At 68.7% G+C, this 114,364-nt stretch carries 111 protein-coding genes, 1 tRNA gene and 1 pseudogene (1 of these 113 cut by a window edge); 71 read left to right on the top strand and 42 right to left on the bottom strand.

The window, feature by feature from the left end:
- Both H7J06_RS04525 and efeO read left to right on the top strand, forming a co-directional pair.
- Positions 1–594, top strand: the end of a protein-coding gene (locus H7J06_RS04525) for a glycosyltransferase family 4 protein (RefSeq protein WP_264037390.1). Its footprint begins 666 nt before the window's first position; 594 of the gene's 1,260 nt are visible here — the last part of the coding sequence; the start codon falls outside the window, past its left edge; its stop codon occupies positions 592–594.
- A 142-nt stretch (positions 595–736) separates the two neighbouring features.
- Complete coding sequence (efeO, locus tag H7J06_RS04520; protein ID WP_264037388.1) at positions 737–1,843, top strand: iron uptake system protein EfeO; 1,107 nt, start codon at positions 737–739, stop codon at positions 1,841–1,843.
- A gap of 51 nt (positions 1,844–1,894) precedes the next feature.
- Here efeO and H7J06_RS04515 read toward each other — a convergent pair whose 3' ends face one another.
- From H7J06_RS04515 to H7J06_RS04505, 3 genes are all read right to left on the bottom strand, one after another.
- Positions 1,895–3,676 carry a serine aminopeptidase domain-containing protein gene (locus H7J06_RS04515; RefSeq protein WP_264037386.1) on the bottom strand — a complete coding sequence of 594 codons (1,782 nt, stop codon included), beginning with the start codon at positions 3,674–3,676 and terminating at the stop codon, positions 1,895–1,897.
- 406 nt (positions 3,677–4,082) lie between these two features.
- A complete protein-coding gene (locus tag H7J06_RS04510; RefSeq protein ID WP_264037385.1) occupies positions 4,083–5,663 on the bottom strand; it encodes a sugar transferase in 1,581 nt (526 codons plus the stop codon).
- A 477-nt stretch (positions 5,664–6,140) separates the two neighbouring features.
- A complete protein-coding gene (locus H7J06_RS04505; RefSeq protein ID WP_264037383.1) occupies positions 6,141–6,929 on the bottom strand; it encodes a DUF3109 family protein in 789 nt (262 codons plus the stop codon).
- A gap of 34 nt (positions 6,930–6,963) precedes the next feature.
- On the opposite strand from H7J06_RS04505, the gene H7J06_RS04500 reads away from it, so the two are divergent.
- From H7J06_RS04500 to H7J06_RS04460, 9 genes are all read left to right on the top strand, one after another.
- Positions 6,964–7,950, top strand: a complete 987-nt coding sequence (locus H7J06_RS04500) for a Ppx/GppA family phosphatase (RefSeq protein ID WP_264037381.1) — start codon at positions 6,964–6,966, stop codon at positions 7,948–7,950.
- Positions 7,947–9,038 (top strand): Rv0497 family membrane protein, encoded by a 1,092-nt coding sequence (locus H7J06_RS04495; protein WP_264037379.1) that lies wholly within the window; start codon positions 7,947–7,949, stop codon positions 9,036–9,038. The genes H7J06_RS04500 and H7J06_RS04495 overlap by 4 nt, the downstream gene beginning before the upstream one ends.
- Before the next feature lie 19 nt (positions 9,039–9,057).
- Positions 9,058–9,903, top strand: a complete 846-nt coding sequence (locus tag H7J06_RS04490) for a sugar phosphate isomerase/epimerase family protein (protein ID WP_264037377.1) — start codon at positions 9,058–9,060, stop codon at positions 9,901–9,903.
- A 14-nt stretch (positions 9,904–9,917) separates the two neighbouring features.
- Positions 9,918–10,781, top strand: a complete 864-nt coding sequence (locus H7J06_RS04485) for a thioesterase family protein (RefSeq protein WP_372515232.1) — start codon at positions 9,918–9,920, stop codon at positions 10,779–10,781.
- 119 nt (positions 10,782–10,900) lie between these two features.
- On the top strand, positions 10,901–11,773 hold the full coding sequence (gene proC, locus H7J06_RS04480; RefSeq protein WP_264037375.1) for a pyrroline-5-carboxylate reductase: 873 nt from the start codon (positions 10,901–10,903) through the stop codon (positions 11,771–11,773).
- A gap of 138 nt (positions 11,774–11,911) precedes the next feature.
- Positions 11,912–12,169 (top strand): helix-turn-helix domain-containing protein, encoded by a 258-nt coding sequence (locus tag H7J06_RS04475; protein ID WP_149477769.1) that lies wholly within the window; start codon positions 11,912–11,914, stop codon positions 12,167–12,169.
- A 146-nt stretch (positions 12,170–12,315) separates the two neighbouring features.
- Positions 12,316–12,417, top strand: coding sequence for a 30S ribosomal protein bS22 (locus tag H7J06_RS04470; protein WP_003402602.1), 102 nt, complete (start codon positions 12,316–12,318; stop codon positions 12,415–12,417).
- Positions 12,418–12,447: 30 nt separating this feature from the next.
- On the top strand, positions 12,448–13,521 hold the full coding sequence (locus H7J06_RS04465) for an SDR family oxidoreductase (RefSeq protein ID WP_264037373.1): 1,074 nt from the start codon (positions 12,448–12,450) through the stop codon (positions 13,519–13,521).
- A gap of 33 nt (positions 13,522–13,554) precedes the next feature.
- Positions 13,555–14,619 carry a lysophospholipid acyltransferase family protein gene (locus H7J06_RS04460; RefSeq protein ID WP_264037371.1) on the top strand — a complete coding sequence of 355 codons (1,065 nt, stop codon included), beginning with the start codon at positions 13,555–13,557 and terminating at the stop codon, positions 14,617–14,619.
- A gap of 6 nt (positions 14,620–14,625) precedes the next feature.
- On the opposite strand, the gene H7J06_RS04455 is transcribed toward H7J06_RS04460, so the two are convergent.
- Together H7J06_RS04455 and H7J06_RS04450 are read right to left on the bottom strand one after the other, a co-directional pair.
- On the bottom strand, positions 14,626–15,165 hold the full coding sequence (locus tag H7J06_RS04455; RefSeq protein ID WP_264037564.1) for an FAS1-like dehydratase domain-containing protein: 540 nt from the start codon (positions 15,163–15,165) through the stop codon (positions 14,626–14,628).
- Positions 15,166–15,228: 63 nt separating this feature from the next.
- The gene (locus H7J06_RS04450) at positions 15,229–16,116 is read right to left on the bottom strand and encodes an HAD family hydrolase (RefSeq protein ID WP_264037369.1); all 888 of its coding nucleotides are present in this window, start codon (positions 16,114–16,116) and stop codon (positions 15,229–15,231) included.
- Positions 16,117–16,185: 69 nt separating this feature from the next.
- Here H7J06_RS04450 and H7J06_RS04445 point away from each other — a divergent pair, with 69 nt between their 5' ends.
- From H7J06_RS04445 to H7J06_RS04350, 20 genes are all read left to right on the top strand, one after another.
- Positions 16,186–16,425, top strand: a complete 240-nt coding sequence (locus tag H7J06_RS04445) for a glutaredoxin family protein (protein WP_264037563.1) — start codon at positions 16,186–16,188, stop codon at positions 16,423–16,425.
- Positions 16,426–16,544: 119 nt separating this feature from the next.
- The gene (locus H7J06_RS04440) at positions 16,545–17,915 is read left to right on the top strand and encodes a glutamyl-tRNA reductase (protein ID WP_264037367.1); all 1,371 of its coding nucleotides are present in this window, start codon (positions 16,545–16,547) and stop codon (positions 17,913–17,915) included.
- Between the two features lie 4 nt (positions 17,916–17,919).
- Positions 17,920–18,879 (top strand): hydroxymethylbilane synthase, encoded by a 960-nt coding sequence (gene hemC / locus H7J06_RS04435; RefSeq protein ID WP_275078953.1) that lies wholly within the window; start codon positions 17,920–17,922, stop codon positions 18,877–18,879.
- A 3-nt stretch (positions 18,880–18,882) separates the two neighbouring features.
- Positions 18,883–20,538 carry a bifunctional uroporphyrinogen-III C-methyltransferase/uroporphyrinogen-III synthase gene (locus tag H7J06_RS04430; RefSeq protein ID WP_264037364.1) on the top strand — a complete coding sequence of 552 codons (1,656 nt, stop codon included), beginning with the start codon at positions 18,883–18,885 and terminating at the stop codon, positions 20,536–20,538.
- A gap of 11 nt (positions 20,539–20,549) precedes the next feature.
- Positions 20,550–21,563, top strand: a complete 1,014-nt coding sequence (gene hemB / locus H7J06_RS04425) for a porphobilinogen synthase (RefSeq protein ID WP_264037362.1) — start codon at positions 20,550–20,552, stop codon at positions 21,561–21,563.
- Positions 21,560–22,033: a hypothetical protein gene (locus H7J06_RS04420; protein ID WP_264037361.1), complete on the top strand. Its 474-nt coding sequence runs from the start codon at positions 21,560–21,562 to the stop codon at positions 22,031–22,033. Before hemB ends, H7J06_RS04420 begins: the two co-directional genes overlap by 4 nt.
- A gap of 24 nt (positions 22,034–22,057) precedes the next feature.
- Positions 22,058–22,462, top strand: a complete 405-nt coding sequence (locus tag H7J06_RS04415; RefSeq protein ID WP_264037359.1) for a hypothetical protein — start codon at positions 22,058–22,060, stop codon at positions 22,460–22,462.
- On the top strand, positions 22,459–22,926 hold the full coding sequence (gene mce1N, locus H7J06_RS04410; RefSeq protein WP_264037357.1) for a transport-regulating membrane protein Mce1N: 468 nt from the start codon (positions 22,459–22,461) through the stop codon (positions 22,924–22,926). Before H7J06_RS04415 ends, mce1N begins: the two co-directional genes overlap by 4 nt.
- The gene (locus H7J06_RS04405) at positions 22,923–23,153 is read left to right on the top strand and encodes a hypothetical protein (protein WP_264037356.1); all 231 of its coding nucleotides are present in this window, start codon (positions 22,923–22,925) and stop codon (positions 23,151–23,153) included. Before mce1N ends, H7J06_RS04405 begins: the two co-directional genes overlap by 4 nt.
- 65 nt (positions 23,154–23,218) lie before the next feature.
- Entirely contained in the window at positions 23,219–24,085 is an 867-nt protein-coding gene (locus H7J06_RS04400; protein ID WP_264037354.1) for an oxygenase MpaB family protein, read from the top strand.
- The gene (locus H7J06_RS04395; protein ID WP_264037352.1) at positions 24,072–24,674 is read left to right on the top strand and encodes a TetR/AcrR family transcriptional regulator; all 603 of its coding nucleotides are present in this window, start codon (positions 24,072–24,074) and stop codon (positions 24,672–24,674) included. Before H7J06_RS04400 ends, H7J06_RS04395 begins: the two co-directional genes overlap by 14 nt.
- Positions 24,675–24,732: 58 nt before the next feature.
- Complete coding sequence (locus H7J06_RS04390) at positions 24,733–25,035, top strand: hypothetical protein (RefSeq protein ID WP_264037350.1); 303 nt, start codon at positions 24,733–24,735, stop codon at positions 25,033–25,035.
- Between the two features lie 74 nt (positions 25,036–25,109).
- Positions 25,110–26,504: a cytochrome P450 gene (locus H7J06_RS04385; protein ID WP_264037349.1), complete on the top strand. Its 1,395-nt coding sequence runs from the start codon at positions 25,110–25,112 to the stop codon at positions 26,502–26,504.
- Positions 26,505–26,535: 31 nt separating this feature from the next.
- On the top strand, positions 26,536–27,849 hold the full coding sequence (hemL, locus tag H7J06_RS04380) for a glutamate-1-semialdehyde 2,1-aminomutase (RefSeq protein ID WP_264037347.1): 1,314 nt from the start codon (positions 26,536–26,538) through the stop codon (positions 27,847–27,849).
- A 35-nt stretch (positions 27,850–27,884) separates the two neighbouring features.
- Positions 27,885–28,472: a histidine phosphatase family protein gene (locus H7J06_RS04375; RefSeq protein ID WP_264037561.1), complete on the top strand. Its 588-nt coding sequence runs from the start codon at positions 27,885–27,887 to the stop codon at positions 28,470–28,472.
- On the top strand, positions 28,469–29,053 hold the full coding sequence (locus tag H7J06_RS04370; protein WP_264037344.1) for a TlpA disulfide reductase family protein: 585 nt from the start codon (positions 28,469–28,471) through the stop codon (positions 29,051–29,053). Before H7J06_RS04375 ends, H7J06_RS04370 begins: the two co-directional genes overlap by 4 nt.
- Positions 29,050–29,844: a cytochrome c biogenesis CcdA family protein gene (locus tag H7J06_RS04365; protein ID WP_308205702.1), complete on the top strand. Its 795-nt coding sequence runs from the start codon at positions 29,050–29,052 to the stop codon at positions 29,842–29,844. Before H7J06_RS04370 ends, H7J06_RS04365 begins: the two co-directional genes overlap by 4 nt.
- Positions 29,841–31,415, top strand: coding sequence for a cytochrome c biogenesis protein ResB (gene resB / locus H7J06_RS04360; protein WP_264037343.1), 1,575 nt, complete (start codon positions 29,841–29,843; stop codon positions 31,413–31,415). Before H7J06_RS04365 ends, resB begins: the two co-directional genes overlap by 4 nt.
- A complete protein-coding gene (gene ccsB, locus H7J06_RS04355; protein ID WP_264037341.1) occupies positions 31,412–32,395 on the top strand; it encodes a c-type cytochrome biogenesis protein CcsB in 984 nt (327 codons plus the stop codon). Before resB ends, ccsB begins: the two co-directional genes overlap by 4 nt.
- Positions 32,392–33,495 carry a MinD/ParA family ATP-binding protein gene (locus H7J06_RS04350; protein ID WP_372515236.1) on the top strand — a complete coding sequence of 368 codons (1,104 nt, stop codon included), beginning with the start codon at positions 32,392–32,394 and terminating at the stop codon, positions 33,493–33,495. The genes ccsB and H7J06_RS04350 overlap by 4 nt, the downstream gene beginning before the upstream one ends.
- A gap of 22 nt (positions 33,496–33,517) precedes the next feature.
- Here the strand turns inward: H7J06_RS04350 and H7J06_RS04345 are convergent, their stop codons facing one another.
- On the bottom strand, positions 33,518–33,679 hold the full coding sequence (locus tag H7J06_RS04345; RefSeq protein WP_185934645.1) for a hypothetical protein: 162 nt from the start codon (positions 33,677–33,679) through the stop codon (positions 33,518–33,520).
- A 112-nt stretch (positions 33,680–33,791) separates the two neighbouring features.
- Here H7J06_RS04345 and H7J06_RS04340 point away from each other — a divergent pair, with 112 nt between their 5' ends.
- Entirely contained in the window at positions 33,792–34,073 is a 282-nt protein-coding gene (locus H7J06_RS04340; protein ID WP_264037335.1) for a DUF4229 domain-containing protein, read from the top strand.
- 7 nt (positions 34,074–34,080) lie between these two features.
- Entirely contained in the window at positions 34,081–35,133 is a 1,053-nt protein-coding gene (locus tag H7J06_RS04335; protein ID WP_264037333.1) for an aminotransferase class V-fold PLP-dependent enzyme, read from the top strand.
- A 6-nt stretch (positions 35,134–35,139) separates the two neighbouring features.
- Here the strand turns inward: H7J06_RS04335 and H7J06_RS04330 are convergent, their stop codons facing one another.
- From H7J06_RS04330 to H7J06_RS04320, 3 genes are read right to left on the bottom strand one after another with little or no spacing between them, the layout of a single operon-like run.
- Positions 35,140–35,796, bottom strand: a complete 657-nt coding sequence (locus tag H7J06_RS04330) for a hypothetical protein (protein ID WP_264037331.1) — start codon at positions 35,794–35,796, stop codon at positions 35,140–35,142.
- A gap of 15 nt (positions 35,797–35,811) precedes the next feature.
- A complete protein-coding gene (locus H7J06_RS04325; RefSeq protein WP_264037329.1) occupies positions 35,812–36,681 on the bottom strand; it encodes a 1,4-dihydroxy-2-naphthoate polyprenyltransferase in 870 nt (289 codons plus the stop codon).
- A 26-nt stretch (positions 36,682–36,707) separates the two neighbouring features.
- Positions 36,708–39,590: an arabinosyltransferase domain-containing protein gene (locus H7J06_RS04320; RefSeq protein ID WP_264037327.1), complete on the bottom strand. Its 2,883-nt coding sequence runs from the start codon at positions 39,588–39,590 to the stop codon at positions 36,708–36,710.
- A 219-nt stretch (positions 39,591–39,809) separates the two neighbouring features.
- Here H7J06_RS04320 and H7J06_RS04315 point away from each other — a divergent pair, with 219 nt between their 5' ends.
- From H7J06_RS04315 to H7J06_RS04305, 3 genes are read left to right on the top strand one after another with little or no spacing between them, the layout of a single operon-like run.
- Positions 39,810–40,586, top strand: coding sequence for an S-methyl-5'-thioadenosine phosphorylase (locus tag H7J06_RS04315; protein WP_264037325.1), 777 nt, complete (start codon positions 39,810–39,812; stop codon positions 40,584–40,586).
- Positions 40,583–41,614, top strand: a complete 1,032-nt coding sequence (locus tag H7J06_RS04310) for an NAD-dependent epimerase/dehydratase family protein (protein WP_264037323.1) — start codon at positions 40,583–40,585, stop codon at positions 41,612–41,614. Before H7J06_RS04315 ends, H7J06_RS04310 begins: the two co-directional genes overlap by 4 nt.
- 38 nt (positions 41,615–41,652) lie before the next feature.
- Positions 41,653–42,780, top strand: coding sequence for a nitronate monooxygenase (locus tag H7J06_RS04305; RefSeq protein ID WP_264037321.1), 1,128 nt, complete (start codon positions 41,653–41,655; stop codon positions 42,778–42,780).
- An 11-nt stretch (positions 42,781–42,791) separates the two neighbouring features.
- On the opposite strand, the gene H7J06_RS04300 is transcribed toward H7J06_RS04305, so the two are convergent.
- Together H7J06_RS04300 and H7J06_RS04295 are read right to left on the bottom strand one after the other, a co-directional pair.
- Positions 42,792–43,817 (bottom strand): sensor histidine kinase, encoded by a 1,026-nt coding sequence (locus H7J06_RS04300; RefSeq protein WP_264037320.1) that lies wholly within the window; start codon positions 43,815–43,817, stop codon positions 42,792–42,794.
- On the bottom strand, positions 43,804–44,493 hold the full coding sequence (locus H7J06_RS04295) for a response regulator transcription factor (RefSeq protein ID WP_264037318.1): 690 nt from the start codon (positions 44,491–44,493) through the stop codon (positions 43,804–43,806). The genes H7J06_RS04300 and H7J06_RS04295 overlap by 14 nt, the downstream gene beginning before the upstream one ends.
- A gap of 129 nt (positions 44,494–44,622) precedes the next feature.
- On the opposite strand from H7J06_RS04295, the gene H7J06_RS04290 reads away from it, so the two are divergent.
- The 3 genes from H7J06_RS04290 to H7J06_RS04280 are packed head-to-tail and all read left to right on the top strand — an operon-like array spanning position 44,623 to position 46,557.
- A complete protein-coding gene (locus H7J06_RS04290) occupies positions 44,623–45,252 on the top strand; it encodes a glycosyltransferase family 2 protein (protein WP_372515235.1) in 630 nt (209 codons plus the stop codon).
- Positions 45,249–45,935: a TIGR04282 family arsenosugar biosynthesis glycosyltransferase gene (locus H7J06_RS04285; protein ID WP_264037315.1), complete on the top strand. Its 687-nt coding sequence runs from the start codon at positions 45,249–45,251 to the stop codon at positions 45,933–45,935. The genes H7J06_RS04290 and H7J06_RS04285 overlap by 4 nt, the downstream gene beginning before the upstream one ends.
- Positions 45,925–46,557 carry a methyltransferase domain-containing protein gene (locus tag H7J06_RS04280; protein WP_264037313.1) on the top strand — a complete coding sequence of 211 codons (633 nt, stop codon included), beginning with the start codon at positions 45,925–45,927 and terminating at the stop codon, positions 46,555–46,557. Before H7J06_RS04285 ends, H7J06_RS04280 begins: the two co-directional genes overlap by 11 nt.
- A 6-nt stretch (positions 46,558–46,563) precedes the next feature.
- On the opposite strand, the gene H7J06_RS04275 is transcribed toward H7J06_RS04280, so the two are convergent.
- Positions 46,564–47,919 carry a hypothetical protein gene (locus tag H7J06_RS04275; protein ID WP_264037311.1) on the bottom strand — a complete coding sequence of 452 codons (1,356 nt, stop codon included), beginning with the start codon at positions 47,917–47,919 and terminating at the stop codon, positions 46,564–46,566.
- Between the two features lie 335 nt (positions 47,920–48,254).
- Between H7J06_RS04275 and H7J06_RS04270 the strand changes: the two genes are divergently transcribed.
- The 3 genes from H7J06_RS04270 to H7J06_RS04260 all read left to right on the top strand — a co-directional run bounded on the left by H7J06_RS04270 (position 48,255) and on the right by H7J06_RS04260 (position 50,871).
- Positions 48,255–49,022 carry an endonuclease/exonuclease/phosphatase family protein gene (locus tag H7J06_RS04270; protein ID WP_264037309.1) on the top strand — a complete coding sequence of 256 codons (768 nt, stop codon included), beginning with the start codon at positions 48,255–48,257 and terminating at the stop codon, positions 49,020–49,022.
- An 85-nt stretch (positions 49,023–49,107) separates the two neighbouring features.
- Positions 49,108–49,767 (top strand): phosphate signaling complex protein PhoU, encoded by a 660-nt coding sequence (phoU, locus tag H7J06_RS04265; RefSeq protein WP_264037307.1) that lies wholly within the window; start codon positions 49,108–49,110, stop codon positions 49,765–49,767.
- A 120-nt stretch (positions 49,768–49,887) separates the two neighbouring features.
- A complete protein-coding gene (locus tag H7J06_RS04260; protein ID WP_264037305.1) occupies positions 49,888–50,871 on the top strand; it encodes an AraC family transcriptional regulator in 984 nt (327 codons plus the stop codon).
- An 8-nt stretch (positions 50,872–50,879) separates the two neighbouring features.
- Here H7J06_RS04260 and H7J06_RS04255 read toward each other — a convergent pair whose 3' ends face one another.
- From H7J06_RS04255 to H7J06_RS04245, 3 genes are read right to left on the bottom strand one after another with little or no spacing between them, the layout of a single operon-like run.
- Complete coding sequence (locus H7J06_RS04255; RefSeq protein ID WP_264037303.1) at positions 50,880–52,046, bottom strand: NAD(P)/FAD-dependent oxidoreductase; 1,167 nt, start codon at positions 52,044–52,046, stop codon at positions 50,880–50,882.
- A 34-nt stretch (positions 52,047–52,080) separates the two neighbouring features.
- A complete protein-coding gene (locus H7J06_RS04250; RefSeq protein WP_264037301.1) occupies positions 52,081–54,441 on the bottom strand; it encodes a glycoside hydrolase family 65 protein in 2,361 nt (786 codons plus the stop codon).
- A complete protein-coding gene (locus tag H7J06_RS04245) occupies positions 54,438–55,181 on the bottom strand; it encodes a beta-phosphoglucomutase family hydrolase (protein ID WP_264037300.1) in 744 nt (247 codons plus the stop codon). Before H7J06_RS04245 ends, H7J06_RS04250 begins: the two co-directional genes overlap by 4 nt.
- A 211-nt stretch (positions 55,182–55,392) precedes the next feature.
- On the opposite strand from H7J06_RS04245, the gene H7J06_RS04240 reads away from it, so the two are divergent.
- The 3 genes and pseudogenes from H7J06_RS04240 to H7J06_RS04230 all read left to right on the top strand — a co-directional run bounded on the left by H7J06_RS04240 (position 55,393) and on the right by H7J06_RS04230 (position 58,009).
- Positions 55,393–56,568, top strand: coding sequence for an acyl-CoA dehydrogenase family protein (locus H7J06_RS04240; RefSeq protein WP_264037299.1), 1,176 nt, complete (start codon positions 55,393–55,395; stop codon positions 56,566–56,568).
- A gap of 7 nt (positions 56,569–56,575) precedes the next feature.
- A complete protein-coding gene (locus H7J06_RS04235) occupies positions 56,576–57,685 on the top strand; it encodes an acyl-CoA dehydrogenase family protein (RefSeq protein WP_264037297.1) in 1,110 nt (369 codons plus the stop codon).
- A 95-nt stretch (positions 57,686–57,780) separates the two neighbouring features.
- Positions 57,781–58,009, top strand: a pseudogene (locus tag H7J06_RS04230) (Rho termination factor N-terminal domain-containing protein).
- A 21-nt stretch (positions 58,010–58,030) separates the two neighbouring features.
- Here the strand turns inward: H7J06_RS04230 and H7J06_RS04225 are convergent.
- The 5 genes from H7J06_RS04225 to H7J06_RS04205 all read right to left on the bottom strand — a co-directional run bounded on the left by H7J06_RS04225 (position 58,031) and on the right by H7J06_RS04205 (position 61,565).
- Positions 58,031–59,134: an AI-2E family transporter gene (locus tag H7J06_RS04225; protein WP_264037295.1), complete on the bottom strand. Its 1,104-nt coding sequence runs from the start codon at positions 59,132–59,134 to the stop codon at positions 58,031–58,033.
- A 60-nt stretch (positions 59,135–59,194) separates the two neighbouring features.
- Complete coding sequence (locus tag H7J06_RS04220; protein ID WP_263996066.1) at positions 59,195–59,350, bottom strand: DUF6131 family protein; 156 nt, start codon at positions 59,348–59,350, stop codon at positions 59,195–59,197.
- A gap of 121 nt (positions 59,351–59,471) precedes the next feature.
- Positions 59,472–60,086: a pyridoxamine 5'-phosphate oxidase family protein gene (locus tag H7J06_RS04215; protein ID WP_264037293.1), complete on the bottom strand. Its 615-nt coding sequence runs from the start codon at positions 60,084–60,086 to the stop codon at positions 59,472–59,474.
- 7 nt (positions 60,087–60,093) lie between these two features.
- Entirely contained in the window at positions 60,094–61,191 is a 1,098-nt protein-coding gene (gene menE / locus H7J06_RS04210; protein WP_275078950.1) for an o-succinylbenzoate--CoA ligase, read from the bottom strand.
- Positions 61,192–61,238: 47 nt separating this feature from the next.
- On the bottom strand, positions 61,239–61,565 hold the full coding sequence (locus tag H7J06_RS04205; protein ID WP_264037291.1) for a DUF3349 domain-containing protein: 327 nt from the start codon (positions 61,563–61,565) through the stop codon (positions 61,239–61,241).
- Positions 61,566–61,817: 252 nt separating this feature from the next.
- Between H7J06_RS04205 and H7J06_RS04200 the strand changes: the two genes are divergently transcribed.
- Genes H7J06_RS04200 through H7J06_RS04190 form a run of 3 tightly spaced genes read left to right on the top strand, consistent with a single transcriptional unit; the run spans position 61,818 to position 63,683 of the window.
- Positions 61,818–63,062, top strand: a complete 1,245-nt coding sequence (locus tag H7J06_RS04200) for an inorganic phosphate transporter (protein ID WP_264037289.1) — start codon at positions 61,818–61,820, stop codon at positions 63,060–63,062.
- 26 nt (positions 63,063–63,088) lie between these two features.
- Entirely contained in the window at positions 63,089–63,370 is a 282-nt protein-coding gene (locus tag H7J06_RS04195) for a hypothetical protein (RefSeq protein WP_264037287.1), read from the top strand.
- A 7-nt stretch (positions 63,371–63,377) separates the two neighbouring features.
- A complete protein-coding gene (locus H7J06_RS04190; RefSeq protein ID WP_264037285.1) occupies positions 63,378–63,683 on the top strand; it encodes a DUF3349 domain-containing protein in 306 nt (101 codons plus the stop codon).
- Positions 63,684–63,733: 50 nt separating this feature from the next.
- On the opposite strand, the gene H7J06_RS04185 is transcribed toward H7J06_RS04190, so the two are convergent.
- The 6 genes from H7J06_RS04185 to H7J06_RS04160 form a co-directional block, all read right to left on the bottom strand.
- Positions 63,734–64,120 carry a VOC family protein gene (locus H7J06_RS04185; RefSeq protein ID WP_264037284.1) on the bottom strand — a complete coding sequence of 129 codons (387 nt, stop codon included), beginning with the start codon at positions 64,118–64,120 and terminating at the stop codon, positions 63,734–63,736.
- Between the two features lie 196 nt (positions 64,121–64,316).
- The gene (locus tag H7J06_RS04180) at positions 64,317–65,189 is read right to left on the bottom strand and encodes an SDR family oxidoreductase (protein ID WP_264037281.1); all 873 of its coding nucleotides are present in this window, start codon (positions 65,187–65,189) and stop codon (positions 64,317–64,319) included.
- A 10-nt stretch (positions 65,190–65,199) separates the two neighbouring features.
- Positions 65,200–65,754: a GNAT family N-acetyltransferase gene (locus tag H7J06_RS04175; protein ID WP_264037279.1), complete on the bottom strand. Its 555-nt coding sequence runs from the start codon at positions 65,752–65,754 to the stop codon at positions 65,200–65,202.
- Positions 65,751–66,167 (bottom strand): hypothetical protein, encoded by a 417-nt coding sequence (locus H7J06_RS04170; protein WP_264037277.1) that lies wholly within the window; start codon positions 66,165–66,167, stop codon positions 65,751–65,753. Before H7J06_RS04170 ends, H7J06_RS04175 begins: the two co-directional genes overlap by 4 nt.
- 120 nt (positions 66,168–66,287) lie before the next feature.
- A complete protein-coding gene (locus tag H7J06_RS04165; RefSeq protein WP_264037275.1) occupies positions 66,288–67,733 on the bottom strand; it encodes an APC family permease in 1,446 nt (481 codons plus the stop codon).
- A 55-nt stretch (positions 67,734–67,788) separates the two neighbouring features.
- Entirely contained in the window at positions 67,789–68,886 is a 1,098-nt protein-coding gene (locus H7J06_RS04160; RefSeq protein ID WP_264037273.1) for an alcohol dehydrogenase catalytic domain-containing protein, read from the bottom strand.
- A 119-nt stretch (positions 68,887–69,005) separates the two neighbouring features.
- Here H7J06_RS04160 and H7J06_RS04155 point away from each other — a divergent pair, with 119 nt between their 5' ends.
- On the top strand, positions 69,006–70,439 hold the full coding sequence (locus H7J06_RS04155) for a PucR family transcriptional regulator (RefSeq protein ID WP_264037271.1): 1,434 nt from the start codon (positions 69,006–69,008) through the stop codon (positions 70,437–70,439).
- On the opposite strand, the gene H7J06_RS04150 is transcribed toward H7J06_RS04155, so the two are convergent.
- The 5 genes from H7J06_RS04150 to H7J06_RS04130 all read right to left on the bottom strand — a co-directional run bounded on the left by H7J06_RS04150 (position 70,436) and on the right by H7J06_RS04130 (position 76,004).
- Complete coding sequence (locus H7J06_RS04150; protein ID WP_264037269.1) at positions 70,436–72,607, bottom strand: thiamine pyrophosphate-dependent enzyme; 2,172 nt, start codon at positions 72,605–72,607, stop codon at positions 70,436–70,438. The genes H7J06_RS04155 and H7J06_RS04150 overlap by 4 nt on opposite strands.
- Before the next feature lie 8 nt (positions 72,608–72,615).
- Positions 72,616–73,530 carry a 1,4-dihydroxy-2-naphthoyl-CoA synthase gene (locus tag H7J06_RS04145; RefSeq protein WP_264037267.1) on the bottom strand — a complete coding sequence of 305 codons (915 nt, stop codon included), beginning with the start codon at positions 73,528–73,530 and terminating at the stop codon, positions 72,616–72,618.
- A 20-nt stretch (positions 73,531–73,550) separates the two neighbouring features.
- A complete protein-coding gene (locus tag H7J06_RS04140) occupies positions 73,551–74,000 on the bottom strand; it encodes a nitroreductase family deazaflavin-dependent oxidoreductase (RefSeq protein ID WP_264037265.1) in 450 nt (149 codons plus the stop codon).
- Positions 74,001–74,009: 9 nt separating this feature from the next.
- Complete coding sequence (locus H7J06_RS04135; protein ID WP_264037263.1) at positions 74,010–74,696, bottom strand: HAD family hydrolase; 687 nt, start codon at positions 74,694–74,696, stop codon at positions 74,010–74,012.
- A 96-nt stretch (positions 74,697–74,792) separates the two neighbouring features.
- Positions 74,793–76,004, bottom strand: a complete 1,212-nt coding sequence (locus H7J06_RS04130; RefSeq protein ID WP_264037558.1) for a CynX/NimT family MFS transporter — start codon at positions 76,002–76,004, stop codon at positions 74,793–74,795.
- An 87-nt stretch (positions 76,005–76,091) separates the two neighbouring features.
- Here H7J06_RS04130 and H7J06_RS04125 point away from each other — a divergent pair, with 87 nt between their 5' ends.
- The gene (locus H7J06_RS04125; protein WP_264037261.1) at positions 76,092–76,766 is read left to right on the top strand and encodes a FadR/GntR family transcriptional regulator; all 675 of its coding nucleotides are present in this window, start codon (positions 76,092–76,094) and stop codon (positions 76,764–76,766) included.
- A gap of 2 nt (positions 76,767–76,768) precedes the next feature.
- Here H7J06_RS04125 and fadD8 read toward each other — a convergent pair whose 3' ends face one another.
- Positions 76,769–78,370 carry a fatty-acid--CoA ligase FadD8 gene (gene fadD8 / locus H7J06_RS04120; RefSeq protein WP_264037259.1) on the bottom strand — a complete coding sequence of 534 codons (1,602 nt, stop codon included), beginning with the start codon at positions 78,368–78,370 and terminating at the stop codon, positions 76,769–76,771.
- A gap of 67 nt (positions 78,371–78,437) precedes the next feature.
- On the opposite strand from fadD8, the gene H7J06_RS04115 reads away from it, so the two are divergent.
- From H7J06_RS04115 to H7J06_RS04105, 3 genes are read left to right on the top strand one after another with little or no spacing between them, the layout of a single operon-like run.
- A complete protein-coding gene (locus H7J06_RS04115) occupies positions 78,438–78,680 on the top strand; it encodes a DUF3253 domain-containing protein (protein WP_264037258.1) in 243 nt (80 codons plus the stop codon).
- 55 nt (positions 78,681–78,735) lie between these two features.
- Positions 78,736–80,343, top strand: coding sequence for an amidohydrolase (locus H7J06_RS04110; RefSeq protein ID WP_264037256.1), 1,608 nt, complete (start codon positions 78,736–78,738; stop codon positions 80,341–80,343).
- 31 nt (positions 80,344–80,374) lie between these two features.
- Positions 80,375–81,937 (top strand): long-chain-fatty-acid--CoA ligase, encoded by a 1,563-nt coding sequence (locus H7J06_RS04105; RefSeq protein ID WP_264037254.1) that lies wholly within the window; start codon positions 80,375–80,377, stop codon positions 81,935–81,937.
- Between the two features lie 5 nt (positions 81,938–81,942).
- Here the strand turns inward: H7J06_RS04105 and H7J06_RS04100 are convergent, their stop codons facing one another.
- Positions 81,943–82,764: a lysophospholipid acyltransferase family protein gene (locus H7J06_RS04100; RefSeq protein ID WP_264037252.1), complete on the bottom strand. Its 822-nt coding sequence runs from the start codon at positions 82,762–82,764 to the stop codon at positions 81,943–81,945.
- A 123-nt stretch (positions 82,765–82,887) separates the two neighbouring features.
- Here H7J06_RS04100 and H7J06_RS04095 point away from each other — a divergent pair, with 123 nt between their 5' ends.
- From H7J06_RS04095 to H7J06_RS04080, 4 genes are all read left to right on the top strand, one after another.
- Positions 82,888–83,847, top strand: coding sequence for an o-succinylbenzoate synthase (locus H7J06_RS04095; protein ID WP_264037248.1), 960 nt, complete (start codon positions 82,888–82,890; stop codon positions 83,845–83,847).
- A 247-nt stretch (positions 83,848–84,094) separates the two neighbouring features.
- On the top strand, positions 84,095–84,877 hold the full coding sequence (locus tag H7J06_RS04090; protein ID WP_264037246.1) for an alpha/beta fold hydrolase: 783 nt from the start codon (positions 84,095–84,097) through the stop codon (positions 84,875–84,877).
- Between the two features lie 12 nt (positions 84,878–84,889).
- Positions 84,890–86,536, top strand: coding sequence for a 2-succinyl-5-enolpyruvyl-6-hydroxy-3-cyclohexene-1-carboxylic-acid synthase (gene menD, locus H7J06_RS04085; RefSeq protein ID WP_264037243.1), 1,647 nt, complete (start codon positions 84,890–84,892; stop codon positions 86,534–86,536).
- The gene (locus H7J06_RS04080; protein ID WP_264037242.1) at positions 86,533–87,081 is read left to right on the top strand and encodes a DUF3592 domain-containing protein; all 549 of its coding nucleotides are present in this window, start codon (positions 86,533–86,535) and stop codon (positions 87,079–87,081) included. Before menD ends, H7J06_RS04080 begins: the two co-directional genes overlap by 4 nt.
- On the opposite strand, the gene H7J06_RS04075 is transcribed toward H7J06_RS04080, so the two are convergent.
- Positions 87,042–87,749, bottom strand: coding sequence for a DsbA family protein (locus tag H7J06_RS04075; protein WP_264037240.1), 708 nt, complete (start codon positions 87,747–87,749; stop codon positions 87,042–87,044). The two genes, H7J06_RS04080 and H7J06_RS04075, sit on opposite strands and share 40 nt — an antisense overlap.
- Before the next feature lie 87 nt (positions 87,750–87,836).
- On the opposite strand from H7J06_RS04075, the gene H7J06_RS04070 reads away from it, so the two are divergent.
- Positions 87,837–88,964, top strand: a complete 1,128-nt coding sequence (locus H7J06_RS04070; protein WP_264037238.1) for a glycosyltransferase family 4 protein — start codon at positions 87,837–87,839, stop codon at positions 88,962–88,964.
- 103 nt (positions 88,965–89,067) lie between these two features.
- A complete protein-coding gene (locus H7J06_RS04065; RefSeq protein ID WP_264037236.1) occupies positions 89,068–90,396 on the top strand; it encodes a H(+)/Cl(-) exchange transporter ClcA in 1,329 nt (442 codons plus the stop codon).
- 7 nt (positions 90,397–90,403) lie between these two features.
- On the opposite strand, the gene H7J06_RS04060 is transcribed toward H7J06_RS04065, so the two are convergent.
- A complete protein-coding gene (locus H7J06_RS04060; RefSeq protein ID WP_264037233.1) occupies positions 90,404–91,228 on the bottom strand; it encodes an SDR family oxidoreductase in 825 nt (274 codons plus the stop codon).
- A gap of 99 nt (positions 91,229–91,327) precedes the next feature.
- Here H7J06_RS04060 and H7J06_RS04055 point away from each other — a divergent pair, with 99 nt between their 5' ends.
- Entirely contained in the window at positions 91,328–92,014 is a 687-nt protein-coding gene (locus H7J06_RS04055) for a demethylmenaquinone methyltransferase (RefSeq protein ID WP_264037231.1), read from the top strand.
- 3 nt (positions 92,015–92,017) lie between these two features.
- On the opposite strand, the gene H7J06_RS04050 is transcribed toward H7J06_RS04055, so the two are convergent.
- Both H7J06_RS04050 and menJ read right to left on the bottom strand, forming a co-directional pair.
- A complete protein-coding gene (locus H7J06_RS04050; protein ID WP_264037229.1) occupies positions 92,018–94,819 on the bottom strand; it encodes an ATP-binding protein in 2,802 nt (933 codons plus the stop codon).
- Between the two features lie 112 nt (positions 94,820–94,931).
- Positions 94,932–96,152, bottom strand: coding sequence for a menaquinone reductase MenJ (gene menJ, locus H7J06_RS04045; RefSeq protein ID WP_488199440.1), 1,221 nt, complete (start codon positions 96,150–96,152; stop codon positions 94,932–94,934).
- A gap of 21 nt (positions 96,153–96,173) precedes the next feature.
- Here menJ and grcC1 point away from each other — a divergent pair, with 21 nt between their 5' ends.
- The 4 genes from grcC1 (at position 96,174) to H7J06_RS04025 (ending at position 100,487) form a co-directional block, all read left to right on the top strand.
- Positions 96,174–97,181: a nonaprenyl/(2E,6E)-farnesyl/geranylgeranyl diphosphat synthase gene (gene grcC1 / locus H7J06_RS04040; RefSeq protein WP_264037227.1), complete on the top strand. Its 1,008-nt coding sequence runs from the start codon at positions 96,174–96,176 to the stop codon at positions 97,179–97,181.
- Between the two features lie 85 nt (positions 97,182–97,266).
- Positions 97,267–98,145, top strand: coding sequence for a zinc metalloprotease HtpX (gene htpX / locus H7J06_RS04035; protein WP_264037225.1), 879 nt, complete (start codon positions 97,267–97,269; stop codon positions 98,143–98,145).
- 104 nt (positions 98,146–98,249) lie between these two features.
- A complete protein-coding gene (locus tag H7J06_RS04030; RefSeq protein ID WP_264037223.1) occupies positions 98,250–98,792 on the top strand; it encodes a hypothetical protein in 543 nt (180 codons plus the stop codon).
- A 24-nt stretch (positions 98,793–98,816) separates the two neighbouring features.
- Complete coding sequence (locus H7J06_RS04025; protein ID WP_264037221.1) at positions 98,817–100,487, top strand: hydroxysqualene dehydroxylase; 1,671 nt, start codon at positions 98,817–98,819, stop codon at positions 100,485–100,487.
- A gap of 4 nt (positions 100,488–100,491) precedes the next feature.
- Here H7J06_RS04025 and H7J06_RS04020 read toward each other — a convergent pair whose 3' ends face one another.
- The 3 genes from H7J06_RS04020 to H7J06_RS04010 form a co-directional block, all read right to left on the bottom strand.
- Positions 100,492–101,328: a DUF5995 family protein gene (locus H7J06_RS04020; RefSeq protein ID WP_264037219.1), complete on the bottom strand. Its 837-nt coding sequence runs from the start codon at positions 101,326–101,328 to the stop codon at positions 100,492–100,494.
- A gap of 21 nt (positions 101,329–101,349) precedes the next feature.
- Positions 101,350–104,145: a helix-turn-helix transcriptional regulator gene (locus H7J06_RS04015; RefSeq protein WP_264037218.1), complete on the bottom strand. Its 2,796-nt coding sequence runs from the start codon at positions 104,143–104,145 to the stop codon at positions 101,350–101,352.
- A gap of 70 nt (positions 104,146–104,215) precedes the next feature.
- Positions 104,216–105,241, bottom strand: coding sequence for an NAD(P)H-dependent glycerol-3-phosphate dehydrogenase (locus tag H7J06_RS04010; protein ID WP_264037216.1), 1,026 nt, complete (start codon positions 105,239–105,241; stop codon positions 104,216–104,218).
- 211 nt (positions 105,242–105,452) lie between these two features.
- Here H7J06_RS04010 and H7J06_RS04005 point away from each other — a divergent pair, with 211 nt between their 5' ends.
- On the top strand, positions 105,453–105,959 hold the full coding sequence (locus H7J06_RS04005; protein WP_264037214.1) for a hypothetical protein: 507 nt from the start codon (positions 105,453–105,455) through the stop codon (positions 105,957–105,959).
- Between the two features lie 142 nt (positions 105,960–106,101).
- On the opposite strand, the gene H7J06_RS04000 is transcribed toward H7J06_RS04005, so the two are convergent.
- Positions 106,102–106,593: a YajQ family cyclic di-GMP-binding protein gene (locus H7J06_RS04000; protein ID WP_264037213.1), complete on the bottom strand. Its 492-nt coding sequence runs from the start codon at positions 106,591–106,593 to the stop codon at positions 106,102–106,104.
- Positions 106,594–106,694: 101 nt separating this feature from the next.
- Here H7J06_RS04000 and H7J06_RS03995 point away from each other — a divergent pair.
- From H7J06_RS03995 to istB (H7J06_RS03980), 4 genes are all read left to right on the top strand, one after another.
- Positions 106,695–106,777, top strand: a tRNA-Tyr gene (locus H7J06_RS03995).
- Between the two features lie 249 nt (positions 106,778–107,026).
- Entirely contained in the window at positions 107,027–108,439 is a 1,413-nt protein-coding gene (locus H7J06_RS03990; RefSeq protein WP_264037212.1) for a toll/interleukin-1 receptor domain-containing protein, read from the top strand.
- A 326-nt stretch (positions 108,440–108,765) separates the two neighbouring features.
- Positions 108,766–110,274 (top strand): IS21 family transposase, encoded by a 1,509-nt coding sequence (gene istA, locus H7J06_RS03985; RefSeq protein WP_264037210.1) that lies wholly within the window; start codon positions 108,766–108,768, stop codon positions 110,272–110,274.
- Positions 110,271–111,077 (top strand): IS21-like element helper ATPase IstB, encoded by an 807-nt coding sequence (gene istB / locus H7J06_RS03980; protein ID WP_264037208.1) that lies wholly within the window; start codon positions 110,271–110,273, stop codon positions 111,075–111,077. Before istA (H7J06_RS03985) ends, istB (H7J06_RS03980) begins: the two co-directional genes overlap by 4 nt.
- Here the strand turns inward: istB (H7J06_RS03980) and H7J06_RS03975 are convergent.
- The gene (locus H7J06_RS03975) at positions 111,074–111,784 is read right to left on the bottom strand and encodes a site-specific integrase (RefSeq protein ID WP_264037206.1); all 711 of its coding nucleotides are present in this window, start codon (positions 111,782–111,784) and stop codon (positions 111,074–111,076) included. The two genes, istB (H7J06_RS03980) and H7J06_RS03975, sit on opposite strands and share 4 nt — an antisense overlap.
- A 171-nt stretch (positions 111,785–111,955) precedes the next feature.
- On the opposite strand from H7J06_RS03975, the gene istA (H7J06_RS03970) reads away from it, so the two are divergent.
- Entirely contained in the window at positions 111,956–113,485 is a 1,530-nt protein-coding gene (gene istA, locus H7J06_RS03970; RefSeq protein ID WP_264037204.1) for an IS21 family transposase, read from the top strand.
- The gene (gene istB, locus H7J06_RS03965) at positions 113,482–114,279 is read left to right on the top strand and encodes an IS21-like element helper ATPase IstB (protein WP_264037202.1); all 798 of its coding nucleotides are present in this window, start codon (positions 113,482–113,484) and stop codon (positions 114,277–114,279) included. Before istA (H7J06_RS03970) ends, istB (H7J06_RS03965) begins: the two co-directional genes overlap by 4 nt.
- The last annotated feature ends 85 nt before the right edge of the window (positions 114,280–114,364 follow it).

The raw sequence follows: 114,364 nt of genomic DNA, 5'->3' as shown, positions 1-114,364 counted from the left end.
GGGGACGTCGCGGCGGTGCCTCCGCTGATCGCGCCCCCCGAATATCTCAAGAGGCAGTATCGCGGCGCCCCCGAATTCTTGTTCGTCGGTCTGCTGGCCCTGCCTCACAACGACGACGGTGTGCGGTCGTTCCTGACGAACGTATGGCCGGGCGTTCTCCTCCGCGCCCCCGGTGCGAGGCTACGCATCATCGGCAAGGGAGCCAGCCCAGGACTTGCCCAGTTGGCGCGCAGCTTCGAGGGGTCGGTCACGATTGAGGGGTACGTCAAGGACCTCACGGAGTCGTTGTCCTCGGCGGCCGCACTCGTCAATCACCTGCGATTCGGGTCAGGCATCAAATTGAAGGTCATCGAGGCGCTGGGACGCGGCGTGCCCGTGGTGTCGACCGGCGTGGGTGCAGACGGGTTCGCAGCGGGTGCCGAACGCGGCGTGCTGGTTGCCGACGACGCGTCGCTGTTCGCCGAAGCCATGATCGAACTGACGGATCCCGCATATAATCTCGCGGTGTCGGAGGGCGCTCGAGCTCACTTCGCCGACACGTTTTCGCGGGAGGCGGTTTTCGCCTGCTACGACGCGGCCTTCGCCCTCGGGTGACTCACACGTCGTAGCGCGCTGCCGTGTTCTCTCCGCTCGCTCTGCGCTCTAGGGCGGAGTCGACGATTGAAAGGCTCTTTGAGTGAAGAACGGTGCGCGAGCCAAGGCTCGTGTTGCGGCAATGTCGTGTGTTCTGACGAGCATGGCCGTCGCTGCCTGCGCCACCACCACGGTGGTACCGATGCCGGATCCGTCGGGTGATGCAAGTACCGGCATCGCCGTCAACGCCTCCGATACCTCGTGCGAGGTGTCCGACACCAATGGGCACGTCGGTCCCAACACCTTCGTCATCACCAACACCGGAACCAAGGCCACCGCGTTCTACGTCCTCGGCGTGGGGGACCGGGTGGTGGGCGCCGTCGAGAACATCGCTCCCGGCTTGCAGCGCACACTGGTGGCGCAGCTCGGCACCCCGGGGACCTATCGCACATCGTGCAAGCCGGGAATGATCGGCGGCGGTTTGCGCGGCTCGTTCACGGTGACCGGTGACGACGTGCCTATGACGGTCGACGCTCGGTTCAAGGACGCAGCCGCGAGCTATCAGCGCTATTTGAGCGCTCAGACCAGCGCGCTGGTGGCGGCCACCGTAGCCTTCGTCGGCGCCATCAAGAAGGGCGATGTCGTCGGCGCTGAGGCGGTGTATCCGACCGCGCGGGCTTACTACCAACGCACCAGACCGGCTGCGGCGGCGTTCAACGAAGAATTGGCCACCCGCATCCGTATGCACCAGGCCGACGTCGGGGTCGGCCAGCAATGGTCCGGATTTCACCGATTGGAGCGCGACCTGTGGGCCTCCGGTCTGCAACCCGACACCAATGCGATCGCCGATCAGTTGCTCGCCGACGTCGAACAGCTAGACGCGGAGGTGAAGGCGCCGACGTGGACGGTTGATCCGACCCGCATCGCCGGCGGCGCGCAAGCCCTTCTCGAATACGTTTCGGCCAACGCGACCAGTGGGGCCGATGAAGAGTTCAGCCATACGGATCTGTGGAACTTTCAGTCGAGCGTGGATGGTGCGCAGGCAGCGGTCGCTTCGGTGCGGCCGATACTCGACGAGCTCAGCCCCGACCTGGGCTCCGAGGTCGACGCGCAGTTCGCGGCGGTCGACGAGGTGCTGTCCAAGCACCGTGACGGCGATGGATTCGTCTTCTACGACAAGGTCGCCGCACCCGAACGCCAAGAAATCGCTCAGGCAGTGCAGGCTCTGGCCGCGGTGGTTGAGCGAGTGCAAGCCACCATCGCAGCCTAGGAACCCCGATCCCGACCCCGTCGCGCCGCGGTGAGTGCGCGGAGCCGGTAGCTAGCGGAGTGATGCGGACGCGGTGGCAACCGTGGACCGGCGCCGCGGTGGCGTTCGAGCAGCGCTTTCGGGCACGACGATCGTGGGAGACAGCTCGCCCGCGAATTCCCGCTGCACGGCCTCGACCAAGTATCTGCGGACGAAGAGTTGAAGATTGCGCTGCAGCGCCGCATGGTCGCCGGTCGGTGCCGCTACGAGTTTTGGCGCCCAACCTCGTCGCGCCAGTCGTGCCATACCGATCGGACCTCGATGTCCTTCGTACCACTCGAGATCCGACGGCGACAGCACCAATTCGGTCGAAACACCCTTGCGCGCCAACGCCTTCAGCAGTACTTCCGGCGCTTGGGTGAAGCCGAGCCAGCCGAGTAGAAGCCAACCGCGGTAGGGAAGACGCGTGCGCACGATGTGTTTGATCAGCCGTTTGGCTCGCCCTTCGGGTACTGGATCGGTATCCGGCGCGCCCGGTGTGATCCTGATCAGCCTTTCCGGTGCCCCGTCTACCCGACGCAACGAATACAACAACAAGTTGACCAATATTATCGACTTTGCGCCGTGATCGAGGGCGGCATACGCCGAATTCCACGCGCCGGAACAGATACCGGACATCATCAATTTGTCGGGCGCCACGTTCATCGCGGTGGTGGCGTCGACGACGTCGGCATTGGCGACGTCGGAGTGAATCCACGCATACTCTCCGGTCGCGAGACCGGTGTCGCCGATCCCACGCCGGTCGTAACGGACGACCGTCATCCCCAACGCGGCCAACTCCCGCGCCGTGTCCGGCCAAATCCTCCCGGAGCCGACTCGGTGCTCGCAGGCGGTGTTGTGCAACAACAACGTTGGACCGCCTGGCGTGACGCCGGTGGCGGTGGTACGGATTGCGAATAGTCGATGTGGGCCGAGCTCCTCCAGCGTCTCGACTACCCTGTGGCCGTCTGGCCGCTCTTCGATCACCGAGTCGCTCCGAAGGGCCGGCGTGAAGGGGCGCGTCTCAGACGGCAGCCCTCGATCCAGCCAGTTCGTGATGCCGTCCACGGCCTCCATCGGAATCTTGACGACCGCGGTACTTGCCGCTTCGACGAAATCCGGTTGCCCGGAAACGTCCGCCAGCGTGCAGTTCTGCGCTTCAGTCCAGTCGTGCAACCGTGGATCGTCAGCTCGCTCGGGCCGAACCAGCAACAGGGACCTCGCCGGTTCGTGGATCGGGGCCGGCATCTTCAAAGAGGCGAATCTCTTTGCGGCAGTGCTGGAGAACGTGATGCCAAGGATCGGCTCGGTGCCCGAGACCGGTTCGTCCCCTCCCGCCGTCATCTTGTAGAGGACCCGCTGCTCACGCATGAACATGCGTCCGTCGGTGACGGGATCCCACAGGACCAGGCCGGAAACGCCGTCGAGCATCGTTGCCGCCGTTGCGGCGATGAGCGATCCAATTCGCAGTCCGACCAGCGTCAGGTTCTCGACGCCGGAGTCGCGCAGATAGTCCGCTGCCGCCCCGACGCTGTCGAGATAATCGTCGACGGCGTCGTCCACGATCTGCTCGCCCGACGAGTCGCCGGTGCCCCGATAGTCGAAACGCAGAACGGCGAATCCGGCTCCGCACATTCGTTGAGCGAGGAGTTTGAGTCCCCGGTAGGTGTCGAGGTGCTCACGCCCCAGCGGCGGGCAGATGACTACGCCGCCGCGGGCGACACCCCCGACGGGTACGTGGACGACGCCGAACAGTGGTGCGGACGTGGGGCCGAACCACGTTGGAGTGCCCTGCAGGCCATGTTCTTGCCTCATCTCACTGCCGCCCGCCATCTCTCTTCTCGTCGTTGAGTCCGATCCTAGCAGTTGCTAGATTCGCACAGAGACGCATGTTTGTCTCGGTCTTGCGGGAAATTCGATGGCCAAGTCTGCTCGAATGAGCTGATGATCATGGGATTACGCCACGCCCCGTGGCTCGAGTTGGCGCCAACGGGGTGACGTGGCCAATCGTGTCGGCGGTTTGCCAGAGTTGCGCGAGTGGTGGTGCGATTCGGCGTCGACCGGCGCAACCACGAGCACCGATTCGGTGTCCGCGGCGAAAACTGGTCAAGGGCAACCTCTTTGGCCGACCGGTTGTGGTTGACGATTCGTAGAGCCGCTCGACGCAGCACGCTCGAGTTGGCTGGACGCGGCCCGGCCCCCTCCGCCCCAGGGGGGTCGATCAGTATGCGCCGCTGCCGAGGAGGACGGTGCGAACGGTCTTGACGATGATGATCAGGTCCCGGTAGAGCGACCAGTTCTCCACGTAGGTCAGGTCCAGCCGGATGGCGTCCTCTACCGCGAGGTCGGATCGACCGCTGATTTGCCACAACCCCGTAAGACCCGGCTTGACCGTCAAACGCCGAGAGACGAGGTCGTCGTAGGAGTCGACTTCACGACGCACCTGAGGCCGCGGTCCGACGACGCTCATCGTGCCACGCAATACGTCGAAGAATTGAGGGAGCTCGTCGATGCTGAACTTGCGGATGAGTCTTCCGACACGGGTGACCCGCGGGTCGTCCTTCATCTTGAAGAAGAGCGCGTTGCCGCCGTTGGCGGCGATGAGCGCAGGCATGCGAGACTCGGCGTCGACGAACATGCTACGGAACTTGGTCATCCGAAACGGAGCGCCGTCCATGCCGATTCGCTCGGACCGGTAGAACGTCGGCCCGCGGCTCGTGAGCCGCACGGCGAGCGCCGTCGCAACCATCACGGGCGACACGAGCAGCAACGCCACCAACGCGAAGACGATGTCGAAGCTGCGCTTGATAAGCGAATTCGCCCGAGAGTACTGCGGCTTGACGATTTCGAACATGGCCATCCCGGCAACGGGTCGGCTGTGCAGTCTTCGGTCGGCGATGTCGATCATGCCGGGTGCGAGCATGAGGTCGACCTGCAAGGCGTCGAGCTCCCACATCAATCGGCGGACGTCGACTGGACGTAGACCGTGCGTCGCGGCCAGGGCGACGGTATGAACCCCGGTGCGCTGCACGGCGTCGAGGATGGCCTGTGACATGCCGACCACGGGAATCGGTTGGCCGCCAACGGAAATGGAGGCGTCAGCCTCCGTAGGGCCTTCAGGCGTGCAAATCCCCACGATCTGGTAGCCCGCCCATGGATCCTTGGCGAATTCGGTGGCGACATCGTGTGCTGAAACGGCGGTACCGACGATCAGCAGTCGGTCTTGATCCATGCCTCGGCGGCGGATACGAGCGGTGTAGTGACGCCAACCCCAGCGGTTCACCACCAATCCGGTGAGGCCGAGGGGAAGGGCGATCGCCAGGTAGCCGCGAGACACGTCGACGTGAAGGAGCATCGACGCGATCGCAGCCAGTCCGAAGAGCTGCAGCGTGGCGGCAACCAGCACCGCGTATTCCTCGAGGCCTCGGCCGGCCACCTTGGCTGATCGGCTCCCCAGGGAGAGGAATCCCATCCACAGCACTGCCAGTAGGCACGACACCAGGGTGTAGCCAAATCCGGCGCTCCAGGCCCACGGTGAGGAGACGGGCACGGGCTGGTCCCAGAAGCGCAGAATCTGCGCTGAGAAGATGCTGAGGCAAATAATCACCCCATCGCTGAAAATGAGTCGTCGTGCGTACTTTGCATGACGGCGTTCGCGAGCGGACCGACTTGGGAGAACTGTCGCAGGGAGTGCTTCCGGCGCCAAAAGTGTCGGCAAGATCAGATTTTGGCGAAGCTCAGGAACCGCCATATCTGCAGATTTACTCGTAGTTACGTCTGCAGTATCTGTTACAGCGAACATTGCGGCCCCTCGATTTAAGCCCGGCGACCCTTGCTGGGCTTCTGCAGATTAGTGGCGATGGTGGCTTACTGCAACTGCGAATCACGTGGGGTAGGTAGACGAGGTCGACAATTAACCTGACAGGTAACTAGCGAATTAATCCCAGAAGTATGTCTCCCGTTCGATCCAATGGCGGACCGCCCACGATCCTGGGGTTTGCCGACAACGCGCCGACTGTCCAGCGCAATGCTTCGTGACATGCGTAGACGCCACTTCGTCAGGCGCGGGACGCCATTACTGGGGAAGGGCTTGCACGAGCTCGGGCTGCCCAGGCGCGGATCGACGTGGGCGGATTCCTGGTTGTTCGCGGGGTGGTGCTGATCGAACGCGCCGACGTCCGCGACGCGGCCGGCGGAATGCGGCTAGCGGCGAGCGGTTAGCGGTGAGAGGGGGCTGGCCGTCGCGCGCGGTGCACGCAGGCGGGCAGCAAAACCGCGGCTACTTCGCGGCCCGCGTAGCGGGGTGAATGGCGATTAGCCCCAAGCTGCTGCGGCGCTTGCACAGTGCCGCGAGTTCCGCGTAGGCGTTCGCACCAAGCAACTCGGTCAGTTCGGGGGCGTAGGACTGCCACACCTGGCGGGCCCCGACGTGGGCGTTGGGATCGCCGGTGCAATACCAGTGCAGGTCGGCACCGCCCTCGCCCCAGCCGCGACGGTCGTACTCGGTGATGGTCGTGCGCAGCACCTGGGTGCCGTCGGGCCGCTCCACCCACTCCTGGCTGCGCCGGATCGGCAGCTGCCAGCAGATCTCGGGCTTCATCGTCAGGGGCTCCACGCCGAGCTTGAGCGCCTTGGTGTGCAGCGCGCAGCCGATGCCGCCCGCGAACCCGGGTCGGTTGAGAAAGATGCAGGCGCCCTTGTACTTCCGGGTCCGGAGGTTGTCCTTGCCGTCGTATTCGTCCATCTCGAGATAACCCTTGCGGCCCAGACCCTTGTCGCGGAACTGCCAGTCCTCGTCGGTGAGCTGCTTGACGGCGTCGTCGAGCTTGGCGACGTCGTCGTCGTCGGACATGAAGGCGCCGTGGCTGCAACAGCCGTCGTCGGGACGGTTCTCGACCGTGCCCTGGCACGCGGGCGTACCGAACACGCACGTCCACCGCGAACACAGCCAGGTGATGTCGGCGGCGATCAGATGTTCGGGATTGTCGGGGTCGAAGAACTCCACCCATTCTCGGGCGAAGTCCAAGTCAACCTCACCGTTCTTGGCACCGGGGCGCGATCCGCTCACGGAACGCAACGGTAGACCCGATAACGTGGGTCTCGTGCGATTGGGCGTGCTCGACGTGGGTAGCAACACGGTTCATCTGCTCGTCGTCGACGCCCGGCGAGGTGGACACCCGACGCCGATGAGCTCCACGAAGGCCTCGTTGCGCCTCGCCGAGGCCATCGACGGCTCCGGAAAGCTGACCAGAAAGGGCGCCGACAAACTCGTCGACACCATCGACGAGTTCGCCAAGATCGCCGCGAGTTCCGGGTGCGTCGAGCTGATGGCGTTCGCGACGTCCGCGGTGCGCGACGCGACGAACTCCGAAGACGTGCTGGCGCGGGTGCTTTCGGAGACCGGGGTGGCGCTCAAGGTCCTCTCGGGGGTCGACGAGTCCCGACTGACGTTCCTCGCCGTCCGCCGGTGGTATGGCTGGAGTCCCGGCCGCATCATCAACATCGACATCGGCGGCGGGTCGCTCGAACTGTCCAGTGGCGTCGACGAAGAGCCCGAGGTGGCGCTGTCGCTGCCGCTCGGCGCCGGCCGACTGACCAGGGAGTGGCTCCAGGACGACCCGCCAGGTCGCCGTCGGGTCGCGATGCTGCGGGACTGGCTGGCCACGGAGATGGCCGAAGCCGGCGCCCGGGTGCTCGACGCGGGTGCGCCCGACCTGACCGTCGCGACGTCCAAGACCTTCAGATCGTTGGCGCGACTCACCGGTGCGGCGCCTTCCGGTGCTGGACCGCGGGTAAAGAGGACACTGACAGCATCGGGCCTTCGTCAGCTCATAGCATTCATCTCTAGGATGACGACGGCCGATCGAGCGGAGTTGGAAGGGGTGAGCGCCGAGCGCGCGCCACAAATCGTGGCGGGAGCGTTGGTAGCTGAAGCGAGTATGAAGGCCCTTGCGATCGATACCGTGGACATTTGCCCCTGGGCGTTGCGAGAAGGGTTGATCTTGCGGAAACTCGACAGTGAAGCCGACGGGACCGCCCTGTTCGGTACCTCGGCGGGCTTGGCCAGAGCCAGAGGCGCGAGACGATGACTGATTCAGACGACGCCACCTCCACGAGACCCATCTCGGTCGCGGAGCTGCTGGCGAAGAACGGCACGATCGGTGCGCCACCGGCCGGCGGCCGACGCCGGCGCCGCCGCGGCAACAGTGACGCGGTGACCGTCGCCGAGCTCACCGGTGAGATCCCGATCGTCAACACCGGGTCGATGCCCGTCTTCCGGGAGCCGGTCTCCGAACCCGCCGCACCGGCCAAACCAGTCGAACCGCCCGAGCCACGCGCCGAGGTCGAACCCGAACCAGTCGCCGAGCCGGAGCCGGTCGAGGCGGAAGCCGACGTCGAGCGAGCCGACGTCGAGGCAGAACCGCAACCCGAAGCGGAGCCCGAACTCGAACCGGAGCCCGAGCCGGAGCTCACCGAGGCCGAACTGGACTACCAGGCCCACCTCGACCAGCGTGACGTCGACCCCGACCCCGTCGACTTCTTCGCGCCGGCCCCCCGTCGCCCGCAGGCGTCGACCACCGGTGCGTTCGCCGCGCAGGGCGGCGCCGAGCAGATGAGCCCCGATCCCGTCGTCGACGACGACGACGAGATGCTCGACCTGGGGCCCGACGTCGACTTCGGCGAGGTCCTCGACAAGCACACGTCCGACGACGATGACGAGGACGAACTGCGTCAGGAGACGCCGTCGTATCTGCGGTCCAACACCGACACGCTGTTCGGCGGCCAGTCCGTGGCCGACGACCTGGCCCGCCGCGGGCGCACGCCGGGGCCCGAGGACATCGACCTCGGTGACGACGACGCGACCCCCACGGAGACGGTCACCGAGGCGCCTGAGGAGCGCCCCCGGGACGAGGGCTCCGCCTTCGTCAGGGGCGTGTGGGTGGTGGTGCAGTGCATCCTCGCGGTCGCCTTCGGCGCCGGCCTGTTCATCGCGTTCGACCAGTTGTGGCGGTGGAACACCATCGTGGCGCTGGTGTTGTCCGTCCTCGTGATCCTCGGCCTTGTCGTCGGCGTGCGGGTCGTGCGCAAGACCGAGGACATCGGCAGCACCTTGATCGCCGTGGCGGTCGGTGCCCTCGTCACGCTGGGACCCCTGGCACTCCTGCAGTCGCACTGACGCGTCACACTGTCGGCTAGTGCGCCCCGCAATCAAGGTCGGTCTTTCGACTGCCTCGGTGTATCCGTTGAGGACCGAGGCGGCCTTCGAGTACGCCGCTCGCCTCGGCTACGACGGCGTCGAATTGATGGTGTGGGCCGAATCGGTCAGCCAGGACGTCGCGGCGATCAAGCGGATGTCGGAGAGCTACGGCGTCCCGGTGCTGAGCCTGCACGCGCCGTGCCTGCTGATCTCGCAGCGGGTGTGGGGCGCCGATCCCATCTCCAAGCTCGACCGCAGCGTCCGCGCGGCAGAAGAACTCGGCGCGCAAACCGTCGTGGTCCATCCACCGTTCCGGTGGCAGCGGCGCTACGCAGAGGGGTTCACCGACCAGGTGGCCTCCCTCGAGCAGTCCAGTGACGTGCTGGTCGCGGTGGAGAACATGTTCCCGTTCCGCGCCGACCGCATCTTCGGCACCGGCCAGCCGTCGATCTCCCGGATGCGCAAGCGCGGCGGTAGCCCGGGCATAGCGGTGTCGGCGTTCGCGCCGTCCTACGACCCGCTGGACGGCAACCACGCCCACTACACACTGGACCTGTCCCACTCGGCGACCGCGGGCACGGACGCCGTGGAGATGGCGGGCCGCATGGGCGACGGGTTGGTGCACCTGCACCTCTGCGACGGCAGTGGCGCGTCGACCGACGAGCACCTGGTGCCGGGGCGTGGCACGCAGCCCACCGTCGAGATCTGCCAGATGCTGGCCGCGGGCAACTTCGCCGGGCACGTCATCCTCGAAGTCACGACCTCGGGCGCGCGAACGGCGGCCGAGCGCGAACAGTTGCTGACCGAGTCACTCGAGTTCGCCCGAATTCACCTGTTGCGTTAGGAGCTGGAAGCGTCGTGGATGGGTCAACGTCGTTCGTCGACGCGATGAAGCTCAGGCACGTCTCGTCAGACGGCGACGTCGACGCGTTCGACGGCGAGCTGAACGAGCACTGGACCATCGGCCCCAAGGTGCACGGCGGGGCGATGCTGGCGCTGTGCGCGAATGCGGCCCGGACGGCGTTCGGAGGGCAGGAGCGCAGCGACCGGGGAAGTGGGTCCGCGCAGGAGGGCGTCGAGCCGATCGCGGTGTCGGGCAGCTTCCTCTGGGCGCCGGACCCGGGCCCGGTGCACGTGGTCACCACCATCCGCAAGCGGGGGCGGCGGGTGAGCGTGGTCGACGTCGAGCTCAACCAGGGCGACCGGACCGCCCTTCGCGCGGTGATGACCCTGGCCGAACCCGAGCACCACGCTCCGCCGCTGCTGTCGGTCAACCCGGTGGTGCCGCTGATGACGCCGGAGCCGCCGCCGGGACTCGAGCCGATCGGGCCCGGGCATCCGATGGCCGACGTCGTGCATCTGGCCCACGGCTGCGACATCAGACCGTCGCTGACCACGATGGAGCCGCGGGCCGACGGCGGGCCTCCGGTGATCGAGTACTGGGTGCGGCCCAAGGAGGGTTCGCCGGACGTGTTGTTCGCGTTGCTGTGCGGCGACGTCTCGGCTCCGGTCACGCTGGGGGTGAACCGATCGGGTTGGGCGCCAACGGTTCAACTCACCGCCTATCTGCGTGGCATGCCCGCCGACGGCTGGTTGCGGGTCATGTGCACGACGATGCAGATCGGTCGGGAGTGGTTCGACGAAGACCACGTGGTCGTCGACTGCGAGGGGCGCATCATCGTGCAGTCGCGACAGCTCGCGCTGGTGCCGCCGGCGCAGTGACCCGCGCGCCGAGTGCACGGTTGACGTACCCATCCCGCGAGTAGGGGTGCGAACGACCGCACTTTCGGCGAGGCACCACCGTCGCAGGTGCCGTCCCCGAGCGTGCAATGCTTGCCGACGTGGCGAGAATTGCGATCATCGGCGGCGGAAGTATCGGCGAGGCACTGCTTTCCGGGCTGCTGCGCTCGGGCAGGCAGTCCAAGGACATGGTCGTCGCGGAGCGACACCGCGACCGGGCCAAGTATCTCTCCGAGACCTATTCGGTCTTGGTGACGACGGTGGCCGACGCCGCCGAGAACGCGGGCTACGTCATCGTGGCGGTGAAGCCGTCGGACGTCGAGCTGGTCATCGGGGACATCGCCGAGGCCGCGGCACGGGCCGAGAACAACAGTGCCGAGCAGGTGTTCGTCACCGTGGCCGCCGGCGTCAGCACGGCCTTCTACGAAGCCAATCTGCCGGCCGGTTCGCCCGTCATCCGGGTGATGCCCAACGCCCCCGTCGTCGTCGGCGGGGGCGTCAGCGCGCTGGCCCCCGGCCGGTTCGCGACCGCCGAGCAACTCAAGGAGGTCTCGGCGATCTTCGACGCCGTCGGCGGTGTCTTGACGGTGCCCGAATCTCAGCTCGACGCGGTCACCGCGGTCTCGGGCTCGGGTCCGGCGTACTTCTTCCTGATGGTCGAGGCGCTCGTCGACGCCGGCGTCGCCCAGGGCCTGCCGAGGGCCGTGGCGACCGATTTGGCGGTGCAGACGATGGCCGGCTCGGCGGCGATGTTGCTGGAGAGCCTCGACCGGGCCAACCCGTCGGGTGACGGCGCCATGGGCACCGCGATGGACACCAGCCCGGCTCAGCTGCGTGCCACCGTGACGTCCCCGGGTGGCACCACCGCCGCTGGTCTGCGGGAATTGGAGCGTGGGGGCCTGCGGGCGGCGGTAGCCGAGGCCGTCGCGGCGGCAAAAACCCGCTCTGAGCAGCTAGGAATTACACCAGAGTAGTTCACCCAATCTGAACGGATTAACCCACACCCGTCGCAATAACCCCAGTGGCCACGCTATTCTCCCTGAGGTATGCGCGCTCCTGCGCCAGCGGTGGGGAAGCCGTTGGACAAGGCGTGCCTGATTGATTGGGTTGCGATGACGTCTATGAACGGGCCATCGGCACGTGATTCCGCTAGTGGTAAATCGGCGCGCGATGGCTCCGGCGGCGAGCCCGCACGGCAGCAATTCCTCACCGTTGCCGAGGTGGCCAGTCTGATGAGGGTCAGCAAGATGACGGTCTACCGGCTCGTGCACAACGGCGAATTGCCCGCGGTGCGCGTCGGTCGGTCCTTCCGGGTACACGCCAAGGCCGTCCACGACCTCCTGGAGACGTCGTACTTCGACGCAGGCTAGGTCGGTGGCAGGTTCGGCCCACCGGGTCGTCAGCGTGGCGACCCGGGTTCAACACGGCCGTTTTCGTCCGCCCGAACATCCCGGGTAAGGTGACGAGTCGGTTCTCCTGGCACAAATGTCGGGAGATGTCTTAGGTAGCGGAGTTCATGGGTTCAGTCATCAAGAAGCGGCGCAAGCGCATGTCGAAGAAGAAGCACCGCAAGTTGCTTCGTCGCACCCGGGTGCAGCGCAGAAAACTCGGTAAGTAGCCACTCAGGCTTCACCGTTAGTGTGGGCGGATGGATCCGACGGGTGACACGACGGATGCCGTGTCGCATCCGAAGGTCGTCCTGGTCACCGGGGCCTGCCGGTTTCTCGGCGGGTACCTGACGGCCAGGCTGGCGCAGAATCCGGCGATCGACCGCGTCATCGCGGTCGACGCCGTCTCGCCGAGCAAGGACTTGCTCCGACGGATGGGGCGAGCCGAATTCGTACGTGCCGACATCCGAAATCCGTTCATCGCCAAGGTGATTCGCAACGGGGACGTCGACACCGTCGTACATGCTGCGGCGGCGTCGTACGCACCCCGGGCGGGCGGCCGGGCGGCGCTCAAGGAGCTCAACGTGATGGGCGCGATGCAGTTGTTCGCTGCCTGCCAGAAGGCTCCCTCGGTGCAACGGGTCATCCTCAAGTCCACCTCCGAGGTGTACGGGTCGAGTCCGCGGGACCCGGTCATGTTCACCGAGGACGGCAGTTCGCGTCGGCCTCCCGGCGAGGGCTTCGCCAAGGACAGCATCGACATCGAGGGCTACGCCCGTGGCCTGGCCCGTCGGCGCCCAGATCTCTCGGTCACCATTCTGCGGCTGGCCAACATGATCGGCCCCGCGATGGACACCGCGCTGTCGCGCTTCCTCGCAGGTCCGGTGGTCCCGTCGGTGCTCGGCTACGACGCCCGGCTGCAGCTCCTGCACGAGCAGGACGCGCTCGGCGTGCTCGAGCGGGCGACGATCTCGAGCCGGTCGGGCACGTTCAACGTCGGTGCCGCGGGCATCATCATGATGTCGCAGGCGATCCGGCGATCGGGGCGGGTCCCCCTGCCGGTGCCGAGATCGGCGCTTTCTGCCGTTGATTCGCTGAGGCGGGCGACCCGGTACACCGAACTCGACCGCGAGCAGCTGAACTACGTGAGCTACGGCCGGGTGATGGACACCGCGCGAATGCGCAAGGACCTAGGTTACAACCCGAAGTGGACCACGGCGGAGGCTTTCGACGATTACGTGCGTGGCCGAGGTTTGCAGCCGATCCTCGATCCGCGATGGGTACGCTCAATCGAGAATCGGGCCATTTCGGCAGCACAGCGACTGCGGCGTTAGTCTTGTACTTCGAGGCGTGGGGGAGGTAACGGCATGGCTGGAGAGTCAAAGGCGAAAGTCATTCCACTGCACTCGAATTCGTCGCGTGCGTCAGCGCAGCGACGAGCCGCGGCGCGCGAGGGGGCTCGCAGACACCCGTCGCTGCTCGACGATCCGGGTACGCGGGCGTCGGCCGAGCAGATTGCGGCCGTGGTCCGCGAGATCGACGATCACCGCGACGTCGCCAATGGCGCGGCGGGCGTCGACGAGGGTCCCAACGAGCTGAGCCTGCGCATCGCCGCGGTCGCCGAGTTCGTCCGCAAGCGGATGTCCGGCGACTACACGGTCGACGAATTCGGCTTCGACAAGCACCTCAACGAAGCTATCTTCCTTCCTTTGCTGCGGGGGCTGTTTCGCAACTGGTTCCGGGTCGAGGTCAGCGGCATCGAGAACCTGCCGGACACCGGCGCGGCCCTCATCGTCGCCAACCACGCGGGCGTGCTACCGATGGACGGGCTGATGGCCTCGGTCGCCGTGCACGACAACCATCCCCACAACCGGGATCTGCGGCTGCTGGCCGCCGACATGGTCTTCGACATGCCCGTGATGGGGCAGGCGGCACGCAAGGCGGGCCACACGATGGCGTGCACGGCCGACGCCCACCGGCTCCTGGCCGCCGGCGAGCTGACCGCGGTGTTCCCCGAGGGATACAAGGGGCTGGGCAAGAACTTCCGAGACCGCTACAAGCTGCAGCGCTTCGGACGCGGCGGGTTCGTCGCCGCCGCGTTGCACGCCCGCGCGCCGATCGTGCCGTGCTCGATCGTCGGGTCCGAGGAGATCTATCCGATGCTCGCCGACGTCAAGCTCCTGGCCCGGCTGCTTGGCCTGCCCTACTTCCCGGTCACGCCGCTGTTCCCGCTGGCCGGACCGCTCGGCCTGGTCCCGCTGCCGTCGAAGTGGCACATCCAGTTCGGCGAGCCCATCTCGACCGAGGGGTACGACGAGTCGGCGGCCGACGATCCGATGATCACCTTCGAGCTCACCGACCAGGTGCGCGAGACCATTCAGCAGACGCTGTACCAGCTGCTGGCCAACCGGAGGAATCCCTTCCTCGGCTGAGGGGCGTCAGGCGCCGGCCGAGGTTTGCCCGGCAATCATCCGCTTCATCGCGGCGTCGCGTCCGGCGGCGATCTGGGCGGTCACCTCGTCGTGCTCGTCGGTGTTGGTCGACTCGCCGAACAAGGTCACGATGCTGGTCAGGATCGGGGTGCCGTCGTCGTCGGTCACCTCGCCGCGGACTTCGGTGATGATGGCGCCGTGCGACTCGATGACCGAGTCCAGGTACGAGTCGAACCACAGCTTGTCCCCGACCACGATCGGGCGGTGGAAGATCAGCTTTTGGTCGCGGTGCAGCACGCGCTCCATGTTGATCGGCACGTCGAACTGGTTGAAGATCTCGTCCTGCACCCGGCGTCCCGCCACGGCGACGAAGGTGAGCGACGCGATCAGCGCCGCCTGGCCGCACTCCGCGGCGGCGTCCTCGTCGTAGTGGGCCGGGTGGTCGTCCTTCACCGAGCGGGCGAACTCCCGTACCTTCTCGCGGTCCACCAAGAAGTAGTCGGGGTACCGGAAGTGGGTCCCGATGATGTCTTGGGCGATGCTCATGGTGTGGTTCGGCTCTCCGCTTGGTCCGGCGGTCATTGCGGCGCCGAGCCTATCAGCGGACTGTCAGCCGCCATTCCCGCGACGGGACACGACGGCCGCCAGCGCGCCACCGGCCGCGCCGAGGGCCAGCGCCGACGGAACGCCGATGCGAGCCGCCTTGCGGGCGGTGCGGAAGTCGCGAATCTCCCAGCCCCGCTTGCGGGCCACGTCTCGCAGGGCGGCGTCGGGGTTGATGGCGACCGCCGTGCCGACCAGCGACAGCATCGGGACGTCGTTGATGCTGTCGGAGTAGGCGGTGCAGCGGCGCAGGTTGAGTCCCTCGCGAATGGCGAGGGAACGCACCGCGTGCGCCTTGCCTGCCCCGTGCAGGATCTCCCCGACGAGCCGCCCGGTGAACACGCCGTCGACCGATTCGGCGACGGTGCCCAGCGCGCCGGTCAACCCCAGCTTGCGGGCGATGGTGGCGGCCAGCTCGTACGGCGTCGCGGTGACCAGCCACACCTGCTGACCGGCGTCCAGGTGCATCTCGGCCAGTGCCCGCGTGCCCTGCCAGATCTTGTCGGCGATGATCTCGTCGTAGATCTCCTCGCCGACCTCGGTCAGCTCGGAGGTCGGCCGGCCCTCGATGAAGGCGAGCGCCTTGCTGCGGCCGGCCGCGACGTCGTCGCTGTTCTCCTTGCCGGTCAGCTGAAACTTGGCCTGCGCGTAGCCGAATCGGGCGAGGTCGCCGTAGGTGAAGTACTTGCGCGCCGCCAGCCCGCGCGCGAAGTGCACCAGTGACGAGCCCTGAACCAAGGTGTTGTCGACGTCGAAGAAGGCCGCGGCCGTCAGATCGGGCGGCGGCGGTTCGGTGGCGGATGCCTCGTCGGCCACGATGTAGTCGACGGCGTCGGCTTCGTCGCCAGCCTGCGCGCCGGCCCCCTGGTCGGCCTCAGCCCCTGACTCGGACACGCTTCAACACTAGGGCACGGGATACTCGGTCCCGTGGAGCACGTTGCGAGCAGACACACCGTGGAGCTGATGACCCGCGCCGGGTGCAGCCTGTGCGAGAAGGCGGCGGCGATTCTCGTCGGCCTGGCCGAGGAGCTGGACTTCGAGTTCTCGAGTACCGACGTCGACGCGGCGGCCGCCGCTGGCGATCCGTCGCTACGGGCCGAGTACGGCGATCTGCTGCCCGTCGTGCTGCTCGACGGAGTGCAACACGGCTATTGGGAGGTCGACGAAGCACGGCTGTGCGCCGATCTCGGGAGTACGGCCTAGCTACCGGGGATTCGTGCACGTGACCCTCACCTCGAATTTGGTCGGCGGACAGATGGCCGACTATCTTCGATGTCATCCGGGGCGGCGTAGCGACGGGAAAGTAGCACGGTGACGAGGCCATGAGCGTTCTTCTGTTCGGGGTTTCGCATCGCAGTGCCCCGGTGTCGGTCCTGGAGCGTCTCAGCACCGACGAGTCCGATCAGGCCAAGATCGTCGACGAAGTGCTCCGGTCGCCGCTCGTCACCGAGGCGATGGTCCTCTCCACCTGCAACCGCGTCGAGATCTACGCGGTCGTGGAGGCGTTCCACGGCGGGCTCTCCGTCATCGGGCAGGTGCTGTCCGAACACTCCGGCTTGTCGCTGGGCGACCTGACCAAGCACGCCTACGTCCGGTACGCCGAAGCCGCCGTCGAGCACCTGTTCGCGGTGACCAGCGGGTTGGACTCCGCGGTGATCGGCGAGCAGCAGGTGCTGGGCCAGGTGCGCCGCTCGTACGCCTCGGCCGAAGCCCACCAGACCGTCGGTCGCACCCTGCACGAGCTGGCGCAACGCGCGCTGCAGGTCGGCAAGCGCGTGCATTCCGAGACCGGTATCGACGCGGCGGGCGCCTCGGTGGTGTCGGTGGCGTTGGGCATGGCCGACCGGAAGTTGGACGGTCTCGCCGGTCGGTCGGCCGCGGTGATCGGTGCCGGGTCCATGGGGTCGCTGGCGGCCGCCCACCTGGTGCGGGCCGGCATCGGCCGGGTGCACGTGGTGAACCGCTCGCTGCCGCGGGCCGAGCGGCTCGTCGAGAACCTACGGGCGCAGGGCGTCGACGCACACGCCTTCCCGTTCGACCACATCCCGGCGGTGCTCGCCGACGCCGACGTGGTGGTGTCGTGTACCGGGGCCGTGCGCCCCGTGGTCTCGCTCGCCGACGTGCACCGCGGGCTCGCGCACGGCCAGGAACCCAAGCAGTTGGTGGTGTGCGATCTGGGCATGCCCCGCGACGTCGACGCGGCCATTGCCGGCCTGCCCGGCGTCTACGTCGTCGACATGGAGCGCATCCAGCGCGAGCCGGCCGCCCGCGCCGCTGCGTCGGACGCCGAGGATGCGCGCGCGATCGTTGCCGCAGAGGTTGCCAACTATCTTGCCGGGCAACGGATGGCGGAGGTGACGCCCACCGTGACGGCCCTGCGTCAGCGGGCCGCCGACGTCGTCGAGGCCGAGTTGCTGCGGTTGGACAACCGGCTTCCGGGCCTCGAGGCCGCCCACCGCGACGAGGTGGCGCGGACGGTGCGCCGGGTCGTCGACAAGCTCCTGCACGCCCCGACCGTCCGAGTCAAGCAACTGGCCAGCGCGCCGGGTGGCGACAGTTACGCCGAGGCGCTGCGCGAGCTGTTCGAACTGGACCCGCAGGCCGTCGACGCGGTGTCTGGCGGCGAATTGCCGCTCATGGCAACGGAATTGATCCCCGGCGATGCCCGGTTCGACCTTGGTCAGGCTGAGTAGACACTTGTCATTTTCGCGCGATACGGCCATCCGGATCGGCACCAGGGGCAGCCTTCTGGCTACCACCCAGGCCGGCCTCGTCAGAGATGCTCTGATCGCCAAGGGGCACGCCGCCGAACTCGTCATCGTCTCCACCGCCGGTGACCGGTCCAGCGGTCCCATTGCCGACATCGGGATCGGGGTGTTCACCGCGGCGCTGCGCGATGCCATCGCCGACGGCAGCGTCGACGTGGCGGTGCACTCCTACAAGGATTTGCCGACCGCCGCCGACGACCGATTCGTGATCGCGGCCATCCCGCCACGCGAGGACGCCAGGGACGCCCTGGTGGCCCGTGACGGACTGGTGCTGGGGGAGTTGCCAGCCGGCTCGGTGATCGGCACGTCGAGCCCGCGGCGGACGGCGCAGCTTAGAGCACTGGGTCTCGGTTTGGAAATTCGCCCCCTAAGAGGCAACCTAGACACCAGGTTGAACAGGGTAAGCAACGGTGATTTCGACGGCGTCGTCGTCGCCCGGGCGGGGTTGGTCCGCATCGGACGGCAAGGCGACGTCACCGAGACTCTGGAGCCGGTGCAGATGTTGCCAGCGCCGGCCCAAGGTGCGCTCGCGGTGGAGTGCCGCGCGGGCGACTCGGAGCTCGTTGCGCTGCTGGCGGAGATGGATCACGCCGACACGCGCGTCGCAGTCACCGCGGAGCGAGTCCTGCTCGCCGAGCTCGAGGCGGGGTGTTCAGCGCCGGTGGGTGCGATCGCGGAAGTGGTCGAGTCCATCGACGAGGAAGGCAACGTCTTCGACGAGCTGTCGTTGCGCGGCTGCGTGGCGACGCTGGACGGATCCGACGTGATCCGGGCGTCCGGAATCGGGAGCCCCGAACGGGCCGCAGAGCTTGGTCTCTCGGTCGCCGCGGAGCTGTTCGAGCTGGGAGCACGGGAGTTGTTGGATCAGCGGACGACAGAGCGGGAGTGAAGGATGACGACCCGAGGGCGCAAGCTCAAGCCCGGCCGCATCACGTTCGTCGGTTCAGGCCCCGGTGATCCGGGCCTGCTGACGACGAGGGCGCGCACGGTATTGGCCAACGCGGCACTGGTCTTCACGGACCCTGACGTACCCGAGGCGGTGCTCGCCATAGTTGGCTCCGAGCTGCCGCCCACGTCGGGCCCGGCGGAGGCCGCCCAGAACGACGACGGGACGACGGCGGACGCCGGCGTCGCGGGAACCACGACCACCCTCCCCGGGGGCGCAGACATCCGCCCCGCCCTGGGAGATCCGACCGAGGTCGCCAAGCTGCTGGTGCACGAGGCGCGTACCGGCGTCGACGTCGTGCGCCTAGTGGCCGGCGACCCGCTCTCGGTCGACTCGGTCATCACCGAGGTCGGTGCGCTGGCCCGCACGCAGGCCCAGTTCGAGATCGTGCCCGGCCTGGCGCCCGCCGCGGCGGTGCCCACGTACGCGGGGCTGCCGCTCGGCTCGTCGCACACCGTGGCCGACGTTCGCGGCGACGTGGACTGGGCGGCCCTCGCGGCGGCGCCGGGTCCATTGATCTTGCACGCCACCGCATCTCACCTTCCGGATGCCGCACGCACCCTGATCGAGTACGGGTTGACCGAGTCGACGCCCTGCGTCGTCACCGCGAACGGCACGACGTGCCAGCAGCGTTCGGTGGAGTCCACGCTGTCGGGTCTGCTCGACAAGGCGACGTTGGTGGCCGCCGAGTCGACGGGGCCGCTCAATGGCCCGCTGGTCGTGACGATCGGCAAGACCGTCTCCAACCGCGCCAAGCTGAATTGGTGGGAGAGCCGGGCGCTGTACGGCTGGACCGTGCTGGTGCCCCGTACCAAGGACCAGGCCGGTGAGATGAGCGACCGCCTCGTCGGTCATGGCGCATTGCCCATCGAGGTGCCGACGATCGCCGTCGAACCGCCCCGCAGCCCGGCGCAGATGGAAAGGGCCGTCAAGGGTTTGGTGGACGGCCGGTTCCAGTGGGTGGTGTTCACCTCCACCAACGCCGTGCGTGCGGTGTGGGAGAAGTTCAACGAGTTCGGTCTCGACGCCCGCGCCTTCTCGGGTGTGAAGATCGCCTGTGTCGGACAGGCGACCGCGGACAAGGTTCGCGCATTCGGCATCAATCCCGAACTGGTGCCCTCCGGCGAGCAGTCCTCGCTGGGCCTGCTCGACGAGTTCCCGCCGTATGACGACATCTTCGATCCGGTGAACCGGGTGCTGCTGCCCCGCGCCGACATCGCGACGGAGACCCTCGCCGAGGGGCTGCGCGAGCGCGGCTGGGAGATCGAGGACGTCACGGCGTACCGCACCGTCCGGGCGGCCCCGCCGCCCGCGCAGACGCGCGAGATGATCAAGACCGGTGGCTTCGACGCGGTGTGCTTCACCTCGAGTTCGACCGTGCGCAACCTGGTCGGCATCGCGGGCAAGCCGCACGCACGCACCATCGTCGCGTGCATCGGGCCCAAGACCGCCGAGACCGCAGCCGAATTCGGGCTCAGGGTCGACGTGCAGCCGGAGACGGCCGCGGTCGGTCCGCTCGTCGAGGCGTTGGCCGAGCACGCCGCGCGCCTGCGCGCCGAGGGTGCGTTGCCTCCTCCGCGCAAGAAGAGTCGCCGGAGGTAACGGAGGCCGGCATGCCGACATTCCCCGACGGTCTTCCCGCGAGCGGGTCGTCCCTCAGTCACCGACCACGTCGCCTGCGGTCGACGCCGGCGATGCGCCGGCTCGTCGCCCAGACGTCGTTGGAGCCACGGCATCTGGTGCTGCCGATGTTCGTCGCCGACGGCATCTCCGAGCCGCGGCCCATCGACTCGATGCCCGGGGTCTATCAGCACACGCGTGATTCGTTGCGCAAGGCGGCGGTCGACGCGGTCGCGGCAGGCGTCGGCGGGTTGATGTTGTTCGGCGTGCCGAAGGACGAGGACAAGGACGCGACCGGCTCGGCCGGGGTCGCCGAGGACGGCATCCTGAACGTGGCGCTGCGAGATCTGGCGTCCGAACTGGGGTCGGACACGGTGGTGATGGCCGACACGTGTCTGGACGAGTTCACCGACCACGGTCACTGCGGGGTGCTCGACGTCCGCGGGCGGGTGGACAACGACGTCACGAATGCGCGCTACGTCGAACTAGCTGTCGCGCAAGCCAATTCGGGCGCCCACGTGGTGGGTCCGAGCGGGATGATGGACGGCCAGGTCGCGGCCATCAGGGGCGGCCTCGACGCCGCCGGTCACACCGACGTGGTGATCCTGGCCTACGCGGCGAAGTTCGCCTCCGGCTTCTACGGCCCGTTCCGCGAGGCCGTGGGCTCGAGCCTGGAGGGCGATCGCCGGACGTACCAGCAGAATCCGGGCAATGCCCGGGAGGCGTTGCACGAGGTCGAACTCGACATCGACGAGGGTGCCGACATCATCATGGTCAAGCCCGCGATGGCCTACCTGGACGTGGTGCGCGCCGCCGCGGAGATGTCGCCGGTTCCGGTTGCGGCGTATCAGGTTTCGGGCGAGTACTCGATGATCTGCGCGGCGGCCGACAAGGGGTGGATCGACCTCCGCACGGTGGCGCTCGAGACGTTGACGAGCATCCGCCGGGCCGGCGCCGACATCGTGCTGTCCTACTGGGCGGCCGACGTCGCGGATTGGTTGTCGTGACCGGACCGCACCAGGGTCCGCCGCCCGGACCGCACCAGGGTCCGCCACAGGGGCCGCCGGGTGGGGCGGGACCCGTCCCACGTCCCGACGACGTCGACACCGGCTTCTGGCTGTGGCTGGTCGCCACGACGATGATGGTGATCGGCTACGTCGTCGACCTCGCGACCCTGCCCGTGGCCGGACCCGGCGCGGTGGTCTACGGCGTGTCCGGCGTCTTCCTCTTCGTCGTCGCGTCGGTGGTGGTGACGCTCCTGTTCCTGTTGCGCGAGGGGTATCGCTTGGCGCGGACCCTGCTCACCGGCGGCGGGGCGGCGACGATCGTCTACGCGCTGACCAACCTGTTCGGCGTCGACCGACCCACGGTGGCGGCCTTCGTCTTTGCGGTGACCGCGATCATCGGGGCCGTGTGCGTCGCCGGTGGCATCTATCTGCTGCACCGCAAGGACGCCCACGCCTACTTCACGCGCTGAGCGTGACGCTAGGCTGGCCCGACCATGCCCGATTCGCCCGTGCCCGACTCCCGTCGTCCGCGCACCGTGACCGTGGCGTTCTGGTGCTGGCTGGTCGCGTCCGTCCTGGCGGCGGCCTTCGGCATGCTGATCGGCACCTTCACCACCGCGCTGTTCTTTCAGGTGGCCGGGTTGATCCTCGTCGTCGCCGGTCTGGCCCAGGGCTACCTGGCGGGGCGGGCGCGCAAGGGGTCGAAGCGGTTCGCGAGTGCCGCGGTCGGCCTGGCGATGGCCTCGGTGGCCTACCTCGCGGTGCTGCTCGTCGTGGCCGGGATCGCGCCGTTCGGCGTGGTGATCGTCGCGGTGATCATGGTCCTGTTCATCACCGGCTCGGCGATGAACCAGCAGGCCTCGGCTCAGCGGTGGTACGACACCCAGGAACGTCCATGAGTGCCGAACCCGAGATCCTGTTCCGCGAACCGGGTGCCACGTTGTGGTGGTTGGCGGCGGGCCCGGTGGCCGCGGTGACGATGATGTTCATCCAGGTGTCCTCGGGTTACGGCTGGCAGCCCCTGCTGCCCGGCGTGTTCCTGGTGTTGGTCACGGGCTTCCTTGGGCTGCAGGTCAAGGCCGCCCGCATCCACACGTCGGTGGAGTTGACGCCGGAGTATCTGCGGCAGGGTGCCGAGACCATCCTGATCTCGGAGATCGTCAGGATCTATCCGGAGGCCGACGGACCGGAGCTGCCGGTGTGGCAATCCTCCCGGGCCCTTGGGGAGCTGACCGGTGTGCCGCGCGGTCGCACGGGCATCGGCGTGAAGCTCACCAGCGGCCGCCGGGCGCAGGCGTGGGCGCGCAGGCACCGGCAGCTGCGGATCGCGCTGGTCTCCGTCGTGGACGGGGAGGCGGCGTGAAGGCCCGCGCCGTCCTGGAGCTGGTGCTGGCCGCCCTCGCCGGGCTCGGGTGCGTCCTGAGCTGGCTGGCGGCCCCATCCTCGGCGGTGGCCGCCCCGATCATCGCGTCGGAGCCGTCGATGCCGACCGTGACCTATGACCCGTCGCTGATCGTGTTGGCGACGCTGCTGTTGACGGTGGCGGCGGTGTTCGCCGTTCTCGGCATCGCCCGACTCCGCCGCCGCTGAACCCACCGAGTGAGCCCACTCACACCGCTATTGGTACAAAGTGCGAAATCTGTAACACTGTGTCGGTGACCGAACTCGCAGAGAATGCCCAGCGCGCCGATGCCCTCCCTCTCGGGCCCGACTCGCTGGTGTGGAAGTACTTCGGCGACAACCGCATGTACCTGATCGGCCCGCGTCCCGCCGTACTGCAGAACATGCTGGCCGAATTGGGCCAGGGCGTGCTCGACCACTCGGTGTTCTTCGACGACACGGCTGCCCGTGTCAAGCGGTCGATTCCGCCGATCATGATGACGGTGTACGGCGCCGAGGACTCCGGCGAGGGCACGCGCGTCCGCGACTTCCACCGCGACATCAAGGGCGACATGCCATCCGAGGGCGGGGTGAGCGCGAGGTACCACGCCCTCGACCCCGAGACCTACTTCTGGGCGCACGCCACCTTCGTCGAGCAGGTGCTCTACTTCGCCGACACCTTCGTCAAGCGACTGACCGAGGACGAGAAGGAACGCATCTACCTCGAGTCGAAGACGTGGTACCGCCGCTACGGCGTCAGTGACCGGCCGATGCCCGCCGATTACGCCGGCTTCCAACGGTATTGGGACCGGATGATGGACGAAGTCGTGGTGGCCCATCCCACCGCCCGGTACGGCGTCGGCTACGTCACCAAGGGATTCCCCCGACCGAAGGGAGTCTCGCCGCTGACGTGGCGGCTGGTGTCCCCGGTGTTCGATCCGATCGCCGCGTTCCTGACCACCGGCGGCATGCCGCCGCGGGCGCGGGATCTGCTGGAGCTGCCGTGGGGGCCCCGACGCGAGCGGGCCTACCAGGCCTTCGCGGCGGTATGGCGGTCCGCACCGGTGAAGTGGGCGTGGAATCGATTGCCGATGACGGTGCGCTACAACAAGTTCGCCCAGGTCGGCTATGCCCGCCACTGACTCGGCCAACGCGGCGACGCGGGCAATCCTCGACGCGGCGCTCGTCGAGTTCGAGCGGCATGGCTTTCGACGCGTCGCCCTCGACGACGTGGCCCGCCGGGCGGGGGTCAGCCGCACGACGATCTACCGCAGGTTCGCCAACAAGGACGACTTGGTGGCCGCCGTCATCGAACGCGAGAACGCGGTGCTCTTCACCGACATCGCCGCGGAGTTGACGCGGGCCGCGAAGCCGGCGAACTACTACGTCGAGGCGTTCACCCAGTCGATCCTGATGTTCCGCAGGCACCGGGTGCTCAACCAGATGATGACCGAGGAACCCGCGATGGTGCTCGACCTCGCCCGCCGGCACTACGGCGCGGCCATCGAGCGGATGGCCGACGCGTTGCGGGTGATCTTCCCCGCCGGCTTTGCCGACCGGATCGGCGCGGCCGCCGTCGACGACCTCGCCGCCACGATCCTGCGCTATGCCGCCGTGGTGCTGTTGCTCCCCAGTGCCGAGCCGCTCGACACCCCCGACGAGTTGCGTGCCTTTGCCGAGAGGCACTTCGTCCCCAGCCTGCCGACGGCCCTGCGCGCGGTTCCGGTGTAAGGCACGCCCGTCACGCTGGCAACTGTTTCGCAGATCACACTTTCGGGCAGCCATGGGCATGGGAAACGACGAGCAGGACGTCAGCGAGAAGTCCGACGACACCAACGGGCAGCAACTCACCGAGAAGCCCGAGGTCACCGACGAACACCGGGAGAAGGCCAAGGAGATGGCCAAGGCCTATCAGGACGACCGCCCCACCGTCGGCCTGCCGGGCACCAGCAATACCGTGACGGGCCAGGCGGTCTCGGAGTGGATCGACGAGGACGGCAGCCCCAAGTTCGGCGACGTCGAGGAGGGTGGTGGCGTCAAGCGCGAGGACGTCATGGGGGTGCGCGAGAAGAACATGGGTGACGACGACTAGCAAGGCTCAGCCCGTGACCTGGGCGGCGTTCTAGCTACTTTGCCGTTGCCAGCCATCCGGGCGAGAATTACCCCGTGGCCGCGTCGAACGTCAGTCGACTCCCCAGGGTTCCGAGGAATCCGCTGTCCCTGCGGCAGTTGCTCGAGGCGGTGCGGGTGTTCAACACCGGGGGTGAGGTGCTCAGCGCCGCGGGCGGGCCGGTGACCAGGATCCAGTTCGGCCCCAAGTGGCTGATGCCGCCGCTGGTGCTGGTGACCTCGCCGGAGGGCATCGGCGACGTGCTGGCCCGCAACCACGTGCTCGGCGAGCGGTGCATCGTGCACGACGAGGTTCGCCACCTGGCGGGGGACAGCCTGTTCGTCCTGCCCAACGAGCGCTGGATACCGCGCAAGCGGGCCCTGCAGCCGGTGTTCACCAACCACAACGTCCGCCGCTTCGGCGGCCACATGTCGGGCGCGGCCCACGAGGTGGTCGACGACTGGCGCGCCGGCGGCCTCGACGCCGGCCTGGAGGTCGACCTCGACCTGGCGTGCCGCCGCCTGACCATGCAGTCGCTGGGACGCTCGATTCTCGGCGTCGACCTCAACGAGCGTGCCGACGTGATCGCCGAGTGCATGCACGTCGCGTCCGGCTACGCCGCCGATCGCGCACTGCGACCGGTGCGGGTGCCGCGCTGGCTGCCGACGCCCGCCCGCCGCCGCGCGCGCCGAGCGGTGGCCACCATGCTCGAGGTCGCCGACGAGATGCTCCAGGCGTGCCGTGCGGACCCGGATCGCGACGCCCCGCTGGTACGGGCGCTGATGGCCGCCACCGATCCGGTCACCGGCGCGGCGCTGTCGGACCGGGACGTGTGCAACGACCTGCTGATCTTCATGCTCGCCGGGCACGACACCACCGCGACGGCGCTGACGCATTCACTGTGGGCGTTGGGTCACCATCCCGACCTGCAGAACAGGGTGGCCGCGGAGGTCGCCGAGATCGGCAGCGGGGAGTTGACCCCCGCCGACGTGCCGCGGCTGCAGTACACCCGCCAGGTGCTCAACGAATCGCTGCGGCTGTGCCCGCCCGCCGCCGGCGTCGGCCGGCTGGCGCTGGACGACTTCGACGTGGCCGGTTACCGGGTCGAGGCGGGCACCATCGTCGCCGTCGGCATCCAGGCCGCGCATCGCGATCCCGCGCTGTGGGCCGACCCGATGGCGTTCGACCCGGAGCGATTCGCCCCGGAGGCGGCGGCCACGCGCGCCCGGTGGCAGTTCGTTCCGTTCAGCGGCGGTCCGCGGTCGTGCATCGGGGAGCACTTCGCACTGCTGGAGACGACGCTGGCGCTGGCGACGATCGTCTCGGCGGTCGAGATCCGCTCCCTCGAGGCGGACTTTCCCGTCGAGGTGCCCTATACGACGGTCGCCAAGGGCCCGATCCCGGTCCGCCTGACGGCGCGGCGCAGAGGTTCTCCTACACCCTGTAGTTGACGGCGAGGGACCGACTGGGACACTGGTGGGCATGCGTTCCGACCCAAAGGCGGCCACCTCGGCACGGCTCTTCGACGAGGCCTCCGCCGTCATCCCCGGCGGGGTCAACTCGCCGGTCCGTGCGTTCAACTCGGTGGGTGGGACGCCGCGGTTCATCACCAAGGCCGCGGGCTACTGGCTCACCGACGCCGACGACAACCGCTACGTCGACCTGGTCTGTTCGTGGGGGCCGATGATCCTCGGCCACGCGCATCCCGCCGTCGTGGATGCGGTGCAACGGGCGGCCGCCGACGGGCTGAGCTTCGGGGCGCCGACGCCGTCGGAGAGTGACCTGGCCCGGGAGATCGTCGGTCGCGTCGCCGCGGTGGACAAGATCCGGTTGGTCAACTCCGGCACCGAGGCGACGATGAGCGCGATCCGGTTGGCCAGGGGCTTCACCGGCCGGGCCAAGATCGTCAAGTTCTCGGGCTGCTACCACGGTCACAGCGACGCGCTGCTGGCCGACGCCGGTTCCGGCGTCGCGACGCTGGGTCTGCCGTCCTCGCCTGGTGTCACCGGCGCGGCCACCGTCGACACGATCGTGTTGCCCTACAACGACATTGGTGCCGTGGAGCAGGCGTTCGCCGAGTTCGGCGACGACATCGCGTGCGTCATCACCGAAGCCGCGGCGGGCAACATGGGCGCCGTGCCGCCACTGCCCGGCTTCAACGCCGCGCTGCGCCGCGTCACCGCCGAGCACGGCGCGCTGCTCATCCTCGACGAGGTGATGACGGGTTTCCGGGTCAGCCGATCCGGTTGGTACGGGCTGGATCCCGTCGACGCGGACCTCTTCGCGTTCGGCAAGGTGATGAGCGGCGGTCTGCCGGCCGCCGCGTTCGGTGGCCGCGCCGAGGTGATGGAACGGCTCGCTCCGTTGGGGCCGGTGTATCAGGCGGGCACGCTGTCGGGGAACCCGGTCGCGATGGCCGCCGGCCTGGCCACGCTGCGCGCCGCCGACGACGCCGTGTACGCCGCGCTGGACGCCAACGCCGACCGTCTCGCAGGTCTGCTCACCTCGGCGTTGACGGAAGCGTCGGTGGCGCACCGCATTTCGCGGGCCGGCAACATGCTCAGCGTCTTCTTCACCGAGGATCGGGTGGTGGACTTCGCCGGGGCGAAGGCCACCGAGACGTGGCGCTTCGCGCCGTTCTTCCACGCCCTGCTCGACGCGGGCGTCTACCCGCCGTGCAGCGCCTTCGAGGCGTGGTTCGTCTCGGCGGCACTCGACGACGACGCGTTCGACCGCATCGCGTCCGCCCTCCCCGCCGCGGCCCGCGCCGCAGCCGAAGCGCAGAGGCCCGCGTGACCGACGTCGACCCCCGCAAGACCGTCGTGCACGTGATGCGCCACGGCGAGGTGTACAACCCGGACAAGATCCTCTACGGCCGCCTGCCCGACTTCCACCTCTCCGACAAGGGCCGCGCCCAGGCGGCGCGGGTGGCCGACTGGCTGGCGACCCACGACGTCACCTACGTCGTCGCCTCGCCGTTGGAACGGGCGCAGGAGACGGCCGGACCCATCGCGGCCACGCACGGCCTGCCGATCGACACCGACGGCGACCTCATCGAATCGGAGAACGTCTTCGAAGGCGAGCGGGTGTCGCCGGGGGACGGCGCGCTGCGCAACCCGCGCAACTGGTGGCATCTGCGCAATCCGCGCAGCCCGTCGTGGGGTGAGCCGTACACCCACATCGCCGAGCGCATGCAGGCGGCGCTGTTCCGGGCCCGCGACCACGCCCTTGGCCACGAGGCGGTCTGCGTCAGCCACCAGCTGCCGACGGCGACGCTGCGGCGGTCGCTGACCGGCCAGACGTTGCACCACCTGCCCACCGCGGCGAACCGTATGTGCAACCACGCGTCGCTGACGTCGTTCTACTTCCACGACGAGGCGCTGGTCGGCTGGAGTTATGCGGAGCTGGCTGGCCAGTGAGGCGGTTGGCGGTTTCTCTGGTGTCGGCGGCGGTGCTGTTGACCGGTTGTGCGACCGGTGACGACGCGGTCGCCCAGGGGGGCACGTTCGAGTTCGTGGCGCCGGGCGGCAAGACCGACATCCTCTACGACCCGCCGGACGGCCGACACCGCCCCGGCAGGATCAGCGGCCCGCTGCTGACCGACCCCGAGAAGACCGTCTCGGTGGACGACTTCGCCGGCAAGGTCGTCGTCGTCAACGTATGGGGACAGTGGTGCGGGCCGTGCCGCTCGGAGATCCCCGAATTGGAGAAGGTGTACGAGGCCACCCGCGCCCAGGGGGTCGAATTCCTCGGCATCGACGTCCGCGACAACAACCGTGACGCCGCGGTCGACTTCGTCACCGACCGCAAGGTCACCTACCCGTCCATCTACGACCCGGCCATGCGCACCATGATCGCCTTCGGCGGCAGGTATCCCACGACGGTCATCCCCTCGACGGTCGTGCTGGACCGCCAGCACCGGGTCGCCGCGGTGTTCCTGCGCGAACTGCTGGCCGAGGACCTGATGCCCGTGGTGCAGAAGCTGGCGTCCGAGAAGTGACGGTTCTCGCGGCTGGTCTCGACCAGGTCGGCACCCTGGTGTCGGCCGGTCCGTTGGTCCTCGCGGTACTCGTCAGCGTGCTGGCCGGGTTCGTCTCGTTCGCCTCGCCGTGCGTGGTGCCCTTGGTGCCCGGCTATCTGTCCTACCTGGCGGCCGTCGTCGGGGTGGACGACCGCGACGCCTCCGCCGTCGCGGTGAGGACGGCGCGACTGCGCGTGCTCGGGGCGGCCGCCCTGTTCGTGGCCGGGTTCACCGTGGTGTTCGTGCTCGGCACCGTTGCGGTGCTCGGGTTGACCACCACGCTGTTGATCAACCAGCTTCTGCTGCAACGCATCGGCGGTGTGGTCACCATCGTGATGGGGCTGGTGTTCGTCGGCTTCATCCCGGCGTTGCAGCGCGAGGCGCGGTTCGCCCCGAAACTGCTGTCGACGATCGGCGGGGCACCGCTGCTCGGCGCGGTGTTCGCCCTCGGCTGGACGCCGTGTCTGGGCCCGACGTTGACCGCGGTGATCGCCGTGGCGTCGGCCACCGACGGCACCAACGTGGCCAGGGGTGTCGTCCTCGTCGTCGCCTACTGCCTGGGTTTGGGAATCCCGTTCCTGCTGTTGGCCTTCGGGTCCGCCGGAGCGGTGCGGGGCCTGGGGTGGCTGCGCCGTCACACCCGCACCATTCAGATCTTCGGCGGCGTGTTGTTGATCGTCGTCGGCGTCGCCCTGGTGACCGGGGTGTGGGCGGACTTCATCTCGTGGGTTCGCGACGCGTTCGTCAGCGACGTGCGGTTGCCGATATGAGGGTGCTGAAACGCCTTGGCGCGTATGCGAGGAACACCTGGCGCACGTTGACGTCGATGGGCACGGCGCTGGCGCTGCTGTTCCTGCTGGCGCTGGCGGCCATCCCCGGTGCCCTGGTGCCGCAGCGCAGCCTCAACGCGGGCAAGGTCGACGAGTACCTCGCACAGCACCCCACGATTGGTCCGTGGCTGGACCGGGTGCAGGCGTTCGACGTGTTCTCCAGTTTCTGGTTCACGGCCATCTACGCGCTGCTGTTCATCTCGCTGGTGGGCTGTCTGACTCCGCGGCTGGCCGAACACGTCCGCAGCATGCGGGCCACGCCCGTCGCCGCGCCGCGAAACCTCGCGCGGCTGCCCAAGCATCAGAGCCTCGTCGCGGCCGGGGACGTGGAGACCGTCGCCGCCGGGATCGAGGAGAGGCTGAAGGGTTGGCGACACACGAGCCGCCGCGAGGGCGACGTCGTCGAGGTGTCGGCGGAGAAGGGCTATCTCCGCGAGTTCGGCAACATCGTCTTCCACTTCTCGCTGCTCGCCCTGTTGATCTCCATCGCGGTGGGCAAGCTGTTCGGCTACGAGGGCAATGTCATCGTCGTGGCCAACGGCGGCCCGGGATTCTGCTCGGCGTCACCGGCCGCCTTCGACTCGTTCCGGGCGGGCAACACCGTCGACGGCACCTCGCTGAATCCGATCTGCTTGCGCGTCAACGACTTCGACGCCGACTATCTGCCAAGTGGACAGGCGCTGAGCTTCGCGGCCAACGTCGAGTACCAGGCCGGGGACGACCTCACCACCGACACGTGGCGGCCCTATCGGCTCGAGGTCAACCACCCTCTTCGCCTGGGCGGGGACCGGCTGTACCTGCAGGGCCACGGTTACGCCCCGACGTTCACGGTCACCTTTCCCGACGGACGCACCCGCACGCAGACCGTGCAGTGGCGTCCCGACGACCCGATCACGCTGCTCTCGTCCGGGGTCATCCGGGTCGACCCGCCCGCAGGCACCTATCCCGACGCCGGGGAGCGGCGCAAGAATCAGATTGCGATCCAGGGCCTGTTCGCGCCGACCGAACAGCTCGACGGCAAGCTGCTGTCGTCGAGCTTCCCCGCGCTGCGGGATCCCGCGGTGGCCATCGACGTGTACCGCGGCGACACCGGTCTGGACACCGGGCGCCCGCAGTCCCTGTTCACCCTCGATCCGCGCCTCATCGAACAGAAGCGGCTCACCAAGCAGGCGCGGGTCAATCTCAAGGCGGGTCAGTCGACCCGGTTGAACGACGGCACCGTGGTCCGCTTCGACGGTGCGGCGCCGTTCATCAACGTGCAGGTCTCGCACGATCCCGCCCAGATCTGGGTGCTGGTGTCGGCGATGACGATGATGGCGGGGCTGCTGGTGTCGCTCGTGGTGCGACGGCGCCGCATCTGGGTTCGGGTTTCCCCGTCCTCGCCGGGTACCGTTGACGTCGAGCTGGGCGGACTCGCCCGCACCGACAACTCCGGGTGGGGCGACGAGTTCGAGAGGCTGGCGGCGCGTCTGGTGCCCTCGGCACGAGAAGGCGGGAGAGAGCGCGCGTGAACGGTCCCCACATCGACATTGGGCTAGCCCGCTATTCGGATCTGGCGTTCACGTCCACGATCGTGGTGCTGGTCATCGCGCTGCTGCTGCTGGCCGTCGAGCTGGCCTACAGCGGAAGCCGCCGGGCCGACGCCCGCGAGCTGGTGACGGCGAACGCGAGCGCCGTCGGCGCCGACAGCGGTACCCCTGGCGTCGTCGTCGATGCGCCGCGGCGTCCGGTCGACGAGCGGATCGGGCGGGCCGGCCTGGCACTGGTGTACGTCGGCACGGCCATGCTGCTGGTCTGCATCGTGCTGCGCGGATTGGCGACCTCACGCGTGCCGTGGGGCAACATGTACGAGTTCATCAACCTGACGTGCTTCTGCGGGCTGGTGGCGGCGGCGATCACCTTGCGCAGGCCGAAGTTCCGTGCGCTGTGGGCGTTCGTGCTGCTGCCGGTGCTGATCCTGCTCGCGGTGTCGGGCAAGTGGCTGTACTCCAACGCCGCACCCGTGATGCCCGCGCTGCAGTCCTACTGGTTGCCCATCCACGTGTCGGTCGTCAGCCTCGGCTCGGGGGTGTTCCTGGTCGCGGGCGTGGCGAGCATGCTGTTCCTGGCCAAGATGTCACCGCTGGGCGACCCCGGTCGGCCGGGCCGGTTGGCCGCCGTCATCGCGCGCCTGCCCGACGCGCAGACCCTGGACCGCATCGCCTACCGCACCACGATCTTCGGGTTTCCGATCTTCGGCTTCGGCGTGATCTTCGGTGCCATTTGGGCCGAGGAGGCATGGGGCCGGTACTGGGGCTGGGACCCCAAGGAGACTGTCGCGTTCATCGCCTGGGTCGTCTACGCCGCGTATCTGCACGCCCGCTCGACGGCGGGTTGGCGGGACCGCAAGGCCGCATACATCAACGTCGTCGGGTTCGTGGCGATGGTGTTCAACCTGTTCTTCATCAACCTGGTCGTGACCGGGCTGCACTCATACGCAGGGGTGGGCTGAGATTGATCCGGACGTCCGAACCACCGAGTTTCCGCGCGCAGCAACGGTTCAGCGATCCCTCGCTTGCCATTCCGCCGGAGTGGACGGCTCCGACCCCGCCCCACGGCATGCCCGTCGTCACGCTTCCGACGCGCCCCGCACCGGCACCGGAGCCCGACGTGGCGGCGCCGTTCCTGGATCCGTCGACGGTCGCGCTGCTGGGCCAACCCAAGCGCACGCCGACCGCGGGCTGGCGCCGCTGGCTCTACCTGGCGTCGGGCACCCTGGTCAACCTCGGCGAGGGTCCACGGGCCCTCCGCCGTGACGAGCTCGCCGCGCAGGCCAGTCGGCCGCTGCGCGGGTGCTACCGGATCGCCATGCTGTCCCTGAAGGGCGGCGTCGGCAAGACCACGATCACCGCGACCCTCGGTGCGACGTTCGCCTCCGTGCGCGGGGACCGGGTCATCGCGGTCGACGCCAACCCCGACCGCGGCACCCTGAGTCAAAAGGTGCCGCTCGAGACGCCGTCGACCGTGCGGCACCTGCTGCGTGACGCCGAGGGCATCACCAGCTACGGGGACGTCCGCCACTACACCTCGCAGGGGCCGAGCCGGCTGGAAGTGCTTGCCTCGGAAAGTGATCCGGCCGTCTCGGAGGCGTTCAGCAGCGACGACTACGCGCGCACCCTCGAGGTGCTCGAGCGCTTCTACAGCCTGGTGCTCACCGACTGCGGCACCGGCATGCTTCATTCGGCGATGTCAGCGGTGCTGAGCAACGCCGACGCGTTGATCGTCGTCAGCTCGGGTTCGGTCGACGGGGCCCGCAGCGCGTCGGCGACGCTGGACTGGCTCGACGCCCACGGCTATCAGCAGCTGGTGCTCAACTCGATCGCGGTGGTCAACGCGGTTCGGCCGCAATCGGGTCGGGGCGGTTCACGCGTCGACCAGGGCAAGGTCGTCGACCACTTCTCCCGCAGGTGCAAGGCGGTGCTCCAGGTGCCGTTCGATCCGCACCTGGAGGAGGGAGCGGAGATCAGCCTGGAACGGTTGAAGCCGGAGACGCGCGAGGCCGTGATGGAGTTGGCCGCCGTGGTGGCAAGCGGATTTCCCGGCGCGCAGTGACCAACTGAGACGGCAATCCCGGCTAGCGAGGATCCTTGCCGTGGTTGAGCCGGTTCAGGAATTCGGGGTCGTCGTCCGGCCCGATGGTCCTGGTCCTCGGCCGGTTGGCGGTTGCGCGCACCAGGCGCCAGGCCCCATAGGCCAGGCCTGCCAGGATGACGACGAGGAGAACGAACTGAAGCACAAAAACCTCCTTGCAGTAAATAATACGCGTCGTCGGTAGGCTCGGGTTCGTGTCTGGTGCTGCAGAGGGTGGGAGTGACGCGACTCGGGCGGCGACGCGCCCCGGATCGCGAATGGTTCTCGACGTCTTGGTCTACACGCTCGCCCGGATCCTGCTGGTCGCCGTCCTTGCCGTCGCCATCTACTTCGGCGGAAAGGCGCTCGGCATCGGCGAGTTCCCGATCGTCATCCCGATGTTGTTCGCGATCGTGCTGGCACTTCCGCTGGGAATCTGGCTGTTCGCCCCGCTGCGGAACCGTGCCACCGCCAGCATCGCCGTGTTCGACGAACGTCGCCGCCGCGACCGCGAGCAGCTGCGTTCCCGGTTGCGCGGTGACGAGCCGCCCCGCTCGTGACCAAAGTATGACGACGGCACCTCGGTCGGCATTCGGGGCCGAATTCGTCGGCGCCGCAGGTTTTCTCAACTCCTCGACCTACGGGCTGCCGCCGACCTTCCTGCTCGACGGTCTGCACGCGCGCATCGCGCAGTGGCAGGCCGGCACCATGGACGTGCCCTCGTTCGACGAATCGGTGGATCGTGGCCGCACCGCCTACGCGGACCTCGTCGGCGTGCCCGTCGAATCGGTGGCCATGGGCGGCAGTGTGTCGGCCCTGCTGGGTCTGGTCGCGGCGGCCGTTCCCGACGGAGCCACGGTGGCCACGCTGGGCGGCGAATTCACCAGCACCACCTTTCCGTTCGCCAGCCAGGCGGGCCGCGGCGTGACCGTCACCGAGTTGCCGGCCGACGAGTTGATCGCCTCCGCCACAACCTACGACGTGGTGACGGCGAGCCTGGTGCAGTCCGCCAGCGGTGAGGTGCTCGACGTCGAGGGGTTGCGGGCGGCGGTCGCGGGCACCGACACGCTCACCGTTCTCGACGTGACCCAGGCGGTCGGCTGGAAGGCGCTCGACCTCGGCTGGGTCGACGTCACCGCCGCCGCGGTCTACAAGTGGCTGTTGGCGCCGCGGGGCACGGCCTGGATGTCGTTGAGCGAGAGGGCGTCCGCACGGATGACTCCGCACCTGGCCAACTGGTACGCCGGCGAGCAGCCGTGGTCGTCGATCTACGGTCTGCCGCTGAGGCTGGCCGAGGACGCCCGCCGGTTCGACACGTCGCCCGCGTGGTTCGGCGTGTTCGGGGCGGGACTGACCATGCCCTGGTTGGCCTCGCTGAACCGCCGTGAAGTCGAGGCGCACTGTGTGGGGCTGGCCACCCGGCTGCGCGCCGAATACGACCTGCCGCCCGTCGACTCGGCGATCGTGGCGCTGCCGTTCGCCGACGCCGCGCAGGCCGCGGGGAGGCTGACGGCGGCCGGCATCCGGGCGTCGATCAGGGCCGGCGCGGTGCGGGTGGGCTTTCACCTGTACAACACCGAGGACGACCTCCAGGCGCTTCTCGACGCGCTGGCCGGCTAGCGCGACCTACCCGTCGAGCTGCCCGGCGATCCCGCGCTCGATACCCGCCCTGGTCGACGGCGGCAGCACCACGAGGCCCTCGAGTTCCTTGCCCGCCAGCTCGTAGGCGTGTCCGCGTTCGTTCTGCGTCGCGCCGGTGTCCGCGGCGACGCTCAGCAGACTGCGGGCGCGGGCGATCCGCTGCTGCTGCTCGGGGGAGAAGTCGCTGCGGCGCCGACGAATGGCCTCGGTCTCGGCCGCGTCGAACGCCGTCGTGTAGTCCTCGACGGCCGCGAGGTACTGGGCGGCGGCCTCGCGGTCGTCGAGCAGGTCCTCGGCCGTGCCGGGGCGCAGCAGGTCCGCCCGCAGCTTGGCCTTGTGGAACTCCGCGGTCAGCGGTGCCCGCAGGTCGGTCATCAGCGGAAAGTCCAGGAGTTTGGCCGGGTCCAGCTCGTAGGACAACCAGCGGGTGTCGGTCCGCGCGTGCTCGTCGAGGGTGCGGGTGACGATGCGCCACAGCGTCGCCGGGTTGGCCGGGGCGGGGGCGGGCCGCCCCTCGCGTTCAGCGGGCGGGGGTGCCGAGAGACCCTGCACTCGCTTCCAGACGCTGATTCCGGCGAAGACGACGCCGGCCACCGGGACGAGCATCAGCAGGAGCTCCGCCAACCGGAACACGATGCCCATGAGGCCAGGATGTCATCAGCCGAACGCGAGGGCCGCCGCCACCGCGATCGACCACACCAACATCGTCAGCCCGGTGTCACGCAGCACGGGGATCAGGTCGCGGCCGCCGAGACCGGACCGCACCGGTCCGGCGGCCCGCACCGCCAGTGGCAGCGCCACCAGACCGGCCGCACACCACGGCGTCGCGAGCATCAGCACCAGCGTCAGCACGAAGGCCAGCGCGACGAGCACCTGGAACAGCAGGCGGGTGCGGCGGTCGCCGAGCCGCACCGCCAGAGTGATCTTGCCCGACTCGGTGTCGGTCGGAATGTCGCGCAGGTTGTTGGCCACCAGCACGGCTGACGACAGCGCGCCGGTCGCCACGGCGAGCGCGGCGCCGACCCAGTCCACCCGCTGCGCCTGGGTGTACTGCGTGCCGAGGACGGCGACGAGGCCGAAGAACACGAACACCGCGATCTCGCCGAGCCCGATGTAGCCGTAGGGCTTCGAGCCCCCGGTGTACAACCAGGCCCCTGCGATGCACACCGCGCCGACGGCGATCAGCCACGGCTGGCTGACGATCGCCAGCACCAGGCCGGCCGCGGCGCCGACGCCGAGGCTGACCGCGGCCGCGGTCGCCACGGCACGGGGTGAGGCCAGCCGCGAGCCGACCAGGCGCAGCGGCCCGGCGCGCACGTCGTCGGTGCCGCGGATGCCGTCGGAGTAGTCGTTGGCGTAGTTGACGCCGACGATCAGGGCCAGCGACACCACCAACGCCAGCAGCGCCCGCCACCACACGGCGTCGCCCAGCCACGCCGCTGCTCCCGTGCCCGCGATCACCGGGGCGACGGCGTTGGGCAGCGTGCGGGGACGGGCGCCCTCGACCCACTGCGCAAGAGTTGCCACGCCGGTCATCGTCGCACGGGTCGCGCTCAGCGCTCGGGTGGCAGGTGCTCGACGCCGCCGCTGCCCGGCACCAGCGTGCGGGTCACCGTCCGGCGGTAGGCGTCGCGCGCCACGTCTCCGGACAGCTTCACGGCACCCCAGTCGACGTCGGGCCGGCCGACGAGCCGGCTGGGAATCTCGTGCAGGGTGCCGAAGACCGTCAGGGCGGCGAAGACCCCGCCGATGTCGCGGCGCCGGTCCTCGGTCAGGAACGGCCGCGGCGACTCGATCACGGCCAGGGGCGTGGTGGCCACGCCGGCCCGCACCGTCGCGACGTCGTGGACGCAGGGAAACAGGAACGCCATGGGCCAGCTGATCAGCACGGGCCCCTTGTCGGCCAGGAACTCGGTGAGCCCGATCGACGACCTCAGCCGGGGGCCGGTGAAGGCCAGCCAGCCGAGCGCGTCGGTCCGGCCGTCGACCGCGCGCAGGCGCACCCGGTCCGCACCGGCCGGGATGACGGTGGCGTCGACGCCGAGGGACCGCCACAGGGGGTGCGCCGGATCCTCGTCGGAGGCGGGCCGGTCGACGGGCGTGCGGTCACCGAGCGGGGTGACGCCGCCACCGTCGGCCCGGCCGAAGTCGAAGGCGAGGTGGTTGCCGCCGTCGGTGCGACCCGCGACCGACACGGTGACTCCGCCGTTGGCGGGCTGCGGGGGGAGGACGAACCAGGGGCTCGTCATGCTGCCGGTGGCCTGGACGTCGGGAGCGCGGCTGCCCCAGAGGAACGTCGACGCGCCGGTGCCCGGTGGGTCCGGTGGCGGGGCGTCGGCCGGGTAGCCGCTCTGCCGGTCGAAACCGGCCAGCTGCTCGCCGGCCTCACTGGAGAGGCCCAGTCTCGGCCCGTCGGGCAGCACCTCGACGTCGTCGGCCAGGCCGCACACCCGGGTGCCCGCGACGCGGTTCAGGTTGACCGCAGCCAGTGAACCCTCGGGCCGTCGCAGCGGAGCGGCGACGAAGGAGGCCAGCAGCAGGGCGAGCACCACGCCGACGGCGGTCAGCGTCGTGACCGCGGGGCTGGCCGCCGGGGCCCGCGCGAGGCGGTGGCGGTAGAGCAGTGCCGAGACCACGACGACCGCGGCGAGCCACGGCCACGGCTGGTTCAACGAAAGACCCAGCGGCCGTGGTGGTTCCGACGGCCACGGCACGTCGTAGACCACGGGCAACCACCACGCGTTGGGCCCGTCGAGCGCCACCGCGGCGGCGCCGATCAGCAGCGCGGTACCGACGACGCCGACGACGGTCGGATATCGGTCGGGCGTGCGGGCGCGGCGCGTCACCAGCACCACCCCCACCGTCAGCAGCGCCGCGATCGGCCCCGCCGCCGCCCCGAGGTGATAGGACCACTTCGACGGCGACACCGCGAACAGCAGCAGCGCGACCACGGTCACCGCGGCCATCCGCAGCGCCGCGCGACCGACCACGTCACGGTGCGCCCGTGGCAGCGCCGACAGCCCGACGACGGGAATCATGGCTGCCGCCAACATGATTGGCATCCGCTTGGCGGCGCTGCCCTGCTGGTCGGACCCCAGGAGGTAGCGGTACCGGTCGGGTTCGTCCCACCACGGCAGCGCCGGGCCGAAGAAGGTGTGCCAGTCGCTCGCGATCAGCAGGGCGTCCCACGTCTGGTCGGCGAACACGACGGTGAGACCAACGGCAGCAACGCAACTCAGTGCCGCCACGTGGGCGGCCACCTGCCACCGCGTGGGCGAGGCGGCCCGCAGTGCCGCCAGCATCCGCGGCGCGAACACCACGACGGGCGCCAGCACCAGGAGCCCGTTGGGGCTGATGGGCACGGTCAGGCCGACGGTCAGCGCCAGCAGGGCCAGCTCGCGCAGGCCGCGCGCCCGCATCGCCAGCGCCAGCGACACCACCACCGCGAACGCGACGTAGGACTCTGGCCGCGTGCCCAGGTTGAACGGCAGCCAGGCGGCGAGCAGGCACACCGCGGCGACCACTCGCACCCGTCCCGTCGCCGCGCGGACCGGCAGCGCGGCGCCCAGCACGCCGCGACTGAACACCAGCCAGGTGGCCACGGCCAGCAGCGTGCTGGGAAGCCGCAACCACAGGGGTGCGATGCTGACCGCGGTCCACGGGGCGAGGAGTTCCTGGCTGAACGCGAACGGCACCTCGGCGGCGTTCCACCAGCGGTAGTAGTTCCCGGGGTTCCCGGTCGCGGCGACGTTGCGCGCGATCGTCGCCGCCCATCCGTCGTCGACGGCGAGCGGTCCGATCACCGCCCACGTGGCCAGCGTGGCGACGACGCCGACGTCGACCCACCACGACCGGCGCCACCGCACGCGCCGGAGACCGGGGCGCGACGGCCGGACGAGCAGCGCCAGCACGCCGGCCGCAGCCCCGAGCTGAACGCCGATCAGGCCGTACTTCAGCGCACCCGGCGAGGTGCCGAACGGGTCGGCGACCTCGACCGTCACGGTCAGCCCGGCCGCGTCGGCCGGGTCGAGATCGGTGTGGAAGCCGAACACCTGCGGAACCGGCTGGCCGGGGAGATCCGTGCGCCGGCCGTCCGGCGCGTCGACGCCGACCCCGTCGCGTCCCGCGGTCACCACCACGCGACAGTCCGCCGCGGTCGTCGGGCCCAGGTCGACCGTGACGCCGCCCACCCGGGCGGCGCCGCCCGTGACCACCAGCCCGCCCGGCTCGGGTCCGGTTGCCAGCGCCACGGTGGCCGGTCCCGCCGTGGCCGCGGCTCGCAACGCCGAACAGGGCACGGTGGCCGTCATCGCGTTGGGCCGGTACGGCGTCACGACCGCCGAGCTCGAGGCGACCGGTTGCCCAGGAACGGGCCAGGTGACGGTGGAGGTGTCGAGCCACACCGGCGCGAACGGCAACGCCACCGCGGCCAGCACGCCCAGCAGGCCGAGCAGCAGCGTCGGCCACGTGCGCGTGCTCCGGAAGTCAGCCGTGCTGGACGTAGTCAGTGCATGCCTTGCCGGATCGGTGGGTGAGTGCCAACGACGAGATTGTCACCAGACGCCGCGATGGCGCGAGCCCGCCGCCCGGTCGTCACAGCACCGTCATGATGCGCCCGACGAAGCTTCGTCGGGCGCATGGCCGACAATGGGCTCATGCTCGCAGTGATCGGTGGCAGTGGCTTCTACTCGTTCTTCGGCTCGGATGCCCGCAGTATCAGCGTCGACACCCCGTACGGGCCGCCGAGCGGCGCCATCACCGTCGGGACGGTGGGGAACCACGAGGTCGCGTTCTTGCCCCGTCACGGCGCCAACCACGAGTTCTCCCCGCACACCGTGCCGTACCGCGCGAACATGTGGGCGTTGCGCGCACTTGGCGTGCGGCGCATCTTCGCCCCGTGCGCGGTGGGCAGCCTGACCACGGACCTCGGCCCGGGGTCGATGGTGGTGCCCGATCAGCTGGTGGACCGCACCAGTGCCCGCGCCGACACCTACTTCGACACCGGCGGCATCCACGTCGGGTTCGCCGATCCCTACTGCCCGACGCTGCGGGCCAACGCCGCGGAACTGCCCGGGGTGGTCGACGGCGGCACGATGGTGGTGATTCAGGGTCCGCGCTTCTCGACGCGCGCCGAGAGTCGCTGGTTCGCATCGCAGGGCTTCACGCTGGTCAACATGACCGGCTACCCGGAGGCGGTGCTCGCCCGGGAGTTGGAGATGTGTTACGCGGCAATCGCCTTGGTGACCGACCTGGACGCGGGCATCGAGTCCGGTGCGGGCGTGACGGCCGTCGACGTGTTCGCCGAGTTCGAGAAGAACCTGGTGCCGTTCAAGAAGCTGGTGCACGAGGCCATCGAAAGCGTGGCCCAGGACCGCACCTGTACGCAGTGCCGTCCGCACGAGGGCGTCACCCTCCCGTTCGAGTTGCCGTGAGGGTCCTCGTCACCGGTGCCGCCGGGTTCATCGGTTCTCAGGTGTGCGCCGCGCTGAGGGCCGATGGCCACGAGGTCGTGGCGGTCGACGCGATGCTGTCCGCCGCGCACGGGGACGCGACCACGCCGCCCGAGGGCGTGCTGGAGGTCGACGTCCGCGACGCGTCGGGTATCGCCTCGCTGTTGCCGGGGGTCGACGTGGTGTGCCACCAGGCGGCCGTGGTGGGTGCGGGCGTCGATGCGTCCGATGCGCCGAACTATGGCAGCCACAACGACTATGGGACGACGGTCCTGCTGGCGGAGATGTTCGCCGCGGGCTGCCGGCGGCTGGTGCTGGCGTCGTCGATGGTGGTCTACGGCCAGGGCGGGTACGACTGTCCGGTGCACGGTCGGGTCGACCCGCTGCCCCGGGTGGCGGCGGACCTGGACTCCGGCGTCTTCGAGCACCGCTGCCCGATCGGCGGGGAGGAACTGCGCTGGCGACTGGTGGGCGAGGACGCACCACTGCGGCCGCGCAGCCTGTACGCGGCAAGCAAGACCGCCCAGGAGCACTACGCCCTGGCCTGGGCGGAGGCGACGGGCGGCTCCGTCGTCGCCCTGCGCTACCACAACGTCTACGGTCCGATGATGCCGCGCGACACCCCGTATTCGGGCGTGGCGGCGATCTTCCGGTCGGCCATCGAACGCGGCGAGCCGCCACGGGTTTTCGAGGACGGCGGCCAGATGCGAGACTTCGTCCACGTGACCGACGTCGCGGCGGTCAACGCCGCCGCGGTGCAGGCGGACACCGAGGGATTTGCGGCGTTCAACGTGTGCTCGGGCCGGCCAATCTCCATCATGGACGTCGCGACCAGGATCTGCGACGCCCGCGGCGGGCAGCCGCCGGTGGTCACCGGTCAGTACCGCAGCGGCGACGTCCGGCACATCGTGGCCGACCCCGCCGCGGCGGCCGACGTGCTCGGATTCCGTGCGGCGGTCGACCCGGCCGACGGCCTTCGGGAGTTCGCGTTCGAGCCGCTGCGGGGCTGATCGTTGGAAATTGACACGCGTCAAGTAATACTGGTCCGGTGAAGACCTCGATTTGCGACCAGTACGGCATCGACTTCCCGCTGTTCGCCTTCAGCCATTGCCGCGACGTCGTCGCCGCGGTCACCAACGCCGGCGGCCTCGGCGTGCTCGGCGGCACCGCGTTCACCCCGGAGGCGCTGGAGCGGGAACTCACCTGGATCGACGAACAGGTCCGCGGCAAACCGTACGGCGTGGACATCATCGTGCCCGCCAAGTTCGAGGGCAAGGGCGAGAAGCTCGACGCGGGCGCGCTCGTCGACCGCATTCCGGCCGAGTATCGAGAGTTCGTCACCGAACTGCTTGCCTCCCATGACATTCCCGACGATCACAAGCGCCGCGTCGGCGGCAGCAGCCTGTCCGGCGACACCGGCGAGGCGTTGCTCGAAGTGGCGTTGCGGCACCCAATCAAGTTGATGGCCAACGCGTTGGGCGTGCCACCGCCCTACATGATCGAGGCGGGTCGGTCCTCCGGGGTGCCGGTGGCGGCACTGGTGGGCGCCCGCGAGCACGCCCTCAAGCAGGTGGCCGCCGGGGTCGACCTGATCATCGCCCAGGGCACCGAAGCCGGCGGGCACTGCGGTGAGGTGTCGACGCTGGTGCTGGTGCCCGAGGTGCTCGACGCCCTCGCCGAGGTCGGCAGCGACATCCCGGTGCTCGCGGCCGGCGGCATAGTCACCGGACGCCAGATGGCGGCGTGCGTGGCGATGGGCGCCGCGGGGGCCTGGACCGGGTCGGTGTGGTTGACCACCGAGGAGGCCGAGACCGCACCGCACACTCGCGACAAGATGCTGGCCGCGACCTCACGTGACACCATCCGGTCGGCGGGCCGCACGGGTAAGCCGTCACGGCAACTGGTTTCGGAGTGGACCAACGCGTGGGCGCCGAATCCCGGTGGCCGGAAACCGTTGCCGTTGCCCCTGCAGTCGATGCTGGTCGAACCGACCCTGCGGCGCATCGACAAGCTGGCCGCCAGCGGTCATCCCGGCGCGCAGGAATTGGCAACCTACTTCGTGGGCCAGGGCGTGGGGTTGATGAACAAGGTGAAGCCCGCGCGCACCGTGGTGCTGGAATTCATCGAGGACTATCTCGTTGCCGCCCAACGGTTGAGCGACTCCGTCCCCGACTGAGGGGAAGGGGGTTACTCGCCGGCCAGCGGAAGCCGCACCTCGAAGCGCGCGCCGTTCTCCAGGTTGTAGGCCGACACGGTGCCGTGGTGGGCGTGTACCAAGCCGGCGGCAATCGCCAGCCCCAGCCCGGATCCGCTTGGCAGGGAGGCGTCTTCGCGTGGCACCCGGCCGTTCGACCCGCGGTAGGCGACGTCGAAGACACGCGCGAGGTCGGCTTCGTTGATGCCGACCCCGGTGTCGTCGACCCTGGCCCAGGCGCCCTCGCCGTCGGATCCGATGGCGAGTTCGACGCTGCCGCCCTCGGGGGTGTGGGCGATGGCGTTGGCGACGAGGTTGGACAGCACCCGCACCAGTGCACGGTCGCTTCCGATCACCCCGACGGGGGTGGTGGGTACCGAGGCGCGCAACGCGACACCGGCACGCTCGGCGGCGATGCGGTGCGCGGAGACCACGTCGTCGACGACCTCGTCGAGTGAGACCTTGTCGTAGGCGGGTTGCACGGCACCGGCGTTGATCTTCGACATCTCGAACAGGTCGTCCACCATCTCGGAGAGTCGAATGGTCTCGTGTTCGATGTGCTTGGCGTGCACCCGGATTTCGTCGTCCTCGACCACGCCGTCGGCGATGGCCTCCGCGACCGCACGGATCCCGGCCAGCGGCGTGCGCAGGTCGTGGCTGACGAACGCGACGAGTTGGCGGCGCGACTGCTCGGCGGTCTCGTCGGCCTCGCGGATCTGCTGTTCCCACACGGTGCGTCTGGCCTGGAACCGGGCCAGCATGATGGCGGCGGGGATCGTCACCACCGACACGATGACCAGCACGACCGCGATTCCCTCGTACCGCGGTGACAGCATGAAGCCGCTGGCTCCGAAGACACCGGTGAAGGTGGCCACGGTGGGAATCAGCACCAGCACGACCATGCTCAAGGTGAGGGACCACGACCGCGCCAACCGAATCAGTATCGCGCCCGCGACCACCACCGGCACCGAGCATGCGAGCGAGAAGCCGACGATCTCCCAGAGGTCAGTCGACGGCATACCGCTCCTCACTCCACATGTAACCGCGACCCCACACCGTCTGCACGCGATGCTCGTTGCCCAGCTTCGAGCGCAGCCGCTTGACGTGCACGGTGACGGTGGAGAGGTCGCCAAAGTCCCACTGCCACACCAGCTTCAACAGCTCTTCTCGCGTGAAGACGGTACCGGTGTGGGTGAGGAAGAACAGCAGGAGGTCGAATTCGCGGTTGGTGAGACTGACCGGCTGGCCCTTGACGGTCACCGACCGGGCGGCGGCTGAGACCGTCATGTCGCCGACGGTGATGACGACGGGTTGCGTGCCGGGCGCGGCCGGCGCCCGACGGAGTACCGACCGCACCCGCAGCGCCAACTCGCGGGGGCTGAACGGCTTGACGAGGTAGTCGTCGGCGCCCGCCTCGAGCCCGGCGATGCGGTCGTCCTCCTCGCCGAGAGCGGTCAGCAATATCACCGGCACCGCGTAGCCGCCGCGTTCGCGAAGGACCCGGCACAGGGCCAGGCCGTCCGGTCCGGGCATCATCACGTCCAGGACGGCAACGTCGATCTGCTCTGATCCCAGCATGCGCAGGGCTTGATTTCCGTCGCGAGCGACCAGGACGTCCAACCCGTCACGCTCGAGGTATCGGCGTACGACGTCGCGGACGACGTTGTCGTCGTCGGCGATCAGTACTCGGGTCACAACGTTTCAGAGTAGTCCGGCAAACGCCGTACCTGGGCCGACGTCACGGATTCGTTAGCGTTGGGCGCGGCGCCTCGCAGCAAGGGTGGTTAACCTGACGCCGTGGATTCTTCTCGGGTGACGGTGGTGATGCCCTGTCTCAACGAGGCGGAATCGCTTCCGGGCGTGCTTGCGCTGATTCCCGACGGGTACCGAGCGCTGGTCGTCGACAACAACAGCACCGACGGCACCGCCGAGGTGGCCCGACGCTGCGGAGCCACCGTGGTCGCGGAGTCGGCGCCCGGTTACGGTGCGGCCGTGCACGCCGGCATCGTCGCGGCGTCGACGCCGATCGTCGCGGTGATCGACGGCGACGGGTCGCTGGATCCACGGGAATTGCCCACGCTCGTCGAGGACCTCGACCGCGGTGCCGACATGGCCGTCGGCCGGCGCCGTCCGCTGCCGGGGGTGGGGTGGCCGTGGCACGCCCGCCTTGGCACGCAGGTGGTGTGCTGGCGGCTGCGTCGTAGACACGGCATCGCGGTGCACGACATTGCGCCGATGCGGGTGGCGCGCCGCGACGCCGTCGTCGGGCTGGGTGTAGAAGATCGCAGATCAGGGTATCCGCTGGAATTGTTGGTCCGGGCAGCAGCCGCGGGCTGGGTGGTCGCCGAGAGGGACGTCGCCTATGGTTCGCGCACCGGGGGGAAGTCAAAGGTCAGTGGTTCGGTGCGCGGCAGTTTCTTTGCGATAGTTGACTTTTGGCGGGTGATTTCGTGAGACCGGACGTGTCCGTGGCAGTGCTGGTGGTCGCCAAGGCGCCCGTTCCCGGTTTGGCGAAGACCCGCCTGGCGGCCACGCTGGGAGATGCGGCGGCCGCCGACATCGCGGCCGCCGCGCTGTTGGACACCCTGGACAGCGTCGCCAACGCACCCGTCGCGGCACGCATCGTGGCGATGACCGGCGATCTGGCCGCGGCGAGTCGTAGCGACGAGATCCGTTCTCGTCTGGCCGATTTCACGGTTGTCGAGCAGCGTGGCGACGACTTCGCCGACCGCCTCGCCAACGCACACGCCGACGCGTCCGTCGCCGCCGGTGGGCTGCCCGTCCTGCAGATCGGCATGGACACGCCACAGGTGAGCGCCGAGCTGCTGGACGAGTGCGGCACCGCGCTGCTGTCAGCCGACGCGGTGCTCGGCATGGCCCGCGACGGCGGGTGGTGGGTGCTCGGCATCACCGATCCGCGAAGCGCGGAGTGCCTGCGAGCGGTGCCGATGTCGACGTCGGAGACCGGCGCCGTAACGCTTGCCGCCCTTCGTGACACCGGGCTGACCGTGGGATTGGTTTCCGAGTTGGCAGACGTCGACACCGTCGACGACGTCGAAGCAGTTCGCCGGGCATGCCCGCCGGACAGTCGATTCAGTCGGGTGACCCTGGCTGTGGAGGTGGGACGTGCTGGGTAACTTGTATGACGAGGCGTTGACGGGCGAGCGATGTTGGATTCGCCATGACGACGGCAGCATTCAGGGACTTCCCGTGCACAGCTGGCTGCCCGGGGGCAAGCGCCTCGACAAGGCCTTCGATGCGGCGGTGCTCGACATGTGCGACGGGCCGACGATCGACTTGGGCTGCGGGCCGGGACGATTCGTCGCCCACCTGACCAAGCTCGGCATCCCGGCGCTGGGTGTGGACCAGTCGCAGACCGCCGTCGAGATGGCGCGCCGCAGCGGTGCGCCGGCCTTGCGGCGCGACGTCTTCGACCGGCTGCCCGGCATGGGCCGGTGGGGGACGGTGCTCCTGGCCGACGGCAACGTGGGCCTCGGTGGCGATCCGACGCGGGTCCTGCGTCGGGCCGGCGAGCTGATGCGCACCGGGGGACGTTGCGTCGCCGAATTCGACCCGAACATCAGCGGTGTGCACTCCCGCTGGGTGCGGCTCGAGTCGGCCACCACCGTCGGGCCGTGGTTCCCCTGGGCCTCGGTCGGCGTCGACTGCGCCAAGCGGCTGGCCGAGGAGGTCGGGCTTGCGGTCAAGGAAGTCCTGCCGATCGGTCAACGGGTGTTGGCCAGCCTCGCCGCCGCCTAGATCTCGCTACCAGTTGGTCAGGATGACGTGGTTGAGCACCAGGGCGCCAATCACGTTGACCCCCAACCACCACCGCTGTGAGCGCGCCGGCAGCAGTGCCCCGGCGGCGGTCAGCCATACGGTGTATGGCAACCAGATCCGCTCGACCTCGGCCTTGCTGAGCATGCTCAGATCCGCGCAGACGATGGCCAGCAGGGCGGCGAGCACCAGTAGGTTCAGCCCCGTCCGCTTCTTGATCAGCTGAAGGTCGAACGCCCGCGACACGCCCGCCACGGTGCCGAGACCGACGGCGCACACCACCGACGCGAAGTTGGCCCACGCCCAATACTGGAACGGCCGATTCATCGCGATGCCCTGCCAATAGCGTTGCTGCACCAGGACGTAACCGTCGAACCACCAGAAACCGGCCAGCGCGAACACCGCCATGACGGCCAGCGCGGCCACCACGGCGGGGACGAGGGCACGAAGGGCGGAGCGGACGTCCTTGGCAGTGACCAGCACGGCCACCGCGGGCAGAGCGATCAGGCCGAGCCCGTAGTTGAGGAAGATGCCCCAGCCCAGAAGCAGACCGGCCCCCGCCCCGGCCAGGAGCGACAGGCGCGTCGTGCCGCGGACCGCGAGGGCCAGCAGTGCCAGGCCCCACGCGGCCACCCCCGCGAAGTACCCGTCGGCAGACACCGCGATCCAGATCGCCGTCGGCGCCACGGCGACGAACGGCGCCGCGCGGCGAGCGAGTTCGTCGCCGGACAGGGCCCGCACGGTCACCAGGATCGCCGCGGACGCACTCGAGCCGACCAGGAGACACAGCAGGCCGGCCCACGCGCCACCGCTCAGCCCGATGCGGTCCAACCACACGAACGTCAGCAGCGCACCGGGCGGGTGCCCGGAGACGTGGGTGATCCACGAATCGGGTTGAAAGTCGAGGATTCTCGACGAGAACGACCGCAGCGCATACGGGATGTCGGTGATCGACGGCACCTGACGCAGGTACTCGTTGGTGGTTTCCAGCCGGCGGGCGAAACCGCGCGCCCAGCCGTCGACCATCGCCAGCGAGAACGCCCACGCGCACGCCGTTGCCCACGTCACCCACGGCACCGCCCGCCACGGCAGACGCCGGGCCACTGTCGGTCCCCACAGCGCGGTGGCGAATCCGATGGCGATCGCCGGGACCGTGCCCCACCCCACGTGGGCGTTCCACCACCCGAATATCGGCGCGGTCTGGGCGAACATCTCGATCTGGCGGGGTGTGCTGTTGATCATTGGCGTGACGATCCCCAGATTCAGATGGGGGACCGTGAACGCCGCGGCGACCAACACGAGGGCCAGGACGGCGGCAACGATCTCGCGGCGAGCTGACTTCACGCCTACCCACCCTAGGCGTGGCCCCTGTCGGGTCGCCGTGACGTCTCTCTGACGGCAGCTGATCGGGGTGATCGGCGTGAGGCCCCGTCGCCGGTAGGCCTCCGCGCAACCGGCGTTCGACGCCCTCGGGGCTCTCGCCGAACGGGTCGAAGCGCGACGTCACGTGCCTCGGTCGTAACCGTATGTGGTGTAATCCTTTTCGTGGTCGACGGTGCGGGCGAGGTGGGCGCCGTCCGGCCCTCGACGTTTGGGACGTCGGGTTGCACCCCCGTCGGCACCGGCACCGCGTCACACGAGGCGTCTTGGCAGGCGTCGACGGTGGGTACCTAGTGCCCATGCGGCTCGCGACGTTCAACATCCTGCACGGCAGAACGGTGGGTGACGGCGTCGTCGACGTGCGCAGGCTGCAGGAATGTGTGCGCGCGATCAACCCCGACGTACTGGCGTTGCAGGAAGTCGACGTCGACCAGCCGCGCTCCAACCTGGTCGATCTGACCGCCGCGGCAGCCGAGGCCATGGGGGCGGTGACCCACCGCTTCGTCGCGGCCATCGCGGGCACGCCCGGCGCGACCTGGAGCGCCGCCACCGGCGACGAGCAACCGGGTGCGGCCGCGTACGGAATTTCGCTGCTCTCGCGCTACCCGGCCACGTCGTGGCAGGTGGTGCGGATGCCCAGAATTCCGGTCAAGGTGCCGGTGTACGTGCGCGGACTCAATCGCATGATCATCGTCGACGAGGAACCGCGGGCCGCGGTGATCGGCTGCTTCGAGACTCCGCTCGGCCCGCTCACCGTCGCCAACACCCATCTGTCCTTCGTCCCGGGCTGGAACCGGCGTCAACTGCGACGCATCGTGCGCGATCTGCGCGGCCTGCCGGGACCCCACGTGCTCGCCGGTGATCTGAACCTGGGGGCCGGCGCGGTGCGGCGGTGCTCGGGCATGCGAGCCCTCGCCGCGGCGCCGACCTTCCCCCAGGACGCTCCGAGTCGACAGCTCGACCACCTGCTGACCGACGATCGCGGTTTGGTCGCGACGGGTGCGCTGGCACCCGAGATGCCCATCTCCGACCACCGGCCACTGATCGTCGACGTCGAACGACGTTGACGACCGCGGCGGTGTTTGGATTCGTCTGCCAGGGGTACGACGCAGACAGCACGTCGTCGGCGTGCGACGTCCTTCAGGAGCCCCGGTGCGTACGGACTTTCGCCAGCAGCTCGAGTCGCTGCAAGACGACCTGGGCGCGATGTGCGCCTTGGCGGGCGACGCCGTCGGCAACGCCACCCGTGGCCTGCTCGACGTCGACGAGGACGCGGCCCGCGAGGTGGCCCGCGACATCGGTCGGCTCCGATTCCTGCACAGCACGGTGGAGAAGCGCACCCTGGCCATCTTGGCCAAGCAGGCGCCGGTCGCCGGGGACCTTCGCAGGGTCGTGACCGCCATTCACGTAGCGGCCGACGCCGATCGGATGGGCGGTCTCGCCTCTCACGTCGCCAAGGTCGGTCTGCGCCGCCACCCGCGCTCGGCGGTTCCGCACGAGTTGCACGGCCGCTTCATCGAAATGGGCTCGACGGCAGTGGGTCTCGCGGAGTGCTGTCGTGACATCCTGACCACCGGCGACTGTGCGCAGGCGGCCCGGGTGCGATCCGACGATCGCGTCATGGAGACGATGCACCGGGAGCTGTTCGGTCAGGTGATGAGTCCGGGGTGGGAGCACGGTGCCGTGGTGGCCTCCGACGTGGTGCTGCTCGGGCGCTTCTACGGTCGGTTCGCCGACCACGCCGACGAGATCGCCCGACGGATGGTGTTCCAGACCAGCGGCGAGGCGCTCGCCCGCGAGCAGGCCATCTGACGTCGAGCGCCTGCCGGTGCGGTCGGCACGACCGCTAGCCGTGGCGTCGTCATGCGGAGTAACCTGCTGACCACGCCGGTTGAGAACCTAGCTCGGCACACCCAGCCCTGGAGGTTGGCGATGTCGCCCTTGCGCCGCGAAGAGGTGCACAGCCACGATCCGGATGAGATCACGTCCCATCTCAACCGCGCCTACTGCGCAGACCTGACCCTGCGGCCGCTGACATATCGCGCCGAAGCGCGATTCGGGCTCGATCACTGCCGCATTGGGCATTCGTCGTTTGCGTTGGAGCGGATCCGACAGAGTGGCGACGTGGAGGTGCGAGCCGACGACCCGGCCGGTTGTCTCGTCGTCCTGTGGGCACTCGACGGGGTGGCGGAGAGTCACGTACGCGACCAAAGTAGCCGTGCCGCAACGGGTCAGCCGATCATCGGCTCGACCGCCGCGGCGCCCGTCCGGGTGAGGGTCAGCGAGGCCACCCTCGACACCGTGGTTCTCGATCGGTCGCTGCTCGCCAAGGCGGCTGCCGACTTGGGGCCCGACATCCGCCCGGCCGAGGTGGACTTCGTCGGGGTGGAACCCATCAGCGCGGACGCGGGCCGGGCGTTGAGCGTGGCGCGACGCTACGTGCAGGAGTCGGTGTTCGCCGAGGACGCCTTCGCCACACCGCTGGTGCTGGCGGGCGCCGGTCGGCTGCTGGCGGCGACCGTCCTCTCGGCGTTTCCCAATACCGCGGGCCGCCTGGTCGACTCGGGGGAGCGGCACGTCGAGGCTGGTGCGCATCCGGCGCTGCTGCAACGTGCGATGACCTACCTCGAGGAGCATGCCGCCGAGGACGTCGGCATCGGAGACGTCGCGAGCGCCGTCTACGTGACTCCGCGAGCGCTGCAATACATGTTCAGGCGCCACCTCGACAGCACGCCGATGGCCTTTCTCCGACGCGTCCGCCTCGACCACGTCCACCATGACTTGATGGCGGGCGACCAGAGCACCACCACGGTGACCGCCGCCGCCGCGCGCTGGGGTTTCGCCCACACCGGGCGCTTTGCGGTGCTCTACCGCGAAACGTTTGGGCAAAGCCCGCACGTGACGCTGCGGTCCTGATTGCGTCCCTAGTCCTCGGGTCGCGCCGTCACCACCGGCGCCGGCCGGCCCTCCGCGATCAGCCGTTCACCGAGGTCATAGTCGTCGTCGGCGTTGCAGGTCAGCACCCCCACGGTCTTTCCGCCGGCTTCGTACCAGACGGTGAAGCCGTCGTCGTGGTCCACGACCCGGCTGGCGTCGAAACCGTCGCCCCAGGCGTGGTACTTGACCGCCGTATCACCGATCGTCGACCAGAATCCGGGCACGGCGTGCCAGGTGGCGGTGACCCCCGCGGCTTGGGCGCCGGCGACGTCGCCGTGGTCGACGGCGTCCTGCCAATGCTCGACCGCGACGTGGCGACCCGCGGCGGTGTTGAAGGCGAACGCCACGTCGCCTGCGGCGTAGACGTCGGGTGCCGAGGTCCGCATGTCGGCACCGACGACGATGCGCGAGTCCTTCGTGTTCAGTCCGGCGGCGGACGCCAACTCGCCGTGCGGCGTGACACCGGTGGCGGCGAGTACCAGGTCGCAGTCGACGGTCACCCCGTCGTCGAGCTGCACGCCCGACTCGTCGACGGACGTCACCGACGTTCCCGCCACGTACCGGACGCCCGTCGCGGTCACCAGGTCCAGCAGACGTCGGCCCGCCTCCGCGCCCAGACGCGTCTCCTGCGGCACCCGCTCGGGGGCGACCAGCGTGACCGTGACGCCACGCATGGCCAGCGACGCCGCGGCCTCGCAGCCGATGAAACCGGCGCCCACGACGACGGCCGACCTCGCGTCGGCGGCGGCGTCGCGCAGCCGGCGGGCGTCGGCCAGCGCACGCAACGACAGTGCGCGTTCGCCGCCGGGCACCGGAAGCGGCGACGGCCCGGCGCCACAGGCAAGGACCAACGCGCCGTAGGGGATTCGCTCACCGTCGACGGTGACGGTGCGGGCCTCGACGTCGACCTCGGTGACGGGGTGGCCGTGGCGGAGGTCGACGTCGCGCTCGACGAACCACTCCGGCGGATGAAGCGCGACGTCGTCGGTGTCACCGCGCAGGAAGTCCTTGCTCAACGGTGGTCGCTCATACGGCAGGTCGGGGTCGGCACCGAGCACCAGGACCGGTCCCTCGCCACCGTTGCGGCGATACGACTCGGCGGCGCTGATGCCCGCTGGACCACTTCCGACGACGACCAATCCCGCTGTGCTCACCTCGACCACCTACCCGATTCCCGGTGCCGCACACTCACCGCATCCGCCGCTGCGGCCTGCGCCCCACCGGTTGCCGCGGCTCAGGAAGCGACGGGGTGAGGTCGTGCAACCGAACGGTGGTCGGCTCCTCGGAACTCAGGTCGAGGTCGGCCCCGGCGTGGCGAATGGTCAGACGGGCGTCGTCCCGACCGTCGCAGGGGGCCAGGTGGTAGACCACGTCGCCGTGGTTGGCGTCGACGGTGATCCGCAGGCCGTGCCAGCGAATGCGGAAGCGTAGCCGGGTGATCTGCTCGGGCAGGTGCGGGTCGAGTTCCAGCACGCCGCCGTCGTCGCGCAGCCCGCCGAAACCGGCGACGAGCGCCGTCCACGCGCCGGCGAGCGACGCCATGTGCAGGCCGTCGCTGGTGTTGTCGTGCAGGTTGCGCAGGTCGATCAACGCCGCTTCGTACGCGTAGTCGTGGGCCAGTTCCAGATGTCCCACCTCGGCGCACAGCACGGCCTGGGTGGACGCCGACAGCGACGAGTCGCGCACCATCCGCGGCTCGTAGTAGTCGACGTTGCGGGCCTTCTGCTCGCGGGTGAACGCGTGGCTCTGCCAGTGCATGACCAGCACCAGGTCGGCCTGCTTGATCACCTGCGCGGGATAGAGGCGCACGTAGGATTCGTGCAGCAGAAGCGGATACGACGTGTTGTCGTCGAAGTCCCACTCGCGCAACGTGGTGAACCCCTCGCACTGCTGATGTACGCCCAGGCCTTCGTCGATCGGCACGTGCACGGCGTCGGCCGCATCCCGCCAGGCGGCGGCCTCCTCGGTGGTGACGCCCAGTTCGCGGGCGCGTTCGGAATGCCGACTGCACGCCGCCGCGGCGATGCGCAGGTTGTCGGCGGCCATCAGGTTGGTGAAGACGTTGTCGCGCACCACCGCCGTGTACTCGTCGGGCCCCGTCACGCCGTCGAGGTGCCACCGGCCGTGACGGTCGTGGTGTCCGAGGGACACCCACAGCCGGGCGGTCTCGATGAGGACCTCGAGACCGCAGTCGGCCTCCAGGGACTGGTCCCCGGTGACGACGCGGTAGCGCTCGAACGCGACGGCGATGTCGGCGTTGACGTGCCAGGCCGCGGTCCCGGCAGGCCAGTACGCCGAGCACTCCTGCCCCCGGATGGTGCGCCAGGGGAAGCTGGCGCCGGCCAGGTCCAGTTCGGCGGCCCGCGCCCGCGCCAGGTCGAGGGTGGTCGCCCGCCAGCGCAGGGCGTCGGCGGCGGCGTGCGGATGGGTGTAGGTCAGCACGGGCAGCACGAACCCCTCGGTGTCCCAGAAGGCGTGTCCGTCGTAACCCGTGCCGGTGAGGCCCTTGCCCGCGATGGCCCGCCGCTCGGCCCTGGCACTGGCCTGCAGCACGTGGAACAGCCCGAAGCGCACCGCCTGCTGGATCTCCGGATCGCCCTCCACCTCGACGTCGGCGTTGTCCCAGAAGTCGTCGAGGTACGCGCGTTGGGCGTCGAGCAGGCCCTGCCACCCGGTGTACCGCGCGCCGGTGAGCGCCCCGGCGACCTGGTCGTGCAGCGCCGGCCGCGAGCGCAGGCTGGACCAGCCGTAGGCCAGGTACTTGACGACGCGCAGTTTCTGACCGGGCCGCAGGCCGCAGATCACCGTCGTGCGGGCCACGTCCTCCCAGCACTCGGTGTTCACCTCGACGCGGCCGGGAACCTCGACGTCGTGGTCCATGGCGGCGGCCATGGTCAGTTCGCTCAGCCGGGTGCGGTGGAGCAGCACGGCACGCTCCCCGTCGCAGTCGTGTGACACGGCCTGCAGAGGCCTCTCCAGCAGGGCCGCCGCCCGCGGGTCCTCCGACGTCTCGGGCTGATCCTCGTTGGCCACCAGCTCCGATTGCAGTGTCACCCTGGTGAATTCGTCGACCGCCTCGACGACGTACTCGATGGCGGCGACCCCGCGCTGAGCCAGGGACACCAGCCGGGTGGCGGTCACGTCCACCAGGCGACCCGCCGGCGAGCGCCACCGGACGGTGCGGGTCAGCGTGCCAGCGCGGAAGTCGAGAGTTCGTTCGTGGTGCTGGAGTTCGCCATACCGGACGTCGAACGGCTCGTCGTCGACCATCAGGCGCAGGATCTTGCCGTTGGTGACGTCGACGAGGGTTTGGCCCTCCTCGGGGTAGCCGAAGCCCGCCTCGGCATAGGGCAGAGGCCGAATCTCGAAGAACGAGTTGAGGTAGGTCCCCGGCGTGCCGTGCGGTTCGCCCTCGTCCAGGTTGCCACGCATCCCGACGTGGCCGTTGGACAGTGCGAACAGCGACTCGGACTGCGCGAGGGCGTCCAGGTCCAGCGAGGTCTCCCGCAGGCGCCACGGCTCCACCGGGTAGGTGGGATCGGGCGTCATCGCGCCGACAGCAGGTCGGCGAGGTCGGTGACGACGACGTCGGCACCGTGGTCGCGCAGAGCGTCGGCCTGCCCGACGCGGTCGACGCCGACGACGAGGCCGAAGTGACCCGCGCGGCCGGCCTCGACCCCCGAGATCGCGTCCTCGAACACCGCCGCCGCCGAGGGCTCCACCCCCAGTCGACGCGCGCCCTCCAGGTAGGAGTCCGGTGCGGGCTTGCCGGCGATGTGCTGCTCGCGGATGGTGACGCCGTCGACGCGCTGGTCGACGAACTTCGCCAGCCCGGTCAGCTCGAGCACCTCGCGGGTGTTGGCGGACGACGAGACCACCGCCACCGAAAATCCTTGTTCGACAACGGCTTCCAGATACCTGCGCGAACCCTCGAACACCTTGACGCCGTCGGTGTGCATCGTCTCTTGGAATGCCGCGTTCTTGCGGTTGCCAAGGCCGTTGACGGTTTCGGCGTCGTCGGCGTCGTCGGGCGAGCCCTCCGGCAGCGTGACGTCCCGGCTCTGCAGGAACGACCGCACACCGTCGGCCCGGGTCTTCCCGTCGACGTAGCGCAGGTAGTCGGCGTCGGCGTCGAACGGCACGAACTCCGACCCCGAGCGCTCCGACCACGACCGCAGGAAGTCGTCGAACATCGCCTTCCACGCCTTGCGGTGCACGCTCGCGGTGTCGGTCAGCACCCCGTCGAGGTCGAAGAGGCAGGCGTGGACACCGTCGGGCAGGCCTAACACATGGCACCTTCTTCGCTCGAGGACTGGGTCTGGGGGCGCGGCTAGGTGCCACTGCGGGGAGGGGTACCCAATTTGGCGGATTGCTTTCGACTTGGTGACACGGCACCCTCGGCAGGGCGTTGCCAGTTACCGCCGGGGCGGGGAGGAATAACCTCTCGGGAGTACGTCGCAGAGATGGTCGGGCCGTGCCCGCAGAATCGGAGGTTCGACAGTGAAGTTGGCACTCAGTGACGACGAGGCCGCGTTCCGCGACGAGTTGCGGGAGTTCTTCACCACGAAGATTCCGGCGGACATTCGCGCCCGGGTTCGCGACGGGGAGCTCAAGCTGCCCGACGACGTGGTGACCACGCAGCGGATCATGAACGAGCACGGCCTGGCGGTGCCCAACTGGCCCGTCGAATGGGGCGGCAAGGACTGGACACCCCTGCAGCGCCAGATCTGGTCCGACGAGATGCGGTTGGCGTGCGTACCGGAGCCGCTGGCGTTCAACGCCAGCATGGTCGGCCCGGTGATCGCCCGGTTCGGGTCGCAGGAGCTCAAGGAGCGCTTCCTCCCGCCGACCGCCAACGTGGACATCTGGTGGTGCCAGGGTTTCTCCGAACCCGAGGCCGGTTCGGATCTGGCGTCGGTGCGCACCACCGCCGTCCGTGACGGCGACTCGTACGTGATCAACGGTCAGAAGACGTGGACCACGCTCGGGCAGCACGCGGATTGGATCTTCGTCCTCGCCCGCACCGACCCGAACGCGCCGAAGCGGCAGGCGGGCATTTCGTTCCTGCTGGCCGAGATGTCCACGCCGGGCATCACGCTGCGCCCGATCAAGCTGATCGACGGTGGCTACGAGGTCAACGAGGTCTTCTTCGAAGACGTCCGCGTGCCCGCCGACCAGCTGGTCGGCGAAGAGAACAGTGGCTGGACCTACGCCAAGTTCCTCCTGAGCAACGAACGCACCGGCATCGCCCGGATCGGGACGACGAAGGTGTGGCTGGCGCAGGTGAAGGAGCACGCGGCGCAGACGGTGACCGACGACGGGACGCTGCTGCAGGACCCGCTGTTCGCCGCCCGCGTGGCCGAGATCGAGAACGAGCTGCTGGCGCTGGAACTGACGCAGTTGCGGGTCAGCGGGTCCGAGGCGGACGGCAAGCCCAACCCGGCGTCGTCGATCCTGAAGCTCAAGGGCAGCCAACTCCAGCAGGCGGTGACCGAGCTGCTCGTCGACGTCGCCGGACCCGATGCGCTGCCGTTCGACGCCGGCGACGGCATCGGCTCGCCGCCGTGGGCGCAGCACGCCGCCCCGAAGTACTTGAACTACCGCAAGGTGTCGATCTACGGCGGCACCAACGAGGTGCAACGCACGATCGTCGCGTCGACGATTCTGGGACTGTGAGGACGCCATGGACTTCGATCTGACCGACGAGCAGGACCTGCTGCGCAACATCACCAGCGAGGTGCTCGTGCGCAACTACGACGTCGAGAAGCGGCTGAAGGTCACCGAGACCGACCTCGGCTGGAGCCGGGAAGTGTGGGGGCAACTGGCCGAGATGGGCATCCTCGGACTCGGCTTCGACCCGGACGAGGCGGGTCAGATCGAGCTGACGGTCGTGCTCACCGAGATCGGCCGGCGCCTCGCGCCGGAGCCGGTCGCCGCGGCCGCGCTGATCCCCGGCGGCGTGATCGCCGAACTGGGCGACGACGGGCAGCGCAAGATGCTCGACGACGTGGCCGAGGGCCAGACGCTGTTGGCGTTGGCCCACCACGAGCCGGGCATGCGCGGTGTGACGATGCGCGTGGCGACCCGAGCTGAGCGGCACGGCGATTCGTGGACGCTGACCGGCCGGAAGAACCCCGTGCTCGCCGGTGACAGCGCCGACGTGTTCGTCGTGAGTGCCACCCTGCCCAACGACGGCGGCGTCGGTCTGTTCGTCGTGGGGGCCGACGCGGTGAGCCGCACCGCGTTCCGCACGTTCGACGGACAGCGGGCGGCCCAGCTCGTGTTGGACGCGGCGCCCGCCGAACCGCTCGGGACCGGCGGCGACGCCACCCAGGGTCTGCAGAAGGCGCTCATCCGGCACCAGTCGGCGCTGTGCGCCGAAGCCGTCGGCGCGATGGCCGAAGCCCTGCGCCTCACCACCGACTACCTGACCACCCGCAAGCAGTTCGGGGTGCCGCTGAAGACCTTCCAGACGCTGACTCAGCGGGCGGCCGACATGTACGTCTCGCTCGAATTGGCCCGCAGCATGAGCCTCTACGCCGCGATGTCGATCGCCGACGGCAACTTCGACCCCGTCATCGCTGCCCGCGCCAAACTGCAGATCAGCCGGTCGGGCCGGCACATCGCGCAGGAGGCGATCCAGCTGCACGGCGGAATCGGCGTTACCTCCGAATATCCGGTGGGGCACTACGCCGCCCGGCTCACCGCGATCAACCAGACGCTGGGCTCGGCCGACGACCAGCTGCGGGTGTTGACCAGGGGGCTGGCGGATTACGGGACCGTGTCGCTGTAGCGCCGACTCGGGCGTTGGCCGGCGCGCAGGCGAATACCCGCTGCGCGATCGGGTATTCGTCTTCGACGATCGGTGCCACCAGAACGGAGTGCGAGATGGCGAAGACGTCCAAGTCGGGTCAGGCCAAGGCCAGCGAACTGCCCAGCACCTTGAAGAAGTCCGACGCCAAGGCTCAGCGCACGTTCGCGAAGGCTCACGATTCCGCGGCACCTCGCCGAGGTGGCCCGTCGGCTGGACATCTCGGGCCGCTCGACGATGACGAAGGACGAGCTCGTCGAGGCGATCGAGAAGGCGAACCGGCGGGCGACTCGGCGCAACCGCTGAGACCCGGAAGCGGGCCGCCGGTCAGGCCGGGGCGGGGTGGGGTTCGTCGTCGGCCCGGGCGTCGACCAACGGCCCGTCCTGTTCGTCGAGAGCCTCGGTGCGAGCACCGGGGTCCCTGGCCGCCAACACACGCACGAAGCTGTTGAAGAACGCAATGGCCGGCACGGCGAGCAGGGCCCCGACGATGCCCGCGAGGACGCCGCCGGCGGTCAGTCCGAGGACGACCGCGAGCGGGTGGATGGAGACCGCGCGGCCCATCACCAACGGCTGCAGGACGTGCGCCTCCAGCTGCATGACGGCGACGATGAGACCAAAGGTGATGAGCGCGTAGATGAATCCCTTGGCCAGCAGCGCGACGATGACGGCGAGGAATCCGGTGGCCAAGGCGCCGACCACGGGGATGAAGGCACCGAGGAAGATCAGCGAGGCCAGCGGCAGCGCGAGCGGAATACCCATGATGGCCAGGCCGCTGCCGATGGCCACCGCGTCGACGAAGGCGACCAGCGAGGTGGCTCGGGCGTACCCGGCGAGCGAGTGAAAACCCGCTGCGCCCGCCTCGTGCACCCGGGCGCGGTGCTCCTCGGGTACGACGCGCGTGACGAAGTGCCAGATGTTGCGCCCGCCGAGCAGGAAGAAGATGAGGGTGAACAGCAGGAGGAAGGCACCGGCGAGGATCTCCACGATGGTGCCCGCGGTGGACAGTGCCCCGGTGGTCAGTTGGGCCTGATGGGTGCGCAACGCCTCGGTGAAGGTGTCGACCGCGCGGTTGAGTTGGTCACGGCTGACGGCGGCGGGCCCGTTGATCAACCAGTCCCGGGTGCCCTCGATGCTGCGGGTGACCTGCTCGACGAGTTGAGGTGCGCCCTCGATGAATTGGTTGACGACGAAGGCGAGGATTCCCCCGAAGACAGCCAGGCCGAGCACCAGGACGAAGGCGACTGCGCCCCCACGGGCGGCGCCACGTCGATCGAGGTAGTCGACCGCGGGGAGGAGGAGAGCGGTGAAGATGAGGGCCAGTGCCACGGGCACGACCACGACTCCGAAGAGACGGAGAAGCTCGAGGATTACGTAGGCGGCACCGACGAGGAGAAGGAGGCGCCACGCCCACGCCGCGGACGCACGCACGAGGGGACTGACCCATTTGTCGGCGTGGTCCGCAGCGAGGGGCACGGCGGCGTTACTGCGCTAGAACCAAACTTTTCGGCCACCGACCGGACGGCCGACGGCACCGAGGATGAACAGAATGATGCCGATTACCAGAAGGATCCAGCCGATGGTGACCAGCAGGGGCAGCGGCAGCAAGTAGCCGGCGACGAGAAGGATGATTCCGAGGACGATCATGCTCAGTCCGATCAGTAGAAGCGGGTGAAACTGTCGGAAAGAGGAATTGCCCCAATCGTCAAATCCAAACCCCTTCGCCCTCACGAGTTCTTAATAAAGGACTTTTCGCCTCGTTCGCCGGTCAGTACAGGATCTTTCGCATGTTCTCCTCGGCGTAGTACTCGGTGAGCTCTCGATCGCTCACATCCGGTTTGATGGCCTTCGCGAGTTGGGCCACGCTGGGCACGGCGCTGGGGTCCCACGTCTCGGGCTTCCAGGCGTCGGACCGCAGGAATGCCTTTGGGCAGTGGAAGAACACCTCGTCGACGTCGATCTCCAGCGCCAGGACTGGTCGCTTGCCGTCGACCGCCATCGCGTCGAAGTAGCCGGCGTCGGCCATGATCCGCGCGGTGCCGTTGATTCTGAGCGTGTCCCCTCGACCGGGGATCAGGAACACCGTGCCGACGCGCGGGCGCTGCAGCACGTTGACGAGGCCGTCGACGCGCCTGTTGCCGGGTCGCTCGGGAATCGCGATGGTGGTGTCGTCGACGACGTGGACGAAGCCCGGCGGGTCCCCCTTGGGCGAGACGTCCAGGCGGCCGTCGGCGTCGGTGGTCGCGACGAAGCCGAGCGGCGAATGGGCGAGCCAGTCCCGCTGGGCCTCGGACAACCGGTCCTTCACCTTGTTGGCGGCTGGCGGTGCGGGATGTCCGACTACGGCTCGCAAATCCTCGACGGTGGTGACTTCACGGCGCATGTACCCATCATCCACCGGTGTCGAATCTTTTTGAGAGCTCACGTCTGTCGAGCTTGCCGATGCCGCGCCGGGGCAGCTCGTCGACGACGTGCACCTCGCGGGGAGCGGCGGTTCCGTCCAGGGTCTGCTCGACGTGGGCCCGCAGCTCGGCCACCGTGGGGGAGGTGCCTGGGCCGGCCAGGACGATCGCGGCGGTCACGCGCTGGCCCAGTCGTTCGTCGGTCACCCCGAACACGGCGCAGTCGGCGATGGCGGGGTGTGTCGCGAGGGCGGCCTCGACCAACTGCGGCAGGACGGTGAGTCCGCCGGTGCCGATCGCGTCGTCGGCGCGCCCCAGTATGCGCAGTACGCCCGAATCGTCAACGGCGCCAAGGTCGTCGGTGCGAAACCAGCCCGGTTCGGCGAACGGGTCGGGCTCCGTCGGATGGCGGTAGCCCTTCGCCAGGGTGGCCCCACCGAGCATGACCCGGCCGTCGTCGAGGCGAAGCCGCACGCCGTCCAGCGGCACGCCGTCGTAGACGCAGCCGCCCGCGGTTTCGCTCATGCCGTAGGTGCGAACCACTCGGATGCCCGCGGCCGCGGCCGCCTCGCCGACCGTCGCGGGCATCGGACCGCCTCCGATGAGAACGGCGTCGAGCTCGGCCAGCGCCGCGGTGGCGGCCGGGTCGCCGAGCGCCTTGGCCAGTTGTACCGCCACGAGGGACGTGTACCGCGGTCCCGACCCCAACGACTCGACGGCGTAAGGCAATTCGGAGACGTCGAAGCTCGGGTCCACGGCCACCGGGATGGTGCCCGCCAAGAGGCTGCGCACCATCACCTGCAATCCGGCGACGTGATGGGCGGGCAGTGCCAGCAACCAGGTGCCGGGGCCGCCGATCCTGTCGTGGGTGGCCGACGCGCTGGCGATCAGGGCGGCCGCGGTGAGCATGGCGCCCTTCGGTACCCCGGTCGTGCCGGAGGTGGACACCACGACTGCGACGTCGTCGTCGACGTCCTCGCCGATCCCGAGCGACGACGTCGACGACTCCGCCGACCGAACGTCGGCGGGGACCGGGAGGATCGCCGAATCGCGACCGTCGAGAACGCCTTCGAGCACCGCGAGCAATGGCTCGGGCGAGGGGACCGGCGGAATGACGACTGCGCGCAGGGTGGCTATGCGGAGCCCTCGCCGTCGTCTGTGATCGTCGCGTCGTCGGCGCGGGGGTCGTCGAGCGGCCAGCCCTTCGCCGCCAGACGTTCCCGGACCCGTTCGACGTCCTCCTCCCGGGGGAGTTCGTCGGTCATCTGCGTGATGAACACCCCGATGTCGACGCGATCGAACTCTCCACGGTCCATCAGCCCCTCCGCCACGGCCTTCACCTCGTCGTTGGACAGGCGCCGGTTCAGCAGCGACATGAGCGGTACCCGGTCGGGGCCTGGCACGCCCTCGGGATACCCGGCGGTGATCCACGCCACGATCTTTGCGACGAATGCATTCACGAGTCGACTTCCCCTTCGTTCCGCGACGGGGACCCAGCCGCGGCGATGTGTCGATGGTAGTTGTCCGCCGAGACGATGTCCGTCCCCCGGGGCACCGACCGAAGTTTTCGGCTTCGAAGGAGAACGCGCCCCGCCCTTTGGGTGAACATCGGATGAACAGCTCCGTGGGATCGGCAAACGCCCAGCTGAGAGCCGTCTTTCGCGGCGTCACCGGCTGGTCAAAACATCCTGAGAAGCCTCACAATCACAGCCATGGACACAACCATGATCATCTTGGTGCTGTTGATAGCCACCGCGCTGGCCTTCGACTTCACCAACGGCTTCCACGACACTGGCAACGCCATGGCGACGTCGATCGCCACCAATGCGCTGAAGCCGAAGACCGCCGTCATCCTGGCGGGCATCCTGAACCTCGTCGGCGCGTTCCTCTCGGTCGAGGTCGCCATCACGGTCACCACCTCGGTCCTCAAGATCCAGGACAGCAAGTCGGGATCGCTTCTGGCGGGCATCGACCCCTCCACCGGCCTCACCATCATCTTCTCCGGCCTCATCGGCGGAATCCTCTGGAACCTGCTGACGTGGCTCTTCGGCATTCCGTCGAGCTCGTCGCACGCCCTGTTCGGCGGGCTGATCGGCGCCGGTCTGGCCGCGCTCGGCATGGCGGGGGTCAACTGGAGCGGCGTGTTCGGCAAGGTCATCCTGCCCGCGCTCGCCGCGCCCTTCATCGCGGGCCTCGTCGCGGCGTGCGGCACCTGGATCGTCTACCGCCTGACCCGCAACGTCGCGAAGAAGCGCCGTGAAGACGGCTTCCGCTGGGGCCAGATCGCCACCGCGTCCCTCGTCGCGCTGTCGCACGGCACCAACGACGCGCAGAAGACCATGGGTGTCATCGCCTTGGCGCTGATCACCACCGGCCACCTCACCGGCAACGTGAAGGAAGACGGCCTCCCGATCTGGGTCATCGCCTCGTGCGCACTGGCCATCGGCCTCGGCACCTACATCGGCGGCTGGCGCGTCATCCGCACGCTCGGCAAGGGCCTCGTCGAAATCGAGTCGCCTCAGGGCTTGGCCGCAGAGGCGTCCTCCGCGGCGATCATCCTGAGCTCCAGCGCCGCCGGCATGGCACTGTCCACGACCCACGTCGCCACGGGCTCCATCCTCGGTAGCGGTGTCGGCAAGCCGGGCGCGCAGGTGCGCTGGGCCGTCGCGGGCCGGATGGCGGCCGCCTGGCTGATCACCCTGCCCTCCGCCGCGCTCGTCGGAGCGCTGTCCTACTGGCTGTCGGATGGCATCAAGTCGCTGACCGGAAACGATCTCGCCGGTGACGGCGTCATCTTCGTCATCCTGGTCGGGCTGTCCGGCTTCATGTACTGGCGTGCCCAGCAGCAGAAGGTCGACCACAACAACGTCAACGCCGACTGGGACGACACGAGCAACTCCGTGGTGCCCGCCAGCGAGCGCAAGAAGGTCGTCGACCAGCCGACGGCCTCGGTCTGATCCGGCACGAGAATTAGGGAACTGACATGACTTATGTGGAAGCACTTCTCAAGGTGCTGGCCGTCGGACTGATCCTCGGCGCAGGTCTGCCGGCGATCTTCGCCGTCGGGCTGGTGGCCTTCTCGAAGGGATCGGGCGGAGTCCAGACCGACGGAACGACCACCGCACCGAACCCGGCGCTCAAGGTTGCCGGTCTGCTGCTGTTCGCCCTCGTCGCAGCGGTGATCGTGATCGCGATCCTGTACATCACCAAGGGCACCATCCAGCACCACTTCGGCTTCAACCCCGTCGCCTTCCTCCCGAGCTAGGACACACATGACCGAGAACAAGTCCGCCATGGAAAACGTCGTCAACTGGCTCAACGCGGGTTACCCCGAGGGCGTGCCGCCCAAGGACTACTTCCCGCTGCTGGCGCTGCTGAAGCGGTCGCTCACCGAGGACGAGGTCGTCGAGGCCGCCCAGTCGATCCTGAAGTCGATCAACGGCGACACGGTGACCGAGGACGAGATCCGCGCCGCGGTCCAGGGCGTGATCGACAAGGAGCCCAACCCCGAGGAGATCCACCAGGTCGCGTCGCGACTGGCGTCGGTCGGCTGGCCGTTGGCGACCGCGTCGCACTGAAAGTCGTTGCACCGCACGTCCCCTCGGCTCTCCGGAGCCGGGGGGACGTGTCAGTTTCTGGGGTCGCGGCGCAGCGGGTGGGTGTCGGGCACCTGAACGAAGATCAGGGTGACGCCGTCCGGATCGTCGACGTGCATCTCGTGGAGACCCCACGGTTCCTCGGCGGCCGCCCTGGCGATCGTCACGCCGCGGCGCTCGAGCTCGGCCTGGGTGGCGTAGACGTCGCGCACCTGCAACCACAGCGCGCCCGGGAAGGGGGGCGCCCCGGACTCCCGCCGTCCGTGGCCGGCGAGTTCGACCAACGACTGACCGGCGTGGAACACCGTGCCGGATCCGTACTCACGGGCGATGGCCAGGCCGATGGCGTCGCGATAGAAGGCCAGCGACCGCTCGTAGTCGGCGGGCCGAAACAACACGCGACTCGCCAGGATCTCCATGCCACGGTTCTAACACGAGGCCGACGAGCCGCCGCCGTCTCCGTCTCGGGTACGTGTTCGCGCCGGCGCTACGCCCGTCCCGCGCATCACGGTCGTGATGTCACCTGCAGCCACGGATTCCACGGCCCTGGTGTCGAAAACGCGCCAAGCGTCGCGCGCGGGACCGTCCACGAGGACGCATCCCTGGACGCCACGTCTACGTAGGTTGGACGTGCTGGCGCTTCATCACCGCGTCCACCGCGGCCGGCGCGAAGCTGTTCACGGCGTGCGCGGTGACGGCCATGCGGGGGGCGATGCGGACCGGCCGGCGCCGGACGGCGGTGACCATCCAGTCCGCGGCTTCGTCGGCCGACAGGCCCGGCAACCCGTCGTAGGCCCGGGTGGGCGCGATCATGGGCGTCTTGACCAACGGGTAGAACAGCGTCGTCGAGTGCACGCCCTCGTTGCCCCATTCGGTCTCGACGACGCGGCTGACGGCGGTCAGCGCCGCCTTCGAGGCGTTGTACACGGCGAACAGCGGCGACGACTCGTTCAGCACGCCCCACGTCGAGACGTTCACGACGTGACCGTCGCGGCGCTCCCGCATGCCCGGTCCGAAGCCGCGGATCAGCCGCAGCGGCGAATAGTAGTTCAACGCCATGGTCCGCTCGACGTCGTGCCACCGGTCCAGCGATTCGGCCAGCGGTCGGCGAATGGACCTGCCCGCGTTGTTGATCAGGACGTCGACCCCGCCGAACCGTTCGTCGACGTCGGCCACCAGGGCGTCGACGGCGTCGAGGTCGGACAGGTCGCAGGCGATCGCGGTCGCCTCGCCACCGGCCGCCTCGATCCGCTCGACGACCGTGTCGAGCAGTTCCCTTCTGCGGGCGACCACGATCACCCGCGCGCCATGGGCGGCGAGCTTGAGCGCCCCGGCTTCACCGATTCCCGACGAGGCTCCGGTGACCAGGATCCGCTTGCCGGCGGGGTCGACCTCGTGCCGCGGCCCGAACAACTGGGCGGCCAGCGGGGGCCGCATGCTGGCCAGCAGCAGGGTTTCGGACAGACGGCGAAGCGGATTCTTACTCACGGCCCAGAGCTTAGGGCGCTCGAAACCGGCCCAGATTCGCGACCGCCAGCGTCTGCTGCTCGCCGAACTCCTCGAACGTCATGGTGGGGACGAAACCGAGTCGCTGCGCCAGGTTCAGCGATCGGGTGTTGGCGCTCTGGGTGACCACGATGACCGGCTCGTCGCGAAGTTCGGCGGCCGCGGTCCGGAGCAGGGCGATGGCCGCCTGGTAGGCCAGGCCGCGGCCCCAGAACCGACGGTCCAGGGTGTAGGCCAGCTCGAGTTCCTCGCCGGACGGCCCGAGGTGACCGGGGTGGTGAAGGCCGCGACGGGTCAGCGACACCGTGCCGATGAACGTGTCGGTCTCCTTGTCGGCGATGACGTAGGAACCCGCCGAGTCCGTCGCGGCGGTGACGCCGGCTTCGTCGAGGTCGCGCGTGACGACCGGGCGGGGCTGAGGTCCGCCGAGGTGGGCGTGGACGTCGGGGTCGACGAGGTGATCGATGATCGACCGGCGGTCTTCGTCGCGGGCCTTGCGCAGCACCACGTCGCCGGCGTCGATCCGCAGCGCGGTCAGCGTGGTCACGAGGCCTGCCGGGGCGAGGGCCGAAGCACGCAGCGCGCGTAGCCGATCCAGCAGACGACCGTCGCGACGAACCCGACCGCGAGCAGGGCCAGCGGGGCCTCGGCCACCTCGACGGCCACCGAGCCGCTGCCGGGGACGTGCCGGTCGACCGCACGCATGACCAGGAACGGCAGGATCGCCGCCGCGAAGGTGGCCATGGCGCCGACGACGGCGAGGCCGAAGGCGCTGCGCACCGCGCCGTAGACCATCGCTCCCGCGGCCGGGAGGACCAGGAGCCCCAGGGGTAGCGGCCGCAGTCCGGCGTCGACGTCGCCGCTGACCGTCCAGGCGCCCCACCCCGCCATGTCGGCCGATCCGCCCACCGCCTGCGCGGTGTACCAGGGAAGGAGGAGGGCCACGGCGATGGCCAACACGCCAAGGGCGCCGATCGCCCACCTCGTGAGTGTGGCTTCGATGACTTGCCCCCTCGCGAGTTCGGCGCGCGCTAACGATCGGTCACCGAACGTTAGCGCGCCCAAACTCGCGGGTCTCTCCTAGCCGACGCCCTCCAGGACGTCGGTCTCGGTGTTGCCGATGTTGGCGACGATCTCCGGTCGCCGCGCCACGCGGTACCGGTACCAGGCGACCGCCGCGAGCATGGTGGCGAGGAACAGATACGGGATGACGTTCAACGGCCAGGCCGGCACCGGCCAGACGTTGGCGAAGAACACGTAGGCCATCGCCAGGACGACGACGATTGCGCACGTCCACACCAGGCCGTTCGGCATGCCCTCGCGCCGCGTGTAGACCACGCAGGCGATCGCCACGAGCGCGTAGGCGACCATGTAGCCGTAGGTGCCGTAGGTGTCCACCCACACGACGATCTCCATCGGGTCGACGCTCGTCGCGAGCAACACCAGGTTCAGGACGATCGCCGTCGGGCCGGCGATCAGCAGGACCCGATGCGGTGTCAGGTGGCGGTCGTGGGTGCGGCCGAAGTGGTCGGCGACCACGCCCTCCTTGCCCATCACGTAGACGATGCGGCCCACCACGTTGAGCGGTGCGACGACGACGGCGAAGAAGGACGCGCCGACGCCGAACGTGAGGATCGGGGCGAACCACGACGGCATGCCGATGAGCGTCGCGATGTCCTCCAGCGGGCTGGCGCTGTCGGCGAGTCCGTCGCCGAGCACCGCGATCTGGGTGTACGCGGCGAACACGTAGAGGACCCCGACGGTGACGGCGCTCCACATGATCGCCCGAGGAATCGTGGTGTAAGGATTCTTGGCTTCGCGGCCGAGGGCGTCGGCCGAGGAGAACCCGACGAAGCCGAGGATGCCGAGCACCATTCCCGCGGCCACGCCCTGAAGGGGTGCACCCTGCAGGCTGAACTGCGAGGGGTCCCAGGCGTTGGGACCGGCCCAGACGAGGGCGAGCACCAGCAGGATCACGATGATGGTGACCGACACCAACTCCAGCACCAGCGACACCCGTGCCGAGAGCCGGATCCCGCGGATGGTGAACAGTGTCGCTAGGCCGCCGAGCACGACGGCAAGCCCCATCTGCCAACCGATTCCGGTGGCGGGCACCCCGAGGAGCACCAGGAACTGGTTCATGTAGGACACCGCACCGCCGAGTGAGCCGGCGGTGATGCCCCAGCAACCGACGACCAGGGCGACCCCCGCGAGGTAGGCGCCGGTGGGGCCGAGCCCCTTGGCGACGTAGGTGTACAGCGAGCCCGCCGAGGCGTGCTTGCGCGCGAAGACCACTACGCAATAGCCGACCGCCAGGATGACCAGCGTGGCGAGCACGAACGACAGCACGGTGCCGTTGCCGGCGCCGACGTAGATGGCCGCCGCGGTGAACGCGATCACCGCGCTCGGCGCGATGTTCGCGATCGCCTGGGCGGACACCTCGGGGGCGGACATCACGCCGCGACGCAGTCCGGCGTCGGTCGGTGCCTGGGTCGAGGACCCGGTGGGCTTGGGTGGTGCAGACATGGGGTCTCCGTTGGACGGCTGGATTGGGTAACGGGCTGGATCGGGGAAGCGGGTGTCAGGGAATCAGCAAGGTGCGCAGGGCTTCACCGGTCTCGAGGTCGGCGAATGCCTCGGCGGCCTCGACCAGCGGACGGTGCGCAGAGATCAGCGGGTCGAGTTTGAGCTGGCCGTCCATGTAGCGGTCGACCAACGCGGGGATGTCGATCGACGGACGGACGGAGCCGTAGTTCGATCCCAGGATGCGTTGGTCGGCCTCGGCCAGGACGAGGGGCTCGAAGGACGCCTTCGCGCCGGTGGGCGGGAGGCCGACGATCACCGCGGCGCCGCCGAGGCCGAGCATCCGGATCGCCTGCTCGGTGGTCGACGTGCGGCCGATGGCGTCGAAGGCGTAGTCGACGCCGTCGGGGAGCAACTCGAACAGCTGCTCGACGACGTCTCCGCCGCTGGCGTCGATGCGATCGGTGGCACCGAATTGCATTGCCAGCTGGGTCTTTCCGGGCAGCACGTCGATCGCGATGATGCGTTCGGCGCCGGCCAGTCGGGCGCCCTGGACGACGTTGAGGCCGACGCCGCCACAGCCGATCACGGCCAGCGTCGAACCGGGTTCCACGGCGGCGGTGTTGAGGACGGCCCCGACGCCGGTCGCGACGGCGCAGCCGACGACGGCGATCACGTCGAGCGGGGCGTCGTCGCGCACCTTGATCGCGCCCGACGCGGGGACGACGACCTCTTCGGCGAAGGACGAGACGCCCAGGTAGTGGTGGATCGTTTCGCCGTCCTTGGACAGCCGTGAGGTGCCGTCGTACAGGACGCCCTTGGGGGCGACGACGGTCGCGGCCTTGTGGCAGCGCGCCTCGTGTCCCGATCGGCAGTACCGGCATTCGCCGCACGGCGGCACCCAGCTCAGCACCACGTGGTCGCCGACGGCCAGCGAGGTGACGCCCTCGCCGAGTTCGACGACGACGCCGGAACCCTCGTGGCCCATCACCAGCGGCGCGGGGGCGTCCCACTCGCCACGCTTGACGTGAAGGTCGGAGTGGCAGACCCCGGCGGCGGCGATCTTGACGCGGACCTCGCCGGCCTTCGGGTCGGCGAGGTCGACGTCGGCGACCTCGATGGCCGTGGCGGGATCACGGAAGACGATGGCTTTCATGCAGCTCCAGGTTCGGGGGCGGTCGAATCGGGGTGATCGTAGGCATGCCGGCCGCCCGGAAGCACTGTGAAAGATCATGGATCCGAGGCCACCGATTCGACATTTCGTACACTCACCGGATGGCCCGCGACCTGACCTCCATCGCCCGCGTACTGGGCGGTGACCTCTGTCTCGACGGTCGAGTGGCGGCGTCGACGCCCGTGGACGCAGCCGTGCGGCTCGACGACTTCGCCGTCGTCGGCCACCCGTCCTACGCGACCCTGGTGGTGGGTTCGGCGCACGCGGTCGAGGCGACCGTCTTGGCCGGGCGTGCCGACGCGCTGACCGACGCGGTCCTCGTCGTGGTGGGTGACGGGGCCGAACTTCGGGACCTGTTGGCCGCCAGGGGATTCAGTGCGATCGTCGTGAACCATCCCGACGACGAACTGGTGCACGCGCGGCTCGTCGCGCTGCTCGCTGCCGATCAGGCCGCCGAGGATCGGCTGGTCACCACCGGCACCAAGGTGCTCACCCAGGTGGCCCGGCGCGGCGGTGCGGAAGCCGTGGTCGCCCAGCTCGCCCACCGCATCGACGGCTGGGCGGTCCTGCTCGACGCTCACGGGCAGACCATCACCACCGCCGGCGCAGGCGGCCTGCACGTCAAGGACGCGGTGACGGTGGCCTTTCACCGGCCGGTCCGCCTGCGCCACCGCGGTCTTCAGGTGCACGTGGTCGGCACCGACGAGGACCTCACCGGTTACCTCGTCATCTCGTCGCGCAACGCCTCGACCAGTCGCAGCCGGGATCTGGCCTCGCTGGCGGCCGCGCTGCTCGACCTGGTTCTGCGGACCCACGACTACGCCGGCACCGAGCGGCTGGGCCGCGAGGTCATGATGGGCACCCTGCTTGCCGGCGGTGACCCGGCCGCCGCGCTGCTCCGACGGTGGGGCGTACACGAGCTGTCGTTGACGGCCTTCGTCCTGACGGCGCGGTCGAGGTCGGTCGACCTCGAGCGGCTGGTCATCCGCTGGCTCGACGAGCTCGGCGCCGTCCACATGGTGACCGCCGAACGTGGCAGCGTGCTCGGCTTCGTCCGCGACGAGCAGGCCGACGCCCTCGCGGAGCGGGCCAGGACCTCCACCGTCACGCCGCGGTTGCCGTTGCGGCTGGGCCTGGGCACCCCGGCGCCGACCGACGTGCTGACCCGCAGCCTGGCCGAGGCCCGCCAAGCCCACGAGGTGGCGGTCGCCGACGGCCGCGACGTGGTCCGCTACCGGGCGCTGCCGACGGTGGCCTACGTGCTGGACCGCCTCGACCCGGTCGACGGCGGGCGCCTCGCCGCGGTGCTCGACCCGCTGCGCGACGCGGACGGCCGCCACGGCGATCTCACCGACACGCTGCGAACGTTCCTGGCGCAGAACGGAGTCTGGGGGATGGCGGCCGAGCGCCTCGGCGTACACCGTCAAACGCTGACCAACCGGATCCGACGGGTCGAGGACCTCACCGGGCTGTCGACGTCCAGTCCGGACGATCGCGCCGCCGCGTGGTTGGCCCTGAGGGCCCTCGAGCGCTAGTCGCCGGCGGAGGTGAGCTTGCGGGCGGCGGCGTCGATGCGTTCCTCGGACAACAGCACCGTCAGCGCCGCGTCACCGAGGGGGATGAAGCTGTCCTCGCTGGCCACCCTCGCCAGCGCGCCGGAGTAGCCGTGGTCGACCAACGCGGCCAGCACGCCCTCCGAGACGCCGCCGGTGGCCCTCGTCTCGTCGACCACCAGGGTGCGGCCGGTCGCGTTCGCCTCGCGCACTACGTCGGCCACGGGAAGCGGTGCCAGCCAACGCATGTCGACGACCCGCGTCGAGATGCCGTCGGCCTCGAGGCGGCGCGCGACCCGCAGGCTCATCGGTACGCCGTTGCCGAGCGTCACGATGGTCAGGTCGGTGCCGTCGCCGTAGGTACGGGCGCGGCCGATCGGCACGGCCTCCGTCGGGTACGGGGCCAGCCACTGGTCGTCCCCACCGTCGTGGAGGTCCCGAACGTGGTACAGCGCAATGGGTTCCAGGTAGACGCAGAGCGTTCCCGCGGTGTAGGCCGCCGCGGCGCAGGTGCGCATCATCGCCGCGGCGTCGTCCGGGCGCGACGGGGAGGCGATCACGATGCCGGGGATGTCCCGCAACGCGGCGACGGCGTTGTCGTTGTGGAAGTGCCCGCCAAAGCCCTTCTGGTAGCCGTAACCGGCGACGCGCACGACCATCGGGTTGCGGTACTGCCGGTCGGAGAAGAACTGGAGGGTGGCGCCCTCGCCCCGGATCTGGTCGGCGGCGTTGTGCAGGTAGGCCAGGTACTGAATCTCGGGGATGGGCAGCAGCCCGGCGAGCCCGGCGCCGAGCGCGAGCCCGAGGATCGCCTGCTCGTCGAGGACCGTGTCGAAGACCCTTGCCGCACCGAACTTCTGGGCCAGCCCCCTGGTGACGCCGTAGACGCCGCCCTTGCGTGCGACGTCCTCGCCGAAGACCAGCGCCCCCGGGTGCTCGGTCAGCACGTCGAGCAGCGCGCGGTTGACCGACTGTGCGAACGTCAGCGGCCCCTCGCCGTCGGAGACGTCGCCGCTGCGGGGCCGTGCGGCGACGGCGTCGGCCATTCCGTCGAGCAACGGCCGCATCACCGCCGACGCGCTGTTTAGCTGCGGCAACTCGGCGACCTGCTGGGCAATGTCGATGACCTCGGAGCGCTTGGCCTCGTAGCGGTCGAGGATGTCGGTGGGGGACAGGCCGGCGTGCTCGACCACCAGCGCGGCGGTCCCCAGCAACGGGTCGCGGTCGTAATCGCCGGCGATCTCGGCGGGGGTGCGGTAGGCGGCCTCGACGTCGGAGCCCGCGTGGCCCATCAGTCGCACGGTGCGAAGGTGCAGGAACGCCGGCTTGCGGTGCTTGCGTACCCAGTCGACGGCACGGGTGGCCACCGCATGGGCGTCGACGACGTCGGATCCGTCGGCGGCGAAGTACTCCAGGCCGACGCGGCTTCCGAAGTTCGCGGCGATCCACCCGGCCGGGGTCTTGGTGCTGATGCCGATGCCGTTGTCCTCACAGACGAACAGCAGCGGCAGCGGAAGCCCTTGGTAGGCAGCGTGAGTCGCGGTGTTGACCGCACCGGTGGCCGTCGAGTGGTTCGCCGAGGCGTCGCCGAGGCTGCAGACGGTGACGGCGTCCCGTGGCCACGGCGTCTCGATCCCGAGCTTCGCGGCCCGGCCGATCGAGAAGGCCACCCCGACCGCTCGGGGAAGGTGCGAGGCGATCGTCGACGTCTGCGGGATGACGTTGAGGTCGCGGCGCCCGAAGACCTTGTGCCTGCCGCCGCTGATCGGTTCGTCGGTCGCCGCGCAGAGCCCCAGCAGCACGTCGCGCAGCGGGTCGCTGCCGTCGACCTGGCGGGCACGCTGCAGGAAGAAGCCACCCGAACGGTAGTGCAGCAGAGCGGGATCGGTGTGCCGCAGCGCCGCGGCGACGGCGGCGTTGCCCTCGTGGCCGGACGAACCGATGGTGTAGAAACCCTTGCCGCGGGACCGCAGCCAGCGGGCGGCCAGGTCGAGGTGCCGGCTGCCGAGTTGCGAGTCGAACAGGTCGAGCACGTCCCGCACCGTCAACGTCGACGTCGGCGCGATCGGGGCGCCGGGGTCGACGCGCTGGCCACCTGGGCGCAGCGCGCTCACCGCCTCGATGAAGTACTCGTCGATCTTCTCGGTCACGGCGTGCCTCAGAAGTGGCGCGGGAAGCTCGACCAGTCCGGGTCGCGCTTCTCCAGGAACGCGTCACGACCTTCGACGGCCTCGTCGGTCATGTACGCCAATCGCGTTGCCTCACCGGCGAAGACCTGCTGGCCGACCAGACCGTCGTCGAGCAGGTTGAACGCGAACTTGAGCATTCGGACGGCCTGCGGCGACTTGCCGTTGATCTCCTCAGCCCATTGCAGCGCAACGGTTTCCAGCTCGGCGTGGTCGACCACCTCGTTCACCGCCCCCATCGCCTTCATCTGCTCCGCCGTATACGGCCTACCGAGGAAGAAGATCTCGCGGGCGAACTTCTGCCCGGTCTGCCGGGCCAGGTACGCGCTGCCGTAGCCACCGTCGAAGCTGCCGACGTCGGCGTCGGTCTGCTTGAACCGGGCATGCTCCCGGCTGGCCAACGTCAGGTCGCACACCACGTGCAGGCTGTGCCCGCCACCGGCGGCCCATCCGTTGACCAAGCAGATCACCGGCTTCGGCATGAAGCGGATCAGCCGCTGCACCTCCAGGATGTGCAGCCGGCCCGCCTGTGCGGGATCCACGGTGTCGGCGGTCTCGCCGGCCGCGTACTGGTATCCGGTGCGGCCACGGATGCGCTGGTCGCCGCCGGAGCAGAACGCCCAGCCGCCGTCCTTCTCCGAGGGGCCGTTACCCGTCAGCAGGATGACGCCGACGTCGTTGCTCATGCGGGCGTGGTCGAGCACGCGGTACAGCTCGTCGACGGTGTGGGGGCGGAAGGCGTTGCGCACCTCCGGTCGGTCGAACGCGATGCGCACCGTCGGCTTCGCGACGCCGTCGACGACGTGCCGGTGATAGGTGATGTCGGTCAGCTCGAAGCCCTTGACGGGCTGCCACAGGGTCGGGTCGAACGGATTGTCAGAACTCACCCGGTTGACTGTAGCCAGGCCTACACCGGGTCGAACCGGAAGACCGCGCAACGCCCGGCGAGGGCTTCGAACTCGTCGGGATTGGGTCCGGTTACCAGCCCGGAACGCGTCATGAAGCTGACGCCGGTGGGGACCAGGACGGGAAACTGACGCAGCAGCGGACGGGCCTCGTCGGCGGAGAGCTCGACGACGCGCACCGGCTCGACCTTGCGACCCTGCGTCAGCGTCGCCTCACCGGCGGCGCGCAGGTTCTTCACCCAGTCGGCCTTCGGGAAGCCACCGACGACGTAGCGCTTGCCGTCGACGGTGAACGGGGTGACCGGCGTGGGCCGGGGGGTGCCGGACCTGCGTCCCACCACGCCGAGGACGATGGGGCCCTCGCGCATCAGGCCCAGCCGCATCGCCGTCATCATGACCTTGTTCATGGGCTTGAGCCACCACGGCGGCCGAATGTCATCGTCGTGGGGCATGCCCGAATTCTAGACCGCCAGACCGACGCTTTCGACGGCCTTGACCAGCCCGTTCGGCCGCTGCGCCGTGGGAACGGGGTCGACGAGGGCGAAGCGACAGCCCACCGCGACGGCACCGCCGTCGGCCTCTTCGCTGTCACCGACCATGAGCGCGTCCTCGGCGGCGACGCCCAGACGTGTCAACGCGGTCTGGAAGATCTCGGCGCTGGGCTTGACCGCACCGACCTCGTAGGACAGCACGAACTCGTCGACGTCCCCGGTGACGCCGAGCCGGACGAACGCCGGCCTGATGTCGAACGCGATGTTGGAGACCACCGCGGTGCGAATGCCCTGGCGGTGCAGGCCGGCGAGCACGGCGGCGGTGTCCGGGTACGGCGTCCAGCTGGCCGGGTCGACGACCAAGGCGTAGAGACGTTCGGCGTGCTGGTCGGCCACCCCGGATTCGCGGAGCACGTGCAGGTAGGCCTCGCGATGCAGGTGTGGTTCCAGGTCGCGGTTCGTCCAGGCCCGATGGGCCCGTTCGTCCATGTCGACCGACGCACCGGTGGGTGCGGTCAACCGCCGCATCAGCTCGGCCTGGACGTGACCGTCGACGGCCTGCTCGTCGACCTGGATTCCGTCGAACCAGGTGTCGTCCTCCTCGAGTCGGAACAAGGTTCCCGAGAAGTCGAAGAGCACCGCGCGCGTGAGTGTCACGGCATCATTGTGCCTTGACCCGTCTCCGCCGCCGAGCGTGAAGAAATGTGCGAGAAATGCGGGGACCGTCGTGCACTACTTCACACTCGCGCACCGTCAGACGTACCGACTCCGGCCCGCCGCGGCACCCGCGGCGATCTGCACCACGTAGACCACCAGGAACATCGCGAACGGGATGGTCCAGCCGTCGGAGACGTCGTGCAGCAGGCCGAAGAGGAACGGCCCCAGCCCGGCGAACAGATAGCCGAATCCCTGTGCCATTCCGGACAATTGCGCGGTGTCCTCGGCGTTGCGGGCCCGCAGCGCGATGACCGTCAGCGCCAGGGAGAACGCGCTCATGCCGACGCCGATCAGCACGCTCCACACCCATGGCGCGGCGGCGGGGGCGACCAGCAGGCCGATTGCCCCGCCGAAGCCGAGAACGCCCAATGCGATGATCCATCCGCTCTGGTTCGCCGAGCGCGCCGCCAGCGGGGAGATGATCAGCGCGACCGGCACCCCGATCAGCGACACCAGGCCGACGAGTATCCCGGCCTGCACCTTGCCGATGCCGTTGTCGATGAATATCTGTGGCAGCCAGCCCATCACGATGTAGGCCAGGAACGCCTGGCAGCCGAAGAACAGCGTCACCGTCCAGGCCAACCGGTTGCGCAGCAGTGATCGCCGTTCGCCAGTGGGTTCGGTCGACGCGGCCCACGAGCCCCGGTGTCGACGCGACGCCGGCAGCCAGGCCAGCAGGGCGAGCAGCGCGATCGCCGCCCAGGCGGCCAGGGCCAGCCGCCATCCGCCGAGCGGTTCCTCCAGGCCGGGGGTGACCGCCGAACCTAGGGCGCCACCGCCCTGCAGCGCGGCGGTGTAGATGCCGGTCATCAGGCCGACCCGGGTGGGGAACGACCCCTTGATCACGACGGGAATCAGGACGTTGATCAGCGCGATGCCGGCACAGGCCAGCAGCGTCGCCCCGATCACGACGTGTGGCCCGTCGACGGTGCGCAGCACCAAGCCGGCGGTCAGCACCACCAGCGCGCCGGAGATGACGCGACCCAGGCCGAAGCGGCTCGAGAGCCTCGGTGCCGTCAGCCCGGCGGCGGCGAAGCACAACCCGGGCATGGTCGTCAGCAGGCCCGCCCAGGTGGCGGACGTGCCCAGCTCGTCGCGCATGTCGCCGAGCAACGGCGCCACGCTGGTGACGGCAGGTCGCAGATTGAGGGCCACCAGGATGACTGCCACCGCGAGCAGCGTTCCGCCGGCGATCACCGGCACGCCGGCGGGGGAGCTCGCGGCGCTCTCGTCGAGCTGAACCGCCACCTTGGGTCCGGAATGTTCGTCCTGCTGGTCGCCACGCACGCTGCTACATTGCCATACATCCCATGATTGGTTGAAAGGACGTCATCTGTGCCCTTGAGCACTACTCGTCGCACGGGCCTGGTCGACCAGGTCATCGACCAGCTTCGGCAGTCCGTCGCCGACGGCGAGTGGCCGGTCGGTCAGCGCATCCCCAACGAGACGGTGCTCGTCGAATCCTTGGGCGTCGGGCGCAACACCGTGCGCGAGGCGGTCCGCGCGCTGGCCCACGCCGGCCTCCTCGAGGTCCGCCAGGGCGACGGCACCTACGTCCGCGCGACCAGTGAGGTGTCGGGTGCGCTGCGCCGCCTCTACGGTGCGGAGCTTCGCGAGGTGCTGGAGGTTCGCCGAGGCCTGGAGGTCGAAGGGGCGCGGCTGGCGGCGGCCCGCCACACTGACGCGGACGTCGTCGAACTTCGGGAGCTGTTGGCCCGCCGCGACGCGTGCTTGCACGCCGGCGACACCGACGACTTCGCCCGCGCCGACACCGCCTTCCACCTGGCCGTCGTCCGAAGCTCGCACAACGCGACGCTGACGGAGCTGTACCGCGGGCTCGTCGAGGCCGTGACCGCGAGCGTCGCGACCACCCACGAGGCGCCCGTGGAGATCGTCGACCACGGCGCGCTGCTCGACCACATCGAGGCCGGCGACGTCGACCAGGCCGCTCGCATGGCGGGCGAACTGCTCGACCGCATCCTCGACGGCCTGCCCTCTTCCGCGAGGTAGCGCTACCCGACGCGGCGCTCCGAGCCCTCCCAGAACTGCGCGCGGACGGCCTTCTTGTCCGGCTTGCCGAGTGCGGTCACGGGCACCGAGTCGACGACCACGACCTGCTTGGGCGATTGCACCGACCCCTTGCGCTCCTTGACCGCGGCCTGGATCTCGGCGGTCATGGCCGCGATCGACGCCTCGTCCCTCGGCACGTCCGACCGCAGCACCACCACCGCGGTGACGGCCTCGCCCCACTTCTCGTCGGGCGTACCGATCACGCACACCTGTGCCACCGAAGGATGTTCGGCGACAACGTCTTCCACCTCGCGCGGGAACACGTTGAACCCGCCGGTGACGATCATGTCCTTGGTGCGGTCGACGATGAACCAGAAGCCGTCCTCGTCCTCGCGAGCCAGGTCGCCGGTGTGCATCCACCCGTCGCGGAACGTCTCCGCCGTCGCCTCCGGCTTGTTCAGGTAGCCGCCGGACAGCAGCGGACCCGACACGCAGATTTCGCCGACCTCGCCGCGCGGCACCGGCTGGCCGTCCTCGCCGAGCAGAGCGGTGCGGGCGAACAACGTGGGGCGCCCGCACGACGTCAGGCGCTTCTCGTCGTGTTCGCCCTTGGCCAGATAGGTGATGACCATCGGGGCCTCGGATTGGCCGTAGTACTGCGCGAAGATGGGCCCGAAGCGGTCGATCGCCTCGCGCAGTCGCACCGGATTCATGGCCGAGGCACCGTAGTAGACGGTCTCCAGCGACGAGAGGTCGCGGGTGTGGGAGTCCGGGTGGTCCATCAGCGCGTAGATCATCGACGGAACCAGCATGGTGGCCGTGATCTTCTGCTCCTCGATGGTGCGCAGCACCTCGGCCGGGTCGAACTTGGACAGCACCACCATCTCGCCGCCCTTGACGATCGTCGGCAGGAAGAACGCCGCTCCGGCGTGCGACAGCGGGGTACACATCAGGAACTTGGGGTTCTCTGGCCACTCCCACTCGGCGAGCTGAATGGTCGACATGGTGGTGGTGGCCTGCGACGTCATCATCACGCCCTTGGGCTTGCCGGTGGTGCCGCCGGTGTAGGCCAGCCCGGTGACGGTGTCCGGCGCCAGGTTTGCCGCGACCAGCGGTTGTGGCGGGTGCGCGGCGGCCTCGGCGTTGAGGTCCACCGCGACGTCGGCCAGGTCGGCGGGGACGGGACCGATCGTCAGCACCTGCTTGAGCGACGGCACCTTCTCCAGCAGCCCCAGCGCGCGTTCGACGAACATCGGGTTCGGATCGATGATCAACGACGTGACCCCGGCGTCGGTCAGCACGTAGGCGTGGTCGTCCAGCGAGCCGAGAGGGTGTAGTGCCACACGGCGGTAGCCCTGTGTCTGCCCGGCGCCCACGATCATCAGTACCTCGGGGCGGTTGAGTGCGAGCAGCCCGACCACCGCGCCCGAGCCCGCGCCGAGCGCCTCGAAGGCCTGAACGTACTGGCTGATGCGGTCGGCGAGCTCACCACCGGTCAGGGTGGTCTCTCCGAGGAACAGCACTGGCTTGTCGCGGTGACGCTTGAGCGCGCCGACGGTGAGGTGGCCAGAGTGGATGGGATGCCGCAGGAGTGAGTCACTCATGGGTCCAGATTAGAACGTGTTACAGAAATCCTGGCAAGGGGCGCGGAATCGGGCTTCACTGGAGGACGTGAACCAGCGACTGCGCACCACCATCCTGGAGCTGGCTCGCGAACGGGGACCGGAGAAGACCATCTGCCCGTCCGACGCGGCCCGGGCGATCGGCGGCGACGACTGGCGCGACCTGATGGACGACGCCCGCGACGTCGCGCGTGACCTGGCCCGCCACGGCGAGGTGGAAATCAGTCAGAAGGGCACCGTCCTCGATCCCGACGAGCCGTGGCGCGGGCCCATCCGGATCCGGATCACGTAGTTCGCCGAGCCACGAAGTCGGCACATTCTCCGGTGGCCTCTGCGAAGATGGCGGCATGCCTGCTGAGCTGGTCTTTTTCGGCACCGTCCTGACCGTCGACGACGCTCTGCCCACGGCGGGCGCGCTTGCCGTGGCCGACGGGCGCGTGGTGTCCGTCGGCGACCGGGCCGAGGTGGAGAACTGGGTCGGGCCCGACACCGTGGTCGTCGAACTTGGCGACGGCTGCGTCATGCCCGGCCTGATCGAGGCGCATGGGCACCCGCTGATGGAGGCGATGGTGCTGGCCGATCGCATCGTCGACGTCCGGCCCGTCACGATGGGCAGTGCGGCCGACGTTCTCGCCGCGATCGAGCACGAGGTCGCCGCCCGCGGCGATTCGGGGGCCTACCTCAACGGGTGGGATCCGCTGCTGCAGGCCGGCCTGCCAGAGCCCACGCTGGCGTGGCTGGACGGGATGGCGCCCGATACGCCACTGGTGATCGTGCACAACTCCGGGCACAAGGCCTACTTCAACTCGGTGACCGCGCGGACGCTCGGGCTGAACCGCGACACCCCGGATCCGAAGGGCGCGCGGTACGGCCGCGACGCCTCGGGTGAACTCGACGGCACCGCGGAGGAGACGGGCGCGGTGTTCCCGCTGATCGGCGGCGCCATCGACCGCGACGGATATCCCGCGATGCTGCTCGCCGAGTGCGCCCGGCTGAACCGGGCCGGTCTGACGACGTGTTCGGAGATGGCCTTCGACCCGATGTTCCGCCCGGCGCTCGACGCGCTGCGCGGTGAGCTGACCGTGCGACTGCGCACCTACGAGATGTCGACCGCCGCGATGACGACCACCGCGGTGCCCGACAACGGCGACGACGTCGTCCGGCAGGTCGGCATCAAGATCTGGGTCGACGGGTCCCCGTGGATCGGCAACATCGATCTGTCGTTCCCGTACCTGGACACCGCCGCGACCCGGTCCATCGGCGTGACGCCCGGCTCCTGCGGCCACGCCAACTACACCCGCGAACAGCTCACCGAGATCGTCGCCGCCTACTTTCCGCTGGGGTGGCAGATGGCCTGTCACGTCCAGGGCGACGTCGGAGTCGACACCATCCTCGACGTGTACTCCGAAGCGCTGCAAGCACATCCGCGCGCTGATCACCGGCTGCGGCTCGAGCACGTCGGCGCGATCACCGATGCACAGCTGCAGCGCGCCCACGACCTCGGCGTCACGTGCAGCATCTTCGTCGACCAGATTCACTACTGGGGTGACGTCCTGGTCGACGGTCTGTTCGGTCCCGAGCACGGTTCGCGCTGGATGCCGGTCGGTTCCGCCCTCGCCACGGGCATGCGGGTCTCGCTGCACAACGATCCGCCCGTCACGCCGGAGGAGCCGCTGCGCAACATCAGCGTCGCGGCCACCCGCCAGGCGCCCAGTGGGCGGGTGCTGGGACCGGAGCAACGCATCACGGTCGAGCAGGCGATCCAGGCGCAGACCTTGGACGCGGCGTGGCAATTGTTCGCCGACGACGTCGTCGGCTCGCTGGAAGTGGGCAAGTACGCCGACCTGGTGGTGCTGTCGGCCGATCCGCGTGCCGTGCCGCCGGAGACCATCGCCGACCTGGAGGTGCGCGCCACGTACCTGGCAGGACGCCGAGTTTATTCGAAATCTGACTAGCTGCCGGTGTCGTCATGGCACGCTGGCGCTCATGTCAGAGTTGCCAACACCTCGTTTTCTCGACGAACGCACCGCTCACTGGGCCGAGACCAAGCCCGACGCCGAAGCGGTCACCTTCAAGGACCGCACGTGGACGTGGTCCCAGTGGTACGACCGCATCCGGCACCTGGCCGGCGCGCTGACCGAGATGGGCGTCGGCCGCGGCGACGTGGTCGCGTTCCTCGACAAGAACCATCCGGCCTGCGTGGAGACCACCCTGGCGGCGGCGTCCATCGGAGCGGCCACTGCCATCGTCAACTTCCGGCTCGCCGGCGACGAGATGGACTACGTGCTCAACGATTCCGGTGCCAAGGTGCTGATCGTGGGGTCCGAGCTGAAGCCGGGCGTGGACAAGATCCGGGACAAGCTGACCAGCCTGGAGAAGGTCGTCGAGGTGACGCCCGACGGTGGCGAGGGCGACGAGTACGAGGCCCTGCTGGCCGCGGCGACCCCGGTCGACCGGTCGGAAGACGTCGAGCCCGACGACGTCGCCATCATCATGTACTCCTCCGGCACCACGGGCCGGCCCAAGGGTGTCGCGCTGACGCAGGCCAACCTGATCGCGCACACCGAAAGTGCCTTCGCCGGATGGGAACTGGACGAGGGTGACAAGAACCTGGTCGCGATGCCGCTGTTCCACGTCGGCGGGTCGTCGTACATGCAGCTGGGCTTGCACACCGGGGTGGCGAGCTACATGACCCGCGACGTCGACGGCGCTCAGCTGGCCGGCGGCATTCTCTCGGGCGCCAACCGCACCTTCCTGGTGCCGGCGGTGCTGGCCAAGGTGCTGGAGTCCGGCGAGGACGCCGTGAAGCTGTTCGCGGCCCTGAAGACCTACGGCTACGGCGCGTCGCCGATGCCGCTGCCGCTGCTGCGCAAGGCACTCGAAGCGTGGCCCGACACCGACTTCATCCAGGCCTACGGGCTGACCGAGGTCGGTGGTGTCATCAGCCTGCTGGCTCCGGAGGATCACCGCAGCGGCGACGAGGAACGCATGGGCAGCGCCGGCCGCGTCGTCCCCGGCGCCGAGGTGCGCGTGGTCGACCCTGACAGCCTGGAGGACGTCGAACCAGGCAAGCAGGGCGAATTGTGGTTCAAGTCAAAGCAGTTGATGAAGGGCTACCACAACAAGCCCGACGCGACCAAGGAGGCCGTCACCGAGGACGGCTGGTTCCGCACCGGGGACATCGGCAGGGTCGACGCCGACGGCTACATCTTCGTCGAGGACCGGCTCAAGGACATGATCATCACCGGCGGGGAGAACGTCTACTCGATCGAGGTGGAACGGGTGCTGGCAGAGCATCCCGCCGTCGCCGAGGTTGCCGTGATCGGTGTGCCCGACGAGAAGTGGGGCGAATCGGTCAAGGCCGTCGTGTCGCTCGAGGGCGAGGTGACCGACGAGGAGCTGATCAGCTGGGCCAAGGAGCGACTGGCCGGCTACAAGTGCCCGAGGACGGTCGACATCGTCGACGAGCTGCCCCGCAATCCCACCGGCAAGATCCTGAAGAAGGATCTGCGCCAACCACATTGGGAGAAGGCGGGCCGCAAGGTATAGGCGGTCTAGGGCGAGACGGCGGCGCTGCGCGCCCATGGCGCCAGCTGACGATAGGGATCGCCTTCGCGGATCTCCAGCAGTGCGGCCAGCTCACCCTCGAGCGCGGCCTTGGTCCGCTCGCGCACCGTCGCCGTCCACGTCTCGGCGACCGCTCCCTTCGGGCGGGCGGTGTCGATCGGCGTTCCGAAACGCAGATACGTCCGCTGCGGGCGCGGAATCAGGGTCGGTCCGATGCCGCGCACCAGGGGCATTCCCATGTCCGTGGTGCCGGTCAGGCGTTCGGCCAGCGGCTTGGTCCACCGCGCCCAGCGGCCGTCGCTGGTGGTGAGCACGTGGTAGACGTCGTCGCCGCCGACGAGCGCCGCCGGAATGATCGGGTAGTCGTGCTCCACCGCGAGCCGGGCAAATCCGTTGCGGCCGTGCCACATCAGCGTGTACAGCTGGTCGCGGGCCTTGCCGACCTCTCGGCCACCGCCGGGGAACACCAGGATGGGTTCGCCGGCGGCCATGAGTTCGCGCGCCGTCTCCGGCGTCCCGACCACCGCACCTGCGGCGGCGAAGAGGTCTGCCGGCACGCCCTTGACGTTGCCGAACCTGCGGTCGGCCAGCGGCCGCACCCGGATGCCGATCTGACGTCGGACCACGTACGGAATCAGGACGGCTTCGGTACCTGCCTGGGTGTGATTGCCGACGAGCAGGAAGCGGCCGTCGCTCGGGAGGTTGTCCAGCCCGTCGAGGTAGGGCTTGGAGGCCGAGACCAGGGGATCGATGCGGTCGGCGACGTTCTCGATCCACCGCTGGTAGGTGGACACCCCGATGAGTGGCATCACCCGAGTGTAGGTTTCGATCGGTGGATGACGACGGCGTCGGCGGTGACGGAGACTCCGTTCCGCCCTCGCAGAACGGTGGCCCATGAGCGTTGACGAGACCGACGTTCTGATCGGCGGCGCATGACGCCCACCCTGGACGACCTGCTACAACGTCTGCACGTCGTGTCGCTGCCGATGCGAGTCCGCTTCCGCGGCATCGACGTTCGCGAGGTGGCGTTGATCGACGGTCCCGCCGGCTGGGGCGAGTTTGGCGCCTTCGTCGAGTACGAGCCCGACGAGGCGGTGCATTGGCTGGCGGCGGGGATCGAGGCCGCCTACGTCGCGCCACCCGCGCCGCTGCGCACCTGGATCCCGGTCAACGCCACCGTCCCCGCCGTCGAGGTGTCGCAGGTGGCCGAGGTGCTGGCCCGTTTCCCGGGGGCGGGCACCGCCAAGGTCAAGGTGGCCGAGCGGGGGCAGACCCTCGCCGACGACGTCGCCCGCGTCAACGCGGTGCGCGAGCGGGTGCCCCTGGTTCGCGTCGACGCCAACGGTGGCTGGACCGTCGCGGAGGCGGCCACCGCCTGCGCCGCGCTGACGGCCGACGGACCCCTGGAGTACCTGGAGCAGCCCTGCGCGACGGTGGCCGAGTTGGCCGAACTACGCGGCCTGGTCGACGTGCCGGTGGCGGCCGACGAGAGCATCCGCAAGGCCGAGGACCCGTTGCGCGTGGTGCGGATGAAGGCCGCCGACGTCGCGGTCGTCAAAGTCGCTCCGCTGGGCGGTATTTCGCGGCTGCTGGACATTGCCCGACAGATCGACGTGCCCATCGTGGTGTCCAGTGCGCTCGATTCGGCGGTCGGCATGTCCAGGGGTCTGCTGGCGGCGGCGTGCCTGCCCGACCTGCGCTACGCGTGCGGGCTGGGTACCGGCGGACTCTTCGTCGAGGACGTCACCGAGTCGCTCGCGCCGGTGGACGGCCGCCTGCCCGTCGGGGCGGTCACGCCCGATCCTGCGCGCCTGTCCGGTCTGGCGGCCGCACCCGCTCGACGGCAGTGGTGGATCGACCGGATCACGGCCTGCCATCCGCTGCTGTCCTAATCCGTGGGGCACGAGCCCGGACCCGTCGCCGCCGGCCCGCTGAGCGCCGGGACTCCCTCTGGGTTGTCTCGAACTGCGTCCTATGGCCGTCTTCTGCGCGACGGTCGCGCCGCGGGGCCGCAGACCGCCAACCCACGACCCTGATGCAGAAGACGCGTAGAGCGTGTCATTCGGATGACCAGCCAGGGACGCGCGCCGACCTGCGGCAATTGGGACACCGCACACCGCCCCAAGTAGGGTCGGCCGGGTGAATTTGGCGTACGACGATCGTGGCTCGGGTGAGCCCGTCCTGTTCATTGCCGGCCGCGGGGGAGCGGGCCGGACGTGGCACCTCCACCAGGTGCCCGCCTTCCAACGGGCCGGGTATCGCGTCGTCACGTTCGACAACCGCGGCATCGGCGCCACCGAGAACGCGCAGGGCTTCACCACCGAACAGGTGGTCTTCGACACCGCGAAGCTGATCGAGAAGCTCGACGCGGGCCCGGTCCGGGTGGTGGGCGTCTCGATGGGGTCGTTCATCGCCCAGGAGTTGATGCTGGCCAGGCCCGACCTGGTGTCGGCGGCGGTGTTGATGGCCACCCGCGGCCGCGAGGACCGCACCCGCGAGTTCTTCAGCGCCGCCGAATACGAGTTCCTGCAGGCGGGGGTGGAACTCCCACCCAAGTTCGAGGCGAAGTTGCGGCTGCTGGAGAGTTTCTCGCCCAAGACGCTCAACGACGAGAGCGCCGTCCGGGACTGGATCGAGATGTTCACGATGTGGCCCACGAAGTCGACGCCGGGGCTGCGCAGCCAGCTCAGAATTCGACCGGAGACCAACCGGTTGCCTGCTTACCGGAACATTACGGCGCCAGCGCTGGTGATCGGTTTCGCCGACGACGTGGTGCTGCCGCCGCACCTCGGCCGGGAGGTCGCCGACGCCCTGCCCAACGGCCGCTACCTGCAAATACCCGACACCGGACACCTCGGATTCATCGAGCGTCCCGACGTGGTCAACGCCGCCGTGCTCGAATTCTTCGGCGCGGGGGTATGACAGGCTGTAAGGGTGAACCCGTCGACGACTCAAGCGCGCATCGTCGTCGACGAGTTGATTCGTGGCGGCGTCCGGGACGTCGTGCTGTGTCCCGGTTCACGCAATGCCCCGCTGGCCTTCGCCCTGCATGACGCGGACCGCGCCGGGAGGCTGCGGCTGCACGTGCGCATCGACGAGCGCACCGCCGGGTTCCTGGCGATCGGATTGGCCGCCTCCGGCTCCCCGGTCTGCGTGGCCATGACGTCGGGCACCGCGGTGGCCAACCTCGGGCCCGCGGTCGTCGAGGCGAACTACGCCCGCGTGCCCCTGGTCGTCCTCAGCGCCAACCGGCCCTATGACCTCCTGGGCACCGGTGCCAACCAGACGATGGAACAGCTCGGCTACTTCGGTACCCAGGTCCGCTCCACCATCAGCCTCGGGTTGGCCGAGGGTGCCACCGAGACGATGGACGCCCTCAACGCCCAGTGGCGCTCGGCGACGTGCCGGGTTCTGGTGGCGGCCAAGGGTTCTCGCAGTGCCAATGCCGGACCCGTGCAGTTCGACATCCCGCTGCGCGAGCCCCTGGTGCCCGGGTTGGACGACTCGGGTGAGTACGCCCCTGAGGGCAGGCCCGACGGTCGACCGTGGACGTACACGCCCCCGGTGACGTTCGACCAGCCGTTGGACGTCGACGTCACCCTCGACACCGTCGTGATCGCCGGACACGGCGCGGGTGTCCATCCGAACCTGGCGGCGCTGCCGACCGTGGCCGAACCCACCGCACCCCCGGCGGAGAACGCCCTGCACCCGCTGGCGCTGCCGGCGCTGAAGCCCAGACAGGTCATCATGCTGGGCCGTCCCACGTTGCACCGCGGCGTGTCGGCGTTGCTGGCCGACTCGTCGGTGCCGGTCTTCGCGCTCACCACCGGCCCGCGGTGGCCGGACGTGTCCGGCAACTCGCAGGCGACCGGCACCCGGGCGGTCGTCACGGGCTCGCCCGACGAGGAGTGGCTGCGACGCTGCGCGGACGCCAACGCCCACGCCGTCGCCACGGTCCGCACCCAGCTCAAGTCCCACCCCCTGACGACCGGTCTGCACGTCGCGGCCGCCGTCGCCGACGGTTTGCGGCCGGGTGACCAGTTGGTGCTCGGCGCCTCCAACCCGGTGCGCGACGCGGCGCTGGTCGGGCTGGACGCCCACGGCATCAAGGTCCGGTCCAACCGCGGTGTCGCCGGCATCGACGGCACGGTGTCGACGGCCATCGGCGCGGCCCTGGCCCACGAACGGACCGGCGACGGCGACCGGGTCCCCCGCACCGTCGCCCTCATCGGCGATCTCACGTTCGTCCACGACAGTTCCGGGCTGCTGATCGGCCCCACCGAACCGATTCCCAAGAGCCTCACCATCGTGGTGTCCAACGACAACGGCGGCGGCATCTTCGAACTCCTCGAGCAGGGCGACCAGAGATTCTCCGACGTCTCCTCGCGCGTGTTCGGCACCCCGCACGACGTCGACGTGGGCGCGCTGTGCCGCGCCTATCACGTCGAGTGTCGACAGGTGGAGTTGGACGGCCTCGCCGAGGAACTGGACGGCGGCGCCGACGGCATGCGCGTTCTGGAGGTGAAGGCCGACCGCTCGTCGCTCCGGGCGCTGCACGCATCGATCAGAGCAGCCCTGTGAGGACGTCGGTCGACCAGCTGGTGCGCTATCTGAAGACGTTGTGGCAGGGCCTGATTCCGCACCTGTACGGCGATCCCAGTGAGACGCGGGCCGAGCGCGTCATCCGCCGGGTGCGGATCGGGGTGGTCATCGTCGCCTGCCTGGTGACGTTGCAGTCGGTGCTGCTCGTACTCGGGGCCTGGCGCGACGACCGCCAGATCGAGGGCGACATGGGCGTGGCCGCGGCCGAGGTGCTCGACGCCGGACCGCGACGGTCGACCATCGAGTTCGTCACCCCGGACCGCGTCACCTACCGGCCGGAGCTGGGCGTGCTGTATCCGTCCGAACTCGACACCGGCATGCGGATCTACGTCGAATACGACAAGGCCAACCCGGATCTCGTCCGAGTGCAGGACCGCAACGCCTCGCTGGCGATCATTCCCGCCGCGTCGATCGCGGTGGTGGGATGGTTGGTCGCAGCGGCCGCGCTGAGTGGGTTGGCGGTGCTGCAGCGTCGGCTGAACCGTCAGGACGCCATCAGCTTGGAGAGCCAGTCGTCGTCGTAGATGTCGAGCTTTTGTCCGGCGTGTAGGTCGAAGACCGTTGGCGTGCCGGTGTTCAACGGGTCGACCTCGTAGAGGAACTCGAAGTTGGTCGACTCCATGTCGGCCAGGTCGGCTGCGCTCTTCGCTTGTGCGCCGGTCTCGATCTGGTGTGCCTGGAAGCCGGGAACGCCTGCTGCGCGGGCGAAGTCGGCGATCGTCGCGTCGTCGGGTCCCGGGCTGCCGGGGTCTTGGTTGGCCCACAGTCGTTCGACGAAGCGTTGGAACTGTGCGCCAGTGGTCGACCCGGCGCCGTCCCCCTGCCCGCCGGGGGTGGCCGCCACGAACAGGGCGTTGGCCACCCGGGCGGAGTGTCCGTCGGTGGCGGGGGTGTCGAGGAAGGTCATCGGTCGATAGGTGATCGCGAGCTGGCCCGCGCCGATGTAGTACGCGAACCGGTCACCGAAGTCGTGTTGTAGATCGGCGCAATGGCTGCACTGCGGCTCGGTGTAGATCTCCAGCTGCACGGGGGCGTCCGCCAGCCCGGCGCGGATGCCGAACGAATCCTGCGTCATGGCGACGCGCGGAGGGTCCGGGTCGCCCAGGGGTGTGCCGCTGACGGCGCGCGTGCAGCCGGTCAGCGCGACGACGAGGCTCAGCGCTACGGCCATCACGACGTGCTTGCTGCGCATCCCCGCATTATGAGCCCGTCACCAGTCTTCGCGTGTCGTATCCCCGCACGCAACCTCCAGTACAACCGGGGCTGTCAGCCTTCTGGGGTGCGCGTTGCCATCGTCGCGGAGTCGTTCCTCCCCAACGTCAACGGAGTCACCAACTCGGTGCTTCGGGTGATGGAACATCTCCGCAGGACGGGACACGAAGTGCTCGTCATCGCACCGGACAGTCCTCGTGGTCAGCCGCCCGCCACTCGGGTCCACGACGGCGTTCGGGTGCATCGGGTGCCGTCGAAGATGTTCCCGAAGGTGACGTCGCTGCCGCTGGGAGTTCCGCGTCCGCGGATGGTCGGCGTGCTGCGCGGTTTTCAGCCGGACGTGGTCCATCTGGCGTCGCCGGCACTGCTCGGCTACGGCGGCCTGCTGGCCGCGCGGCATCTGGACGTGCCGACGGTCGCCGTGTTCCAGACCGACGTCGCGGGTTTCGCCCAGAGTTACGGTGCGGGTGTGATGTCGAGGGCGGCGTGGGCGTGGACGCGGCATCTCCACGGCAAGGCCGACCGAACGCTGGCACCGTCTACCTCGGCGATCGAAAACCTCACCGCGCATCACGTTCCGCGCGTTCATCATTGGGGTCGAGGCGTCGACGTCAGCGGCTTCGTCCCCTCGGCGCGCGACGACGCGCTGCGGACGGCGTGGTCACCCACCGGAAAACCGATCGTCGGGTTCGTGGGCCGGTTGGCGCCAGAGAAGCACGTCGAGCGGCTGGCGGTCTTAGCGCGCCGCGACGACGTGCAACTGGTCGTCGTCGGCGACGGCGTCGACCGCAAGAGTCTCGAATCACTGATGCCGACAGCGGTTTTCACCGGTGCCCTGTACGGTCGGGCCCTGGCCGCCGCCTACGCCAGCATGGACGTGTTCGTCCACGCCGGCGAGCACGAGACCTTCTGTCAGGCCGTCCAGGAGGCGATGGCCTCCGGAGTCCCCGTGATCGCCCCCGACGCCGGCGGCCCGCGGGACCTGGTGACGCCGATGCACACCGGTCTGCTGCTGGGGGTCGACGAGTTCGAGACCCGGTTGCCCGACGCCGTCGACCATCTCCTCGCCGAACGGCACCGATACTCGGTCGCCGCCAGGCGCAGCGTGCTGACTCGCACCTGGCCCGCGGTCTGCGAGCAGCTCCTCGGCCACTACGACGCGGTGCTCGGCCATCGCGGCGCCAAGGCTGCCTGACCGCCTGATCTCCCGATCGCCTTGACGATCGACTCTGGTAGCTGCTTGCGTATCCGCACCGGGCCCGTCCACCACCACGGGCCGACGACAGAGCGGGATACCGATGACGACGCCCAGTCCAGACTCGACGCCGGTCACCGACGGCGTGCAGGGGTTGGTGCTCGTCTGCGCGGTCGCCGTCGTGGCGGGCGCGGTCATCGGATTCGTCGGCGGCGCCTTCCGGTGGTGTCTGCAATACGCCGACACCCTACGAATCGACCTGTCCGACTGGGCGCATCGGCTGGCCGGACCGGGCTGGCTCGTCCCGATGGCGGCCACCGCCCTCGGGGCCGCCCTCGCCGCGTTGGTCGTGCGATGGATGCCGCTGGCGGCGGGCAGTGGCATCCAGCACGTCGAGGCGGTCTACCGCGGCGACGCCTCGACGCCGGAATTGCGGTTGCTGACCGCCAAGTTCGTCGGCGGGGTGTTGGGCATCGGCTCGGGTCTGGTCCTGGGTCGCGAGGGACCGACCGTGCACATGGGCGCGGCGATCGGCGCCGCCGTCGCACGGTGTGCCCGCCTCGGCGACGCGACGGTACGGATGCTGCAGACGGCCGTCGGCGGCGCCGGCCTCGCCGTGGCGTTCAACGCTCCAATCGGCGGCGTTCTGTTCACCCTCGAAGAGGTGACCAAGTCCTTCCGGCTGCACACCGTCCTCGCGACGGCCTTCGCGGCCGCCACGGGCGTCGGCTGCGCGCGGCTCGTCGTCGGTGACCACCCCGACTTCGCCGTGCCCGAGGTGAATTCACCCGGCCTGGGCTGGCTGCCGCTCTTCATCGTGTTCGGCCTGGCGACGGGGTGCCTCGGCGTCCTCTACAACCGCCTGGTGCTGGGATTCGTCGACCACGTCAAACTGCTGCCCCGGATACCGGCGGTGGCGAAGGCCGCCCTCATCGGCGCGGTGATCGGCCTGGTGATGTTCGTGCATCCGTTGGCCACCGGAGGCGGTGACACCCTGACCCAGTCGATCCTCGGCGGCCGGAGCCTGGAACTCTCCGTCGTGGTCGGCTTCCTGGCGTTGCGCTTCCTGGCCGGTCCGCTGTCCTATGCCGCTGCCGTCCCGGGCGGGTTGTTCGCGCCCCTGTTGGCCGTTGGGACGCTGTGGGGCGTGCTGTTTGCCGGGTGCTTCGACGCCGTCTGGCCGGGCAACCAGGCGTCACTGGCGGTCCCGATGGCGATCGTCGGGATGTCGGCGTTCTTCGCAGGCACGGTCCGGGCACCGGTGACGGGGATCGTGCTGGTCGTCGAGATGACGGCCACGACGTCGGTGCTGGTGCCGATGCTGGCGGCGACCGCTGCAGCCGTCTTGGCGGCGGAACTGCTGCGGGCGCCGCCGATCTACGACAGCCTGCGCGAACGCATGCCGGCGGAACCCGGCAAGGATTCGTCCTAGGGCTGGCTCAGCCCTGGGCGAGTTCGGCGACCGGCTGCCACTCCTCCCACGTCTTGAGGCGGCTCTCGTAGTCGGCCTTCGCGAGCTGAATGGGCATGCTGCCGAAGAACACTCGCAGTGGCGGCTTCTCCGCGTCGACGACCTTGAGGATCGCCGCTGCCGAGGCCTTCGGGTCACCCGACGCCGAGTTCCGCTTCTCACGTGCCTTCTGCGCCGCCTCGTGGATCTCGGCGTAGTCGGCGATCTCCTCGGCGCGCTTGGCCGACGAACCTGCCCAGTCGGTGGAGAAGCCGCCCGGCTCGACGAGCGTCACGTGGATGCCAAAGGACTCCACCTCCTGCGCCAAGGCCTGCGAGAAGCCCTCGAGCGCCCACTTGGAGGCGTGATAGATGCCGACGTTCTGGAACGCCGTGATGCCGCCGATCGAGGACACCTGCACGATGTGACCGCTGCGCTGCGCGCGCAGGAACGGCAACGCCGCCTGGGTGATCCACAGCGCGCCGAACACGTTCGTTTCGATCTGGTCGCGGGCTTCGGCCTCGGAGAGCTCCTCGATGAAGCCGAACTGTCCGTATCCCGCGTTGTTGACGACGACGTCGAGACGCCCGAAGTGGTCGTGGGCCCGTTCGACGGCGGCGAAGTCGGCGGCGCGATCGGTGACGTCCAGCTCGATGGGCAGCAGTGCGTCGCCAAACTTCTCGCTCAGGTCGTCGAGCGTCGAGGTGTCGCGCGCGGTGGCGGCGACCTTGTCACCGCGTTCCAGGGCCGCGATCGCCCACTCCCGTCCGAAGCCTCGCGACGTCCCGGTGATGAACCACACCTTCTCGGCCATGTCTTCTCCTCTGTCTGGTCCCGGCATTCAAGGCAATACCAACGCGGTGACGGGTTACCCATTCCCGCGACGTGCACATTCACAGGTAGCGTCGGTGGCGTGAGCCGTGCGACGTTGGAGAAGAACCCCCGCGAAGTGGCGTCGATGTTCGACGGCGTCGCCCGTCGGTACGACGTCACGAACACGGTGCTGTCGCTGGGCCAGGACCGATACTGGCGACGGGCGACGCGGGCGGCACTGGACATCGGCCCCGGCGACGCGGTCCTCGACCTGGCGGCGGGCACCGCCGTCTCGACGGTGGAATTGGCGGAGTCCGGCGCCTGGTGCGTGGCGGCCGACTTCTCGGTCGGCATGCTCGCCGCCGGTGCGGCACGCCCGGTGCCCAAGGTGGCCGGCGATGCGACGAAGCTGCCGTTCGCCGACGAGTCGTTCGACGCGGTGACCATCAGCTTCGGCATCCGCAACGTCGTGGACCACGTCGAGGGCCTTCGCGAGATGGCCCGGGTCACCCGTCCCGGCGGCCGACTGGTGGTGTGCGAGTTCTCCACTCCGACGAACCCGCTGTTCGGCACGGTCTACAAGGAGTACCTGATGCGGGCATTGCCGTCGGTGGCGCGCGCGGTGTCCAGCAATCCCGACGCCTACGTGTACCTGGCTGAGTCGATCCGCGCCTGGCCGGATCAGGCGGCGTTCGCCCGGCGGATCGCCGACGCCGGTTGGTCGGCGGTGCGGTGGCGCAACCTCACCGGTGGCATCGTGGCGCTGCACGCCGCCACCAAGGCCTGACGGCTACAGCTCACCGGAGGCCAGCTTGGCCGCCAGCTGGGCGCGTGACCGGATGCCGAGCTTGCGGTAGATCTGGGTCAGGTTCGCCTCGACGGTCTTCAGGCTGACGTAGAGGGTCGCCGCCACGTCGCGGTTGGTCATTCCCGAGGTCGCCAGCTCGGCAATCCGTCGTTCGGCCGGGGTCAGCGTGGGTTTCGGCGGTGTCTCGGACTTGGCGCGGCCCAGCTCGTCGCGGGCGCGCTCGGCCCACAGCGCCGCGCCGATCCGCTCGAACTCCCGCAATGCCTCCGCGAAGGTGTCGGCGGCCGCCTGCTTCAGCCGCTGACGGCGTTGCAGCTGCCCGAGTACCAGCAGCGTGCGCGCCCGCTCGAACGGCATCGGCAGCCCGTCGTGGTGCAGCAGCGACTGCTGAATGGCCCGCGTCGCCTCGTCGAGCTCGCCCTTCGCGGCCCACCACCTCGCCCGTCCTCTGGCTCCGGTGGCCAGCAGCCACGCCCGGTCCAGTCGGCGGCCGTCGTTCTCGAGCTGTTCGATCATCGGCTCGGCCTCGTCGGGCCGGCCGGCGGCGATCAGTGCCTCGATCGCATACGGCACGTAGTCGAGGTTGCGCATCTCGTTTCCCGGCAGCGCGCCGAAAGCGTCGATCAGCGGCTGCAGGGCGGCCAGCGCTTCGGGGTAGTTGCCGAGGGACAGCTCGACGAAACCCAGAGCCGTCAGAGCCCGGATCGCGAGCTGCGGGGTGTCGGTTTCCCGGGATATGGCCAGCGCGGCGTTGGCGTCGTTGCGGGCGTCGGCCTCCCGCCCCTGGTGGGCGAAGACGGTCGCGCGGATCGCCAGTGCCACGCCCCGAAGATTCTGTGTGTCAATGTGTTCGGCGCGTTCGATGGCCTCTTCGGCGAGCACCTCCGCGGCGGCGAAGTCACCCCGCCACACGTCGGCCAGCGCGGTGTGGGCGTCGAACATCATCACGTCGCTCTCGGCGCCGCGGGCCAAACAGAGCTGCCGCACGGTCTTCGCCTCGTCGCGTGCGGCGTCGAGTTCCCCCGTCCACGCGTGCGTGATCGCCCGGACCGCGCACGCCCGAAACTGCATGGGCACGTCGGCGTCGAGATCCTCAAGCTCGAGGGCGCGGTGCAGACTCGGTTCGTCGACCCCGTCGCCGCGCGTGCACTTCGTCAGCACCGACATCGCGAGCACCTGGCTGGTCAGCTCGGGCAGCGACAGGCCACGGGCCAGGTCCAACGCCTCGTCGGTGTGGCGCACCGCGGCGTCCAACTGGCCCGAGTACATCGACGCAAACGACGACAGCAGCAGGATGCGCACCGTGAGGACGGGGTCCTCCTCGGCGTCGTCGCGGGCCCGGTCCAGCAACTCGCTGGCCTCGGCCAGGCTGTCGCTGTAAATCCGAATGGTCGCAAGCAGATTCAGCGCAAAGGCCCGAAGCGATCCCGGCGGAAGCTGGTCGACTGTCGACACCAGTAGCTCGCCGGCGCGCTGCGCTTCCCCGGCACGGAAGTGGTGATCGGCGCAGTGGATCCTGCGGGCGGGGGTGTCGCCACCGAGGTTGATGGCGAGGTCCAACAATTCGGCGGCTGCCGCCGGGGCCCCGCGCACGCGCGCGGCGTCTGCCGCCGTGTCGAGGGCCAGCAGGGTCGCGGGGTCGGCGTTCGACGCGGCCAGCGCCAGGTGGCGTGCCCGCATTTCCGGTTGCTGGACGATCGTGGCGAGCGCGCGATGCATCTGTCGGCGGCGGACGGGTCCCACCACGCTGTAGACGCCGCGGGCCAGCAGGGGATGGGCGAACCGCACCCGGTTGCCCGCAATCTGCACGATGCCGTCGGTCTCCGGCACCTCCAGCAGTTCCACCACGCGTTGGGGCGCCTGTTCGGTGACCTGGGCGAGCAGGTCGACCGTCGGGGTGCCGACGCTGGCCGCGGCCAGCAGGACCGTCTGGGTGTCCTCCCCGAACTGGTCCAGCCGGGAGCGGACGAGGTCGGCCAACGACCCGGGGAGCGCGGCGTCGGCCAGGCTCGACTGCCCGTCGATCGCGCGCGCCAATTCCAGTGCGTAGAACGGGTTGCCCCCGGACAGCTCGCTGATCCGGACGATCGTCGGCCGGGAGAACGATCGACCCAGCCTGCTGGAGATCACCCGGCGCAGGTCGCCGATGCTCAACGGCCCCACCGACATGCGTTCGACTCCGTCGAGCCGGCTCAGCTTGAGCCAGTCGGTGCCGTGACGGCCGTCGGCCTCGGTGCGTTCGGTGGCGAGAACGCCGACGCGCCCCTTGAGCCGTCGGCTCGCGAACGCCACGACCGCTTGGCTGGACGAGTCGAGCCACTGCACGTCGTCGAGCGCCACGATCACCGGCGCGTCGGCGGCCAGCCGGTCCAGCAGGGTGATGAAGGCGGACGCGACCACCCGCTCGTCGGTGACCGGCCCCGTGCCGTCACCGGCCAGCAGCACCCGGTCGACGGCGACCCGTTGGAGGTGGGGCAGGGTGTCCAGGACGTCCGTGCCGACCGATTCGAGGAGGTCGGCGAGCACCGCGTAGGTCAAGCCGGACTCGGCCTGGCCGCCCCGTGCCGACAGGACGTGAAAACCGCTGTCCCGAGCCTGTTCCAGGGCGCCCAGCCAGAGCGTGGTCTTCCCGATGCCCGCCTCGCCGCCGATGACGAGGGCCGACGGGCGGGTCGCCGCGGACTCCAGGAACGTGATCACCGCGCGCCATTCGGCCGCCCGGCTCATCCGTGAACGCACCAACCGAAGCCCCCCGTCGTCGACGACTCCCAACCCTGGTCGCATGTAGCCACTGCGGGCAAAGCGCAAACAGAAGTCGACTTACGGTTTCGTCTATTTCGTCAGGCAAGTGTTTCATACCCGCAGCGGCAAATTTGGCAAACACATCGTGCGGAGCTCAGCTGAACGGCTTGCGCCCGTCCATCCGGCGCGATCCGGCACCGGCGGTGCGCCATGCCCTGGCAATCCAGTCCTCGTCCTCGTCGGTGACCAGGTTGCCCATCACGCGAACGGCGACACCCATGAGGAACGTCGAGCGCATCGCGAGCGGGCCGACGGTCGGCAGGAAGCGGGGGATCGTCAGCAAAAGTGCGAGCCGTCGCGCCACCGAGAAACCGCGGGCGTAGTGCCGGTGCAACTCGTCGGGCCAGGCTCGGCTCAGGTCCCCGCTGCCGAGAAGTTCCGCGGCGAGTCGACCGGTCTCGAGTCCGTAGTCGATCCCCTCGCCGTTGAGCGGGTTGACGCACGCCGCGGCGTCTCCGATCAGCATCCAGTTGGGTCCCGCGACACCGGAGACCGCGCCGCCCATCGGCAACAGCGCCGACAGGGCAGCCCGCGGTTCGCCGTCGAAGCCCCACTCGTCGCGCCGCAGGTTGGCGTAGTGCGACAGGAGTGGCCGCAGGGCGGCGTCGGCGGGTCGCTTCGCCGAGGCGAGGGCGCCGACGCCGATGTTCACCTCGCCGTTTCCCAGGGGGAAGATCCAGCCGTACCCGGGCAGGACGTCCCCGGCGGGGGAGCGGAGTTCGAGGTGCGAGGTGATCCACGGTTCGTTGGCACGTGGGCTCGCGACGTAGCCGCGGATCGCGACGCCGTAGACGGTCTCCCTGTGCCATTCGCGGCCGAGCACGCGGCCGAGAGTCGAGCGGGCGCCGTCGGCCACGATCAACTCCCGGCAGCCAATCGCGGTGCCGTCCTCGAGCGTCACCGACGTCGCCCGACCGGTCGAATCATGGTCGACGCCAACCGCTTTGACTCCGAGGAGCATCTCGGCGCCATCGTCGACTGCGACGTGGCGGATGCGTTCGTCGAGCTCGGTCCGCGGCACGGCGCTGCCGGTGCGCGGGAACGACGGGCCCGGCCACTCGATCTCCACGTCGGCCCCGAAACCCGACATCCGCAGTCCGCGGTGGCGAACCTTGCCGTCCAACCAGGGGCCCAGGCCGAGCAACTCGAGTTCGGCGATCGCGCGCGGGGTCAGCCCGTCGCCGCAGGCCTTGTCACGAGGGAAGCGTTGACCGTCGACGACCAGTACGTCGCGGCCGTTGCGGACCGCCCACGACGCAGCGGCGGAACCGGCAGGTCCAGCGCCAATCACCACCACGTCACGTTTGAGGTCCACACTGCCCAGTATGTTGTAGCAATGAAGACACCAGCGACCGTGGTCGCCGGCGTGGAGTTCGGGGACGCCATTTTCGCGGCGAGTGTTCGCGACGGGGTGGCGCGCATCGAGGAACTCATGGCCACCGAGCTGGGCAAGGCCGACGAGCTGATGGCCGAGGCCGTGCAGCACCTCTTTCAGGCGGGTGGCAAGCGGTTCCGTCCGCTGTTCACCGTGCTGTCGGCGCAGCTGGGTCCCGAGCCCGACGCGTGGCAGGTCACCGTCGCGGGCGCCGTGATCGAGGCCGTCCACCTGGCGACGCTCTACCACGACGACGTGATGGACGAGGCTCAGGTGCGCCGCGGTGCCGACAGCGCGAACGCGCGGTGGGGCAACAACATCGCGATCCTGGCCGGTGACTACCTCTTCGCGACGGCGTCGAGGCTGGTCGCCCGGCTCGGGCCCGACGCGGTCCTGGTCATCGCCGACACGTTCGCCCAGCTGGTCACCGGACAAATGCGCGAGACGCGTGGCGTGGTCGAGGGCGCGGACTCCGTGGAGCACTACCTCAAGGTCGTCTACGAGAAGACGGCCTGCCTGATCGCGGCGTCCGGCACGTTCGGTGCGACGTTCTCCGGGGCCGACGAGGCGCAGATCCAGCGGCTCGGCAGGCTCGGCGGCATCGTCGGCACGGCCTTCCAGATCTCCGACGACATCATCGACATCGACAGCGATCCCGACGAGTCCGGGAAGGTGCCCGGCACCGATCTTCGCGAAGGCGTGCACACCCTGCCCGTGCTCTACGCATTGCGCGAGACCGGGCCGGACGCCGACCGGCTACGCGAACTGCTGAAGGGACCCGTCGAGGACGACGCGGACGTCGCCGAGGCGCTGGCGCTGTTGCGTTCGTCACGTGGGATCGTGCGAGCGAAGGAAACCGTCGCCGACTACGCCGCGCAAGCCCGCGCCGAGCTGGCCGAACTGCCCGACGTGCCCGGCCGGTTGGCGTTGGCCAACCTGGTCGACTACACGGTCAACCGCCACGGCTGAGTGGAACCAGACACCCGCTCCCATGCGTTGGATCAGCGAACGACTCCCAAGGTTTGAGCAGTCGGTGGTTTGAGGAGGAGGGCCAATGACCTGGCATCCCCACGCGAACCGGGCCAAGACGTTTCTGTTGCTGGTCGTCTTCTCCGGATTGATCGTGTTCGTGGGCGCGCTGTTCGGCAGGTCGATCATGTTCCTGGCCGTGCTGTTCGCGGTCGGCATGAACGTCTACGTCTACTTCAACAGCGACAAGTTGGCGCTGCGTGCAATGCACGCCCAGCCGGTCAACGAAGTCCAGGCGCCCGCGATGTACCGCATCGTCCGAGAGTTGGCCACGACCGCGCACCAGCCGATGCCGCGGCTCTACATCAGTGACACCGCGGCGCCCAACGCCTTCGCGACGGGTCGCAATCCGCGCAACGCCGCGGTCTGCTGCACCACCGGGATCCTGGACATCCTCGACGAACGCGAGTTGCGGGCCGTGCTCGGCCACGAGCTGTCGCACGTCTACAACCGCGACATCCTGATTTCGTGCGTGGCGGGCGCGATGGCGTCGGTCATCACCGCGCTGGCCAACCTGGCGTTCTTCGCGAGCATGTTCGGCGGCAACCGCGAGGGTGGCACCAATCCCTTTGCGATCCTGCTGGTCTCGTTGCTCGGCCCCATCGCGGCGACCGTCATCAAGCTGGCGGTGTCGCGGTCACGGGAGTTCCAGGCCGACCAGTCCGGCGCCGAGCTGACCGGTGACCCGCTGGCGTTGGCCAGCGCCCTGCGCAAGATCAGCCGGGGGGTGGAGTTGGCGCCGCTGCCTCCGGAGACCCAGCTGGCCGACCAGGCGCATCTGATGATCGCCAACCCGTTCCGGGCCGGCGAGAAGATCGGCAAGCTGTTCTCCACGCACCCGCCGATGGAGGAGCGCATCGCGCGCCTCGAGCAGATGGCCGGCCGCGGGCCCGGACAGTACTGACGCCGGCGGTTAACGTTTCCGAGGCCTCGGCCGATGACCCCGGTGTGACGACCGCTCCGCTTGGTAAGCCCGCATCCGAGGAACGCCTGTTCTACGCTGGTCGCGTGCGACGCAGAATGCTGATCGGCCTGTGGGCCGCGGGGGCCGCCGTCCTCGGCGTGCCCGGTGTGGCCGCCGCCGATCCCGAGCCGGCGCCGCCCCCATCGCCGCCCGCCCCCAACGTGATGGGCTACGCGCCGGTCAAGCCGTCGGAGTACCTGCTGCAGGACGGGTCTCTGTACGGCTTCGCCGTCCCCGGTGACATCGCCTGCATCATCAACCGCAACTCCGGCAACTACGGCTGCAACGGCCCGATCCCCGCCGCTCCCAATGGCGCCAACCTGGTCACGGGTCAGCAGGTCGGCCCGGCGGGATTCTCCAGCTCCGACCGCCCGCTCTACGTCTTCGACAAGCTCCCGCAGCGCTTGCCGGCTGGGTCGAAGATCAGCTTCCGCAATGTCACCTGCGGCACCGACGGCACCACGACGACGTGCACCAACAACTACGACGGTGGCGGTTTCGTCATCAGCCCGGCGGGCAGTTACGCCGTCGACCCGAACAACCCGCTGATCGACCGGCCGCAGCCGGCCAACCCCTACGCCAACTGACGGGTCACCGCCTACCATCGCGTGATGACGTCGGTGGCGGTCCTGGGCGGCGGGGTCGGCGGTCTGAGTGCCGCCCACGAACTCGCCACCCGTGGGTTCGACGTCGTCGTCTACGAGGCGCGCGACGTGTTCGGTGGGAAGGCTCGGTCGATCCCGGTTCCCGGCACCGCAGCAGACGGTAGGAAGCCGTTGCCCGGCGAGCACGGGTTCAGGTTCTTTCCGGGCTTCTACCGACACGTCGACGCCACGATGGCGGCAATCCCGTACGGCCAAGGATGGGTGGGGGACAACCTCGTCGGCGCCACCCAGATGATGCTCGCCCAGGACGGCGGCCAGAACGAGATCGTGGCACCGACGACGTTCCCGTCGACGCTGGGCGACCTTGGCAGGCTGGCGCGTTTCGTGCACACGATCGCCGTCCGGATGAGGATTCCGCTGCACGAGTACGTGATGTTCTTCAATCTCCTCCTCGGCTATCTCACCGCGTGCGACGAGCGACGGCTTGCCGAGTACGAGCCGGTGGACTGGTGGACCTTCGTCAGGGCGGAGGAGTGTTCACCGGCGTACCAGGAGTTCCTGGCCAAGGGCATGACTCGGGCACTCGTCGCGGCCAGGGCCGAGGAGATGTCGGCTCGCACCGGATGCGCGATTCTGTGTCAACTGCTGCAGGACATGGCCCGGCCGGATGGACGAATCGACCGGGTGCTCAACGGGCCGACCAGTGAGGTGTGGATCGACCCGTGGGTCGAGCTGCTTCGGGACTCGCACGGGGTGACGTTCGTGCCGGGGCACCGGGTGACCGACATCCGTTGTGACGCACACGGTGTGTCCGGGGTGACGGTGGAGTCCGCCGACGGGCCTCACGACATCTCGGCGGACTATTACGTCTCCGCCTTGCCCTGCGAGAAGTTGGCGCCCCTGACGGCAGGCGGGCTCGCGGCGGCCGACCCGCAACTGGCGCATCTGGGGGATCTCGTGACGCGGTGGATGACCGGGGCGATGTACTACCTGGACGTCGACCGTCCCCTGGTCAACGGTCACGTCATCTTCCTCAACTCACAGTGGGCGCTCACCGCGATCTCGCAGCAGCAGTTCTGGGCGCTCGACCTGGAGAACCGGGGCGACGGCAGAGTCGAGGGGATTCTGTCGGTCGACGTGTCCGATTGGGACACAACCGGTTTCAACGGGATGGCGGCCAAGGACTGCACCGAGGAGGAAATTCTCGACGAGGTGTGGCGTCAGATGGTCGCCCACATCGACGACGGCAGCCTGACCGAGGCGAACGTGCTGCACAGGTTCCTCGACCCCGGCATCCACTTCGATCCCGTCACGCACCATCCCGTTGCCAACGACGATCCGCTGCTGATCAACACGAAGTGCTCGTGGCGGCACCGCCCCGACGCGGCGACCGCCGTGCCCAACTTCGTCATCGCCTCCGACTTCGTCCGCACCAACACCGATCTCGCGACCATGGAGAGCGCGAACGAAGCGGCACGACGAGCCGTCAACGCCATCCTCGACGCGGAGTCGTCGCCGCAGAGGCGTTGCGAGGTGTTCGATCTCGCCGAGCCGGCGCTGCTGGCGCCGTTCCGCGCGGTGGACGCGGTGTTGTGGAAGCTGGGCCGGAGAGGGACGAAGCCGTCGATGATCGGCGTCAACGAAGCCGGCAACCTCGTCGTCGCGCCGATGCCGTGAGCGCCTAGGCGAGGAACGCCGGGTTCACCGGTCGGGGCACGTGGGCGTCCGCGTTGAGCCGGGTGATGACGGCGGCGACGTCGTGGCTCTCCTTCTCCGCGATCCACCGGGCGCACGCTCCGAGACGCCCGGGCGGATACAGATACTTGGTCGCGAGCACGCTGGCCCAGGCGTCGTGTTGGTCGACCAACTCCTGGAAGCGTTCCGGCGGGTCGTCGGCCAGGGCAATGGCGAACTTCCACGCCAGGTCCCGAAAGGCTTGCAGCAGTTCGTTGATCGACGACACCTCCACGGAGTCGGGGATAGCGTCGCGGATCTTCTTCACGTTCGGGGAGACGTCGCCGAGCGCGTCGAAGACCGCCTGAACCTGACTGGCAAGGATGGTGTTGACCATGTTGAAGTCGTCGTGCAAGTCCGGCATGTCGCCGCGGCCGACCTGCGACGCGGCGACGCCGAGGTCCAGGTTGACGTGGGCGTCCACCGCGGTCAGCAGGTGCTGGAAGATGATCGGCTCGTCGTATTCCAGGCCGACGAAGTGCCACAGCCACACGTTGGTGGGCCGTTCGAACGGGCGCGGGTTGAGGTAGGCGTTGAGGGCGTCGAAGTAGCGCTGGGAGAAGATCACCGCGAACCGTGCCATGACGTCGGGGTGCTCGAAGGACGTCCCGTCCCGGACCGCCGCGTCGATCGCGATCGTCGCACGACGGTAGACCGTGGGGAAGTACCCGATGCCGCTGCTTTCCTGGATGGCCCACGCGATCACGGTGTCGAAGTTGGCGATCACCTCTGTCAGGGTCGTCGCGGTGGGTAGCCGCGGAGGCGTCGTCGCGGGCGGTGGCATGTCTCGAGTATCGACGAGAAGTCAGACCGTGTCGGGCAATTGGGCGAGTCGCTTGCCCAGTTCGACGCGTGAGCGGATGCCGAGCTTGGCGTAGGTGCGGCTGAGATTCGTCTCCACCGTCTTGGGATGGATGAAGAGGGCGGCGGCGATGTCGCGGTTCGTCATGCCCGATGCGGCCAACTCGGCGACCCGTTGCTCGGACGGGGTCAGGATCGAGGAGTCGCCGCCGCGGACCTTCGTCCTGGCCAGTTCGTCGCGAGCTTGGTTGGCCCACAACGGAGTACCCATCTCCTCGAATTCGGCGAGGGCGGCGCTGAGTGTCTCGTACGCGGCTCCCTTCTGGCGGCGGCGGCGTTGCAGTCTCCCGAGAAGCAGCATGGTGCGGGCGCGTTCGAATCTCATCGGAGTGCGGTCGTGCTCGACGAGCGACTCTCGAGCGGTGTCGACCGCCGCTGCGACGTCCCCCTTCGCCGCCAGCCACATCGCCCGGCAGCGACCACCCGCAGCCAGCATCCACGACCGGTCGAGCGCGGCGCCGTTGCGCTCGAGAGCGGAGATGAACGGCTCGGCTTCGTCCAGCCGATCGAGTGCGACCAGTGCCTCGACGGCGTTGGGGATGTACCAGCCCGCCATGATCTCTGTGCCGGGCACCACTCCGAAGCGGCGCGTCAGGGGTTCGAGGGTGGCCAGTGCCGTTGCATGTTCGCCGAGGGAGACCTCCAGGAATCCCTTGGCCATCAGGGGCCATTCGGCCATGCGCGGGGCGTCACAGGCGAGCGCGCCGGCGAGTGCGGCGTCGACGTCGGCGAGCGCGTCGGCTTCCCGTCCGCAGTGCGCGAAGACCGACGCTCGGATCGACAGCGCGATGACGCCGACGTCACCGCTGCCGAGTTGGTCGGCTCGCTCGACGGCTTCGTTGGCGAATGAGCTTGCCGCATCGAATCGTCCGCTCCACAGTTCGACGAGTGCCAGGTAGGAGGACACGGCCATCACGTTGTGGTCGGAACCGCGCTCCCGATAGTGCTCGCCCACGGCCAGCATCTTCGACCTGGCGTCGTCGAGTCGACCGACGCAGGCATCGAGGAGTGCGTCGCATGCCTGCGCCTTGAAGGGAACCGGCACGTCGCCCTCGCGCGGTTCGAGCTCCAGCGCCAGGCGTCGGCTCTCCTCGTCGATCCCGTGGCCGTGCATGAACTGGGCCATGACCCAGTGGGAGAGGGCTTGGCTGCGAAGCCCTGGGATGCCCGACTTCTCGGCGACGTCGACGGCAGTGCGAGCGTTGTGCATCACGGCGTCGAACATCCCGTCCGCCGGCGTGCCGTCGGCGAACGAACCGTGGCCCTGTGCAAACGACAGGTGCATCAACGTCTGGACCAGAATCGGCGGTACGTCCTTCGCGTCGTCGACCGCGCGGCTGAGCAGGTCCGCGGCCGTGACGAAGTTGTTGTCGTAGATGCGAATGGCGGCAAGCAGATTGAGCGCGATGGCGCGCAGCATCCCCGGGCGCAGTTCGTCGACGAGCGGAACCAGGAGGCTCTCGGCGTGGTCGGTGCTGCCGGCTTGGAAGTGGTCGCCGGCGGCTCGAACGCGCCGCCACGCCTTGTCGCCGCCGAGACCGATGGCGAGGTCGAGCAATTCTGCCGCCGCACCCGGGGCGCCCCGGGCTCGGGCCGAGTCGGCGGCGGCGTCGAGGGCGGCCAAGGTGTCCTGATCCTCATTTGCCGCGGCCAATGCCAGGTGGCGGGCATGCAGTTCGGGTTCGACGATCACACCCGCCAGTGCCCGGTGGGTGGCGCGACGGTTGGCCGGTGCAGCGTCGGTGTAGACGCCGCGCGCCAACAGCGGATGCGTGAACCGGATCCGGTTGCCGACGACGGTGACGATGCCGTCGGTTTCCACGTCGGCCAGCGTCTCGACGAGCTGATCGGTCGTCACCCCGCGCAGGCGGGCGATCAGTTCGGTGGTCGGCGCGGCCACACAGGCAACGGCCAAGAGGATTGCCCGCACCTCGTCGTCGAGCCGGCCAATTCGCCGCCGTACCAGATCCGTCAGGGTGTCGGGGAGTACGGGCTCCGACGCCAGCGGCCCACTCTCCGACGACCGCGCCAGTTCGACTGCGTAGAAGGGATTTCCGCAGGAAATCTCCGCGATCCGGGCCATCGCCGAGCGCGGCAGCGAGCGTTGAAGCCGGGTCGAGACGATGGAGTGCAGCGCACGTGTACTCAACGGTCCCAAGCGAATTCGCTCGAAGGTTCCGGCCTGGTCGAGGTGTAACCACGACGTGGTGGTGGCCTTGCCCTCGTCGCACCGCTCGGTGACCAAGACCCCGACGGGGCCCCGGAAGCGTCGGCCGGCGAAGGCGAGGATGAGGCGACTCGACGGGTCCAGCCACTGCACGTCGTCCACGGTGACCAGCACCGGGCCGCCGGTCTCCGCAAGCCGGTTGACCACCGACGCGAACGCGGCCGCCACCACGCGTTGATCGGTCACGTCCGCGTCGCTTCCCGCCCGGAGGAGCACCCTGTCGACGGCGAGACGTTGCAGGTCGGGTAGGTGCTCGAATGCGTGCGGGTCGAGATCGCCGAGCAGATCGGCGATACCGGAGTAGGCCAGGGCGGCCTCGGCTTCGGTGGCTTGCGCGGCCAGCACGCAAAACCCGCGTCGTCGAGCCTGTTCGAGGGTGGCGAGCCACACCGTCGTCTTGCCGATCCCAGCCTCGCCTTCGAGGATCAGGCTTGCGGGACTCGATTGCGCCGCGTCCAACAGCGCCGCAGTGGCACGCTGCTCAGTCGAACGGCTCAGCATTCGACTGGTCATCGGGGAATGGTCTCAAGAATGCGCGCGGCCCGACGCGCTATCGCCTCGTGACCTCGCACCTGCGCAGCGTCTAGAAGCCGGAGCCGTGCACCTCGTGACCCGGCTTCTCGGCCGCGAGGCCGCGGTAGGCGTCCTCGACCGTCGACCCGTGGTTGATGACGCGGTCCACCTCGCGGGCGATGGGCATGTTGAGGCCGTGCTTGTCGGCGAACTCCATGATGACGCTGGCGGCCTTGACGCCCTCGGCGACTTGGTTCATCGACGCGATGATCTCGTCGATCGACTTCCCCGAACCCAACTGTTCGCCGACGTGGCGGTTGCGGCTGCGCTGACTCGTACAGGTGACGATCAGGTCGCCCATGCCCGCCAGCCCGGCGAAGGTGTCGCGGTGACCACCCATGGCCTCGCCGAGCTTCGACATCTCGCGCACGGCGCGCGCCATCACCATGGCGCGGGTGTTCTCGCCGATCCCGAGGGAGTAGCCCATGCCGACGGCGATTGCGTAGACGTTCTTGAGTGCACCCGCCATCTCGACGCCCACCACGTCGTCGGTGGTGTAGGTGCGGAACCGCTGGGTGCGGAACAAGTCTCCGAGGTTGGCGGCCAGGTGCTGGTCGGGCATGGCGAGCACGGCAGCGGCGGCGTACCCCTCGGCCACCTCCCTGGCGATGTTGGGTCCCGCGAGGATTCCGGCCGGGTGACCGGGCAGCACCTCGTCGACGATCTCGCTCATCCTCATGTTGGTGCCCTGCTCGAGGCCCTTCACCAGGGACACGACCGGCACCCACGGTCGCAGTTCCTTGGCGAGCTCCTCGAGCACGCCGCGGAAGCCGTGCGACGGGACGCCCATCACCAGGACGTCGGCGCAGTTGGCCGCCTCCGCGAAGTCGGTGGTGGCACGCAGGCTGTCGGCGAGCTCCACCTCGTCGCCGAGATAGCGGGAGTTGCGGTGGTTGTCGTTGATGTCGTCGGCGGTTTGCTGGGAGCGAACCCACTGCAGCGTCGGCCCGCGACGGGCGCAAATCGAGGCCACCGTGGTGCCCCAGGACCCTCCACCGAGGACGACGACGTTCGGTTTGCGCTGCGCAGGTGCCATGGCGATCAGGGTATGGCGGCGAGCGTCGGCGGGTGAATGCTTTGGCGACGCAAGGCTTTTCTTTCACGGTCAAGATCGTTGATTAGCACGTCAATTTTGGTTGCCACGAGGTCCGACGACGGACTTGATTCTTGCAGTGCTACGAATGCTCTCAGGGCGCTATGCTATGAGCCATCGCACACGCGCTCGCTGCTCATACATAGGAGAATTCGTGAAATCCACCTTCATCGTCGCCGGCCTCATCGGCTTCGCCAGTGCCGGCGGCTTCGCATTGGCGGCGCCTGCATCGGCGGCATGTTCTCCTTCGTTCACGTCGATTCCCTGCACCATCGCGACCAACGTGGCGCAGGCCCCGGCACAGACCGCGGCCGGCCTCGCCGCGGCGCCGGGTCAGTTCGCGGGTGCCGTCGTCTCGCTGCCCGAGCAGGCCCTCGAGGGTGCGCAGACCCCCGCCAACCTGGTTGGTGTCAATTGCCCGCCGGACTCCCCGCAGAACACCTGTGGCCTCACCGGGGCTCCCGGTCAGTTCTTCGGTCCCGGCGGCGGCCTCGAGCAGATCGTGACCGCGCCGCAGACCATCGCGGGCGCGCTCGCCGCGGCGCCCGGTCAGTTCGGCAGTGCCATCCTCAACGGCGGCACGGCGCCGGCTCCGTCCTCGGGCGGCAGCGACAGTGGCGCAGGCGCCACCGGTGGCACCGGTGGCGGAACCACGCCCTAACTACTGCGAACCTTCACCGAGCCCGGAGACGTCCAACGTCTCCGGGCTCGGTGCATTGCAGGGTGCGTCGGCCGCGTGTCGCCCAACGTGACGCCACTGCGATGATTGCCCGCCATTCTCACCGTGGCGTCACGTTCGGCGCCTAGCGATAGTTGACGAACTGCAGCGCGACCTCGAGGTCGGCGCCCCGCAGCAGCGACTGCACGGCCTGAAGGTCGTCGCGCTTCTTGGAGCTGACGCGGATCTCGTCGCCCTGGATCTGCGCCTTGACGCCCTTGGGGCCTTCGTCGCGGATGAGCTTGGTGATCTTCTTGGCGTTCTCGCTGTCGATGCCCTGCTTGATGCTGCCGATCACCTTGTAGGTCTTGCCGGACGGTTGCGGGTCGCCCGCGTCGAAGGCCTTCATCGAGATGTCGCGTCGGATCAGCTTCTCCTTGAAGACGTCGACTGCGGCCTTCACGCGCTCCTCGGTGGAACTGACGAGGATGATGCCTTCCTCGCCCTGCCACTCGATGGTGGTGTCGGTGCCGCGGAAGTCGAAACGGGTGGACAGCTCCTTGGCTGCTTGGTTGAGCGCGTTGTCGACCTCTTGGCGGTCGGCCTTGCTGACTACGTCGAAGCTGGAATCCGCCATGGACTCGCTCCCTCCTGTGTTGGTGCGTTTTCGTGTTGGGACCATCCTCGTAGTACCGTGCTAGTCGCACCAAACCGGGGTTCCGGATTGGAGCGAATCCCGGCAGGTTGCCCGAGCGGCCAATGGGAGCGGACTGTAAATCCGTCGGCTAACGCCTACACAGGTTCGAATCCTGTACCTGCCACCCAGCTCAGCCCCCCTCTCGAGGGGGGCTGAGCTGTTTGAGGGGCGGCGAATTGTCACGGATTGTCACAAGTCGGGTGTAACTCTGCGTGTCCGGCTGCTTTTGGGTGCTCAAGTGGGTTCCGTTTGCGGCCGCGCCGGCGGCTCAGGGGCATTGAAAATGATGCTGGCGTCGTTTGATTTTGCGGATGCCGTTGTTGATGACGGCGATAATCAAACGTAGGGCGTACATCAGGATCGAGGGTGACGGATGTTGTTTGACGCGTTCATCAGCCACGCCAGCGAGGACAAGAATGACTTTGTCCGTGCCCTTGCTGAACGGCTTCGGAAGGAGCACATCGAAGTCTGGTACGACGAGTTCAGTCTTCGCTTGGGCGACTCGCTACGGCGGTCGATCGACCGAGGTCTAGCCCAGTCTCGGTTTGGAATCGTCGTTCTGAGCAAAAATTTCTTTGATAAGGCGTGGCCGCAGTGGGAGCTCGATGGTTTGGTAGCACGAGACATCGAGCATCGCGGGACCATACTTCCGATCTGGCACGGGGTGGACCGTCGCGATGTTCTAGCGTTTTCGCCTTCGCTAGCAGACAAGCTAGCGGCATCGAGCGCCGAAGGTCTCGAAGAGGTGGTCCGGAAGCTATGCGAGGCCATACGTCCTCAGGGGTCGACCTTGGTCGTCGCCCGCGACCATCTCATCGAGATGGGGTACCGCCCGCCGGTCGTCACCGATGACTGGTGGCTTGATGTTGCAGCGGCTGCAGAATCCAACGCAATGGAAGGCAATTGGCAGGAGCCCATGGGCTGGGGTCGGTGGGGATTCCCGCTGCCCGAAAGCTCGTCGGAACCGGCTGAGCGCGGTTTCCGCCTAGCATGGGCTGCTGCGCAGATGGGATGGCAAAGGGTCGCAAATCTGACGCCCATCACACAGATAACTCCGCCGGAAGACGTCCACAGATTCATCGAGGAGACGCCTGGACTCGAGGCAATGTGCCATGTGCACCCGAGGTATCTGATTGCCTACGCGCCGCAACTCGCCATACCCAGTTTCGGCGGCCAATTTGAGCCCGAGATTCAGCGTCTATACGAGGATTCACTGGCTCGGGGTCTTGAAAGTAGGCGGCGAAAGGACCGGTACGGAAGTGCACTTACCGACGATGGTCTGCCACCTCGCTGCGACGACGAATATGTTTTCCGTGACCAGGAATTCGGACGTTACAGTCCCTCCCACATCGCTTGTGGGTTCGTCCAAGGCAACTATGTGTCGAATGGGCCGCCAGTGCGGTTCTACGAGGATCCTGAATACATCGCTTGGTTGTTGTCCAGTCGTAGCGAGTTCTTGCCGCAACCAGTGAGAATGGTCCTGACAGCAGGAATGGCAGCGTGGGGCGTATGGCCGTGGAACGAATGGGAGCTGAACCGCCTGGAAGAGGACTTTGGCTATGTCCGCAGCGAATTCGACGGTCAACTTGAACGCGAGCTTGGTGATACCGAGTCAGCTGATGCCTTTTGCGCCAGCGCGGACGCGCGGGCTGACGCGGTTCATCGAATGGGTTTTAGCGCGGAGCTTCTGGGTCTGCCCGAGAGCGGTGAGGCTTTGGCCGAGCGCCTGCTATCGCCCGAGTTCCTAGGCCCGTTCTTCGCGGATCGAGCGCGTAAACGCCGTTAGCAAGCACCCGAGTCGAACTGTATTTAATACTAGGCGCCCCCGCTAGCTATCTAGTCGTTGCGCAGGCGCTGCCCGACAACCCTTGAGAAGCTCTGTGCAGCGGTTGTTAGCGCGTCAGGCTGCGAGTGCACATATGTCTGCATCGTGAACGCCTTCGACGAGTGTCCGTGGCCATGAAAATGTATCCACTGGTGGCCAAGTGGAGGTATCCACTGGTGGCCAGATAAAAGTCCCCACCCCGTGTTCGTCGTGTCGATCAGGAACTGCAGGCCCCGATGGTGACGGTGAAGGTGCCAACCACACACCGCCACCACCGGGGAGTTCCATTGAAGTCTGCGAAGGACCGCATGGACATCATTTCTGCCTACCAACAAGTCGGGTCATACCGCGCCGCCGCCGAGATGTGCGGCACCACCCACAAGACCGTCAAACGAGTCGTCGAGAAGTTCGAAGCCGGCGATGCCGCACCACCGCGGGTTGAGCGGGCCCACAACTACGATGCGGTGACCGCACTGGTCGCCGAACGAGTCAAGAAATCCCAGGGTCGAATGTCGGCCAAGCGGATGCTGCCAATCGCCCGCGCCGCCGGGTATGACGGATCGGCACGCAATTTCCGCCGCCTCGTCGCCGAAGCGAAGCTGTTGTGGCGCAATGAACATCACCGCGGTCGCCGCCCGGCGGTGTGGTCACCGGGTGAATACCTGGTGATCGACTGGGCCCAAGCCGCGCCGGGGTTGTTCCTGTTCTGCGCTGTACTGGCGTTCTCCCGGTGGCGCTTCGTCGCCTTTGCCACCGACCAGAAAGCATCGACGACGTTGGCGTTGATCGCCGAAGCGTTCAATGCGATCGGTGGTGTTCCGGCCCGGGTACTGGCCGATCGGATGGCGTGTTTGAAGGGCGGTGTGGTCGCGAACGTCGTGATCCCCACCGCCGAATACGTCCGACTGGCAAGTCATTACGGCTTCGCACCGGACTTCTGCCATGCCAACGACCCGCAGTCCAAGGGCATCGTGGAGAACTTGTGCGGCTACGCCCAACGTGACCTGGCCGTCCCGCTGCTGACCGAGGCCGAGATCACTGGGCGGCCCGTCGATCTGCGGATCGCCAACGCCGCGGCCAAGGTGTGGTGCGCTGAGGTCAACGCCGCGCTGCATTCGGAGATCCAGGCCGTCCCTGACGAACGGCTTATCGTCGAACGTGAACTGCTGCAACCACTGCCGTCGTTACGGTTGCAGATCGGGACATCGTCGGTGCTCCGCAAGGTCGATCGACTGTCGTGCGTCCGGTACGCCTCGGCCCGCTACTCCGTGCCCACCCGGCTGATCGGGACCAGCGTGGTCGTCGTGGTCGATCACGGCGCGGTATGCCTCGTCGAACCCGGCACCGGGATGATCGTGGCCGAGCACGAACTCGCCGCACCGGGCACCGCGTCGATCCTCGACGACCACTACGACGGACCCCGGCCTGCGCCGAGCCGAGGCCCACGACCCAGGACGACGACCGAGCAACAGTTCTGCGCACTCGGCGAGGATGCCCAAGCGTTCCTGGTCGGGGCCGCCGCGATCGGCAACACCCGATTGGGTTCGGAACTGGAGGTGCTGCTCGGATTGGGTGCCGCGCACGGCACGGATGCCTTGATCGCGGCGCTACGCCGCGCGGTGGCATTTCGGCGGTTCCGGGCTGCCGACGTGCGTTCCATCCTGGCCGCCGGCGCCGGAACCCCTCAACCCCGCACCGCTGGGGATGCGTTGATCCTGGATCTACCGGTCGCCCCGACCCGGTCATTGGATGCCTACACGGTCATCCCGACCGCTGACAGCGGAGTTACATCATGACCGCCACATCCAAACTCACCAAACCCGTTGCACCGCAATCATTGCCGGTCCTGTCGGCCGACCTGGATGCCGGGTTGCGGCGGCTCAAGCTGGCCGCGATCCGGCGCACCGCACCCGAAGTCCTCCTCACCGCGAAGACCCAACGCTGGACACCCGAAGAGGTACTGCGGACCCTGGTCGAGACCGAGTTGGCGGCGCGCGATGCCTCCAATGTCGTCAACCGGCTCAAGGCCGCCGGCTTCCCGGTCACCAAGACTCTGGACACGTTCGACGTAGCCGGATCCTCGATCCAGTCGAAGGTGTTCGACTACCTATCAGGTCTGGAATGGGTTCGTACACAACAGAACCTGGCCATCATCGGACCCGCCGGGACGGGTAAGTCACATACCCTGATCGGACTGGGAGTGGCTGCGATCCACGCCGGGCACAAGGTGCGCTACTTCACGGCCGCAGACTTGGTGGAAACCCTCTACCGCGGCCTGGCCGACAACACCGTCGGCAAGATCATCGAATCGCTCCTGCGGGTCGACCTGATCATCCTCGACGAACTGGGCTTCGCCCCGCTCGACGACACCGCAACCCAGCTGCTGTTCCGGCTCGTCGCAGGAGCCTACGAACGCCGATCCCTGGCCATCGGCTCGCACTGGCCATTCCAAGAATGGGGCCGATTCCTGCCCGAGCAGACCACCGCCGTCAGCATCCTGGACCGGCTCCTGCACCACGCCACCGTCGTGATCACCGACGGCGAGTCCTACCGCATGAAGGACGCCCAACACCGGAAGGAGACGCCTCAACCGAACTAAGAATCACCGCACGCGGTGGGGACTTTTATTTGGCCACCAGCGGGTACTTCAAGTTGGCCATTGACAGACGAGTGACCCAGCCACGCCGAGATGACTGCGATCGGTACATCCTGCAGATGCATCAACGTGCCGCAGGTGTGTCGGGCGTCGTGGTACCGAATGTGACGGACCCCCGCGGCCTTGAGCATGCGCGCCCACCGAGAGGTCAGCGCGTGCGGACTCAGCGCCGTCCCCCACTCGTCGACGACAACGAACCCGCTCGCCTCGTACTCTTCGCCCAACATGAGCCTGTCAGCGGCCTGGATCGCACGGGCGGAGCGTAAAGCGGCCGCCAAGTGGTCGGGTATCGGCAGCGTCCGTCGCCCAGCGCGTGACTTCGGAGTGTCCTCGACCAAGTGCTTGCCGAACCTCAACCGTGTCGACGCGATCTGCAGCGTCCGGTTCTCGAGATCGACGTCGACCCAGCGTAGGCCTGCGACCTCGCCTCGTCGGAGGCCGGTGAGCGCGAGTTGCCACGCGATTGCATAGCGCTGACCATCGACGTGATCGAGAACCGTCTGAAGTTCCGCCGGCGTGAACGTTTCGGCCGGCTTCTGAGTGTGGTCACCTGACTTGGCCCCACTTTGGTCGTAGTTCTTCACGAATTTTGGCCCCACCGGGGTGGTGATCGTGTCCGTCCGGGTGGGCGCGGTGCTGAGTGTGGTCACCTGACTTGGCCCCACTTTGGTCGTAGTTCTTCACGAATTTTGGCCCCACCGGGGTGGTGATCGTGTCCGTCCGGGTGGGCGCGGTGTGTCGTCACCAATGTTGGCCCCACCCTCGTTCAGATCGTTCCTGTCGCCCGTCGTCTCTGACGGTCGTCAGGGAGGTCGGTCAGGATGCGGTCACGCGTGGAACTGTTCGAGCAGATTAGAAGGGATCGGCGGATCGAGGATTTGTCGGTCCGTGAGTTGGCGGATCGTCATGGCACACATCGTCGTACGGTGCGCCAAGCACTTTCCGACGCGGTCCCACCGCCACGGAAGGTCTATCCCGTCCGGCCCCGGCCAGCGATCGACGAGTGGGCGCCGGTCATCGACGGATGGCTCATCGCCGACAAGGACGCCCCGCGCAAGCAACGCCACACCGCACGGCGGGTCTGGCAGCGTCTCGTCGCCGAACACCAGGCCACGTGCTCGGAGGTGACGGTGTCGCGGTACGTCGCCCGGCGTCGGGTCGAACTCGGACTGCTCCGGCACGACGTGTCGATCCCGCAGTCCCATCTGGCCGGCGCTGAGGCCGAGGTCGACTTCGGCGAGTTCTACGCCACGATCGCCGGACTGGTCGTGAAGTGCTGGATGTTCGTGATGCGACTGTCGCACTCGGGCAAAGCCTTTCACGTCGCGTTCGCCACCCAGGCCCAGGAAGCATTCTTGGAGGGCCACGTGCTGGCCTTCGAATACTTCGGGGGTGTGCCCGGCCGGATCCGGTATGACAACCTCAAACCCGCCGTCATCCGGGTCCTCAAAGGGCGTGACCGCACCGAGTCCGAACGGTTCACCGCACTGCGCAGCCACTACGGGTTCGACTCGTTCTTCTGCCGCCCCGGCATCGACGGCGCTCACGAGAAGGGCGGTGTGGAAGGCGAGATCGGCCGCTTCCGACGCCGCCACCTCGTTCCCGTCCCGAAGGTCGCCTCGCTGGCCGAACTCAACGAGCTGATCGCCGCTGCGGATCTGCTCGACGATGACCGGGTGATCACCGGCCGCCCGATCACCATCGGCGCGGCGTTCGCCATCGAGTCGAGCGAGCTGATGGCATTGCCCGCCGAGGCGTTCGACTGCGCCCGGCTCCTGCAAGCCAGGGTCGACAACCGGGCCAGAGTGTCTGTGCGGCAATGCTTCTACTCCGTACCAGCCCGCTACGCCGGGCGACGCCTCCCGGTGCGGTTGGCCGCCCGGACCGTCGAGGTCTACGACGGACCACGACTGGTCGCTTCCCACGAGCGGGCGGTCGGACGCTACGTCGAGGTGCTGTGCCTGGATCACTACCTCGAGGTCCTCAAGACCAAACCCGGGGCGCTGCCCGGCGCGACCGCACTCACCCAGGCCAAAACTCGCGGGGTGTTCACTCAATCGCACCAAAGCTATTGGGACGCAGCCCGATCCGCACGCGGCGACGCCAAGGGAACCCGCGCCCTGATCACCATCCTGCTGGCACACCGCAGCATGCCCGCCGCCGCGTTGGTCGCCGCGATGGACCGAGCCGTCACCTCAGGATGCCTGGACCCAGAGACCGTGCTCATCGACGCCCGCCGCCACACCAGCACACCCGCACCCGTCGCCGCGATCGGCGCGCTGGCCCGCTACGACCGACCACCCCCCTCGCTGGCCGATTACGACGACCTGCTCACCGGAAGCGACTCATGACCACCACAGCCAACACGACGGTAACCGTCGACGCCGCCGCCCAAGCCTCCATCGGTGCCGCGGCCCGCGAGCTACACCTACCCACCGTGCGCACCGAAGCGACGCGTCTGGCCGAGATCGCCAACCGGGAACGCCACACCCACCTGGGCTACCTCGCCGAAGTGTTGGCCGCCGAGGTCGACGACCGCACTGAGCGGCGCCGAACCCGACGCATCAACGATGCCAAGTTCCCGAGGCTGAAACGGTTGGCGGAGTTCAACATCGACGCCGTCCCCGGCATCGCACCCGCCACTCTGGGCCACCTCGCCGCCGGGCACTACATGGACGCCGGCGAGCCGATCGTGCTTCTCGGTGACTCCGGTACAGGCAAGTCCCACCTGCTCATCGGGTTGGGGTTGGCGGCCTGCGAACAGGGCCGCCGGGTCCGCTACGTCACCACCGCGCAACTGGTCAACGAACTCGTCGAAGCCGCCGACGAACGTGTCCTCTCACGTGTCGTGGCGCGCTACGGTCGCTTGGACTTGCTCTGCCTCGACGAGCTCGGATACGTCCAAATCGACCCTCGCGGAGCGGAATTGCTGTTCCAGATCATCACCGAACGAGAAGAACGGGCCTCGGTTGCGATCGCCACCAACCTGCCCTTCAGCGAGTGGGGCACGGTGTTTCCCGACCCGCGCCTCGTCGCCGCGATCGTCGACCGTGTCACCTTCAACGCTCACATCATCGAGACCGGCACCAAGTCCTACCGACTCCGCACCAGCAAAACCACTACCCGAACCAAGCGCGCCACCTAGGCCAGGTGGGGCCAAAATTCATGACGACGGTGGGGCCAAATCACTTGACGAAACGCAGTGGGGCCAAATCACTTGACGAAACGCA

The sequence above is a fragment of the Mycolicibacterium hodleri genome, from assembly GCF_025822245.1.
In the GTDB taxonomy this organism is placed as follows: Bacteria; Actinomycetota; Actinomycetes; order Mycobacteriales; family Mycobacteriaceae; genus Mycobacterium; species Mycobacterium hodleri.
Note: the sequence above shows the minus strand (reverse complement) of the source record. Positions and strands in the feature narration are given on the sequence as shown.

Coding starts and splice junctions, on each gene's coding strand:
- efeO (WP_264037388.1), top strand. CDS start 737: ATGGCCGTCGCTGCCTGCGCCACCACCACGGTGGTACCGATGCCGGAT.
- H7J06_RS04515 (WP_264037386.1), bottom strand. CDS start 3,676: ATGAGGCAAGAACATGGCCTGCAGGGCACTCCAACGTGGTTCGGCCCC.
- H7J06_RS04510 (WP_264037385.1), bottom strand. CDS start 5,663: ATGTTCGCTGTAACAGATACTGCAGACGTAACTACGAGTAAATCTGCA.
- H7J06_RS04495 (WP_264037379.1), top strand. CDS start 7,947: ATGACTGATTCAGACGACGCCACCTCCACGAGACCCATCTCGGTCGCG.
- H7J06_RS04475 (WP_149477769.1), top strand. CDS start 11,912: ATGACGTCTATGAACGGGCCATCGGCACGTGATTCCGCTAGTGGTAAA.
- H7J06_RS04470 (WP_003402602.1), top strand. CDS start 12,316: ATGGGTTCAGTCATCAAGAAGCGGCGCAAGCGCATGTCGAAGAAGAAG.
- H7J06_RS04465 (WP_264037373.1), top strand. CDS start 12,448: ATGGATCCGACGGGTGACACGACGGATGCCGTGTCGCATCCGAAGGTC.
- H7J06_RS04460 (WP_264037371.1), top strand. CDS start 13,555: ATGGCTGGAGAGTCAAAGGCGAAAGTCATTCCACTGCACTCGAATTCG.
- H7J06_RS04455 (WP_264037564.1), bottom strand. CDS start 15,165: ATGAGCATCGCCCAAGACATCATCGGGACCCACTTCCGGTACCCCGAC.
- H7J06_RS04445 (WP_264037563.1), top strand. CDS start 16,186: ATGACCCGCGCCGGGTGCAGCCTGTGCGAGAAGGCGGCGGCGATTCTC.
- H7J06_RS04440 (WP_264037367.1), top strand. CDS start 16,545: ATGAGCGTTCTTCTGTTCGGGGTTTCGCATCGCAGTGCCCCGGTGTCG.
- H7J06_RS04430 (WP_264037364.1), top strand. CDS start 18,883: ATGACGACCCGAGGGCGCAAGCTCAAGCCCGGCCGCATCACGTTCGTC.
- hemB (WP_264037362.1), top strand. CDS start 20,550: ATGCCGACATTCCCCGACGGTCTTCCCGCGAGCGGGTCGTCCCTCAGT.
- H7J06_RS04415 (WP_264037359.1), top strand. CDS start 22,058: ATGCCCGATTCGCCCGTGCCCGACTCCCGTCGTCCGCGCACCGTGACC.
- mce1N (WP_264037357.1), top strand. CDS start 22,459: ATGAGTGCCGAACCCGAGATCCTGTTCCGCGAACCGGGTGCCACGTTG.
- H7J06_RS04395 (WP_264037352.1), top strand. CDS start 24,072: ATGCCCGCCACTGACTCGGCCAACGCGGCGACGCGGGCAATCCTCGAC.
- H7J06_RS04390 (WP_264037350.1), top strand. CDS start 24,733: ATGGGAAACGACGAGCAGGACGTCAGCGAGAAGTCCGACGACACCAAC.
- hemL (WP_264037347.1), top strand. CDS start 26,536: ATGCGTTCCGACCCAAAGGCGGCCACCTCGGCACGGCTCTTCGACGAG.
- H7J06_RS04375 (WP_264037561.1), top strand. CDS start 27,885: ATGCGCCACGGCGAGGTGTACAACCCGGACAAGATCCTCTACGGCCGC.
- resB (WP_264037343.1), top strand. CDS start 29,841: ATGAGGGTGCTGAAACGCCTTGGCGCGTATGCGAGGAACACCTGGCGC.
- H7J06_RS04340 (WP_264037335.1), top strand. CDS start 33,792: ATGGTTCTCGACGTCTTGGTCTACACGCTCGCCCGGATCCTGCTGGTC.
- H7J06_RS04335 (WP_264037333.1), top strand. CDS start 34,081: ATGACGACGGCACCTCGGTCGGCATTCGGGGCCGAATTCGTCGGCGCC.
- H7J06_RS04330 (WP_264037331.1), bottom strand. CDS start 35,796: ATGGGCATCGTGTTCCGGTTGGCGGAGCTCCTGCTGATGCTCGTCCCG.
- H7J06_RS04315 (WP_264037325.1), top strand. CDS start 39,810: ATGCTCGCAGTGATCGGTGGCAGTGGCTTCTACTCGTTCTTCGGCTCG.
- H7J06_RS04300 (WP_264037320.1), bottom strand. CDS start 43,817: ATGCCGTCGACTGACCTCTGGGAGATCGTCGGCTTCTCGCTCGCATGC.
- H7J06_RS04290 (WP_372515235.1), top strand. CDS start 44,623: ATGCCCTGTCTCAACGAGGCGGAATCGCTTCCGGGCGTGCTTGCGCTG.
- H7J06_RS04270 (WP_264037309.1), top strand. CDS start 48,255: ATGCGGCTCGCGACGTTCAACATCCTGCACGGCAGAACGGTGGGTGAC.
- H7J06_RS04260 (WP_264037305.1), top strand. CDS start 49,888: ATGTCGCCCTTGCGCCGCGAAGAGGTGCACAGCCACGATCCGGATGAG.
- H7J06_RS04250 (WP_264037301.1), bottom strand. CDS start 54,441: ATGACGCCCGATCCCACCTACCCGGTGGAGCCGTGGCGCCTGCGGGAG.
- H7J06_RS04235 (WP_264037297.1), top strand. CDS start 56,576: ATGGACTTCGATCTGACCGACGAGCAGGACCTGCTGCGCAACATCACC.
- H7J06_RS04220 (WP_263996066.1), bottom strand. CDS start 59,350: ATGATCGTCCTCGGAATCATCCTTCTCGTCGCCGGCTACTTGCTGCCG.
- H7J06_RS04215 (WP_264037293.1), bottom strand. CDS start 60,086: ATGCGCCGTGAAGTCACCACCGTCGAGGATTTGCGAGCCGTAGTCGGA.
- H7J06_RS04200 (WP_264037289.1), top strand. CDS start 61,818: ATGGACACAACCATGATCATCTTGGTGCTGTTGATAGCCACCGCGCTG.
- H7J06_RS04195 (WP_264037287.1), top strand. CDS start 63,089: ATGACTTATGTGGAAGCACTTCTCAAGGTGCTGGCCGTCGGACTGATC.
- H7J06_RS04190 (WP_264037285.1), top strand. CDS start 63,378: ATGACCGAGAACAAGTCCGCCATGGAAAACGTCGTCAACTGGCTCAAC.
- H7J06_RS04185 (WP_264037284.1), bottom strand. CDS start 64,120: ATGGAGATCCTGGCGAGTCGCGTGTTGTTTCGGCCCGCCGACTACGAG.
- H7J06_RS04165 (WP_264037275.1), bottom strand. CDS start 67,733: ATGTCTGCACCACCCAAGCCCACCGGGTCCTCGACCCAGGCACCGACC.
- H7J06_RS04160 (WP_264037273.1), bottom strand. CDS start 68,886: ATGAAAGCCATCGTCTTCCGTGATCCCGCCACGGCCATCGAGGTCGCC.
- H7J06_RS04155 (WP_264037271.1), top strand. CDS start 69,006: ATGGCCCGCGACCTGACCTCCATCGCCCGCGTACTGGGCGGTGACCTC.
- H7J06_RS04140 (WP_264037265.1), bottom strand. CDS start 74,000: ATGCCCCACGACGATGACATTCGGCCGCCGTGGTGGCTCAAGCCCATG.
- fadD8 (WP_264037259.1), bottom strand. CDS start 78,370: ATGAGTGACTCACTCCTGCGGCATCCCATCCACTCTGGCCACCTCACC.
- H7J06_RS04110 (WP_264037256.1), top strand. CDS start 78,736: ATGCCTGCTGAGCTGGTCTTTTTCGGCACCGTCCTGACCGTCGACGAC.
- H7J06_RS04105 (WP_264037254.1), top strand. CDS start 80,375: ATGTCAGAGTTGCCAACACCTCGTTTTCTCGACGAACGCACCGCTCAC.
- H7J06_RS04100 (WP_264037252.1), bottom strand. CDS start 82,764: ATGCCACTCATCGGGGTGTCCACCTACCAGCGGTGGATCGAGAACGTC.
- H7J06_RS04095 (WP_264037248.1), top strand. CDS start 82,888: ATGACGCCCACCCTGGACGACCTGCTACAACGTCTGCACGTCGTGTCG.
- H7J06_RS04075 (WP_264037240.1), bottom strand. CDS start 87,749: ATGCGCAGCAAGCACGTCGTGATGGCCGTAGCGCTGAGCCTCGTCGTC.
- H7J06_RS04065 (WP_264037236.1), top strand. CDS start 89,068: ATGACGACGCCCAGTCCAGACTCGACGCCGGTCACCGACGGCGTGCAG.
- H7J06_RS04060 (WP_264037233.1), bottom strand. CDS start 91,228: ATGGCCGAGAAGGTGTGGTTCATCACCGGGACGTCGCGAGGCTTCGGA.
- H7J06_RS04050 (WP_264037229.1), bottom strand. CDS start 94,819: ATGCGACCAGGGTTGGGAGTCGTCGACGACGGGGGGCTTCGGTTGGTG.
- grcC1 (WP_264037227.1), top strand. CDS start 96,174: ATGAAGACACCAGCGACCGTGGTCGCCGGCGTGGAGTTCGGGGACGCC.
- htpX (WP_264037225.1), top strand. CDS start 97,267: ATGACCTGGCATCCCCACGCGAACCGGGCCAAGACGTTTCTGTTGCTG.
- H7J06_RS04025 (WP_264037221.1), top strand. CDS start 98,817: ATGACGTCGGTGGCGGTCCTGGGCGGCGGGGTCGGCGGTCTGAGTGCC.
- H7J06_RS04020 (WP_264037219.1), bottom strand. CDS start 101,328: ATGCCACCGCCCGCGACGACGCCTCCGCGGCTACCCACCGCGACGACC.
- H7J06_RS04015 (WP_264037218.1), bottom strand. CDS start 104,145: ATGACCAGTCGAATGCTGAGCCGTTCGACTGAGCAGCGTGCCACTGCG.
- H7J06_RS04010 (WP_264037216.1), bottom strand. CDS start 105,241: ATGGCACCTGCGCAGCGCAAACCGAACGTCGTCGTCCTCGGTGGAGGG.
- H7J06_RS04000 (WP_264037213.1), bottom strand. CDS start 106,593: ATGGCGGATTCCAGCTTCGACGTAGTCAGCAAGGCCGACCGCCAAGAG.
- H7J06_RS03990 (WP_264037212.1), top strand. CDS start 107,027: ATGTTGTTTGACGCGTTCATCAGCCACGCCAGCGAGGACAAGAATGAC.
- istB (WP_264037208.1), top strand. CDS start 110,271: ATGACCGCCACATCCAAACTCACCAAACCCGTTGCACCGCAATCATTG.
- istA (WP_264037204.1), top strand. CDS start 111,956: ATGCGGTCACGCGTGGAACTGTTCGAGCAGATTAGAAGGGATCGGCGG.
- istB (WP_264037202.1), top strand. CDS start 113,482: ATGACCACCACAGCCAACACGACGGTAACCGTCGACGCCGCCGCCCAA.